This window comes from Bartonella sp. TT67HLJMS (assembly GCF_042193375.1).
Taxonomy (GTDB): domain Bacteria; phylum Pseudomonadota; class Alphaproteobacteria; order Rhizobiales; family Rhizobiaceae; genus Bartonella; species Bartonella grahamii.
This window is the reverse complement of the sequence record NZ_JBHILP010000004.1, coordinates 1-115343: the sequence shown is the minus strand read 5'-3', so window position 1 is coordinate 115343 and position 115343 is coordinate 1. Positions and strand designations below refer to the sequence as shown.

General features: G+C 37.7%; 97 protein-coding genes, 1 other RNA gene and 1 pseudogene. 47 read left to right on the top strand and 52 right to left on the bottom strand.

What is annotated here, in order from left to right; genetic code table 11:
- Nucleotides 1-437: 437 nt before the first annotated feature.
- A pseudogene (locus tag ACFIJQ_RS03640) lies at nt 438-894 on the top strand (integrase); the annotation flags it as partial.
- A 248-nt stretch (nt 895-1142) separates the two neighbouring features.
- Here the strand turns inward: ACFIJQ_RS03640 and ACFIJQ_RS03635 are convergent.
- The 11 genes from ACFIJQ_RS03635 to gshB form a co-directional block, all read right to left on the bottom strand.
- Nucleotides 1143-1763 (bottom strand): ribonuclease D, encoded by a 621-nt coding sequence (locus ACFIJQ_RS03635; protein ID WP_273787818.1) that lies wholly within the window; start codon nt 1761-1763, stop codon nt 1143-1145.
- Nucleotides 1756-3150 carry a M20/M25/M40 family metallo-hydrolase gene (locus ACFIJQ_RS03630; RefSeq protein ID WP_273787817.1) on the bottom strand — a complete coding sequence of 465 codons (1395 nt, stop codon included), beginning with the start codon at nt 3148-3150 and terminating at the stop codon, nt 1756-1758. Before ACFIJQ_RS03630 ends, ACFIJQ_RS03635 begins: the two co-directional genes overlap by 8 nt.
- Nucleotides 3151-3234: 84 nt before the next feature.
- A complete protein-coding gene (gene mutM / locus ACFIJQ_RS03625) occupies nt 3235-4110 on the bottom strand; it encodes a bifunctional DNA-formamidopyrimidine glycosylase/DNA-(apurinic or apyrimidinic site) lyase (RefSeq protein ID WP_012754658.1) in 876 nt (291 codons plus the stop codon).
- 272 nt (nt 4111-4382) lie between these two features.
- Complete coding sequence (locus tag ACFIJQ_RS03620; protein WP_375628570.1) at nt 4383-5630, bottom strand: aminopeptidase; 1248 nt, start codon at nt 5628-5630, stop codon at nt 4383-4385.
- 174 nt (nt 5631-5804) lie between these two features.
- Entirely contained in the window at nt 5805-6641 is an 837-nt protein-coding gene (locus ACFIJQ_RS03615) for a cell wall hydrolase (protein WP_375628568.1), read from the bottom strand.
- Between the two features lie 597 nt (nt 6642-7238).
- Nucleotides 7239-7961 carry a phosphate signaling complex protein PhoU gene (phoU, locus tag ACFIJQ_RS03610; RefSeq protein ID WP_273787814.1) on the bottom strand — a complete coding sequence of 241 codons (723 nt, stop codon included), beginning with the start codon at nt 7959-7961 and terminating at the stop codon, nt 7239-7241.
- Between the two features lie 21 nt (nt 7962-7982).
- Nucleotides 7983-8741 carry a phosphate ABC transporter ATP-binding protein PstB gene (gene pstB, locus ACFIJQ_RS03605; RefSeq protein WP_273787813.1) on the bottom strand — a complete coding sequence of 253 codons (759 nt, stop codon included), beginning with the start codon at nt 8739-8741 and terminating at the stop codon, nt 7983-7985.
- A gap of 51 nt (nt 8742-8792) precedes the next feature.
- Nucleotides 8793-10082: a phosphate ABC transporter permease PstA gene (gene pstA / locus ACFIJQ_RS03600; RefSeq protein WP_273787812.1), complete on the bottom strand. Its 1290-nt coding sequence runs from the start codon at nt 10080-10082 to the stop codon at nt 8793-8795.
- Nucleotides 10079-11539 (bottom strand): phosphate ABC transporter permease subunit PstC, encoded by a 1461-nt coding sequence (pstC, locus tag ACFIJQ_RS03595; protein WP_375628566.1) that lies wholly within the window; start codon nt 11537-11539, stop codon nt 10079-10081. The genes pstA and pstC overlap by 4 nt, the downstream gene beginning before the upstream one ends.
- A gap of 75 nt (nt 11540-11614) precedes the next feature.
- Nucleotides 11615-12661: a PstS family phosphate ABC transporter substrate-binding protein gene (locus ACFIJQ_RS03590; RefSeq protein WP_375628564.1), complete on the bottom strand. Its 1047-nt coding sequence runs from the start codon at nt 12659-12661 to the stop codon at nt 11615-11617.
- Between the two features lie 142 nt (nt 12662-12803).
- A complete protein-coding gene (gene gshB / locus ACFIJQ_RS03585) occupies nt 12804-13742 on the bottom strand; it encodes a glutathione synthase (protein ID WP_208438595.1) in 939 nt (312 codons plus the stop codon).
- A gap of 87 nt (nt 13743-13829) precedes the next feature.
- Between gshB and ACFIJQ_RS03580 the strand changes: the two genes are divergently transcribed.
- Nucleotides 13830-14624, top strand: coding sequence for a molybdopterin-synthase adenylyltransferase MoeB (locus tag ACFIJQ_RS03580; protein ID WP_012754649.1), 795 nt, complete (start codon nt 13830-13832; stop codon nt 14622-14624).
- A gap of 431 nt (nt 14625-15055) precedes the next feature.
- Here the strand turns inward: ACFIJQ_RS03580 and ACFIJQ_RS03575 are convergent, their stop codons facing one another.
- Both ACFIJQ_RS03575 and ACFIJQ_RS03570 read right to left on the bottom strand, forming a co-directional pair.
- Nucleotides 15056-15340: a hypothetical protein gene (locus tag ACFIJQ_RS03575; RefSeq protein ID WP_375628562.1), complete on the bottom strand. Its 285-nt coding sequence runs from the start codon at nt 15338-15340 to the stop codon at nt 15056-15058.
- Between the two features lie 176 nt (nt 15341-15516).
- On the bottom strand, nt 15517-16080 hold the full coding sequence (locus ACFIJQ_RS03570; RefSeq protein ID WP_375628560.1) for a c-type cytochrome: 564 nt from the start codon (nt 16078-16080) through the stop codon (nt 15517-15519).
- 104 nt (nt 16081-16184) lie between these two features.
- On the opposite strand from ACFIJQ_RS03570, the gene ACFIJQ_RS03565 reads away from it, so the two are divergent.
- The 24 genes from ACFIJQ_RS03565 to truB all read left to right on the top strand — a co-directional run bounded on the left by ACFIJQ_RS03565 (nt 16185) and on the right by truB (nt 41921).
- A complete protein-coding gene (locus ACFIJQ_RS03565; RefSeq protein WP_375628558.1) occupies nt 16185-16916 on the top strand; it encodes a 3-deoxy-manno-octulosonate cytidylyltransferase in 732 nt (243 codons plus the stop codon).
- Complete coding sequence (locus ACFIJQ_RS03560) at nt 16913-17776, top strand: prephenate dehydratase (protein ID WP_273787808.1); 864 nt, start codon at nt 16913-16915, stop codon at nt 17774-17776. The genes ACFIJQ_RS03565 and ACFIJQ_RS03560 overlap by 4 nt, the downstream gene beginning before the upstream one ends.
- A 313-nt stretch (nt 17777-18089) precedes the next feature.
- Entirely contained in the window at nt 18090-18497 is a 408-nt protein-coding gene (locus ACFIJQ_RS03555; RefSeq protein ID WP_273787807.1) for a hypothetical protein, read from the top strand.
- 1589 nt (nt 18498-20086) lie between these two features.
- Nucleotides 20087-20184: signal recognition particle sRNA small type (ffs, locus tag ACFIJQ_RS03550), an RNA gene on the top strand.
- A 224-nt stretch (nt 20185-20408) separates the two neighbouring features.
- Nucleotides 20409-22349, top strand: a complete 1941-nt coding sequence (locus tag ACFIJQ_RS03545) for a DNA polymerase III subunit gamma/tau (RefSeq protein ID WP_375628557.1) — start codon at nt 20409-20411, stop codon at nt 22347-22349.
- Nucleotides 22350-22363: 14 nt separating this feature from the next.
- Nucleotides 22364-22687: a YbaB/EbfC family nucleoid-associated protein gene (locus ACFIJQ_RS03540; protein WP_012754643.1), complete on the top strand. Its 324-nt coding sequence runs from the start codon at nt 22364-22366 to the stop codon at nt 22685-22687.
- A 30-nt stretch (nt 22688-22717) separates the two neighbouring features.
- A complete protein-coding gene (gene recR, locus ACFIJQ_RS03535) occupies nt 22718-23323 on the top strand; it encodes a recombination mediator RecR (protein WP_273787805.1) in 606 nt (201 codons plus the stop codon).
- Nucleotides 23324-23372: 49 nt separating this feature from the next.
- Nucleotides 23373-24401 (top strand): YeiH family protein, encoded by a 1029-nt coding sequence (locus ACFIJQ_RS03530; RefSeq protein WP_375628554.1) that lies wholly within the window; start codon nt 23373-23375, stop codon nt 24399-24401.
- A gap of 690 nt (nt 24402-25091) precedes the next feature.
- A complete protein-coding gene (gene tsaB, locus ACFIJQ_RS03525; protein ID WP_375628552.1) occupies nt 25092-25778 on the top strand; it encodes a tRNA (adenosine(37)-N6)-threonylcarbamoyltransferase complex dimerization subunit type 1 TsaB in 687 nt (228 codons plus the stop codon).
- Nucleotides 25778-26260, top strand: a complete 483-nt coding sequence (rimI, locus tag ACFIJQ_RS03520; RefSeq protein ID WP_375628550.1) for a ribosomal protein S18-alanine N-acetyltransferase — start codon at nt 25778-25780, stop codon at nt 26258-26260. Before tsaB ends, rimI begins: the two co-directional genes overlap by 1 nt.
- Nucleotides 26261-26300: 40 nt before the next feature.
- Nucleotides 26301-27677, top strand: a complete 1377-nt coding sequence (gene miaB, locus ACFIJQ_RS03515) for a tRNA (N6-isopentenyl adenosine(37)-C2)-methylthiotransferase MiaB (protein ID WP_375628548.1) — start codon at nt 26301-26303, stop codon at nt 27675-27677.
- Nucleotides 27678-27835: 158 nt separating this feature from the next.
- Nucleotides 27836-28960 carry a PhoH family protein gene (locus ACFIJQ_RS03510; protein WP_375628644.1) on the top strand — a complete coding sequence of 375 codons (1125 nt, stop codon included), beginning with the start codon at nt 27836-27838 and terminating at the stop codon, nt 28958-28960.
- Complete coding sequence (gene ybeY / locus ACFIJQ_RS03505) at nt 28957-29448, top strand: rRNA maturation RNase YbeY (protein ID WP_375628546.1); 492 nt, start codon at nt 28957-28959, stop codon at nt 29446-29448. Before ACFIJQ_RS03510 ends, ybeY begins: the two co-directional genes overlap by 4 nt.
- A gap of 85 nt (nt 29449-29533) precedes the next feature.
- Nucleotides 29534-30559: a hemolysin family protein gene (locus tag ACFIJQ_RS03500; RefSeq protein WP_375628544.1), complete on the top strand. Its 1026-nt coding sequence runs from the start codon at nt 29534-29536 to the stop codon at nt 30557-30559.
- Nucleotides 30522-32156 (top strand): apolipoprotein N-acyltransferase, encoded by a 1635-nt coding sequence (lnt, locus tag ACFIJQ_RS03495; protein ID WP_375628542.1) that lies wholly within the window; start codon nt 30522-30524, stop codon nt 32154-32156. The genes ACFIJQ_RS03500 and lnt overlap by 38 nt, the downstream gene beginning before the upstream one ends.
- Nucleotides 32157-32304: 148 nt before the next feature.
- The gene (locus ACFIJQ_RS03490; protein WP_012754634.1) at nt 32305-32718 is read left to right on the top strand and encodes a helix-turn-helix domain-containing protein; all 414 of its coding nucleotides are present in this window, start codon (nt 32305-32307) and stop codon (nt 32716-32718) included.
- Nucleotides 32719-32848: 130 nt separating this feature from the next.
- Entirely contained in the window at nt 32849-34117 is a 1269-nt protein-coding gene (metK, locus tag ACFIJQ_RS03485; protein WP_273787797.1) for a methionine adenosyltransferase, read from the top strand.
- Nucleotides 34114-34815, top strand: coding sequence for a tRNA (guanine(46)-N(7))-methyltransferase TrmB (locus ACFIJQ_RS03480; RefSeq protein ID WP_273787796.1), 702 nt, complete (start codon nt 34114-34116; stop codon nt 34813-34815). Before metK ends, ACFIJQ_RS03480 begins: the two co-directional genes overlap by 4 nt.
- Nucleotides 34816-34942: 127 nt before the next feature.
- Complete coding sequence (rimP, locus tag ACFIJQ_RS03475; protein ID WP_012754631.1) at nt 34943-35593, top strand: ribosome maturation factor RimP; 651 nt, start codon at nt 34943-34945, stop codon at nt 35591-35593.
- Between the two features lie 47 nt (nt 35594-35640).
- Nucleotides 35641-37272 carry a transcription termination factor NusA gene (nusA, locus tag ACFIJQ_RS03470; protein WP_273787795.1) on the top strand — a complete coding sequence of 544 codons (1632 nt, stop codon included), beginning with the start codon at nt 35641-35643 and terminating at the stop codon, nt 37270-37272.
- Entirely contained in the window at nt 37273-37908 is a 636-nt protein-coding gene (locus ACFIJQ_RS03465) for an RNA-binding protein (RefSeq protein ID WP_012754629.1), read from the top strand.
- Nucleotides 37905-40424 carry a translation initiation factor IF-2 gene (gene infB, locus ACFIJQ_RS03460; protein ID WP_273787794.1) on the top strand — a complete coding sequence of 840 codons (2520 nt, stop codon included), beginning with the start codon at nt 37905-37907 and terminating at the stop codon, nt 40422-40424. Before ACFIJQ_RS03465 ends, infB begins: the two co-directional genes overlap by 4 nt.
- Nucleotides 40425-40546: 122 nt before the next feature.
- Complete coding sequence (rbfA, locus tag ACFIJQ_RS03455) at nt 40547-40954, top strand: 30S ribosome-binding factor RbfA (RefSeq protein WP_273787793.1); 408 nt, start codon at nt 40547-40549, stop codon at nt 40952-40954.
- Nucleotides 40955-40958: 4 nt separating this feature from the next.
- Nucleotides 40959-41921 carry a tRNA pseudouridine(55) synthase TruB gene (gene truB, locus ACFIJQ_RS03450; protein WP_208439462.1) on the top strand — a complete coding sequence of 321 codons (963 nt, stop codon included), beginning with the start codon at nt 40959-40961 and terminating at the stop codon, nt 41919-41921.
- 419 nt (nt 41922-42340) lie between these two features.
- Here the strand turns inward: truB and ACFIJQ_RS03445 are convergent, their stop codons facing one another.
- Nucleotides 42341-43969, bottom strand: a complete 1629-nt coding sequence (locus ACFIJQ_RS03445) for an MFS transporter (protein WP_375628538.1) — start codon at nt 43967-43969, stop codon at nt 42341-42343.
- A 314-nt stretch (nt 43970-44283) separates the two neighbouring features.
- On the opposite strand from ACFIJQ_RS03445, the gene rpsO reads away from it, so the two are divergent.
- The 3 genes from rpsO to ACFIJQ_RS03430 all read left to right on the top strand — a co-directional run bounded on the left by rpsO (nt 44284) and on the right by ACFIJQ_RS03430 (nt 48069).
- Nucleotides 44284-44553 (top strand): 30S ribosomal protein S15, encoded by a 270-nt coding sequence (rpsO, locus tag ACFIJQ_RS03440; RefSeq protein WP_005774142.1) that lies wholly within the window; start codon nt 44284-44286, stop codon nt 44551-44553.
- Nucleotides 44554-44805: 252 nt separating this feature from the next.
- Nucleotides 44806-47001, top strand: a complete 2196-nt coding sequence (pnp, locus tag ACFIJQ_RS03435; protein ID WP_375628537.1) for a polyribonucleotide nucleotidyltransferase — start codon at nt 44806-44808, stop codon at nt 46999-47001.
- Nucleotides 47002-47073: 72 nt separating this feature from the next.
- Nucleotides 47074-48069 (top strand): class I SAM-dependent methyltransferase, encoded by a 996-nt coding sequence (locus ACFIJQ_RS03430; RefSeq protein WP_375628535.1) that lies wholly within the window; start codon nt 47074-47076, stop codon nt 48067-48069.
- Nucleotides 48070-48087: 18 nt separating this feature from the next.
- Here the strand turns inward: ACFIJQ_RS03430 and hslU are convergent, their stop codons facing one another.
- Nucleotides 48088-49398: an ATP-dependent protease ATPase subunit HslU gene (gene hslU / locus ACFIJQ_RS03425; RefSeq protein WP_012754622.1), complete on the bottom strand. Its 1311-nt coding sequence runs from the start codon at nt 49396-49398 to the stop codon at nt 48088-48090.
- Nucleotides 49399-49980, bottom strand: coding sequence for an ATP-dependent protease subunit HslV (hslV, locus tag ACFIJQ_RS03420; RefSeq protein WP_012754621.1), 582 nt, complete (start codon nt 49978-49980; stop codon nt 49399-49401).
- Between the two features lie 220 nt (nt 49981-50200).
- Here hslV and ACFIJQ_RS03415 point away from each other — a divergent pair, with 220 nt between their 5' ends.
- From ACFIJQ_RS03415 to ACFIJQ_RS03400, 4 genes are all read left to right on the top strand, one after another.
- Nucleotides 50201-51190 carry an asparaginase gene (locus tag ACFIJQ_RS03415; protein ID WP_375628533.1) on the top strand — a complete coding sequence of 330 codons (990 nt, stop codon included), beginning with the start codon at nt 50201-50203 and terminating at the stop codon, nt 51188-51190.
- A gap of 122 nt (nt 51191-51312) precedes the next feature.
- Nucleotides 51313-52311, top strand: coding sequence for a type I pantothenate kinase (gene coaA, locus ACFIJQ_RS03410; protein ID WP_012754619.1), 999 nt, complete (start codon nt 51313-51315; stop codon nt 52309-52311).
- A gap of 13 nt (nt 52312-52324) precedes the next feature.
- Entirely contained in the window at nt 52325-53698 is a 1374-nt protein-coding gene (locus ACFIJQ_RS03405; protein ID WP_273787787.1) for a M17 family metallopeptidase, read from the top strand.
- Nucleotides 53699-53855: 157 nt separating this feature from the next.
- Entirely contained in the window at nt 53856-54719 is an 864-nt protein-coding gene (locus ACFIJQ_RS03400) for an NlpC/P60 family protein (RefSeq protein ID WP_375628531.1), read from the top strand.
- 791 nt (nt 54720-55510) lie between these two features.
- Here the strand turns inward: ACFIJQ_RS03400 and mutT are convergent.
- From mutT to ACFIJQ_RS03385, 3 genes are all read right to left on the bottom strand, one after another.
- Complete coding sequence (mutT, locus tag ACFIJQ_RS03395; RefSeq protein ID WP_012754616.1) at nt 55511-55924, bottom strand: 8-oxo-dGTP diphosphatase MutT; 414 nt, start codon at nt 55922-55924, stop codon at nt 55511-55513.
- A 129-nt stretch (nt 55925-56053) separates the two neighbouring features.
- Nucleotides 56054-57286 carry a bifunctional glutamate N-acetyltransferase/amino-acid acetyltransferase ArgJ gene (gene argJ / locus ACFIJQ_RS03390; protein ID WP_273787785.1) on the bottom strand — a complete coding sequence of 411 codons (1233 nt, stop codon included), beginning with the start codon at nt 57284-57286 and terminating at the stop codon, nt 56054-56056.
- Nucleotides 57287-57417: 131 nt separating this feature from the next.
- On the bottom strand, nt 57418-58371 hold the full coding sequence (locus tag ACFIJQ_RS03385; protein ID WP_273787784.1) for a peptidylprolyl isomerase: 954 nt from the start codon (nt 58369-58371) through the stop codon (nt 57418-57420).
- Between the two features lie 434 nt (nt 58372-58805).
- On the opposite strand from ACFIJQ_RS03385, the gene secA reads away from it, so the two are divergent.
- The 4 genes from secA (at nt 58806) to prmC (ending at nt 64114) form a co-directional block, all read left to right on the top strand.
- On the top strand, nt 58806-61523 hold the full coding sequence (secA, locus tag ACFIJQ_RS03380; protein ID WP_273787783.1) for a preprotein translocase subunit SecA: 2718 nt from the start codon (nt 58806-58808) through the stop codon (nt 61521-61523).
- Complete coding sequence (locus ACFIJQ_RS03375; RefSeq protein WP_273787782.1) at nt 61462-61953, top strand: Fur family transcriptional regulator; 492 nt, start codon at nt 61462-61464, stop codon at nt 61951-61953. The genes secA and ACFIJQ_RS03375 overlap by 62 nt, the downstream gene beginning before the upstream one ends.
- A 221-nt stretch (nt 61954-62174) precedes the next feature.
- Complete coding sequence (prfA, locus tag ACFIJQ_RS03370; RefSeq protein ID WP_375628528.1) at nt 62175-63251, top strand: peptide chain release factor 1; 1077 nt, start codon at nt 62175-62177, stop codon at nt 63249-63251.
- The gene (gene prmC, locus ACFIJQ_RS03365) at nt 63248-64114 is read left to right on the top strand and encodes a peptide chain release factor N(5)-glutamine methyltransferase (protein WP_375628526.1); all 867 of its coding nucleotides are present in this window, start codon (nt 63248-63250) and stop codon (nt 64112-64114) included. Before prfA ends, prmC begins: the two co-directional genes overlap by 4 nt.
- Here the strand turns inward: prmC and nrdF are convergent.
- The 4 genes from nrdF to nrdH are packed head-to-tail and all read right to left on the bottom strand — an operon-like array spanning nt 64111 to nt 67851.
- Nucleotides 64111-65085: a class 1b ribonucleoside-diphosphate reductase subunit beta gene (nrdF, locus tag ACFIJQ_RS03360; protein ID WP_012754609.1), complete on the bottom strand. Its 975-nt coding sequence runs from the start codon at nt 65083-65085 to the stop codon at nt 64111-64113. The genes prmC and nrdF overlap by 4 nt on opposite strands.
- Nucleotides 65086-65096: 11 nt before the next feature.
- Nucleotides 65097-67247, bottom strand: a complete 2151-nt coding sequence (gene nrdE, locus ACFIJQ_RS03355; RefSeq protein WP_375628524.1) for a class 1b ribonucleoside-diphosphate reductase subunit alpha — start codon at nt 67245-67247, stop codon at nt 65097-65099.
- Nucleotides 67229-67627 (bottom strand): class Ib ribonucleoside-diphosphate reductase assembly flavoprotein NrdI, encoded by a 399-nt coding sequence (gene nrdI, locus ACFIJQ_RS03350; protein ID WP_012754607.1) that lies wholly within the window; start codon nt 67625-67627, stop codon nt 67229-67231. The genes nrdE and nrdI overlap by 19 nt, the downstream gene beginning before the upstream one ends.
- The gene (nrdH, locus tag ACFIJQ_RS03345) at nt 67627-67851 is read right to left on the bottom strand and encodes a glutaredoxin-like protein NrdH (RefSeq protein WP_005774163.1); all 225 of its coding nucleotides are present in this window, start codon (nt 67849-67851) and stop codon (nt 67627-67629) included. Before nrdH ends, nrdI begins: the two co-directional genes overlap by 1 nt.
- 681 nt (nt 67852-68532) lie before the next feature.
- On the opposite strand from nrdH, the gene ACFIJQ_RS03340 reads away from it, so the two are divergent.
- From ACFIJQ_RS03340 to ACFIJQ_RS03330, 3 genes are read left to right on the top strand one after another with little or no spacing between them, the layout of a single operon-like run.
- Nucleotides 68533-69285 carry an ABC transporter ATP-binding protein gene (locus ACFIJQ_RS03340; RefSeq protein WP_375626724.1) on the top strand — a complete coding sequence of 251 codons (753 nt, stop codon included), beginning with the start codon at nt 68533-68535 and terminating at the stop codon, nt 69283-69285.
- Nucleotides 69286-69288: 3 nt separating this feature from the next.
- Nucleotides 69289-70158 carry a metal ABC transporter permease gene (locus ACFIJQ_RS03335; RefSeq protein ID WP_375628522.1) on the top strand — a complete coding sequence of 290 codons (870 nt, stop codon included), beginning with the start codon at nt 69289-69291 and terminating at the stop codon, nt 70156-70158.
- A gap of 10 nt (nt 70159-70168) precedes the next feature.
- The gene (locus ACFIJQ_RS03330; RefSeq protein ID WP_375628521.1) at nt 70169-71086 is read left to right on the top strand and encodes a metal ABC transporter solute-binding protein, Zn/Mn family; all 918 of its coding nucleotides are present in this window, start codon (nt 70169-70171) and stop codon (nt 71084-71086) included.
- Nucleotides 71087-73019: 1933 nt separating this feature from the next.
- Here ACFIJQ_RS03330 and ACFIJQ_RS03325 read toward each other — a convergent pair.
- From ACFIJQ_RS03325 to ACFIJQ_RS03295, 7 genes are all read right to left on the bottom strand, one after another.
- Complete coding sequence (locus ACFIJQ_RS03325) at nt 73020-74066, bottom strand: sn-glycerol-3-phosphate import ATP-binding protein UgpC (RefSeq protein ID WP_012754603.1); 1047 nt, start codon at nt 74064-74066, stop codon at nt 73020-73022.
- A 2-nt stretch (nt 74067-74068) separates the two neighbouring features.
- Nucleotides 74069-74920, bottom strand: coding sequence for a sn-glycerol-3-phosphate ABC transporter permease UgpE (gene ugpE, locus ACFIJQ_RS03320; RefSeq protein ID WP_273787775.1), 852 nt, complete (start codon nt 74918-74920; stop codon nt 74069-74071).
- A 10-nt stretch (nt 74921-74930) separates the two neighbouring features.
- On the bottom strand, nt 74931-75815 hold the full coding sequence (gene ugpA, locus ACFIJQ_RS03315; protein WP_012754601.1) for a sn-glycerol-3-phosphate ABC transporter permease UgpA: 885 nt from the start codon (nt 75813-75815) through the stop codon (nt 74931-74933).
- Between the two features lie 95 nt (nt 75816-75910).
- Nucleotides 75911-77245, bottom strand: coding sequence for a sn-glycerol-3-phosphate ABC transporter substrate-binding protein UgpB (gene ugpB / locus ACFIJQ_RS03310; RefSeq protein ID WP_375628520.1), 1335 nt, complete (start codon nt 77243-77245; stop codon nt 75911-75913).
- A 961-nt stretch (nt 77246-78206) separates the two neighbouring features.
- Complete coding sequence (locus ACFIJQ_RS03305) at nt 78207-78929, bottom strand: glycerophosphodiester phosphodiesterase family protein (RefSeq protein ID WP_012754599.1); 723 nt, start codon at nt 78927-78929, stop codon at nt 78207-78209.
- A gap of 170 nt (nt 78930-79099) precedes the next feature.
- Nucleotides 79100-80656: a glutamine-hydrolyzing GMP synthase gene (gene guaA / locus ACFIJQ_RS03300; protein WP_208438601.1), complete on the bottom strand. Its 1557-nt coding sequence runs from the start codon at nt 80654-80656 to the stop codon at nt 79100-79102.
- Nucleotides 80657-80788: 132 nt separating this feature from the next.
- Entirely contained in the window at nt 80789-82075 is a 1287-nt protein-coding gene (locus ACFIJQ_RS03295) for an RsmB/NOP family class I SAM-dependent RNA methyltransferase (RefSeq protein ID WP_273787772.1), read from the bottom strand.
- Between the two features lie 504 nt (nt 82076-82579).
- Here ACFIJQ_RS03295 and ACFIJQ_RS03290 point away from each other — a divergent pair.
- Complete coding sequence (locus ACFIJQ_RS03290) at nt 82580-82726, top strand: hypothetical protein (RefSeq protein WP_169728634.1); 147 nt, start codon at nt 82580-82582, stop codon at nt 82724-82726.
- A 179-nt stretch (nt 82727-82905) separates the two neighbouring features.
- Here ACFIJQ_RS03290 and guaB read toward each other — a convergent pair whose 3' ends face one another.
- The 3 genes from guaB to ACFIJQ_RS03275 form a co-directional block, all read right to left on the bottom strand.
- Complete coding sequence (gene guaB, locus ACFIJQ_RS03285; protein WP_012754596.1) at nt 82906-84405, bottom strand: IMP dehydrogenase; 1500 nt, start codon at nt 84403-84405, stop codon at nt 82906-82908.
- 150 nt (nt 84406-84555) lie between these two features.
- Nucleotides 84556-86127 (bottom strand): phospholipase D family protein, encoded by a 1572-nt coding sequence (locus ACFIJQ_RS03280; RefSeq protein WP_375619501.1) that lies wholly within the window; start codon nt 86125-86127, stop codon nt 84556-84558.
- A gap of 403 nt (nt 86128-86530) precedes the next feature.
- Complete coding sequence (locus tag ACFIJQ_RS03275) at nt 86531-87916, bottom strand: sigma-54 dependent transcriptional regulator (RefSeq protein WP_273787769.1); 1386 nt, start codon at nt 87914-87916, stop codon at nt 86531-86533.
- Between the two features lie 253 nt (nt 87917-88169).
- Between ACFIJQ_RS03275 and ACFIJQ_RS03270 the strand changes: the two genes are divergently transcribed.
- Nucleotides 88170-88529, top strand: coding sequence for a hypothetical protein (locus ACFIJQ_RS03270; RefSeq protein ID WP_273787768.1), 360 nt, complete (start codon nt 88170-88172; stop codon nt 88527-88529).
- Between the two features lie 276 nt (nt 88530-88805).
- Here the strand turns inward: ACFIJQ_RS03270 and ACFIJQ_RS03265 are convergent, their stop codons facing one another.
- Nucleotides 88806-89798, bottom strand: coding sequence for an SIS domain-containing protein (locus tag ACFIJQ_RS03265; protein ID WP_012754592.1), 993 nt, complete (start codon nt 89796-89798; stop codon nt 88806-88808).
- Between the two features lie 39 nt (nt 89799-89837).
- Nucleotides 89838-90728 (bottom strand): UTP--glucose-1-phosphate uridylyltransferase, encoded by an 891-nt coding sequence (locus ACFIJQ_RS03260; protein WP_273787767.1) that lies wholly within the window; start codon nt 90726-90728, stop codon nt 89838-89840.
- Nucleotides 90729-90993: 265 nt separating this feature from the next.
- On the opposite strand from ACFIJQ_RS03260, the gene ACFIJQ_RS03255 reads away from it, so the two are divergent.
- Nucleotides 90994-92250: a lytic murein transglycosylase gene (locus ACFIJQ_RS03255; RefSeq protein WP_375628516.1), complete on the top strand. Its 1257-nt coding sequence runs from the start codon at nt 90994-90996 to the stop codon at nt 92248-92250.
- Between the two features lie 14 nt (nt 92251-92264).
- Nucleotides 92265-93341: an SGNH family hydrolase gene (locus ACFIJQ_RS03250; RefSeq protein ID WP_375628514.1), complete on the top strand. Its 1077-nt coding sequence runs from the start codon at nt 92265-92267 to the stop codon at nt 93339-93341.
- A 162-nt stretch (nt 93342-93503) separates the two neighbouring features.
- Here ACFIJQ_RS03250 and ACFIJQ_RS03245 read toward each other — a convergent pair whose 3' ends face one another.
- Nucleotides 93504-95528, bottom strand: a complete 2025-nt coding sequence (locus ACFIJQ_RS03245) for a M3 family metallopeptidase (RefSeq protein WP_273787764.1) — start codon at nt 95526-95528, stop codon at nt 93504-93506.
- 543 nt (nt 95529-96071) lie between these two features.
- Here ACFIJQ_RS03245 and mgtE point away from each other — a divergent pair.
- From mgtE to ppa, 3 genes are all read left to right on the top strand, one after another.
- A complete protein-coding gene (gene mgtE, locus ACFIJQ_RS03240) occupies nt 96072-97448 on the top strand; it encodes a magnesium transporter (RefSeq protein ID WP_012754587.1) in 1377 nt (458 codons plus the stop codon).
- A 1265-nt stretch (nt 97449-98713) separates the two neighbouring features.
- Nucleotides 98714-100540, top strand: a complete 1827-nt coding sequence (gene typA, locus ACFIJQ_RS03235) for a translational GTPase TypA (RefSeq protein ID WP_208439458.1) — start codon at nt 98714-98716, stop codon at nt 100538-100540.
- 79 nt (nt 100541-100619) lie between these two features.
- Nucleotides 100620-101150 carry an inorganic diphosphatase gene (gene ppa / locus ACFIJQ_RS03230; protein WP_273787763.1) on the top strand — a complete coding sequence of 177 codons (531 nt, stop codon included), beginning with the start codon at nt 100620-100622 and terminating at the stop codon, nt 101148-101150.
- Nucleotides 101151-101203: 53 nt separating this feature from the next.
- Here the strand turns inward: ppa and ACFIJQ_RS03225 are convergent, their stop codons facing one another.
- The 16 genes from ACFIJQ_RS03225 to ACFIJQ_RS03150 form a co-directional block, all read right to left on the bottom strand.
- The gene (locus ACFIJQ_RS03225; protein ID WP_012754584.1) at nt 101204-101518 is read right to left on the bottom strand and encodes a DUF167 domain-containing protein; all 315 of its coding nucleotides are present in this window, start codon (nt 101516-101518) and stop codon (nt 101204-101206) included.
- A 22-nt stretch (nt 101519-101540) separates the two neighbouring features.
- Nucleotides 101541-101834 (bottom strand): YggT family protein, encoded by a 294-nt coding sequence (locus ACFIJQ_RS03220; protein ID WP_273787762.1) that lies wholly within the window; start codon nt 101832-101834, stop codon nt 101541-101543.
- A 333-nt stretch (nt 101835-102167) separates the two neighbouring features.
- On the bottom strand, nt 102168-102728 hold the full coding sequence (locus tag ACFIJQ_RS03215) for an invasion associated locus B family protein (protein ID WP_012754582.1): 561 nt from the start codon (nt 102726-102728) through the stop codon (nt 102168-102170).
- A 99-nt stretch (nt 102729-102827) separates the two neighbouring features.
- Nucleotides 102828-103349 (bottom strand): RNA pyrophosphohydrolase, encoded by a 522-nt coding sequence (locus ACFIJQ_RS03210; RefSeq protein WP_012754581.1) that lies wholly within the window; start codon nt 103347-103349, stop codon nt 102828-102830.
- A gap of 39 nt (nt 103350-103388) precedes the next feature.
- Entirely contained in the window at nt 103389-104699 is a 1311-nt protein-coding gene (locus ACFIJQ_RS03205; RefSeq protein WP_012754580.1) for a S41 family peptidase, read from the bottom strand.
- On the bottom strand, nt 104689-105969 hold the full coding sequence (locus tag ACFIJQ_RS03200; protein WP_375628511.1) for a murein hydrolase activator EnvC family protein: 1281 nt from the start codon (nt 105967-105969) through the stop codon (nt 104689-104691). The genes ACFIJQ_RS03205 and ACFIJQ_RS03200 overlap by 11 nt, the downstream gene beginning before the upstream one ends.
- Nucleotides 105970-106065: 96 nt before the next feature.
- Complete coding sequence (rlmH, locus tag ACFIJQ_RS03195; protein ID WP_026500194.1) at nt 106066-106548, bottom strand: 23S rRNA (pseudouridine(1915)-N(3))-methyltransferase RlmH; 483 nt, start codon at nt 106546-106548, stop codon at nt 106066-106068.
- A gap of 1 nt (nt 106549) precedes the next feature.
- Nucleotides 106550-106993 carry a ribosome silencing factor gene (gene rsfS, locus ACFIJQ_RS03190; protein WP_273787758.1) on the bottom strand — a complete coding sequence of 148 codons (444 nt, stop codon included), beginning with the start codon at nt 106991-106993 and terminating at the stop codon, nt 106550-106552.
- A gap of 53 nt (nt 106994-107046) precedes the next feature.
- The gene (locus tag ACFIJQ_RS03185) at nt 107047-107640 is read right to left on the bottom strand and encodes a nicotinate-nucleotide adenylyltransferase (protein WP_273787757.1); all 594 of its coding nucleotides are present in this window, start codon (nt 107638-107640) and stop codon (nt 107047-107049) included.
- 29 nt (nt 107641-107669) lie between these two features.
- Nucleotides 107670-108926 (bottom strand): glutamate-5-semialdehyde dehydrogenase, encoded by a 1257-nt coding sequence (locus tag ACFIJQ_RS03180; RefSeq protein WP_375628642.1) that lies wholly within the window; start codon nt 108924-108926, stop codon nt 107670-107672.
- A 45-nt stretch (nt 108927-108971) separates the two neighbouring features.
- Nucleotides 108972-110111, bottom strand: a complete 1140-nt coding sequence (gene proB / locus ACFIJQ_RS03175) for a glutamate 5-kinase (RefSeq protein WP_375628508.1) — start codon at nt 110109-110111, stop codon at nt 108972-108974.
- Between the two features lies 1 nt (nt 110112).
- Entirely contained in the window at nt 110113-111138 is a 1026-nt protein-coding gene (obgE, locus tag ACFIJQ_RS03170) for a GTPase ObgE (RefSeq protein ID WP_012754573.1), read from the bottom strand.
- A gap of 173 nt (nt 111139-111311) precedes the next feature.
- The gene (locus ACFIJQ_RS03165) at nt 111312-112040 is read right to left on the bottom strand and encodes an RlmE family RNA methyltransferase (RefSeq protein WP_273790641.1); all 729 of its coding nucleotides are present in this window, start codon (nt 112038-112040) and stop codon (nt 111312-111314) included.
- A 29-nt stretch (nt 112041-112069) separates the two neighbouring features.
- A complete protein-coding gene (locus ACFIJQ_RS03160; RefSeq protein ID WP_375628506.1) occupies nt 112070-113380 on the bottom strand; it encodes a Ppx/GppA phosphatase family protein in 1311 nt (436 codons plus the stop codon).
- 933 nt (nt 113381-114313) lie between these two features.
- Nucleotides 114314-114916, bottom strand: a complete 603-nt coding sequence (locus tag ACFIJQ_RS03155; RefSeq protein WP_273787751.1) for an invasion associated locus B family protein — start codon at nt 114914-114916, stop codon at nt 114314-114316.
- Nucleotides 114913-115343, bottom strand: a 431-nt coding sequence (locus tag ACFIJQ_RS03150; protein WP_375628504.1) for a YadA-like family protein, incomplete at its 5' end; no start/stop codon positions are given. The genes ACFIJQ_RS03155 and ACFIJQ_RS03150, both read right to left, overlap by 4 nt.

Here is a 115343-nt window from a genome sequence, read left to right as displayed (position 1 = left end):
AATATCAGAATATGCTCTCATTCCAAACTTGTTCATTATACATTAAGCAAATTTATTCGCTTCCACATCATAAATAAAGTTTGTATATGGATAAAACTCTTGAAAACAGGGGGATTCTTACGAATCCGTTTAAATGCAAAAGCTATTGCAACGTTTTGACTTAGTAAAAAGCGCTCTTGCTGACTTGTTTCTAGCACACTTTTCTAGGAGTTGCTCTTTGCATTGTTCAATACAATCGTAGTTATCTGTATACATTAATCATATAATATATTGATTTATAATGATAGTTTAGCGTTATTCATATTGAATGAAAACCTTGAATACCGTAAGATTCTCTCATCCAAATCTTTTTCATGTTGAATCCATCAAAACCATTTGATTGCATGTTACAAGTGGGGAGAGCCGTGTAAACAAAAAACACTAAAAAAAGACTAAAAATGCCTCTTATAAACCGTCTTAAGTGCCAAGGGACACACAAATATTGGGAGGTGGCAAATTGTGTGATGGTAGCGGCTTGTTACTCCATAAGCGTAAAGATGGAAGTGCTCAACGAATTTTATATCATATTTTGGGGCTTTATCTTTATACCACTCATAAGCGCCGCCGTGACATGGGCTTGGGTGCCGGTTTCTTCTAAAAAAAGCACATGAATTAGCAACACAAATATATTCCGTTTAGGGCGTTCTGTTTTACATGAAGAACGTAAATTCATTAAAAACGTGAGAAACAAAAGCGTGAGGCAATGCGTAATCTCTATTATTTAACAGACATTGCTTTAGATACTTTTGAAAGTCGTAAAGCAGAATTAAAAATGATGGTAAAGATGAGATTTGTTTTTTATATTTACGCCTTCATATTTTCCCCCAAGTAGGCTGTATACTGGTTTCAGAGATTTAAGTCTTCCAACCTACCATATGTTTCCACACTCTCCTCAAAATTGCTTTTTTCAAATAAGAGCTGTTACAAAAATAAAAAATATGAATTCGCAAAAGTACTTTGATTACCTAAACTTCAAATGAAATAGCACTTAAGAATTTATTATAACTCTTATCAGAAAAGATGAGAGGATAAAATGCCCATAATATACAAGCATTTCATCCTCTCACATCAATAATTAACTCCATTAAAAGCCAATTTTAAAGTTAGCTATGCGCAAAAATATCAACTTCCGCCCATCCTAAAAGATCAAGCCTAGCTCTCATAGGCAAAAATTGAAAGCATGCCTTGGCAACATTTTCTCGCTCTTCACGTCTTAAACGTTCTTCAAATATAACCTTTAAACGATGCAAATATAACACATCCGACGCAGCATATTCAATTTGTGCCTGTGATAACGTTTCTGCTGCCCAATCCGAAGATTGTTGCTGTTTAGAAATATTCACATTCAGCAATTCATTACAAATTTCTTTCAAGCCATGACGATCCGTATAAGTACGCGTGAGTTTCGAAGCAATCTTTGTACAAAAAATAGCCTCTGGCATAACACCAAATGTATGCGCTAAAATCGCAAGATCAAAACGCCCAAAATGGAATATTTTGATGACTGCATTATCTCCAAGAAGCTTGACCAAATTAGGTGCACTCTTTTGTCCTTTAGCAATTTGTATAATATCGGCAGTACCATCTCCAGAAGAAAGCTGAACAACACATAAACGATCACGATGGGGTTGTAACCCTAAAGTTTCAGTATCAATCGCAATGGCGTCAGTTTTATAATTGTCTAAGTTTGGTAAATCACCTTGATGAACGCGAATCTCAGCCATTTACCCTCCTATTTGCGAAAGCAGCAAGAATACGCGCCCAAGACCGCTGCCCTTTATGAAATGATTTTAAATTATACTTTTCATTAGGCGAATGAATACGGTCATCAGCCAGTCCAAAACCAACCAAAAGAGTTTCCATACCAAGAATTGACCGAAAATCTGCTACAATTGGGATCGAGCCCCCCATGGCTGTCAAGACAGCAGGCACTTCCCACTCTTGTGATAAGGCATCCTTCGCCTCCTTGATAAAAGATGAATCATCAGAAATCTGAAGTGCAGGAGAAGAACCGTGATTCTTAAATTCAACCTTACAATCAGCCGGAATTGAGCTACGTACATAATCACGCAACGCTTGGCGTATTTTCTCTGGATCTTGCTTATGCACCAAACGACAAGATACTTTTGCACTCGCTTGAGAAGCAATAACTGTTTTCATCCCTTCCCCTTCATAGCCGCCACTAATACCATTAATTTCCATGGTAGGACGTGCCCATACAAGCTCTAAAATGCTCCGCCCTTTTTCACCAGCAGGAATAGAAAGCCCTATAGGACCAAGAAAATTTTCAGCAGTACAATTAAGTTCATTCCATAACTGCAAAATCTGTGGAGGTGTTTCTTCTACGCCATCATAAAAACCAGGAAGTGTTACCCTATTATTTTCATCGTGAAGTCCTGCTAAGATTTTCGTTAGAATACGAATGGGATTAGCTGCTACTCCTCCAAAATAACCAGAATGCAAATCACGATTCGCTGCTGTAATAATCATCTCTTCTGCCATAATTCCCCGAAGAGAAAGAGCAATAGATGGTGTATCCGCATCCCACATTGACGTGTCACAAACCAATGCATAATCTGCCTTAAGTTCATCTTTATTTTCTTTTAAAAAAGGAATAAGGGAAGGAGAAGCACATTCTTCCTCACCTTCACATAAAATAGTAACTTTAACAGGAAGATGCCCTGTTTCTTTCTTAAATGCACGACATGCTTCAATAAAAGTCATCAACTGACCTTTGTCATCTGAAGCTCCACGAGCACAAATAACTTTCTCTCCATCTCTCTCTTTTAAAGAAGGTGTAAATGGATCATCCTCCCATAAACTCAAAGGATCAACAGGTTGAACATCATAATGTCCGTAAAACAACACATGCAAACAATCATCCGAAGGTCCTGGATGATGCCCAACAACCATTGGATGACCCGGTGTATCACGGCGTGAAGCCTCAAAACCGATGCTTTTTAAATCCTCTACTAACCAGTCAGCTGCTTTACGACATGCATCCTTGTAAGCCGAGTCTGTAGAAATCGATTGAAAACGTAAAAGAGAAAAAAGGCGTTCAAGGCTCTTTTCTATATTTCCATCAAGATGTGTTAGTACTTTATTCAGCATAAAAAAAACCTCTCAAGCCTTGTGTAATTATATTATAGATACGACGACTTTAAGCCTCTTGTAAGATTTTGCAAGACACCTTATTCATTTTTGGCATTGTGAGCAGTAAAAACTTGAACGTCCAGCCTGTAAAATACGCACAATAGGCGTTCCACATTCCAAACATTGCTTGCCTTCTCGTCCATAAACTGAAAAAGCATGTTGAAAATAACCAAGTGAACCATCTATATGCATATAATCACGTAAAGAAGAGCCACCAGACAAAATGGCTTCAGAAATCACATTGCGTATATTTTGTGCTAAAGAATCTGCAAATTCACATGCACGTGCCGTTTTTGATGCCAATGTAAATGCACCACGTTGTGGAGACAAACGACTCCGCCAAAGTGCTTCACAAACATAAATATTCCCAAGACCTGCAACAATAGACTGATCAAGTAAAACGCTCTTGAGAGACATTTTTTTATTAACAAAAGCCTTTTGTAAATAACGACCAGAAAACGAATTACTCATAGGTTCAAGCCCTAGCTTATTTAAAAGTGGATGTTCATAAAGCTTGTCCGTATTGACTAAAAGCATAAATCCAAAGCGACGCACATCATTATAAATAAGATGATAAACTTCACCATCCCTTGTTTGAATATCCATGACAAAATGATCATGCTTAATCAATTTACTTGTCGTTGAAAAAACTGTTCTTAAAAGATCATTCTCTATACGCCATGAACCAGACATTCCTAAATGGCTTAAAATCGTTTCATCCTGAGAAAGATGAAATAATAAATATTTCGCACGCCGACCAAGTTCTATAATTGTTCTGCCAATAAGGCGCTCAGAAAAAGCCTCAGGAAAAGGAAAGCGCAAATCTCTACGATTAAGTCTGACAGATACTATCTTTGCATCAGTTACAACAGGCTCAAGTCCACGACGAACTGTCTCTACTTCAGGAAGTTCAGGCATCTCTCTTCTTTAAATAATTATACACGTTCCAATTGTATCACCAATAAATTGATTTCTTTTCCCCCCTCAAAGAACGAAGGTTTCCTCTACATCTGCTCTATAAGAAACAAATTTTTGATGAGTGGATTTCTCTTGGCGTCCTACTCATATGAGTCACTTAACTAAAGGCTTTATAGCCAAGCCCTGCCTTGAATATTCACCAGACACTCTAAAATACTTAACGTATCAATGAGGCTTACATCCCACTCCACATCGAATGCGGCATAACAGGATTAAGCCCATTCACCCTTACGAAACACAGGAACTCTTACACCATCTTGGGTAATGCCATCTATATCAATTTCGCCAGAACCAATCATCCAGTCAATATGAATGACACTTTTATTACCACCACGTGCTGCAATCTCTTCTGACGTCAAAGATGCCCCATCTAAAAAGCATTTGGAATAACATTGCCCTAAAGCAATATGACATGCAGCATTTTCATCAAATAAGGTATTATAAAAAAGGAGGTCACTCTTAGAAATTGGTGAAGAATGGGGCACAAGAGCAACTTCGCCCAATCGGCTTGCACCCTCATCACTTTGCAAAACCTGTTGCAAAACTTCCTGACCCGTTGATGCACGAGACTCAACAATACGCCCTGCTTCAAAACGTACTTCAATATTATCAACCAGTGTTCCTTGATAGGAAAGTGGTTTCGTCGAACGAACAAAACCTTCAACCTTATGAGCATGAGGAGTCGTGAAAACTTCCTCTGTCGGAATATTCGGATTGCAAATAACACCATTTTGAGCAACGGATGCACCACCATGCCATTCATGATCATCTGCCAAACCAACAGTTAAATCAGTCCCTGGCCCTGTAAAGTGTAAGGCAGCAAAACGCTGCGCATTAAGCCAAGATGATCGTTTCTTTAAATTCTCGTTATGGACAACCCACGCATGTACCGGATCTTCTTCTGTAACACGTGAAGCAGAAAAAATTGCATCGGCTAATTTTTTAATCGCCTCATTCAGTGGTAAAGAAGGAAACATTGCCTCAGCCCATCCTGCTGTTGGATAAGCAACAATTGACCAATTTATAGAAAAATTCGATATTTTTTTGAGAGCAGGCTGGTAAGCTAGCGAAGTCGCCTTATTCAAACGCGCAACCTTATCAAAATCTTGATTGGAAAGGAGCAAAGGATTATCACCAACAATTGCTAAACGCGCTGCCCCATTTTCAAAAGCCTTCGCCATTCCCTCATAAAGCCAAGAAGGGGCACAATCAAAACTAGCTGTATGGGCATTTTCAAAACGTGTAAGCGATAACATATCATCACTAAAAATTGGTGTAATGACACCAGCACCAACCTTATAAGCATGATATGCAATACGCCGAACAAAAGGTAATGCTGAAACTGGAGCAGTCAAAACAAGATCCTGCCCCTCTTGTAAATTCAACCCCACTTTTACTGTAATTTCTGCAAGACGATTAAGCATTTCAGGCGAAATTGTCTCATGAATATCAAAGTACATTACCAATACCCTTCTTTAAATAAAATGCGTTCTTTACGTCGTCATATTATAAATTGTTTTTTAGATCCTTTGAGTTTACTTTCTCTACGTATATTGATGCGTGTTATTATCGCTAAAGGATCACTTAATTCATAAACCGCAATGGGGGTATAACCCTTCTTTTGTCGTGAAAACTTACCAGTTTCTGTGTCGTTTTTCTAACATTGCAACAATTGCATTTAACTGATCTGATGAAGGCAAAGTCATAATCGTTTTATTTTCCTCTTTCCTAGCTAGATGTTGAGGTGCATAGGCAGGAATAGGAACTTTATCAAGCTGTACCATAGCAAAATGCGCAGGATGTGCCGTTTTGGACTGTGCTACCTCTATCGAAGGAGATGCACTTTTCTCTACCTTTACTCCCCTACTTTCTGTACCTTCATCTATAAAGCTTGGCGCATGACCAGAACGTTCTTGAGCAAAAGCATAAGCAACATCATAAGGGCGATTATTTGTAGGAACTTGAAGTTCCCCATTACGTGATCGTTTTTCATAAAAAGCATTTCCCCCTGCAACCTGAACATAATGCATGTTTTTATACGGAAAAGACAAACCAGCGGTATGAAAAAACTTAGCGTGTTTAACTTTCTTATCTCGTTCACCCCGTAAAACAGCATCAGCCGCCTCTCTTACACGAGCAACAGATGCTTTCTCCGTCATAGGACGCGTTAAAACACCAGGAGCAAACTGCTTATATTGACCAACAACACCACAAATCGTCTTAGGATAGGCGGTTGAATTAACACGATTCATAACAACCGTCCCAACGGCAATCATTCCTTCACGGCTTGTGCGATTTGATTCAAAATACATCGCTCGCATAAGACATTGACGCTCTGTCAATGGATACGTAACTGTTTTTGTCTTATTGTTATTTACTTTTCCAGTATCTAAACGATTTGAAGCACACCCCACAACAACTAACGGCGCTACACAACAGGTAACAAAAACATTCCAACGACTTTTTTTCATCTTATGCAACACATTCCTATAATCTCTGAGCTATTCAAATTTTGAAATGAGCTTTAAATGTATCTCTCAATAAAGTACATAGCTAATTGTTACCACTCAGTAAAATTTTAATACAAGAGGTAATAAAAAAGTATCTATGCAAAATAAAAAATAAAAAACTCTTAATTTACAGATCAATATTGTTATTCTTCATGGTCCAATATAGGCCATAATAACCCACACGTTTCAATTACAATAAAGCAACACTATCCACTTCTTCTACATCCGAAAAAATTTGGATAGCAAAACTCTTTGCATCGATATTGAAAAAAATAATACAGATATCCCCTTTAATATAAAAACATAAAACTTTAATAAAACGATCTGAAAGGAAATTTCCCTAGAAAACTCCCCTCCGGCCACAACACGAGTGATGATATCATCCAATATACAAATATGTCAAACCAAGAGTTAGAAATCTGCCATGCTTCTCTGAAAAAACTCTTTGTTTCTTCTTTGTGCTTTTCCATAATATAGCTATCTTATTCTTTCTATAGCTGCACTGTAAGAAAATACTCATAGTATCTACAAACTTATTTTATATATATAAGAAAAATTTTAATCTATTTTCTTCTCACCTATCCCAACTTTATAAGTAAGGTCATCGCGAGGACGATCAGAAGACATATGGTAACCCGTTATGATATAATGCAGCATTTCAGCAATATTCGTAACATGATCACCAATTCGTTCAATATTCTTTAAACAAAACAGCAAGTGCGTACAAACCGTAATATTGCGCATATCTTCCATCATATATGTCAAAAGTTCACGAAAAAGAGAAGTATACAAAGCATCAATCTTCTCATCACGCTCACGCACAGCGTCAACACGCTCTAATAGGCGACTCGTATAAGCATTTAAGACTTCTTTTAATTGATTGAGTGCTAAAGCTGTAATTGTTTCAAGCCCATGATAAACAGAAGCAGATTGACGTATTTCTGAAAGTGCAACAGTCCTTTTAGCAATGTTTTTAGCCATATCCCCAATCCGCTCAAGATCAGAAGAAATACGAATAGCTCCAATAATTTCACGCAAATCAACAGCCATCGGTTGGCGTTTGCAAATAATAGCAACCGCTTTTTCATCAATGTCACGTTCTGCTTCATCTAAAAATACATCATCGGCAATCACTGTCGTTGCAAGTTGAAGATCACTACACACAACCGATGCGACAGAACGTTCAATCATCCTTTCTGCATGGCTCCCCATTTCTGTAATCCTTGCTTTTAAATATTTTAGTTCTGCATCATAAGAACGGACAGTATGGTTCATAGACATATCTTACACTCCTCAATTCACCTATCCAAAACGCCCCGTAATATAATCTTGCGTCCGTTGCTCTTTTGGTGAGGTAAAGATCATTTCAGTCGCACCAACTTCTACCAAATGCCCTAAATGAAACATAGCCGTATATTGAGAAACACGTGCGGCCTGTTGCATGGAATGCGTTACGATAACAATTGTATAATTTTGCCGTAATGCATCGATAAGCTCTTCAATCCGTGCCGTCGCAATGGGATCAAGAGCTGAACAGGGCTCATCCATCAAAATAACTTCAGGACTAACCGCAATAGCACGTGCAATACACAAACGCTGTTGTTGTCCCCCTGATAAACTTGTTCCAAGATCATGAAGACGGTCTTTTACTTCTTCAAATAAACCTGCCTGCCTCAAACTCTTTTCAACTATATCATGCAATTCAGAGCGCGTTTTAACTAAACCATGAATGCGTGGACCATACGCAACATTTTCAAATATAGATTTTGGAAAAGGACTAGGCTTTTGAAAAACCATTCCAACACGGGCGCGCAATTCTACAACATCAATCCTCTGGTCATAAATATTCTCCCCATCTAAGGTAATAAGACCGGTTGTTTTAGCGCCTTCAATCGTATCATTCATACGGTTAAAACAACGCAAAAAAGTCGACTTTCCGCATCCTGATGGACCAATCAAAGCTGTTACTTGATGTTCAGGAATATCAAGTGTAATACCGTGGAGTGCTTCTTTGTCTCCATAAGAAACCTTCACATCCTGACCTCGCATTTTAATCTTCATTACAAAAATTCACCTTACAAAAATCTTATCAAAACTGTTATTTTATTAAAATTACTGGCGGCGTTCAAATCGTCGACGTAAAAAAACCGCAGAAATATTCATGATTGCAAGAAAAATCATTAACACAATAATAGCACCTGACGTCTTTTCAACAAAAGCGCGCTCTGCTTCACCCGCCCACATAAAAATTTGAACAGGCAAAGCCGTTGCTGGATCCATGGGGGTTGTAGGAATATTAACAACAAAAGCAACCATTCCAATCAAAAGCAAAGGCGCTGTTTCACCCAAAGCCTGTGCGACTCCAATAATTGTGCCTGTCAAAATACCAGGCGCAGCTAAAGGAACAACATGATGAAAAATCATTTGTGTTTTTGATGCTCCCAGTCCTAAAGCTGCTGCACGAATAGAAAGAGGAACAGCACGCAGAGCAGAGCGTGTTGCAATAATAATCGTGGGAAGAGTCATGAGCGCTAAAACAAGACCACCAACAAAAGAGGCTGAACGTGGTAATCCTAAAAAATTAACAAAAAACGAGAGTCCTAAAAGACCAAACACAATTGAAGGAACAGCTGCAAGATTATTGATATTAACCTCTATAAAATCTGTAAATTTATTTTTGCGTGCATATTCTTCCAAATAAAGAGCCGTTGCTATGCCTATCGGAAGTGAAACTAATAAAACGATGCCTATCATATAAAGAGAACCAATAATCGCAACACCTAATCCCGCAGTCTCAGGACGACTTGAAGCGCCAAATGTAAAAAAACCAATATTAAATGTTTTATAAAGCGTACCATCATGCGCTAAACGCTTTATCCATTCTACTTGTCGATTAGAAACTTTACGGTTTTTTTCTGCTACACGCAGATCAATCTGTCCCTTATAAGCAGAATCAATATCCGCAGATGCCAAAACCTTAACTTTTTGCATTGTGCCAATCAGTTTTGGATTCTTTGTTACCATTTCACGCAGCTGAACACGGACACCATTTGAAAACATACGGTTAACTTCTCGAAGAGAGACGCGGTCATTTTGATCTATATTAAGTTTCTTTGCTAAAGCATTGCGTACAAGAAGCGGATAATTCGCCGTCATGAGCACTCGCGGTTTTGTTTTATGTTGACCACTTGGATCAATGATCTTTTCATCCAAATAAATCGATAATGTCATTTCACTTTGAAAAAAAGCTGTATAACCCTGACTAATGATAGACCATAAAAGCGTAAATAAAAAAAACAAACCAATAAAAATGGCAATCAAACCATAGGCACGAAAACGACGTTCAGCCCAATACCGACGCTTGAGGCTAATATTGCGACGAGGGAAAAAATCTTCATTCATTCATATTGTTCCCGATATTTACGCACAATATAAAGAGCCAGAATATTCATCAAAAGTGTCATAACAAAGAGCGTCATCCCTAAGGCAAAAGCCACCAGAGTTTGTGGAGAATTAAACTCAAAATCACCAGTCAATTGATTAACAATCTTAACAGTCATCGTAGTCATTGCTTCGAAAGGATTGAGTGTTAAGTTTGCTGCAACACCTGCCGCCAAAACTACAATCATTGTTTCTCCAATTGCACGCGATGCCGTTAACAAAATGGCCCCCATAATCCCTGGAAGCGCTGCTGGTATAACAACTTTTTTAATTGTTTCAGATTGCGTTGCGCCTAAACCATAAGAACCTTCACGTAAAATGCGTGGAACAGCCGTAATAACATCATCCGATAAAGAGGAAACAAAAGGTATCAACATAATTCCCATCACAACTCCAGCGGTCAAAACACTTTGTGCCATAATAAACCCACCCCCATCTGAGAGAGAAACAGAGAGATCACGTAAAAATGGTCCTACAACCTTCAAAGCAAAAAAACCATAAACAATGGTTGGAATGCCAGCAAGAACTTCCAACAATGGTTTTACAATTGCTCGCAATCGCGCAGAAGCATACTCAGCCATATAAAGAGCTGAAAATAGCCCTATAGGTACAGCAAAAAGCATGGCGACAAATGCAATATAAAGCGTACCCGCAAGAAGCGGTATTAAACCAAATTGTCCTACTTCATCGCTTGAGCCGCTCGCGGAAAAACGCGGATCCCAAACTGTTCCTAAAAAGAAATTTGAAAAGGATACAGACTGAAAAAAGCTTACTGTCTGAAAAAGCATAGAAAGCGCAATGGCTATTGTTGTCAAGACTGCAACAATAGATGCACAAATTAATCCAATAATAATAAAAGATTCAACCTTATTGCGCGCACGCTGATGAGGCGCAATTTGCACCATTCCACAGATAAAACCAAAAGACGCAATAACAAAAAGGAAACCATAACCTATAAACTTAAGCTTTTCAGAAGAGAATACCCACGACTGTGCTATTTTGAACACATCATCCGATGCTTCACTAGGTAAAATCAATCCCTTCGCGAATAACTGTGCCTGCACTTCCTTATAGGAAGCGGTAGAAAGATTCCCCTCAAAGCGATGAATCATTTTGACGAGACTTCGAAGTGTCTCCCAAAGTAGATCATGATTTACAGAATCTGTTACATGCGCACTATACGCCCCAAGCTCTCGAGAGGCATTATATTCTAAATAAATTGTACTCCCAACATCCCAAACAATTAAAAAAATAAAAGCTGGAATAACAGTAATCAAAAATGTCCACCAGCCATAATAATACGCACGAGAATGCATCTTATGCTGTTTGTATTCAAGAATGCGTGCTCGCATATAAGAAATACAAAAGCCACAAAATCCAAAAATCAATAATAACAAAATAATGAAGGAAATGCGCATTTTATCTTTCAGTTTTTATAAAAAATAGCACCTAAATTTCCTATCCCAGAAATCCAACCAATTATTCCCTGCAAATTATTTCAATGTCATTACTCGACCAGTAGAAAAATCAGAACGCTGTGCTTGACGCTCCTTTTCAGGAGAAACAATCAAACCATATTCAGCCAAAGGACCATCTGGACCTATCATTTGATCAGAAAGAAAAAAGTCAACATACTCTCGCAAACCTGAAACAATATCTAAATGTGCTTTCTTAATATAGAAAAAAAGTGGTCGAGAAACTGGATATTGTCCACTAGAAATCGTCTCAACTGTTGGCGCAAAACCGTTAATATCGGCAACCTTCAGCCTATCAGCATTATTTTGATAAAAAGACAAACCAAAAATACCAACCCCTGTTTTATTAGAAGTTAGACGCGCAAATGTTTCAGAATAATCACCATCAATATCAACCGCTTTTCCATCCTTACGTACTGCAATACAAGCAGTGTGTATCTCCTTATCACCCATTCCTAAAGACTTCATCACCTCAACTGCCCCACTCTCTTTACACCCCTCAGTAAGTAATTTTTCCTCAAAAACTTCACGCGTCCCATGCTTCTCTCCAGGAATATACGCTGCTATCGTCCAATCAGGAAGAGCACTATTAACTGCACTCCATTTCAAAACATTATTCGGTTGCAACTTTCCGTCTATAATAATTCGAGCAGCAAGAGCTTTATAAACATCTACTGGCTTTAATTTCCAATCAGGACCCTTAATATCTGTTGCAAAAACAATACCATCATACCCAATACGTATTTCCTCAACATCTTTTACACCAGCATCAAAACAAGACTGTAATTCACTCGGTTTCATTGCTCGCGAAGCATTGACAATATCAACGGTGTTCTCCCCAATACCACGGCAGAATTCCTTAATACCAGCTCCTGTTCCACCCGATTCGATAACAGGAACCTTAAAATGGGGATAAATTTCTCCAAATGTCTCAGCAACAATCTTTTGATAAGGTAAAACTGTAGATGAACCAGTAATCTGTATTTGATCGCGCGCATTGCCTCCATTTGCTGACAGCAGTAGCGCAAAAATCAATCCCACTCCAATTGATAATACTCTGCTCATCTATAAACTCCCTAAAAATTGAGGACAAAGCCTCTTAATTTATATCATACGGTCATTCTAGTTCACATTTGCAACATAACAAATATAAAAAACAACATGGATCATTTTTTTAAAACCATGTTTTTGTCCTCTGTCAAATAAATTAATTTGAACGCTTGAACTCAATAACATCCCAAAACAAATGAGCAACATCTGTACCGCAGAAGCGTTTAATTTCACGAATTCCTGTAGGAGACGTCACATTAATTTCTGTTATATAATCTCCGATCACATCAATCCCCACAAAAAGAAGACCACGTTCCTTTAAGGCTGGAGCAATGCGTTCACAAATCTCATAATCACGTTTTGTTAACTCAACATTTTCCGCGCGACCTCCAACATGCATATTAGAGCGCACATCTGTTTTTGTCGGAATTCGATTAATAGCTCCAACGGGTGTACCATCAAGCAAAATAATCCTTTTATCTCCTTTTCGTACTGCCTCTAAATAGCGCTGAACAATAAAAGGTTCATGATAAATTTCTGCAAACATTTCCAACAATGATGCTAAATTGCGATCATCTTGTTTTAAATAAAAAACACCAGCGCCCCCATTTCCATAAAGTGGTTTAACAATAATATCGCCAAATGTCTCTCTAAAAGCTGTTATTTCTTCAATATCTTTGGTAATTAATGTTTCTGGCATCAGATCAGAAAATTCAGTAACAAAAATTTTTTCTGGGCTGTTGCGTACCCATGCTGGATCATTCACAACGAGTGTTTTAGGATGAATACGTTCTAACAAATGAGTCGTTGTGATATAATTGAGATCAAAAGGTGGATCTTGGCGTAAAAGAACCACATCCATATCTGTTAATTCCGTGCGAACAGGCTTTTCTAATTGATAGTGGCTTCCCTCTTTATCATGCACAATCAATGGCTCTAGTCGTGCAATCACACAACCATCACACAGAGATAAACGATCTGGTGTATAATGGAAGAGAGAATGTCCACGTTCTTGTGCTGCTAAAGCGAGTGCAAATGTCGTATCTCCTTGAATCCGAACTGTTGAAATATGATCCATCTGAATGGCAATTTTCATAAATAAATCCTCCCTATCCTAAAAGCAGACTGGTCTATGCACCATAAACTTAGTAAACAATAAAAGAACTATGACAAGAGAAAATTTATGACACAAGAAACAGATACAAAATTAAACAACAAAGAAATCGAACGCTATGCACGCCACATCATTTTGCCTGAGATTGGTGGTGCAGGGCAACAAAAGCTAAAAAAAGCACGTGTTCTTGTTGTGGGCGCTGGTGGTCTTGGTGCTCCTGTCTTAACCTATTTGGCTGCCGCAGGTGTTGGAACCCTTGGAATTGTCGATAACGACATCGTTTCACTTTCCAATTTACAACGCCAAGTTATTCATAAAACAAATGCAATAAACAAAAGAAAAACAGACAGTGCTGAAACCACTATAAAAGCAATAAATCCCCATGTTGTAGTTGAAAAACACACCCTACGCTTAGATAAAAGTAATGTGGATAAACTGCTCAATGCTTACCACATCATTGTCGATGGAAGTGATAATTTTACGACACGCTATCTTCTTGCTGATCACGCTGCCCAATGCAAAAAACCTTTAATAAGTGGTGCTGTAGAACGTTTTAATGGCTCATTAACCGTCCTTATGCCGTATAAAGACAATAATCCTCACTATCGCGATTTATTTCCCACGCCTCCGGCTCACGGGACTATCCCAACATGCGCTGAAACTGGAATCATCGGTGTTTTACCTGGCGTTATTGGGACCCTACAAGCAATGGAAGTTATTAAAATGATCACAAATATTGGTGAACCCTTAGTGGGAAAAATTCTTCTCTACAATGGATTATTAGCGCAATTTAATATTATTACTTATAAACGCTCAAATTATAAGGAAAATGCCATAGTTATTAAGAAGCTTGGAGAATCATGATTATGTCTCCTCCCGCATTAATTTTTAGCACTCTCGCAATATGTATTGAAATACTGATGTTTTATCGTAAGTCATCGAAACACTGTAACCAATGGAAACTATTAAATTTATCACAAATATGGAAGACCTTTTGTGAAAAAATAATTCTCTATAATAGCTTATCAGCATAATTTCATGTCATCATCTATAAATGAACAAAGACTCGTGCAAACTTAGCTGCCATCAGTATTCTTGTGTAAAAAATTTTCGAAGTAGATAAAAATATAATCAGCAGAATTCTATTTTACTATTTACACATAAAAATTGCTTCACATGAAAGTGCTTACTTCAAACCATAACTTATAAATAAATAATTTAAATCATAGTTTAGTTATCGATACTATAAGAGATCAATGATCTGTCCCTACACCTCTAACCTCAAGAGAAAACGTCTATTCATCAAGCATCATAAAACGCAGCTTAGGATTATTGCACGTATAAGAATAATCAATTGTCTCTGTTCGCAAGAAAAATACATGGGTATTGATGTGTACAGAAAGATTAAGATAAACCTCATGGAGAGCTCTAATTACATAATTATTGCATTCAGAAGCAGAAAGCTGCCGCTCATGAATTGATAATCCTTCAGCGATAATTTCACAGACAAGCTTATGTAGAAAAAGTGAAGCAAACCAATTTTGAAAATCAATCTGCAGATGACAACGTAACGAGTGCATTTTTATAAAAGATCTCTTTAAAACAAGCGAGTAAATATGTAACATTAATGTGTTCTGTTTTGAATGAGGGACGTTCCCCCCTAACAAAACATTGATAAGAGCTCTTTTGATAAAACCGTGAAACTAAAATTACAAAAAATCAGACTTCTTTCTAAAATTAACATCTATGGTATAAGTTAATTTGGCTCGTTCGCTTTATTATTATCCATTGGTAAAGGAACAGGATGATCGGATAAACTGCGTAAATAAAGCAAAAGATCGGCACGATCTTGATCATTTTTAATTCCACGAAAAGACATAATAGTCCCAGGAAAAGCTTCACGTGGAGAATGTAAATAACGATCCAAAGTGATAAAATCCCATTTTTGATCAGAATGAGAACGCAATGCCCGTGAATAAGCAAAACCTGCTGCTGATGCCAAAGGGCGATTAACAATCTCCCAGAGAACTGGGCCAACACGCCCTGCTTCATTGCGTCCAGAAGTATGGCATATGGCACATTGGCGAAAAAGTTTACGGCCATTTTCAAAATTGCCTTGTTGAAGACGGCTATTTAGTGATAGAGAAACATCAGGTGCTTTTTGTTTTTCTTGAAATGTATCATTCTTGGCAACTGTATGATAATATTGGACTGATGTAGGATGATCGTAAACTATATTGCTGAGTGTAGAAATCCCCACAATAATGACCAGCACACATAAACAAGCACAAATAAAATAAATAAATCTCGGGCGATTCATAAAAACTCAAATGTTCACGGTTTCATTACCATTTTTAGTTTAAGCTTTTTCTTTATAACACACAACATCATAAATGCATCACAGATGACATTTGGAATCTTACAATGGCTCTTGAACCAATTATTCTTATTCCTGCTCGTATAGGCTCAACCCGTCTTCCTCAAAAAGCTCTCGCTGAAATTGGCGGAAAGCCGATGATTGTACATGTCGCAGAACAAGCCAAAAAAGCTGCAATAGGGCGTACGATCGTTGCAACAGATCATAATGATATTGCTAAAGCTGTTGCAGATTATGGGCATGAATGTATCATAACACAAGGTGATCATAAGTCTGGATCTGATCGTATTTATGAAGCTTTAATGCGTATTGATCCTGAACAACGTTACAATACCATTTTAAATATACAAGGTGACTTACCAACAATAATGCCTCGTGAAATCATTCATGCGCTACGCCCTTTAGAAAATAGCTTTACTGACATTGCAACCTTGGGTGCTCTAATCATTGAAGAAAATGAAAAAAGAGATCCCAATGTGGTCAAAATCATTGGTACACCTCTTTCTCAAAATCGCCTTCGTGCTCTTTATTTTACGCGCACCACAGCACCTTATGGAGATGGTCCTCTTTATCATCATATTGGAATATACGCTTATCGGCGCGAAGCACTTGAGAAATTTATATCATTCAAACCCTCTACACTCGAGCAACGCGAAAAACTTGAACAATTACGTGCATTAGAACATAATATGCGCATCGATGTGGAGATAGTTGATACAATTCCCTTAGGCGTAGACACACAACGTGATCTCGATAGAGTACGTAAGATTTTAGCATGAAAATACTTAAAAAAACCAATAAAATTTCTTTCCAAGGAGAATACGGCGCTAATTCCCATATTGCTTGCTCCAATATGTTCCCCAATATGGATGCTGTTCCCTCTGCTACTTTTGAAGACGCCCTTAATTTAGTGGAAAGTGGGAAAGCTGATCTTGCTATGATCCCTATTGAAAATACTCTTGCGGGACGCGTTGCAGACATCCATCATCTTTTACCGCAATCATCTCTTTATATTATTGATGAATATTTTTTACCTATCCATTTTCAATTAATGGTTTTGCCCGGCGTTACATATGACGAAATTAAAACCGTCCACAGCCATACGCATGCCCTTGCACAATGCCGAAAAATCATACGAAACAACGGTTGGAAACCTGTTGTTTCTACAGACACTGCTGGAGCTGCAAAGTTTATTAAAAAAAATGCTAAACGTTCACAGGCTGCCTTAGCTCCTCTGATCGCAGCAGAACTCTATGGACTTGATATTCTTGAAAGGGATGTTGAAGATAACCCTCATAATATTACCCGTTTTGTCATCCTTTCACGCTCCAAACGACATGTCCCCAAGCCTAAAAATGGCGAAAAAATCATCACCAGTCTTCTTTTTCGAGTGCGCAATGTCCCCGCCGCTCTCTATAAAGCTATGGGAGGATTTGCAACGAATGGTATCAATATGACAAAATTAGAAAGCTATCAAATTGGTGGAAATTTCAATGCAACACAATTCTTTGTTGATATTGAAGGACATCCTGAAGATCCGATGATGAAACTTGCCTTAGAAGAATTATCTTTCTTTTCTGCAGAACTGCGTATTATAGGTACTTATCCCGCACAAAACGATCGAACATCGTATATATAAAAGCAATTAAGCTGCCATCATTTTTTGCTGATATCAAAGAGCATCGTAAAAATTTCATGATGCAACGCATCTCGGAAGAGCTTGTTTTTTACTCAACACCCTTCATAAACACTGAAGAAGAAAAATTAGCTCTCAAAACAATTCAAATTATTATACATAATAGAGCATTCAAATCTCTTAGACTGATATCATTCTGAACATGGTTTAAAGCTAGAAAATGCACCTTAGCCCTGCTTTTCGCATTAAGTTTGAACTTTCATTTTTATAAAAACTGATTTATGATTCATCTCACTTTAGAAAAAAGGAAAGGATAATGAAAAAAATCTTCGCGCAAGGATTATTAGCCGCAAATATTCTCGCCTGCTCTAGTGTTGCATTTGCTGGCTTTGGTGAGAGAAAATGGAATTTTTCGCTGGATGAAAGTGTTGTGATCACCCCATCCGATGTTGTCCATCAAGGAGTTGAATACTCTTGTAGTATCTTTAAACCGAATAAAGTATCCTTCACTTTATCGTACTCTACCCCTTCTGATCTAAACAAATTGAGAATTGTTGTTGATGATGAAAAGAAAATAACCCATGATAAAGAAAAGAAGGTCTTTACACTAAAAAATATAAAATCTCTTCATATAAGTTTTCCTTCGTCAGGACATTATATTTTTAAAAATATTACGAAGAAAAAAGTTGTTGGAACAAATTGTGACACAGGAGATTATGATTAATAATATTTCTATAACATCTAAATTTGAGTAGAGTTATTCTTTTTTCAGGTATTTTTTTCAAAATACGACATGATAAGCTGTTAAAACTAATCGCTGAAGGGGTATTTTTATACTAATATGGAAAAACCTTAAGCTGCTCAGAACATTAGATATTGAAGGACTTTTGCAAAAACTAAAAGACTAAACTTAAATTGTTCTGGATTTCCTACTATCAGAGCTATTTTTTAATAAGAATATGACTTCTATCTTCGTAGCTGCTTCATTTTAAGTGCTATGAAGCACATCTTACCCAAATCACTTAGATAAACAGAAAAGCGAAACTTGCTCTATAGATGTATTCCTCGCTGCATTTTAAATCATACTCATTCAGCTTTTTGTAAAAATTCATCTCTCTTTTCCCTCCTTGTTAAAGAATATAATTATTTGAAACTATAAAATGTCGCTTATATCGAATAAGAACCATTTTTACGCTTATAAAACCAGTACCCCCCTTATTTCTATAGCGCTGAATGTTGCATCTTCTCTTGTATGAGCACAGTCACTTAAAAAATATATGAAACCTTTTCTCAAATGATGAAAATTCATATGTTGATCCATCTTGTGATAAACATCGATGTTTTTTAATTAAAAGAACAAGCACGCAAAGAGCAATAACATCTACTCAGTATTTATATTCGTATATGTTAAAAGAAAAAATATTACGTATTTGATATTCTCATTCACTATAGAAATCAGGTGGTGGTCTTATAAGATATTTAAGATATTGACTTATCATTATAAGACTTTGATTTTTTATACTGAATTACAATCACAAATAAAGTAAGATCCTCCCATCTTAAATCTTCATATTGAATCAATTAAAATCGTTTCCTTGAAAGTTACAAATGGGAGTGGTGTGTGAGTAAAAACGATTAAAAAAGGAATAAAAATGCTTCTTATAAAGCCTCTCAAGTGCAAGGGATCGCAACATTTAGAATTGTTAATAGTATGAGGGCTCAAATTTATACTTTTATTAAGCATAAAGAGGGTAGTGCACAATGGATTTATACCTCAAGGGAAGTATGTATACTATTTACGAGCGGGGGTTGAAATATAGTTAAGAGTACTGAGAAATAGCTCTTTAAAAAGCATGTAAATGAACAACATTAAGTTATTCTGTTTGGGATGTTCTGTTTTGTGTGAGAGGAGCAACACCATTAAAGCAATATTTGCTAATTATTTAAATAGCACTCTTCCCCCTAACTTTCGAATGTTAGCCAATTACATGATCTATCTACTTTATTTGCTGCTTTAACTGTTGTAAATTTTTGATGATTCAATTTCGTAGTTTTAGAACAGATATATCTATCCTAAAACTCTTACATATTTCAGCGAATGAGAATAATTATACATTCAAATTATCCTAAGCGAAAAAATATTTTCATACCAAATAAAGATGAAGAGCTACTGCTATGAAAACTGATAAATCCATAATCTCTTTGTTGTTTATATGTCAATAAATTAAACGCAAAGGAAAATTCTTCGTCGTTCTTAGGATATTTTTCGTTTCTGAGCTTGATTTTTCATTCCAAATCGACAATATGAACTTGGGAGGTTGGTGGTGGACGAACTGCTCGCCAACTGGGTCAGGTCTGGAAAGAAGCAGCCCCAACGAGTTTTGGTACGGGTCATCGTGCCAACCTCCTATTTTGCTGAAGAAATTATTTTTTTATGCTGTCTTTTAGCGAGGTACTTTTAATCTTCAGAGCGGCATTTGTATGCAGCAAATAAAGGGGTTTGGTTATTTTTTAACAAATTATCCCATAAATAGTTTGATTAAGAAAAAATCCTTTTATATGAGACTACAGTATTGATTTATGCTTTTGTATTATCAAAATGTACGCATAAAGAACTTCGAAGTTGGAAATATTCATGGAAAATGTACCGGTAGAAACAGCCTATCGTGTTCTTGCTCGTAAATATCGACCCCAAAACTTCTCTGACCTTATTGGTCAGGAAGCTATGGTGCGTACTCTCACCAACGCCTTTGAAAAAGGTCGTATTGCACAAGCGTGGATGTTAACAGGGATTCGTGGCGTAGGTAAAACCACAACAGCACGTATTTTGGCACGTGCGCTTAATTATAAAACAAAAGATATTGACCAACCGACAACCGTATTAGACTCTCTTGGTGAACATTGCACACAAATTATCGAAGGACGCCATATTGATGTTATAGAAATGGATGCCGCTTCTCATACGGGCATTGATGATATTCGTGAAATTATTGAACAAATACGCTATCGTCCTGTTTCTGCACGTTATAAGGTTTATATTATCGATGAAGTACATATGCTCTCAACACAAGCCTTTAATGGTTTATTGAAAACTCTTGAAGAACCACCGTCCCATGTGAAATTTATTTTTGCCACAACAGAAATTCGCAAAGTTCCTATTACAATCCTTTCGCGTTGCCAACGTTTTGATTTGCGGCGTATTGAATCAAAAGCTTTGAGTGCACATTTGCGCCAAATTGCGAAATATGAAAAGGTAGAAGTAGAAGATCAAGCACTCTCTATGATTGCCCGTGCTGCAGAAGGATCTGCACGTGATGCATTATCCATTTTTGATCAAGCGATTGCCCATAGCAATGGCAATGTTAATGCCATTGCGGTGCGTACAATGTTAGGATTAGCGGATCAAGCACGTATTATTGATCTTTTTGAATTTATCATGAAGGGCGATGTTGTTAATGCATTACATGAATTACGCAGTCAATATGAGGCAGGTGCTGATCCTCTTACTATATTGACAGAACTAGCCGACTTTAATCATTTGGTCACACGTTTACGTTTTACACCAGAAATAGTGGAAGATTTCTCACTGACTGAAGAACAACGTTTAAGAAGTTTAGACTTTTCAAAAAAACTTTCCGTTCCTGTTTTATCCCGAAACTGGCAAATGTTACTCAAAGGTTTACAGGAAGTTAACCAAACTGCACGTCCGCTTCAAGCCGCTGAAATGCTTTTAATTCGTCTTGCTCACACGGCTGACTTACCAACTCTTGATGAAGCTTTAAAAAAGCTTACGCAAGAAAAAACACCTCTCACACTGGTTAAAAACTCTTCTCATCAAGAATCTACAAATGCAAATAATATAACAAAAGAAACAATGGTCGAAACCCATGCTTCCTCGAGCGTTTCAAATACATTACCAGATCAATCAGATTTAAAAACATCCTTGAAAAACCAATTAGATCATTCCTTACAACCGGAAAATTTAGTTAAAAATCAAAACCCTGACAAAATCAACGCCCAAGAAGTAACAGAAACTCTTGAAAATTCTCAATCTATTGATCTTTCTGAAAAGAGTGCAAATTTATCGCATTCTGTCACACAAACAACAGAACAGATTACCCAACCTAAAACTCTAGTAATTAATTCTTTGCACGATATTGTTCAATTAGCCGAACAGCATAATGATGCTCCTTTCAAACTCCTTATTAAAGAATTTGTTCATCCTGTTTCTTTTGAAGCTGGGCATATTACCTTAAGACTTTCTGAAAATACCCCACAATTTCTTGCTCATGATATAGAAAAAAAGATATCTCAATGGACTGAAAAACGCTGGACAATAACTTTTGTTAATGAAGGAGGTGGCCCAACCTTACAGGAGGAAAGTATAGCGATTCAAAAGACTCTTTTTTCCAATGCAGAAACAGATCCTGATATCGCGAAAATCCTCAACCATTTTCCAGAAGCAAAAATTGTCGATATTCGACTCAATAAAGAAGAAAATGATCTTGATTTACTCCCCAATACCTTTAAAAATGCTGATATTTTTAAAAATAAAAATGATATCAATGATGAATAAGGATACCTATTCCTATGCGTGAAATGATGAGTATGATGAAAAAAGCCAAAGAAATGCAAGAAAAAATGCAGAAGATTCAGGAAGAAATAGCTAATCTGCAAGCTACCGGCACTGCAGGCGGTGGTCTCGTCAATATCACTTTAAATGGCAAAAATATTATAACAGCAATTCAAATTGATCCTTCATTACTCAAACCTGAGGAAGCTGAAATTCTCGAAGATCTCATTATGGCAGCTTATAATGAAGCAAGAACAAAAATCGAAATCGCAATAGAAGAAAAAACCAAAAGTATAACGGCAGGGATACCGCTCCCTTCAGGTTTCAAGCTTCCATTTTAATGAAACGGATTTTTTCCGTGGGACAAAAATATGTCTAAATACATTGCAGGACCTGAGATTGAACGTCTCATTCAGATTTTATCACGTATACCAGGTCTTGGTCCACGTTCAGCGCGTCGTGCTGCGCTTCATCTTATCAAAAAAAAGGAAACATTGCTGGAGCCTTTAGGAGCAGCTATACAAGCAGCTATAGAAAAAGTCGGCATTTGTTCTGTTTGTGGAAATGTCGATACCATTGATCCTTGTTCAATTTGTACAGATATGCGCCGCGATGATACAACAATCATCGTTGTTGAGGATATCGCTGATCTGTGGGCTCTTGAACGCGCAAAAACTTTAGCTGCCCGTTACCATGTATTGGGTGGACGACTCTCCCCCTTAGATGGAATAGGTCCTGACGAACTCAACATTGCCACCTTAATACAACGTGTTGTACAAAATCCTATTACGGAAATTATTCTTGCTGTCAATGCGACTGTCGAAGGTCAAACAACTGCTCACTATATCACCGATCAGCTTTCCAATTTTTCAGTTAAAATTACGCGACTTGCTCATGGTGTTCCTGTAGGAGGCGAGCTTGATTATCTTGATGATGGAACTTTAGCAGCAGCTGTACAAGCACGAACCAATCTTTAAAACTTTTTCCTCTTCACCTTTAGCTCTTTAATGACGGGGGAATATTCAAATGCTAAAGAAAAACCTCTCATTTTTAAACGACCTTGGTCCTGGTATTTTAGTATGTTTATTCATATCAGCTTTAGCGTATGGTTTAGAAGTCTTGGAAAAGCAGCTTTTTGGGCAAGCATGGCTTGAAAATCTTGTTTTAGCAATTCTCTTAGGATCTGTTACCCGTAGTTGTTTTACTTTGCCAACATACCTTCAAAAAGGTATATTTTTTTGTGCCAAAACACTTCTTGAAATTGCTATCGTACTTCTAGGAGCAAGCATTAGCATTAACGCAGTGCTTTCAGCCGGTTGGAATTTACTTTCTAGCATCATATTCGTTATATTCGTAACGATTATCCTTAGCTTTGCCATTGGTCGAATTTGCGGGCTCTCTAAACATTTAGCAATGCTCGTTGCTTGCGGAAATGCTATTTGTGGCAACTCAGCCATTGTTGCCGTTGCACCCGTCATTAAAGCAAAACACGAAGAAGTAGCTGCATCAATTGCTTTTACTGCTCTTTTAGGAGTTGTTATTATTTTACTTCTCCCTTTTTTACACCCACTTTTGAATTTATCATTTAACCAATACGGTGTGCTTGCTGGCATGGTAGTTTATGCTGTACCACAGGTCTTAGCAGCAACAGCACCAATATCTTTCGTGAGCGTTCAAATTGCAACTGTTGTTAAATTGGTACGTGTTCTCATGTTAGGCCCTGTTATTTTTATCTTATCCATCATCTATCGCCGATCAACACAAACACGCCTGCGTCTACACACTCTCGTCCCATGGTTTATCATCGGTTTTATTATCATGATGCTTGTTCGCTCAAGTGGTCTTATCCCTGAAAAAGCACTTAATCCCATCAAACTAATTGCTCAGTTATTGACCGTTATTTCAATGACAGCATTAGGATTAGGTGTTGATATTCGCTCATTAAAAAAAGCAGGATGGCGCGTTATTTTAGCTTCAACTTCCTCCATACTCCTTCTTGGCGCTTGCAGCCTTATCATGATACAATTGAACGATTTGAATCATATAACATTTTGAAATATGCATTTATTATTTTTCAACGTAGTATGCAATCAACCCAAAGACTTATTATTCTATACAAAAAATTGAAAGAGCTGGTATTAAGTAAAAACTGTCAAATTTGCTTTTTCAATTAGCTTTTCAGTCTATAATGATTTGCAATGATGTAGTATCAAAATACGTAACTCATGCAAAACAATGCTATTTCTTTCATCTGCTCTCATTACGCTGAAGTTTTTATATAAAGACTGATAGAATATGCTCTTATTTGGAAAAATGTGGGGTCATGGCTTTCCCCCTTTTAAATTACTTTTACTTACTATGGAATACAAATGGCATCATCATACTATTTGATAGCTCAAAATGTTTGTGACAATCCTTATATTTAAACGATTCGTAAAAGGCGTTTTTATTTTTTTCTTCAACAGTTTTTATTCACACCCTAATTCGGCTTGTAATATACAGGCTAATAACTTTAATTGTCTCACCATAAGTAGATTTGAAATAAGAGAATCTTACAATATTCAAGGTACTCATTCAAAAAGTGAAAACAAATAGGGATTAAATCAACATCTCGTTCTCTCCCATAAAAAGATATTGTTGCTTATTGGCACTAGTAACTTTCTTACAAATGAAATATACGATAATAAAAAGATTAAAAATACAGCAGGACTTTTGTTTATCGTTTTATTCAACTAAAATATTTTTATGCTTATCCTTGCTATAGATACTGCTTCAATTTATTGCGCTGTTGCGCTCATTCGTCATAAATCTGTTATTGCGCGTATCAATGAGCGCATGAACAAAGGACATGCTGAAAAAATTATTGGGCAGATTACACAAATAATGACACAAGCCAATATGACGCTTGATCAAGTTGAGCGTATTGCTGTCAATATTGGACCTGGATCATTTACTGGTGTACGTGTCGGTGTTGCAACAGCGCGCGCTTTAGCATTAGCACTTGAAATACCTGCTGTTGGAGTGAGTGCTCTTGAAGCGTTAGCAGCACAAGTAATAAACAATAAAAGTACAGCATCAGCAATTACTGTTGTCATTGAAGCAGGGAGAGAGATGTTCTACCATCAAAATTTTCATAATGATCTCACGCCTTTGGGAGCGCCGGGATTAAAAACAATTGAAAATATCCTCGAAGATTTGCCAAAAAAAACCCGCCTGACTGGCCCAGCGGCTGATGTCGTTGTGGAGCATATTAAAAGCCATAAAATAAACGAAAAAATTGTCCTAGAAAAAATCCCCTGCGAAGCGGCTGATATTGTAAACTATGCTTATCTTGCCGCAAACAAACAATCAAAAAATTCGCCTCGCCCACTCTATCTACGCAGCGCTGATGCAAAACAACAAACCAATTTTGCTTTACCACAAAAAAAATAATGCTCAAATTTTCATTGACAAAAAAGAATTTTGGAATTGCTCCGCTACAAGTTAATGATAGTGCTCCTCTTCATCAAATTCATCAACATTGTTTTACTCCGTCTTGGGGAAAACAAGCTTTTGATAATTTCTTAACAGATCACTCTATCTTCGGATACAAAGTTTTTCTCATTGATCGCTCTGATCAAATTTTAGGCTTTTGCCTATGCCGCCTCATCCTTGATGAAGCAGAAATCATCACAATTGCCGTTCACCCTCATTATCGTCAACAAGGAATTGGCACCTTTCTTATCGAAAGCACAGTTCACCATCTTCACGACAAAGGCGCTATAAAATTATTCTTGGAAGTAGAAGCCACAAACCTTTCTGCTTTGAACCTTTATCAACGCTTTGAATTTCAAAAAATTTCTGAACGTCTTGCCTACTACCCGTCAAAAAATGGTCGTGGTGATGCAATTATCATGCAAAAAACTTTTAAGTAAATAGATTGAGATTTGTGTAAAAAACATTTACACATGCACCATGAATAAAGTAAATCTTAAAAATACGCCTCCTGTTGCTCCGAAAAAGGTTTTTATCAAAACCTATGGATGTCAAATGAATGTTTATGATAGCCAACGAATGACTGATAGTCTCAGTTCGCAAGGCTATGTGACAACACAAATTCCCAATGATGCCGATCTTATTCTTGTTAATACCTGTCATATTCGTGAAAAAGCAGCAGAAAAACTTTATTCTGATCTCGGTCGTTTGCGCGTTATGCGTCAAGAGCGCACACCTGATAACCCCCTGATGGTTGGTGTAACGGGTTGTGTTGCACAAGCTGAGGGAAGTGAAATCTTGCGCCGTGCTCCAACAGTGGATCTTGTTATTGGTCCGCAAATGTATCATCGCTTGCCAGAATTGTTAGAAAAAGCCAAACAAGGAAAAAAAATTATCGAAACAGACTATGCTGTTGAAGATAAATTTGCTCATTTGCCGCCCCATAATAAACATGCAGTAAGAAAACGAGGTGTTAGCGCATTTTTAACAGTACAAGAAGGTTGCGATAAATTTTGCACTTTTTGTGTTGTGCCCTATACACGCGGTGCCGAAATATCACGATCCGTTGAGCAAATTACTGAAGAAGCCCTTCAACTCATCGAAGCGGGTGTCAAAGAAATTACGCTGCTTGGACAAAATGTCAATGGTTGGCATGGGCAAAGTGCTGATGGCAAAACTTGGCGTCTTGGCGATCTTCTTTATCATCTTGCAAAACTCGATGGTTTAAAGCGTTTGCGTTACACAACCAGTCACCCACGTGATATGGATGATAGCCTTATTGCCGCGCATCGAGATCTTGATATGTTAATGCCTTACCTCCATCTTCCTGTTCAATCAGGTTCAGATCGCATCTTAAAAGCTATGAACCGCCAACACAAAAGCTCTCATTATCTTCATCTTATTGAAAAAATTCGGACCGCACGGCCAGATATTGCCTTTTCAGGCGATTTTATTGTAGGGTTTCCAGGAGAAACAGATGAAGACTTTGAAGAAACCATTAAACTTATTCAACAAGTACAGTACAGTTCAGCTTATTCTTTTAAATATTCCCCCCGTCCTGGAACAGTGGGAGCCACAATGAAAAATCATGTTGATGAATCTGTAAAAGATGCCCGCCTTCAACATTTACAAGTCCTTCTCCTTGAGCAACAAAATGCGTTTTTGCGTTCTAAAATTGGTCAAAAAACTAACGTTCTCATCGAAAAACCTGGACGTCACTCAGGGCAAATGGTAGGACGTTCCCCTTGGCTTTTACCTGTTGTCGTAGATACAGAAGCCTCTACAGGTAGCGTAATAGAAATTCATATTAAAAATGCAAGCTCAAACAGTTTTGTTGGTGAAGTGACAAATAGATAAACATACTTCTAACACCTTGTTCACAATAAATATTTTGGAAAACTCTTTTATTTTAAAAGAAAATGATTACATCTGAAACATGCACTTTTTTTAAAAAATGTCTTTTATAGAATTTACTTAACAAAACGTGCAATATTTATGTAGATATGGAGAATAGGCTGAAAGCTTCAACCGAAAAAATAAAGCGTATTAAAGAAAAAGTAAATATGTCCCTTGAAAAGGCTGATACCTTGAAACAAACAAGCGCTTCAGATCCGAGCCAAGTTGTTTTGATTTTCGAAAATAATAAATATGCAAAAGCAGTTTTTGGTAAATTTGACGAAAATCTCGCTTATATCGAAAAAAAACTTGAACTTAGTATTCATCCGCGTGGTAATGAAGTCTTAATCCGTGGAAGTATTTCTGTTATAAAACGTGCGCAATATGTATTGCAGCAACTTTATGAACGTGCCAAAACACATCAAGAGCTCACTTTATCAGATATAAAAGGAGCGCTTGCTATGGCAAATATACCAAAGAAGCAGAAAGAAGACACAATAACACACAAATCTGCAACGAAACGTATACCAGCACGGTTGAGTACCCATAAAAAAATAATTCATGCAAGAACTCCAACACAAGATGCTTACATACGCGCTATGGAGCATACTGAACTTGTGTTTGGTGTAGGACCAGCAGGAACAGGCAAAACGTATCTTGCTGTTGCTCATGCTGCAATGCTTCTAGAACGTGGTATCATTGAGCGAATTATTCTCTCACGTCCGGCTGTTGAAGCTGGAGAACATCTTGGTTTTCTTCCCGGTGATCTCAAAGAAAAAGTCGACCCATATTTACGACCACTTTATGATGCTCTTTATGATATGATGCCCGCTGAAAAAATAGAACGCATTTTAGCTTCTGGTGTCATAGAAATTGCTCCTCTTGCCTTTATGCGCGGACGAACACTTGCCCATGCTGCTGTTATTCTTGATGAGGCACAAAATACTACGCCCATGCAAATGAAAATGTTCCTCACACGTCTTGGAGAAGGAACACGTATGATTGTTACCGGTGACGTAAGCCAAATTGATTTGCCTACAGGGCAAAAATCAGGTCTCATTGAAGCAATTCGCATTCTTTCAAATGTAGAAAATATTGCAATTGTACATTTTGATGAAAAAGATGTTATACGCCATCCACTTGTTGCTGCTATCGTTTGTGCTTATGATCGTGATTCCGAAATACAAAATAAAAAAAAATCATTCGCATGCGATGCATTAAAAAATGAATTTGATTCATCATGATTATTATTGATATAATGGTTAAAAGCGCAGGGTGGAATGATGAGAAAATGCTTTATAATATCACTGAAAAAGCATTAATGGCGACTATGAATCATGTTTCATTGGCAAATGTTGTAAGCGAGATTAGCCTGCTTTTTACGGATGATAAACATATGGCACAAATCAATGCACAATGGCGCAACAAAAACAAATCTACTAATGTATTATCCTTTCCTGCTTTTCCACTTAAAGCTGGAAATCCTCCTGGTCCCATGCTCGGTGATATTATTATTGCGCGAGAAACTGTTGTTCTCGAAGCAGAAAAACAAGGAAAAACATTTCAAGACCATTTAACGCATATGATTGTTCATGGTATCTTGCATCTGCTTGGCTATGACCATGAAACTGATAATGAAGCATATCAAATGGAAAAGCTCGAAAGAGAAATTCTGCAAAAGCTTTCCATAAAAGATCCTTACGCTGAATTGTCTATAAATGATAAAATTTAACTTTTAAAATCAATATTACGAGCATACCATTTAAAGCCTCTCATTCACCTAATTATAAAAAGAAAGTTTAGAAGATTTCAAAACCATGACAAACAAAACAAATGCACAAAATAATAGTCAAACATCTTCTAATAATGAAAAAAAAACCTCTCAACAAACGAATCATACAGAAAAATATTCTCTGATGAATCATTTGTTTTCATTCTTACGGGGTCGTAATTGTGTGTCTACATCACTGCGCGATGATCTTACCGTTGCACTCACGACTGACAATGAAAAAGACACTGCCCTCTTCTCACCTGAAGAACGTACTATGTTGCATAATATTTTACGCTTACGTGAAGCACGCGTGGATGATGTTATGATACCACGTTCTGAAATCGAAGCACTGGAAATAAACACTTCACTTGGAGAAACCCTTAAATGTTTCGCAAAAATTGGTCATTCTCGCTTACCTGTTTATGCTGAAACTTTAGATGATCCGCGCGGCATGATTCACATCCGCGATATTCTTAACTATATGACTCGCTTTATTGTCAGCCCAACAAAAACCGAACAGAAATCCGATTTGCTTCAATTAAACCATACAGACTTACATACCCCAATCGGTGAATTGGATCTGATCCGAACTGTTCTCTTTGTTCCAAGTTCCATGCTTGCAAGCAAATTATTAACACGAATGCAAACTACACGAACTCAAATGGCTTTAGTTATTGATGAACATGGGGGAACAGATGGTCTCGTTTCAATGGAGGATATTGTTGAATTGGTTGTTGGTGATATCGAAGATGAACATGATAATGTCGACAATGCTATCGTACGTGAACCAAACAATAAATGGCTCGTTGATGCAAGAACTGAACTAGAAGATGTGGAGAAAGCTCTTGGTCCTGATTTTATCGTAGGGGAATATGGTGATGATGTTGATACGATTGGTGGTTTGATCGTCTCCATTCTTGATCGCATTCCTGCCAAAGGTGAAATTGTCGAAGCTGTACCTGGTTATAGATTTCGTATTTTAGAAGCTGATAAACGCCGGATTAAGCGATTGCGTATTTTTCGCATTCCAAAAAATGAGAATCTTGAGAACAATGTCATCCCTAAAGAATAGTCCAGCGTTTTTAAACAATTTCATCGTTTTTTTGTCCTCTGTTACCGGTTGGAAGCGCCAAGCATGGATATTTCTGTGTGGTGCTCTTACTTCTTTTGCACTTCCACCCTTTTATTTGACACCTCTTTGCTTTTTAACCTTCCCTCTCTTTATTGTTTTACTTGACTCAATACGGGCCGCAAAAAACAATAAAAAACATTTTTTTACTTACGCTTTAAGCTGTGGAACCTTTGGTTTTAGTTATTTTATTTGCGGACTTTGGTGGCTATGTAATGCTTTGTTAACAGATCCAGATTCTTTTGGTTGGGCAGTTCCATTAGCCATTTTAGTTCCTCCACTCTACCTTTCTCTTTATTGGTTTTTTTCTGGTTTTATTGTTGGTTTATTATGGACAAAAGGAATAGCACGCTTTTTTGTTTTAGCCTTTGCATTAGGATTGGCCGAGTGGTTGCGTGCGTTTTTATTCACAGGATTTCCATGGAATGCTCTTGGCTATACAGCCATGCCAACCCCAATGTTCATGCAATCTGATGCAATCGTGGGACTTTATGGAATGAATATTCTTGCTGTCTTAGCCTACAGTTTGCCAACTGTTTTATTAACAGATGAAAAAAAGAAAGTGGCACTTTCTCTTTGTTTATCACTTATATTCATTCACAGTGGTTTTGGGTTTTATCGTCTTCATACTATAGAAAACACAGCTGAAAATCAAAAAAGTTCTTATTGGGTGCGCATTGTTCAACCTTCCATCCAACAAAATATAAAATTGCGTGATAATACACGAGAAGCTATGTTGGAAGCGCATATGAATCTAAGTGCAATGCCAACAACCGACCAAAATTCAGAACCCGATTTTATCGTATGGCCCGAAGCTTCCGTTCCTTACCTTCTCTATGATAACTCATCTATCACAATGCGCATTGCCTCTCTTTTAAAACCTAAACAATGGGCTATTATCGGAGCAATACGAGCCAGCAATGATCTACCTCATTCCCAAACACAATATTTTAATACAATTGCAGTCATTAATGCTCAAGGTAATATTTTAAATACTTCCGATAAACTTCATTTGGTTCCTTTTGGTGAGTATCTTCCTTATCAGGATTTATTGAAAAAAATTGGATTGCGTACCCTTGCCGATAATATTGGTGGATATAGTGCTGCAAGTGTGCGCAAAATTGTTACAATGCCAAACGGATTTTCTTATCTACCCTTGATTTGTTATGAAGCAATATTTCCCCATGAAATGACTTTTAAAGGCTCCTCGCCTCAAGCAATTATTAATATTACAAATGATGCATGGTTTGGTGTAACACCTGGACCCTATCAACATCTTCAACAAGCACAACTTCGTGCCGTTGAACTGGGAATCCCCCTCATACGAGCAGCCAATAATGGAATATCAGCTGTTATTGATTCTTATGGACGAATCGTTGTAGCTCTTCAACAAAATGCTGTGGGCATTATTGATTCACAAGTTCCATCATCCATTACCCCTATAGGAAGCAATGAATACAGAACTTTCTCTACTTTTATCTTATTCATCCTTATGCTATTGTGTCGTGTTGGTTTTGGTTCTACAAAACAGCTTAAATGATTCAAGTGCCCTTTGTACGGTATTATGTTGCGTTTACCAGTAATATTGGGAAAAAATATTACATATTATTTTAATTATATGATAAATCAGCTGCGCATAAATATGATGTTGGTTTAGAAGAAAAGTGCTGGAAATAAAGAGTTGCATTATGACCGAAACTAGAAAAAAACCTGACCCTATAGATATCTATGTTGGAACTCGTATCCGTTTACGTCGTAATATTTTAGGACTCACTCAAGAGAAACTAGGTGAAAAATTAGGGATTACTTTTCAGCAAATCCAAAAATATGAAAAAGGAACAAACCGTATTGGTGCCAGTCGTCTTCAAGCGATAGCGGAAATTATGGATGTTCCTGTTTCTTACTTTTTTGATAAAGGTATTACCTCCCAACAAGTAGAGGGTTTTGCTGAAAGTGATCACAATTTTATAGACTTTTGTTCTAGCAGCGAAGGGATTCAGCTCATGCGCGCTTTTACAAATATATCTGATGCTAAAGTGCGTCGAAAAATTATTGATTTGGCAAAAGCACTTTCTGAGGAAGATTTGACAAATAAGCTATAAATTAAAATTATATCTTTTCTCTTTTATTCATATAAATTTTCATTGACGATTTGCTGTAGAATTAGCAAATCGTGACAACTTTAGTAAGAAATTAATTAAATCGTTGATTTTCTTTTTTGAAGGAGTTCCTATGCCGCATCAAGATTATCTTTTTACGAGCGAATCGGTATCGGAAGGACATCCTGATAAAATTTGTGATCGTATTTCCGATGAAATCGTTGATATGATCTATAAAGAAGCTGAAAAGACTGGTACTGATCCATGGTTAATACGCGTTGCCTGTGAAACTCTCGTCAGTGTCAACCGTGTTGTTATCGCTGGTGAAGTGCGTGTTCCCGATACGCTATTAAAAAAAGATAAAAATAAAGAATTTATCTATGATGAAACTGGCTTTCCACTCATTAATCCTACGCGTTTTCGTACAGCAGCGCGCCGTGCTATTCGTACCATTGGCTATGAACAAGCAGGTTTTCATTGGAAAACTGTTAAAATTGATGTTCTTTTGCGCCCTCAATCAGCTGACATAGCAAGAGGGGTTGATAATGCTACGGATCGGCATGGTGAAGAAGGAGCAGGTGATCAAGGCATCATGTTTGGATATGCTTGCCGTGAAACACCTGATTTCATGCCTGCGCCGATTTATTATGCGCATAAAATTCTCAAACTTCTTGCCACAGCCCGTCATAAAGGAGAGGGAGAAGCTGGAAAATTAGGACCAGATGCTAAAAGCCAAATAACCATACGCTATAAAAATGGAAAACCGATAGAGGTCACATCCATTGTTCTTTCAACGCAGCACCTCGATGAAAGCTGGGATTCCAACAAGGTACGTACAGTGGTTGAACCTTACATTCGTCAAGCTTTACATGACATTCCCATTGCAGATCAATGCAGTTGGTATATTAACCCAACAGGAAAATTTGTCATTGGTGGTCCTCAAAGCGATGCCGGATTAACAGGACGCAAAATTATTGTGGATACTTATGGAGGTGCAGCACCCCATGGAGGCGGTGCTTTTTCAGGAAAAGATACAACAAAAGTTGATCGTTCTGCAGCCTATGCGGCACGCTATCTGGCTAAAAATATTGTTGCTGCTCATTTAGCAGAGCGATGCACCATTCAACTCTCTTATGCAATTGGTATTGCACAACCTTTATCTATTTATCTCAATCTTCACGGAACAGGAAAAGTCGATGAAAAAGTTATTGAAGCAGCCATTCGCAAAATAATGGACCTTTCACCTACCGGCATTCGAAAACATCTTGACCTCAATAAACCTATTTATGCGAAAACAGCTGCCTATGGTCATTTTGGGCGAAAACCAAAACACGATGGTTCGTTTTCATGGGAAAAAACTGATCTCGTGAAAACGCTTCAAACAATGATCCAAATCCCATGATTAAATATAATACACGCAAAAGTGAAGCATTTTTTGGACGCCGACAAGGAAAACAACTTCGAAACAGTCAGCTTACACGTATAAAAATGCTTCTCCCCAATTTAAATATTGATTTAAATGTCCCTCCTCCCTCAAACCTTACATCCTTATTTTCAAGCAAAGTAAGAGAAATTCGACTTGAAATCGGCTTTGGTGGAGGTGAACATTTACTTCATGAAATGGAATATTTTCCAAAAACCGGTTTTATCGGCGTCGAGCCCTTTATCAATGGCATGGCAAAAATATTGTTGTCTCTTGAACAGCATCAAAACTATCAAAATCATCTTCGCCTCTATAATGATGATGCTACACGCCTCCTTGATTGGCTCCCTGATAACTCGCTTGATGGAATAGACCTCTTTTATCCTGATCCTTGGCCGAAAAAGAAACACTGGAAACGACGTTTCATCAACACAAAAAATCTTAACCGTTTTGCTCGTGTTCTTAAAATAGGGAAAATTTTTCGCTTTGCTAGCGATATAGACAGTTATGTAAACTGGACTTTGTACCATTGTGCACAACATGATCACTTTGAATGGAAAGCAGAAAGCCCTCAAGACTGGAAACTCCCTTATCCACTATGGAAAGGAACCCGCTATGAAGCAAAAGCTTTACGCGAAGGACGGACGCCCGCCTATCTTACCTTTATCAAGAAATAAATGATCAAGCGCTTTTCTCATAAACAACTTGAAAAATTTTGAATTTAAGAGTATCAATAGCTAAATTCTTGGTCTTATGATGAAGGGTGGGCCGTTGGACCCGCTCTTTTTTAATATCATAAAACTGATGAAAATAACTTGGATAAAATGTATGAACGAAGCTGAAAAAATAAGCAATCTTGACGAACCACGCCTGTTTGAAGAAGATGGTATCGAAGCACAGGTTGCTGCTCTTGTCATACCACTACTTAAACCTTTAGGTTTTCGTTTGGTTCGTGTGAAACTTCTTGGTCAAAATGGTTTAACACTTCAAATTATGGTTGAACGTGCCGATGGTTCTATGACCGTAGAAGATTGTGAAACTGTTAGTCGAACTGTTTCCCCCCTTCTTGATGTACAAAATGTTATTGAACGCAAATATCATTTAGAAATCTCATCACCTGGAATTGATCGTCCATTGGTAAGAAAATCTGACTTTTTTCATTGGCAAGGGCATCTTGCAAAAATTGAAACCAAAATAACAATTGATGGGCGCCGAAAATTTCGCGGGACACTTACAAATATCACGCAAGATGGATTTATTTTAAACACTGATAAAGCTGCTTATGGAGAAGCCATGTATACCCCTATTTCCTTTTGTGATATCATAAATGCGCATTTAGTGCTTACCGATGAGCTTATTCGCGATGCATTGAAAAAAAATAAAGAGTTAAGTCAACAATTCATTGCTGAAGAGAAAGCTAACGACTCTATACAGACGCTCAATTTCAAAAAATAATATCACTGGGAAATACCCATCGTGTGGCACAAAGAAGGAGAAAATTGATGGCTACAAGCGCTAACAGGCTTGAGATTCTGCAAATTGCAGATGCTGTTGCACGTGAAAAGTCAATCGACCGTGAAATTGTCATTTCTGCGATGGCTGATGCTATTCAAAAAGCAGCACGTTCTCGTTATGGTCAAGAAACAAATATCCGTGCTGAAATCAATTCTAAAACAGGTGAAATTAAATTACAGCGCCTGCTTAAAATCGTTGATGTCGTTGAAGACTATACAACGGAAATTACTTTGTCTGATGCTCTTAAACATCAAGCAGAAGCAAAAATTGGTGATTTTTTTGCTGATCTTTTACCTCCTATGGATTTTGGACGTATCGCAGCACAATCTGCTAAACAGGTTATTGTACAAAAAGTACGCGACGCAGAACGTGATCAGCAATATGAAGAATTCAAAAATAAAGTTGGTGAAATTATTTCTGGTACAGTTAAGCGGGTGGAATATGGTAATGTTATCGTTGATCTCGGGCGTGGTGAAGCTATTGTGCGCCGTGATGAATTAATTCCTCGTGAATCATTCCGCTATGGAGATCGTATTCGTGCTTTTGTCAATGATGTACACCGTGAAACGCGTGGTCCGCAAATTTTCCTTTCACGCACACATCCCCAATTTATGGTAAAACTTTTCACTATGGAAGTGCCAGAAATTTATGATGGTATTATAGAAATCAAATCTGTTGCTCGTGATCCAGGTTCACGGGCTAAAATCGCCGTTGTTTCACGCGATGGTTCCATTGATCCTGTTGGAGCATGCGTTGGAATGCGAGGAAGTCGTGTACAAGCTGTTGTTGCTGAATTACAAGGCGAAAAAATTGATATTATTCCTTGGTCGCCTGATGCGGCAACATTTGTCGTTAATGCACTGCAACCTGCTGAAGTTTCTAAAATCATCCTTGATGAAGATGCTGAACGGATTGAAGTTATTGTGCCAGATGATCAACTTAGCCTTGCTATTGGACGACGTGGACAAAATGTTCGCTTGGCTTCGCAACTAACAGGATGGAACATTGATATTTTAACGGAAAAGGAAGAATCTGAAAATCGTCAAAAAGAATTTACTGAACGGAGTAAATTGTTTATGGAAGCCTTAGAGGTTGACGAAATGATCGGGCAGGTTATGGCATCAGAGGGTTTTTCTTCCATTGAAGAAATCGCCTATATTGATCTTGAAGAAATCGCTTCTATTGATGGTTTTGACCATGATACCGCCGCTGAAATCCAAAGTCGTGCCCGAGAATATCTTGATCATCAAGAAAAAGAACTCGATGAAAAACGCAAAAAGCTCGGAGTTTCTGACGAATTGCGAACACTTCCTGGAATGACAAGTGCTATGTTGGTTGCTGTAGGTGAGGATGGTGTAAAAACAATAGAAGACTTTGCTGGCTATGCCGTTGATGATTTAGCTGGTTGGAGAGAACGCAAAGAAGGTCAAACACAGAGTTTTTCTGGTATTTTAACCCCTTTTGACATTACACGCGCGGATGCAGAAGCTATGGTTTTAGCCGCACGTGTACAAGCAGGCTGGATAGACCAAGCTGATCTTGTTACAGAAAATCCTGTAGAAGATGAAAATTCTGCAGAAAATGAAAAAACAGATGATTTGGATGTGGATACACTTTAAATGAATGAACGGACTTGCATTGTGACCAGAAAAAATGCTTCAGCACAAACGCTGATCCGTTTTGTTATTGGTCCCAATAATCAAATTGTTCCTGATCTTAAAGCGAATTTACCAGGGCGTGGCGTTTGGATTTCTGCCCATCATGCTGTTATTGAGAAAGCAATCAAACAGAAAGCTTTTCATAGAAATTTTAAAACAGATGTTGAGGTTGCACCAAATCTTGTGCATGTTGTTGATACGCTTTTACTAAAAGCCGCTCTTTCAAGCCTTTCCATGGCACGAAAAGCGGGAGCAATTGTTATGGGAGCAACAAAGGTTGATGCTGCTATCCGCTCTGGTAAAGTTATTCTTGTACTTCATGCTAAAGAAACAACAGAAGATGGGAAACGAAAAATTGCACAGGCCATCCATTCAATACAACAACAAACAAATCGGACTATAAAAACCATATCTTTATTTACAAGTGATGAAATGCGAGTGGCTTTTGGCTCTAATCCTGTAATGCATGCGGCCTTACTGGACACAAAAGCTGCTGAGGGATTTCTCAAAACGACATATAAATTGATCAGCTATCGTGACGACAAGCATAGTAAGCCTAGTGAGATGACGGCACAAGCCGTGAAGGAAATACAATGAGTGAAAATAACAACGACAAAACAACAGTCAAGAAGACACTAACTCTCAAGCGGTCTGTCTTGGAAACGAGCACGGTCAAACAAAATTTTAGCCATGGCCGTACGAAGGCTGTCGTTGTCGAAACCAAACGGCGTAAAATTACGCGACCTGATGAAAAAGCTGAAACCCCACAGCCCATTACAAAGCCACATGTGGCCCCCCAGCGCTCTAAGCCGCGTTTTGAGGGAAAAAAGCCTCAAGAATCTGTGACCAAAAGCAATCTTTCATCGACTGAAATGGAAGCGAGACTTCGCGCATTAGAAGAAGCACATATCCAAGAAAGAATAACGCGAGAACAAGCCGAAGAAGAAGCAAGACGCGCTAAAGAGCGTGAAGAAATTTTACAGCAAGAAATTAAAGAAAAAGAAATACATCTCCAACAAGAAGAAGAAATATCGCCAGTACAGGCTCCACCTGTTCCTCCTCTCATTGAACAGACAGATATTCCTATTGCGCCTAAAAACACAACTGTGGTTGAAAAACGCAAAATAGATGAAAATAAAGAGGAAGAACGGCATAGTCGACGTGCTAATCCTGCTAAATCAGAAATACGTGTACCAAAAGTTGTCAAAGGAGCTGATGAGCGGCGACGCGGAAAGCTAACTCTGAATAGTGCACTGGATGAAGAAGGAAGCGCACGTGGACGCTCAATGGCTGCAATGCGGCGTAGACAGGAAAAGTTTAAGCGTGCACAAAATCAAGAACCAAGAGAGAAAATTTCTCGCGAAGTTGTTCTTCCTGAAACGATTACCATTCAAGAGCTCGCACAACGTATGACTGAGCGTTCTGTTGATGTGATTAAATTCTTGATGAAACAAGGACAAATGATGAAACCTGGCGATGTTATTGATGCAGATGTTGCCGAACTCATCGCTGTTGAATTTGGCCATACTGTTAAACGTGTTTTAGAATCTGACGTAGAGGAAGGTATCTTTAATATAACAGATAATCCTCAAAACATGCAGCAGCGCCCTCCTGTTGTAACCATTATGGGCCATGTTGACCACGGAAAAACTTCTCTTTTGGATGCTATTCGTAAAGCAAATGTTGTTTCTGGCGAAGCGGGAGGTATTACGCAGCATATTGGTGCCTATCAAGTAGAACAAAACGGTCAAAAAATTACCTTTATTGATACACCAGGACATGCTGCATTTACGGCTATGCGTGCACGTGGAGCTCGTGTTACCGATATTGCTGTTCTCGTTGTAGCCGCTGATGATAGTGTTATGCCCCAAACGATTGAATCAATCAATCATGCAAAAGCCGCTGGTGTACCTATCATTGTTGCTATCAACAAAATTGATAAACCAGCTGCGAATGCACAAAAAGTGCGTACAGAACTTTTACAACATGAAGTGTTTGTTGAAACTATGGGCGGAGAAACTTTGGACGTTGAAGTTTCTGCTAAAACTGGTCAAAATCTTGATAAACTTCTCGAAGCTATCCTTCTTCAGGCTGAAATGCTTGATCTGAAAGCAGATTCTCAACGAACTGCAGAGGGCGTTATCATTGAAGCCAAATTGGATCGCGGACGTGGATCTGTTGCAACAGTTCTTGTTCAAAAAGGTACATTACACCCTTCTGATATTATAGTTGCCGGAAATGAATGGGGTCGTGTGCGTGCTTTGATTGATGACCATGGACGCCATGTCAAAGAAGCCGTTCCCTCTACACCGATTGAAATTTTAGGCATGCAAGGAACGCCACAAGCCGGAGACCGTTTTGCTGTTGTCACACATGAAGCAAAAGCACGTGAAATTTCTGAATACCGTCAACGATTAGCACGTGATAAAGCTGTTGCGCGACAAACTGGTTCGCGTGGTTCTCTTGAGCAGATGATGACAAAATTGCAAACGACTGGTGTTAAGGAATTTTCTCTTATTATAAAAGGGGATGTGCAAGGATCAATTGAAGCAATCGCTTCAGCATTGGAAAAACTCGGAAATGATGAGGTTCGTGCGCGTATTGTACATTCTGGTGCAGGAGGAATTACCGAAAGTGATATTTCTCTTGCGGAAGCTTCTAACTCTGCTGTAATTGGCTTTAATGTTCGAGCTAATAAGCAAGCACGTGATTTTGCTAAAACACAAGGAATTGAAATTCGTTATTACAACATCATTTATGATCTTGTTGACGATATCAAGGCTGCCATGTCTGGATTACTCTCACCAGAACAGCGTGAAACTTTCCTTGGTAATGCTGAAATTCTAGAAGTCTTTAACATTACAAAAATTGGAAAAGTTGCAGGATGTCGTGTTACAGAAGGTAAAATAGAACGAGGAGCCGGTGTTCGCCTTATCCGCGATAATATCGTTGTTCACGAAGGAAAGCTGAAAACACTCAAGCGCTTTAAGGATGAAGTCAATGAAGTGCAAAGTGGTCAAGAATGTGGAATCGCCTTTGAAAATTATGAAGACATGCGCGCAGGAGACATCATTGAGATCTTCCGTATCGAACATATTAATCGCACATTATAAAATAATCCAATAACTTTACTCTGTTGTAAAATAAAGAAAGTTATTAGGTTTTATACACAATATCTCTTTTTCCTTATCTAAATGGTCAAAAAAAGAGATCTTGTAGCAAGGATAAAACTTTGATGAAAAATGCAAAGCCATCACAACGGCAACTTAGAGTAGCAGAGCAAGTACGTCATGCAATAGCGCATATATTACAGCGTGATATTTTGCTTGATGATATCTTGAAAGATATTGTTATTTCTGTCTCTGAAGTACGCATGTCACCAGATTTAAAAATTGCTACTTGCTTTGTATCACCTCTCAGCACTCTTAAAAATGCTTCTCATACCGATGTTGTTGATACCCTCAATAAACATAGTCGTTTTCTCCGTGGAGAAATCAGTCATGCGTTGCGACAAATGAAATATATGCCTGAACTGCGTTTCCGACTTGATAATAGTTTTGATAATTTTTCAAAAATTGATGCCCTCCTTCGCTCGCCTGAAGTTGCTCGCGATCTTCACCATAGTGATAAAGATGAGGATTAAAGATATGGCACGGCAACACAAAAAAAAAGGGCGTCCTGTTTCTGGCTGGGTCATATTTGATAAACCAAAAGGAATGAAATCAACAGAAGCTGTCTCACAAATCAAATGGCTCTTTCATGCACAAAAGGCAGGACATGCAGGAACACTTGATCCTCTTGCTTCTGGTCTCCTTCCCATTGCATTGGGCGAAGCAACCAAAACCGTCCCTTACGTGATGCAAGGCAAAAAAACTTACCGTTTTCATATCGCTTGGGGAGAAGAGCGTTCAACAGATGATCTAGAGGGCGAAATCACGAAAACTTCTCTCAAACGTCCAACACAAGAAGAAATACTTGCTCTTCTTCCTCAATATACAGGTGTTATTTTGCAAACGCCTCCGCAATTTTCAGCAATAAAAATTGCCGGAAATCGTGCCTATGATTTAGCGCGTGAAGGGGAAGTTGTTGAAATTCCGCCCCGTGAAGTGGAAATAGAAACTTTCAAATTATTAGAAATGCCTACCAAAGAGCACTCTGTCTTTGAAATAACCTGCGGAAAGGGAACTTATGTGCGCTCTTTAGCGCGCGATATGGGACGTGATCTAGGTTGCTATGGGCATATTGCTGATTTAAGGCGCATTTCTGTCGCACCTTTTGATGAAGAAGATCTCATTACATGGGACGAACTAAAAGCGGCCGTTCCGCCAAATAAAAACACTACAGATGAAAATAATCGTTCTTTTGAAAAAAACTTCACAACACTCGATGAGCTCTTAATTGAAACAAGCGCTGCATTGGATTGCCTCCCTCACTATATCCTTAATGAAACTCAAGCACAGAGAATTATAAAGGGTCATTCTATCCTCTTAAGTCATCACAAAGTACCTCTTGACGAAGATGAGATTTTTGTCCTCTATAAAGAACAACTTCTTGCCATTGGCACCCTCGACAAAAGTTTATTTAAACCGAAGCGGATTTTCACAATTTAATCGATTCTTTTCCGCACCTACCTTTTGCGGAAAGATATTTTTCTCTATCAATTAAGAAAAATATGGTACTCTTCGTTGTCTATGTTTACCATATTCATATCAAAATTTAAGTCAGTGCTATAAGCTAACACCACCACACACTTTTTCCTCTTAATGTCGGAACAATCCTTGCGTTTGAAAGGATTCATAAGAGGCTTTTTATTTCTTATTCAATCGTTTTTTACTCACACTTTAACCCTCATTTGTAATGTGCAAGCGAAGATTTAGACTGATTTACTCTAAATAGATTTGAAACGACAAATAATCATTATAAATCAATTTATTAACCATTTAAACAGCAATTTTTTGTTATGATTATGCTAACAAATCGATCGAAATAATATTAACGTATTTAATATTTTACAAAAACTGTTTTAACCCTAAGGGAGATGATCAGAGGAGGCTTTTAAAAGCATCTCATTGGCTTGGGGTATTGTTTGGCGTTCAATCATACGATGCACTCTTATGCCGTTAGGAGCACAATTTAAATGACGCAAACGCTTATTGACTTCTGCATCCGCTTTTGTACGACGATGATTATGGCGTAAATAATCTACCCATGTCGGCATATGATAAGCCTCTGTCCAATATTCAGGTCTTTCAAGATCTCGTAAAAGGACCCACTGACGCGCACCATCACGTAACCGGATATGGCGTCGACGCGTCATCACTTTGAGAAACTCTTCGAGATCATTTTCATGAATTTGATAATCAATCATTATCATGATCGGGCCACTTCTTGCTTTGAGGTCGAGTAATAGTTCCGGCTCTCTAAAATGATCAAGAGGATTTAAATCTATCTGAGGAATTTCTTGAATTCTAAATTTTACCCCCGCAAGAGCACCAAAAATCAAAAATAGAGAACAAATACTCAAAGCAATTGTTGGAGAATAACCATCAGCTAAGCCTCCCCAGATTGCACTTCCAATAGCCATCCCCCCATAAGACGCCGTTTGATAAAGTGCTAAAGAACGTGCAACAACCCAGCGTGGTGTAGAGAGTTGTACAGATGTATTAAACAATGATAATGCCAAAACCCAACATAAACCTGCAGGAAATAAAGCAATATGGCTTATAATTAGTGAACGGCTGATTCCCAATAAAAAGCAAGAAAAGGCGAAACCAATAAATGCACTTGCAATAATTGTTTCTGAACGAAAATGATGCCGTACAACTGCATTAATAATACCTGCTGTCATGGCTCCTAACCCAAAACAACCGAGCAATGTACCATAAAGAAGGGCACTTCCTCCAAGAACTTTATGCGCAACAATTGGCAAAAGTGCTAAAATAGAAATAGCTCCTATACCAAAAAGGAACGCTCGAACCATAATACTCAGGAGATTAGGTGACATCGCAACATAACGCAAACCATCTGAGACAGCTCCTAACAGCCTTTCTCGTGGCAATGAGTTTTTTTTATAATTCGACTTCCAGAAAAATAACGCACAGATAAGAGGAATATAGCTTATAGCATTAAACAAAAAAGCAGCAGATGCCCCCAAAGTTGCAATGATAGCACCGCCAATAGCAGGACCAACACTCCGCATCAAATTAAAGCCTACACTATTCAAACTAACAGCAGCAGGAATATTTTCCCTGCTCACAATATCTCCTATCGTTGCTTGCCAAGAAGGATTATAAAAAGCTGTGCCACATCCAATCAAAAACGTAAAACATAACAAAAGCCAAGGTGTTAGAAATCCCATATAGGCTAAAACAGATAAACTCATGGATATGACCATCATCATAATCTGCGCACACAACATAATTTGACGCCGATTAAAATTATCCGCTAATGCCCCTGCCATCAAAGAAAACATAACAAGTGGTAATGTTGTGGCACTTTGAACAAGCCCAACCATGGAATGCGAAGAACTAATCAACGCCATTAACCACCCTGCTCCAACAGCCTGTATCAGCCCTCCTAAATTAGAAATAAGAGTAGATGACCATAGATTTCGAAATACCGAATTACGAAAAAGTTTTAATGTTGAAATGCTCTGCATCTTTTTCCTCCAAATCGGTATTTATCATCTTTGTTAGCACACACACGCTCATAATCTTTGTATCAAAAGGATGCATAATTCTTTAAAAGACTTCTCATAAAACTCTATTTAAATCAATATTTCAAAACAAAAGCTTTTATTTAAAGAAAGACTTCAAAATGCTGTAAAGGACTAGTATTTTAACCTTCTTTCCTATATAAGGACGAAAATAGGTAAGAGTCTTTGACTCTTCTTATTTCCTCACAGACCCTTGCTGAACGACATCTCGGCTATGGGTGACTTTATGTTTCTTCGTTTTTGGAAAGGATAATACGATGTCGATTACAGCTGAACGTAAACAAGCTCTTGTCGCAGAATACGCAAATAAAGTTGGTGATACAGGATCACCAGAAGTACAGATTGCTGTACTTTCTGAACGTATTTCTAATTTAACAAACCACTTTAAATCTCACAAAAAGGATAATCATTCTCGTCGTGGTCTTTTGAAGATGGTGTCTCAACGCCGGCGCCTTCTTGATTATCTTAAAGGAGTTGACCAAAATCGTTATCAGACACTTATCAAGAAGTTAGGTTTGCGTCGCTAAAAGAAAAATGGTGGTGGTGTTTAAAAAAAACCACCCATTTTTTCAACGTGTTGCTTTTAATTAAAAAATTTAAAAACTGACAAGTTATTATGGGATAGGACTGCTCATCATTTCGCATTTAAGGCAGTTTACTTCTCTCTTCTCGTAACAAAGATAAAAAGTATGTTGTCCACCCCAGAGCTTGGAAATATGCTACGCAAAACCAGAATGTGAGCAATCAAAGATTTAAACACTGGTCATTAAGGATAAAAAATGTTCAAAACGCACAAGATAGAAATTGAATGGGCTGGGCGTCCTCTCACCCTTGAAACAGGGAAAATAGCACGTCAAGCTGATGGTGCAGTGATTGCTACCTATGGAGAAACTATTGTCTTAGCAACCGTTGTATCAGCCAAAAGTCCAAAACCAGACCAGGATTTTTTTCCACTCACTGTTAATTATCAAGAAAAATCCTATGCTGTTGGTAGAATACCTGGGGGCTATTTAAAACGTGAAAGTCGACCAAGTGAAAATGAAACTTTGGTTTCACGTTTGATTGATCGCCCAATTCGTCCCCTTTTCGTTGAGGGATATAAAAATGATACGCAAGTGATTGTTTCCGTTATACAGCATGATCTCGAAAATAATCCCGATATCCTTGCGATGATTGCATCTTCTGCTGCATTGACCCTGTCAGGTGTTCCTTTCATGGGTCCTATAGCTGGTGCCCGCGTTGGCTATTGTAATGGACAATATGTTCTCAATCCTCATATTGATGAAATGCCTGAATCAAAACTTGATCTTGTTGTTGCTGGAACAGAAAGTGCTGTTTTGATGGTTGAATCAGAAGCACAAGAATTACCGGAAGATATCATGTTGGGTGCCGTGATGTTTGGTCACAAAGGCCTTCAACCTGTCCTTGATGCCATTATAAAGCTTGCTGAAGTTGCTGCAAAAGATCCTCGTGATTTTGTTCCTGAAGATCTTTCTGAACTTGAAAAAGCAATGCAGAAAATGGCAGAACAGGATATACGAAAGGCTTACACAATTACTGATAAGCAAGAACGTTATGCTGCAATTGATGCACTAAAGACAGAAATCCTCAATAAATTTATGCCCGAAACAGAAGAAGACTGTAAGTTTAGTGCAGATCAAATTGCAACCGTATTTAAACAGTTGCAAGCAAAAATTGTTCGCGGGAATATTCTTGATACCCAAAAGCGGATTGATGGACGCAATCTTTCTACTGTGCGCCCTATCCAATCAGAAGTAAGTATTTTACCCCGCACACATGGATCAGCACTCTTTACCCGCGGAGAAACACAAGCTATTGTCGTTGCGACTCTCGGAACTGGAGAAGATGAACAATATGTTGATTCCTTAACGGGAATGTATAAGGAAACATTCCTTCTCCATTACAATTTCCCACCATTTTCAGTGGGTGAAACAGGACGCCTTGGTTCTCCTGGTCGTCGTGAAATTGGACATGGCAAATTGGCATGGCGAGCAATTCACCCCATGTTGCCAACGAAAGAATCTTTTCCTTATACTATTCGTGCTGTCTCAGAAATCACTGAATCCAATGGATCTTCTTCTATGGCAACGGTTTGTGGAACCTCACTTGCTCTCATGGATGCCGGCGTTCCTCTAGCACGCCCTGTTGCTGGTATTGCTATGGGCTTGATTAAAGAAGGAGAACGCTTTGCTGTTCTGTCTGATATTTTAGGGGATGAAGATCATCTTGGAGATATGGATTTTAAAGTTGCAGGAACAGAAAATGGTATTACTGCCTTGCAAATGGATATCAAAATTGATGGTATTACCGAAGAGATTATGAAAATCGCGCTTGAACAAGCCAAAGGTGGACGAATCCATATCCTCAATGAAATGGCGAAAGCTTTAACCAGTGCACGTGCTGAGCTGAGTGAATTTTCTCCACGAATCGAAGTTATGAATATTTCTGTCGATAAAATCCGTGATGTTATCGGCTCTGGTGGTAAAGTTATTCGGGAAATCGTGGAACAAACTGGAGCAAAAATTAATATTGAAGATGATGGTACCATTAAAATTGCTTCTGCTGATGCTAAAACCATTGAAGCAGCAAAACGCTGGATCCATTCTATTGTCGATGAGCCTGAAGTTGGTGCTGTCTACCAAGGAACAGTTGTAAAAACTGCAGAATTTGGTGCATTTATAAACTTCTTTGGTTCTCGTGATGGACTCGTTCATATCTCTCAGCTTGCATCAGAACGCGTCACCAAAACAACCGATATTGTGAAGGAAGGTGACAAAGTTTGGGTTAAATTAATGGGCTTTGATGAGCGTGGAAAAGTTCGGTTATCAATGAAGGTTGTTGATCAAAAAACCGGAAAGGAAATCACCGGTGATAAAGCGATGAATGAAGAAAAGTGCGTGGATGAAAAAAAACAACCTGAAAATAAGCGCCGCCGTAAGAAAAAAGAAGAGTAAGTTTTTCCTCTTATCGTATCATGAAATGCCATCCCAACATTGGAGTGGCATTTTTCTTTGAAAGAGTCATATGTGTTATTATTTTTGCCTTTTGAAAATCATGAACTCCCATATCCTGATCCAAACCAATGTTGGTTAAGTTTCGGTTTAACAGAAATCCCAGCTCCAGAATGGGCACAGAATTTAAAAGTTATTACGCCTTGGCGACCAGATTTTTTAAAATTTGTCGATACTCAATTTCACTGCTCTCCCCAAATAGATAAAACCTTCAGCTATGATGGTGCATTTTTACATTTGAGCAAATATCGTGGTTTTAACCAAAATTGTTTTCTTGATTTATTAGAATGCGTTAAACCCAATGGATGGATTGTAATCAGTGGGAATAAAACTGCTGGTGCTGCTTCAATGATGAAGTGGGTCAAAACGATTGTTCCCATCACCAACAAATTGTCTAAAAATCATGGTCTTGTATTTTGGTTGCAAGTTCCTCAACAAATTGAGAGACATAACGTTGCACAATTGCGCTCACCATCGCTCACTTTTGGTAAATTTCAAACCACTTCTGGTATGTTCTCACACGGACGTATTGATCCGGGATCCGCTGCACTTGCTTCTTATATGCCCAAAGTTATTTCTGGAAAAACGGCTGATTTTGGTGCTGGATGGGGCTATCTTTCTCACGTTGCGCTTGAAAGAAGTGAAAAACTCACCGCTCTCGACCTTTATGAAGCAGACTATAACGCTTTGAGAGCAGCAAAACAGCACCTTAAATCCATAACAGCTCCTTTTTCAATTCATTTTTATTGGCACGACCTTGTGCATGAACCTATCACAAATCTGTATGACACAATCATTTCAAACCCACCGTTTCACACGCAACAAACGACAGATATTTCATTAGGAAAAAATTTTATTATAAATGCTGCAAAGTGCCTAAAACCAGGCGGCAGCCTGCTTTTTGTTGCAAACCGCCACCTGCCTTATGAAACATTATTAAAAAATATTTTCCGCACAGTGTTGATACATGAACAAGCCCATGGTTTCAAAATTATCGAAGCGCGCAGATAAAGAAAACAAGTGATAACTCTAAAGAATAAAACGTGAAAGATCGATATCAGCAGCAAGCTCGCCAATAGATTTTCTCACATAAGCGGCATCAATTGTAAAGGATGTTCCAGCTTTATCAGGTGCCGTGAAAGAAATTTCATCCAAAACGCGCTCCATCACTGTTTGCAAACGACGTGCCCCTATATTTTCAATCCTTGCATTTAAATCTACAGCAATATCTGCTAAAGCATCAATTGCATCATCGGTAATTTCTAAATGAACCTCTTCTGTTGCCATAAGAGCAATATATTGTTTAATCAAACTAGCTTCTGGTTCCGTTAGAATGCGCCGTAAATCTTCTCTTGTTAAAGGGTTTAGCTCCACACGGATGGGCAAACGTCCTTGAAGTTCCGGTAATAAATCAGATGGCTTAGAAACATGAAATGCACCTGAGGCAATAAAAAGAATATGATCTGTTTTGATTTGCCCATATTTTGTACTAACCGTTGTTCCTTCAACCAAAGGCAAAAGATCACGTTGAACGCCCTCACGCGAAACGGCAGCACTGGCTCCACCATCCCTAGTTGCAATTTTATCAATCTCGTCAATAAAAACAATCCCGTCATTTTCAGCAACACGAAGCGCTTCTTGAATAATTTGATCCTGATCAAGGAGTTTTTCAGATTCATCATCAATAAGCGGCTTAAAAGCATCCCTTACTGTCGTCTTACGAACTTTTGTACGACTGCCCATTTTACCCAAAATATCTGATAAATTCATAATACCCATTTGTGCCCCAGGCATACCAGGAATATCAAAGGTTGAAGCACTATTGCTATTATTATCGGCGACTTCAATTTCAATCTCTTTCTCATCCAATTCACCTTCACGCAATTTTTTGCGAAAACTATCACGGGTAGCGGGACTGGCTGTTTTACCAACAAGGGCATCTAAAACGCGCTCTTCAGCATTCACGTGAGCCTTTTCTTTTATTTCATCCCGTTTCTTTTCACGCACAAGAGAAATGGCAATTTCAACAAGATCTCGAATAATTTGCTCAACATCACGTCCCACATAACCAACTTCAGTAAATTTAGTCGCTTCTACTTTAACAAAGGGCGCTCCAGAAAGTTTTGCTAATCGACGTGCAATACCAGTTTTACCAACACCTGTTGGCCCTATCATTAAAATATTTTTTGGCATAACTTCTTCACGCATCGGCTCATCAAGCTGTTGTCTACGCCACCGATTGCGCAGTGCGATAGCTACAGAGCGTTTGGCATCGTTTTGGCCAATAATAAAACGATCAAGTTCAGAAACAGTCTCACGAGGGGAAAATACAACACACATTTAAATAGCTTTCTCTAAAGAAGATAATTCTGCATCCAATGTTTCAATCGTAAAATGATCATTGGTGTAAACACAAATTTTAGCGGCAATAGCCATAGCTTTACGAGCAATAGTTTCTGCATCCAAATCCAAGTCCATGAGTGCACGCGCTGCTGAAAGAGCAAAATTTCCTCCAGAGCCAATTGCCATAACCCCATCTTCTGGTTCTAAAACATCACCAAGCCCTGTTAGAGCCAAAGTTACTTTCTTATCAGCCACGAGCATCATTGCTTCGAGACGACGTAAATAGCGGTCTGTTCGCCAATCTTTTGCAAGTTCTACACATGCACGCATAAGCTGATCAGGATATTGCTCAAGCTTTGTTTCCAATCTTTCCAGTAATGTGAAAGCATCTGCCGTAGCACCTGCAAAACCAGCAATAACCACTCCGTTCTTTCCAAGACGACGCACTTTACGTGCATTACCTTTCATAATTGTCTGCCCAAGAGAGACCTGACCATCACCGGCCATCACGACTTTTCCACCTTTTCGTACCGTAATAATTGTTGTACCATACATTATGTCTGGCTTATGTTCTGTCATAAGGAGACTCCTTAATATTAACTTTACTTTTTAATATTGATTTCTTTTCATACAATGTAAAACTCAACTACTATTGTCCTATTTAAGAACATATACAGCAAAACACAATGATTCAGCATAACTCAATTTGTTGAAAATGGAAAAATGATATCATTGTTGTCAATGTAAATTACTGCTAAATAGCTTTATATAAACAGTTTGTGCCTTTTAGAGGAAAATTATGAAAAAAATAGCCATAGGGACCTTAGGTGGAACAATTGCAATGACTGCTGATCGTTTTGGTCACATGCAACCGACTTTAACTTCAGATAACCTCATAAAAAGTGTTCCTGATTTAAATAACGTTGCTGATATTCATGCACAAACATTAATGCAAATACCAAGTGGATCTTTATCGTTTCAAATTCTTTTTGAAATAATCGAGTGGGCAAAACAACAAATAAATGCTGGTGCAGAAGGTATTGTTTTAACACAAGGGACTGATACTCTGGAAGAAACAGCTTTTTTTCTTTCTCTTTATTGGAAGGAAGCTGAACCACTCATCATAACCGGCGCTATGCGCATGCCTCATGAAGCAGGCGCAGACGGCCCCGCCAATATTTTAGCAGCCACTCGTGTCGCAGCAGCCCCACAAAGTCGTAACAGGGGCGTTCTTGTTGTCATAAATGATACAATTCATTCACCTTATTGGCTCTATAAAAGCCATACCGTCAAAGTCGAAACATTTCAATCAGGTCTTGCAGGTATTTTAGGAACTATTTTAGAGGGAAAACTTATTTATTTCAATGATCAAAAGCTTTTTCCGACAACGTTTGATCTTCCCCAAAACTACGATCATCAAATTGCACTCCTCTATTCCTCTTTATCATCTGATGCACAATTAATGAAACTATGCCTTGAAAGTGGGTATTATGCTGGAGTTGTTATTGCTGGTTTTGGTGCAGGACACTGTAGTTTTCAAGAAGCAGACCTTGTACAACAATATGCACAAAAAATACCAATCATTATTGCTAGTCGTTGTTGTAATGGCTCAACAACTCGTATAACTTATGGCTATAAAGGCTCAGAAATCGATATGATTGCTTCTGGTGCTCTCATGTCTGGTTATTTATCAGCCGTAAAAGCGCGTCTACTTTTATGGGCTTTTTTAGCGCAAGGACACTCATTAGCACAAATTCGTGCAAACTGGAATAACTGGACTATAAGTTAATGAAAAATGATCTATTATCTTAAAGAAGAGAGCATGCAAAACAAAATTTATTTGAAAATCAAGCCGCTCATCTTGTCCACTTTTAATCGATTGCTGCGGCAAAAAATTCTCGACCAATACAAATGATTGATACGATTATACAAAAAATTAATCAGGAAGATAATCTGGTCAAATGCGTTTCTGACCGATATTCACCCTATCGTGTTTTTACTGCACAAGAATGGTCAGAGTTTCGTGCAGACACACCTCTTACTTTGACTTTTGATGAAATTAAGCGTTTGCGCTCTATTGATGATCCTATCGATCTTAAAGAAGTCCAACGCATTTATCTTTCTTTATCGCGTTTGTTATCATGCCATGTTGAAGCAGTACAGGAACTTTTTCACAAACGTCAGCAGTTTCTCCATCAAGAAGAGAGTAGAAAAACGCCCTTTATTATTGGAATTGCTGGTTCTGTAGCAGTAGGAAAATCAACCACGGCTCGCATTCTTCAAGAACTGTTGAAACGATGGACATCTAGTCTTAAAGTTGATCTGATCACAACGGATGGTTTTCTCTATCCTAATGCAATCTTACAGCAAAAAAATCGTATGAATCGTAAAGGATTTCCTGATTCCTATGACATTAAAAAATTGCTGTGCTTTCTTTCGGCTATAAAAGCAGGTATTGGAAATGTCCGTGCCCCGCTTTACTCACATATGACTTATGATGTTCTAGAAAATCAGACAATTACCATTGACCGTCCTGATATTTTAATTGTTGAAGGTATTAATGTATTACAGGTCAGTGATCTTCCTAAAGATGGGAAAGCTATTCCTTTCGTATCAGATTTTTTTGATTTTTCAATCTATGTCGATGCCGAAACAGAAGTCATTCGTCACTGGTATTTAGAGCGCTTTAAACGTTTGCGTAAAACAGCTTTTCAAAATCCTGAATCCTATTTTCATCGTTATGCCCTGCTCAGTGAAAAAGAAGCCTCAAAAATCGCTGAGGATCTTTGGCAAACAATTAATTTAAAAAATTTACAAGAAAATATATTGCCAACACGACCACGATCCAATCTCATTCTACGAAAAGGAAAAAATCATTTGGTCGAGTATGTCGCACTTAGACGACTATAAGGATCTCATAACTATGCAGCATTATCACATTCATTTTACCTCAACGCGTATCGATAACAGTTGCCCTATCATCTTGGTAAACCAAAGAACTCTTGCCAACTTATCACTTGATGCGTCAACAACAGCATGGATAAAAGTTAATGACTTTACTGGTAAAGCAGGACAAATACTCTTTGTTCCTCACGAAACGGGGCATTTAAAAAAAGTTTTATTTGGAATTGGAAATGGGAACGATCCCTTTATCACAGGACTGCTTGCTCAAAAACTTCCTGCTGGTCAATGGCATTTAGAAGGTACGACCTCTGATGAAATAAATGCCTATCTTGGATTAGCATTCGGTAGCTATCAATTTAATCGCTATCGTCAAAATTCTTCTTTCAAATCATTGTCTATCCATGTCAATGAGGCCGTTGATCTTAATGAACTCCAACGAATTTATGAGGCTGTCTTTTTTGTCCGTGATCTCATCAATATTCCAGCCAATGATATGACCCCTGATGCTCTCGAAAAAGAAGCACGAAAACTAGGAAAAACCTACGGTGCTCATGTCCAAAGTATTTGTGGAGATGATCTCTTAACCCATAATTTTCCGATGATTCATGCCGTAGGACGAGCAGGCAGTACTGCACCGCGACTGATTGAGTTACACTGGGGGCAAGAACATCATCCTAAAATAACGTTGGTAGGCAAAGGGGTAACTTTTGATACGGGAGGACTCGATATTAAATCAGCCAATAACATGTTGCTTATGAAAAAAGACATGGGGGGTGGAGCAAACGTTTTGGGATTGGCTAAACTTATCATGGATGCCAAATTGCCTTTCCGTCTACGTGTTTTGATTCCAGCTGTAGAAAATGCAATTTCTGCGAATGCTTACCGACCAGGTGATATTCTCAAAAGTCGTAAAGGCTTAAGTGTTGAAGTAGGTAATACAGATGCTGAAGGGCGACTTGTCCTTGCCGATGCGCTCGCCTATGGTGATGAAGAAAGTCCACAATTCATGCTTTGTATGGCTACTTTAACAGGGGCAGCGCGTATAGCATTAGGACCAGATCTCCCCGCATTTTATTGCAATGATTCAATATGGGCACAACAAATCTCTGAATCTGCTCACGCTGTTTTTGATCCTCTTTGGCAAATGCCCCTTTGGAAACCTTACCAAGAGATGTTATCATCACCAATTGCTGATCTTAACAATGTAACTGGAAATAGCTTTGCTGGCTCTATAACGGCTGCTTTATTTCTTAATTCTTTTGTTGAAAAAGCTGAACATTTTGCGCATTTTGATCTTTATGGATGGGTTCCAAAAGAAAAACCAGGATACCCTATTGGTGGATCAGCACAAACTATTCGTGCCCTTTATAATATTTTTAAAAATGAAGTTTGACACAAAATATCCACAAAGATAGACAATTTTACATCTTAAAGAATAATTGCAATCGTCTTAAACTGTGTTCTTAGTTTTGTTTGAGGATAAAAACCTTACCAATAGAGTTTTCATGAGTTTGTTTAAAAGTAAAAAGTAACAAAATGGAAGCAAAAAGATGACCTCTAAAGACCCAAGGCTTTATGCATTCAGAGATGATCTAGCAGATCAACGTCTTGAAACAGAAATTACAGCCCAGCGTTTTGTTCACGGTGAAAAAAAACGTGTTAATACAGCGGTCGCTGGACTTTTTAAAGAAAATAGTAAAAAAAGTGAAAGACAAACAGAATGCTTATTGGGAGAAGAACTTCTCATTTTTGAACAAGGGGAAACGATGTCGTGGGGGCAATCCCTTAAAGATGGTTATGTTGGTTATATTGATACAAAAGCCCTTTGTACATCAACTATAAAACAAACGCATATAGTTTCAGTCCCACGTACATTTAAATATTCACACGCTGACTTACGTGGACCAATAGTGTCTCCGTTATCTATGGGAAGCAAAGTCAGTGTTGTTGATGAAATTGAAGTCCGTGACACAATGTATTCTATTCTTGAAAATGGAACAGCAATCATTACGAGCCATCTCAGCCCCATTGGACGTGTATACGAAGATTATGTCACAGTTGCAGAAACTTTTATCCGTACACCTTATCTTTGGGGTGGTGTCAGCGGTTTTGGAATTGATTGTTCGGGACTCATTCAGCTCTCTATGATGATGACTGATCAAATAGTTTTACGTGACACCGATATGCAGCAAGAAACTATAGGCAGTCCTCTTACAGATACTGATAAACTTCAACGAGGCGATTTAATTTTTTGGAAAGATCATGTTGCTATTATGGTTGATCATGAAAATATTATTCATGCAAATGGTTTTTCCATGGACGTTATGATCGAGCCATTAGAAGAGGCAATTACGCGTATCGCTAAAAAAAATCAATATCCCATCGCAAAACGTCGTCCAATGCAAGAAACTTAATACATGCCTCCTATAAAAAATAATATCTTTCTCATGTTATTTATATCTCTCATTTATATACTTATTTAGGGGGATTTTTTCTTTATCTCTCATACTATATAAGGCACAGGAATGTAACTCCCTAAGAAGTCTTCTTTTCATGTTTTTCTTCTATATTTAATAATTCATTAACTATATGTTTTATTTGTTTTAAAATTGTTTTTCAAATTACATACCACTCTTTTTATTCGTACGTTATTGAACATTTTTTTGATTGAGAAATCATATAACATCAAGAAAAATAAAAGAAAATTTATGGTTATAAAAAAATATGTTATTATATAATCATGTATTACAATAATAATTTAAGCTTTTGGTCATGTAAAACGATCTCTAACAACAAATACAAAGCGTTCTTTTTTGAAGCATTTTTTGAAATTTTTCCCATTATCGATATCTCATGAAATAAGTACTCCTGATATCTCTCAGTGCATCCAAACTCATCTCACAATGATACGCGTGAAAAGGCATCATTATACACTTTGCCAATTCTCAATGTTACGATGACCCTTGGCTACTGGAGAGTGTTCTTTCAGCTCGTATTTTATTTCTTTCTTAAATAATTTTATCCACATGACTTTCCCCGCTTGGAACGTACAAAAGAATGGTTTTGGTTAATTTAATATAAAACAGATTTGAAATGAAAAAAAATTACAACTCTGGACTTTTACATTCAACATAAAAATTATAAATTATCATTTTAAATCAATATATTGAATTATATTTAAACAATATTTTCTTCTTATAACACATTAAAGAAGATGATTTTTCAATACCTGAACCAATGGTTTATCAGCATCAGGCATAGGGTATTTATCAAGATCATTAACAAAAACCCATTCTAAATTTTGCCCCTCTCGTCCTTGCGCAACTCCCTCATAATGATAACAAAGATACAACGGCATCAAGAGGTGAAATGTTGCATAGCTATGGCTTGCAAACGTTAAAGGTAATAAATTATTTGCCTGAACATACACACCAAGCTCTTCTTCTAGTTCACGAATCAATGAAATTTCTGGAGTTTCACCTTGCTCAACCTTTCCACCAGGAAACTCCCATAAACCAGCCAGCGATTTTCCTTCAGGACGCTTGGTAAGCAAAACACGATTATTTTGATCTAACAGTGCACATGCAACAACAAGAAGAAGGGAACTTTTTATACACATATCACTCTCCAATGAGAATATAAAGATAACTGTCTCTTTCTAGTATATTCCCTTACCTCAAAAAGAACTCACATATCTCATTCTCTTAAAAAATAATCGGCAGTTAAATATAGAGAGTACATCCATTCATTAACTTCTGTAATCACTATTGATCATAACGTACTCTTTTGTTAAATCGCAAGACCAAACCGTCGCCGTGCTCTTACCCAAACCGATATCAACACGAATTGTGATGTGCTTACCTTGCATATAAGTACCTATTGTCTCTTCACAATACTCAGGATCTCGTACGCCATTCACGGCCACACGATGCTCACCAAACCAAATCGTCAATAGATCACGATCGACTTCAACACCGGCCTTCCCAACTGCCATAACGACCCGCCCCCAATTCGCATCTTCACCAGCAATAGCCGTTTTTACGAGCGGTGAATTTGCAATTGATAAAGCAATAGTTTTAGCTGCATTGTTTGTTGTAGCACCCATCACATTAACCTCAATTAAATGACGAGCACCTTCGCCATCACAAACAACTTGTAGTGCAAGTTCATGCAAAAGTGCACTCAATTGTTTCACAAAAACTCCATAACGCTGATCAGATTTACTTGTAAGACATGGGAAATGTTCTTTTCCTGTCGCAAACAACATAAGCGTATCTGAAGTTGAAGTATCGCTATCAACAGTAATTGAATTGAAAGAACCCTCAACTGCCTCTGATAACATGGATTGGAGTACATCCGAAGAAATAGTAGCGTCACTAACCACAAACGACAGCATTGTCGCCATATCGGGTGCAATCATACCAGCACCTTTTGCAATTCCATGAATGGTAACACTCTCTCCCCCACAGTCAAAAGTGCGCGTCGCAAGTTTTGGAAATGTGTCCGTTGTCATTATCGCTTTTGCAGCTTCCAACCAATTTCCCTCTTCTGCTGTCTCTGCCATACTTGGTAAAAGATTGACAATACCCGATGCATCCATTGGCTCACCAATAACCCCCGTAGAAGCTATAAAAATTTCATCTCCTCTAACCTTTAAAGCGTTTGCTGCTGCACAGATGATTTCATTGGTTGTGTGCTTTCCTTTGCTTCCTGTAAAAGCATTTGCATTTCCAGAGTTCACAACAACACCCCTCGCAACCCCATGAGGAAGCGATGCACGACAATGCTCTACAGGAGCAGATGGACATTTTGAACGGGTAAAAACACCGGCCACACTCACTGGCTTATCGAATATGATGAAAAGAAGATCTGTACGATCTTTATATTTAATCCCAGCTTCAGCTGTTGCTATCCGTACCCCAGATAAGGGAGAAAGCTCCTGGATCTTTTGAGGCGACAAAGGAGAAATTTTCAAAACCACAATATGCTCTCTGTAAAAATAAATGAAATGATTGCAGATCAATAACCCCTCATAGAAAACTGCTAGGCTTTTTGAACAAAACTAACCTAGCAAATTATCTATTAAAGAGGCTATCCACTTATTTTTCCTAGCTATTCTGTATCTTCTTCATCTGATGTCTCATCGGGAAGTAGCGTCCCATTTTGATGAAGCGATTCCATGATTTTTGTAACATTAGGATCAGGGTATTTCACATCCATCTTGCTACGCAAATCAACAATCAGTTCTTGATAGCGCTTTTTTATCAGCTGTGTCCGCAACATCTCTTTAACATCATCAAATGCAGGAGGTTGTTTCAAACGACGATCTTCTAATTTAATAATATGCCAACCAAAAGGACTTTCAACGGGTTGTTTAGTGTATTCGCCAATTTTCAAACCAAATGCAGCATCTTCAAAAGGCTTGACCATTTGACCATGGCTAAAATAACCAAGATCACCCCCAACGGCAGCAGAACCATCTGTTGAACTTTTCTTTGCAATCTCTTCAAAATTTTCGCCTTTATTTAAATGCTTAATGATAGCTTCTGCTTCTTTTCTCGTTTTGACCAAAATATGACGCGCTTTAACCTCATCTTCTTTAGGTAAAGCAGCGACTTCTTGCTTATAAAGAGCTTCCAAATCAGTATCCGAGATTTTGTCAACAATCGCCTGTTTAAAATAAAGCTGTTGAAGAACATTGTCACGCATGACTGCCATACGTTTATCGTAAGCTTCTGTCTTATCAAGACCTTTGCTTCTTGCTGCTTTTGCAAGTGCCTGCATATCTAAATAAGCTTTCAGAACCATCATACGGCGTTGTTCATCAGGAAAACGTGCTAAATTAGGATTTATTTCAAGCGCTAAATCATCTAATTGGCCTGCTGTAATATTCTTCCCATCAATAACCGCCATAACATGAGAAGGAGAAACAGCTTTTTCAGAAGCTTTCTCCAAAGTCTTTAAATCATTCGACGATGAATTCAAACCTTCTTGGGCTCTCACCCCTAAACTTGTACTTGCCAATAAAGTTGATGCTAAAAAAAGCGTGATAAAGTTAAATTTCATAAATATACTCCTTAAAAATGAAGGCAGGTTCAAGATTCCAATTTTCTTTACCATAACACTTTAACCTTTAAACATAGAGAAATAAATTAGTAATTTTATTTTAAAAAAGTATAAAATTGTCCTTTTATCTGAGTTGCTCCAATCCTATCTAATGCAGATGAAAACATGATAATAGAGAAAAATGACATATTGTATCTTAAATTACTTTGTATTGTATCAGTTAAATAGCGTACCTAAAGTTGACATAGAGCGCTTAGCCTCTTATCTCTACTTTACAATTAAAGTGAAAAATTGCACACCAACAAGTATAATGGTACCATCTGCGTTTCATGATGTCTCTAATCATATCAGATAACTTGAAGAAAATGTAGAGTATGGGGAAAGCGTATGAATTACCCAACAAGAGTGACAACAATTAAAAGAAAGGGCCAGAGATGGTCAGTTTAGGTGTTTTTGCCCGTAAGTTTTTTGGTTCAGCTCATGAGCGACGTCTCAAAGCACTCCGCCAAAAAGTTGCACAAATTAATGCTTTGGAAGAACAATTTGTAAAATTAAGTGATGAGCAGCTTTGCCAAAAAACAGATGCCTTTCGTAAACGTCTTAGTGAAGGTGAAAGTGTTGATTTGCTCTTACCAGAAGCTTTCGCAACTGTTCGTGAAGCCGCAAAACGTGTTTATGACATGCGTCCTTTTGACGTGCAACTTATTGGTGGAATGGTCCTTCACGACTGTGGCATAGCTGAAATGCGTACTGGTGAAGGTAAAACATTAATGGCAACTTTACCAATTTATCTCAATGCATTGGAAGGTAAAGGCGTTCATGTTGTGACAGTAAATGATTATCTCGCCAGTCGTGATGCTGAAACAATGGGGAAAATTTTTAGTTTTCTAGGGCTTACAACAGGCGTGATTCTTCATGATCTTGATAGTGATGCCCGCCGAGAGGCCTATGCATGCGACATCACCTATGCCACAAATAATGAACTAGGTTTTGATTATTTGCGTGATAATATGGCCTTCGATCGTAGTCAAATGGTCCAACGTGGACATCATTACGCAATTGTTGATGAAGTTGATTCGATTCTTATTGATGAAGCCCGTACACCCCTTATTATTTCTGGTCCTCTAGAAGATCGTACTGACTTCTATAACCTTATTGATACATTTATTCCTGCCTTAACTCCAGAAGACTATGAAATAGACGAAAAACAAAAAACAACGACTTTTACCGAAGTTGGTACTGAAAAAATTGAAAAAATGCTCGAACAAGCTGGACATCTTAAAGGTGAAAGCCTTTATGACATAGAAAATGTCGCTATCGTTCATCATGTCAATAATGCTCTAAAAGCTCATAAACTGTTTGCTCGCGATAAAGATTACATTGTTCGCAATGATGAAATCGTTATTATTGACGAATTTACAGGGCGAATGATGCCTGGGCGGCGTTATTCTGAAGGACTTCATCAAGCGTTAGAAGCTAAGGAGCATGTTGCTATTCAACCAGAAAACCAGACACTTGCTTCCATCACTTTCCAAAATTACTTCCGTATGTATAGGAAATTATCTGGAATGACTGGAACTGCAACAACAGAAGCCGAAGAATTCAGAAATATTTATGGTCTTGACGTTGTTGAAGTCCCTACAAATTTGCCAATACAACGTATTGATGAAGATGATGAAATTTATCGAACAGCAGAAGAGAAATATCGGGCAATTGTACGTGATATCCGTCAAGCACACGAAAAAGAACAGCCTATTCTTGTTGGAACAACCTCTATTGAAAAGTCAGAACAATTGGCAGAGCGTTTGCGAAAAGAAGGCATTACCGATTTTAGAGTCTTAAATGCTCGCTATCACGAACAAGAAGCATACATCATTGCGCAAGCAGGAGTTCCTAGAGCTCTCACCATCGCAACCAACATGGCAGGACGCGGTACGGATATACAACTTGGTGGTAATGTTGAAATGCGCATCCGACAAGAGTTACAGGATATCCCCGAAGGTCCAGAGCGGACAGCTAAAATTGAAGAAATAAAAAAAGATGTTCAGAAGCTTAAAGACAAAGCTTTAGCGGCTGGTGGTCTTTACGTCATTGCGACGGAACGTCATGAAAGCCGTCGTATTGATAACCAGCTTCGTGGACGTTCTGGTCGCCAAGGCGATCCAGGTCGCTCAAAATTCTTTCTTTCTCTTCAAGATGATCTTATGCGTATCTTTGGCTCCAATCGTATGGATGGTATGCTGCAAAAACTTGGATTGAAAGAAAATGAAGCTATTATCCATCCATGGATTAATAAAGCCCTTGAAAAAGCACAAAAAAAGGTCGAAGCACGAAACTTTGAAATTCGTAAAAATCTGTTAAAATATGATGATGTCATGAATGATCAACGCAAGGTTATTTTTGAACAGCGTATGGAGATCATGGACGCAGATGATTTATCAGAAATGATCCTTGAAATGCGCAATGAAGTCGTAGAGGATCTCGTAGAGGCTTGTATTCCATCAGGGACATATTCTGAAAAATGGGATGTAAAAACTCTCGAAGAAGAACTTCAACAACTCTTTAATCTTGAGCTTCCAGTAGAAGAGTGGGCAAAAGAAGATGGAATTGCCGAGGAGCAAATTTTGGAGCGTGTATCAGATGCTGTTACAAAACTTGAAAATGAACGTACTGAACGCTATTCTCCAGAAGTTATGGCTTATTTTCACAAGGCAGTATTGCTCGAAACTATTGACACGTTATGGCGTGAACATCTGGTGAGTTTAGACCATTTGCGTTCTGTTGTTGGTTTTCGTGGTTATGCGCAGCGGGATCCGCTCAATGAATATAAGACAGAATCTTTTGAACTCTTTCAAAGTATGTTGAGAAATTTGCGCCGAATTGTCACTTCTAAGCTTATGCGCTTTGAAATCATTCAACAACCTACAGAACCGACCATGCCTGAGCAAACTGATGCTGCTTCTTCTGTCTTTAATGATAAAAGTCAAGAAAATGCTCCCACCTTATGGGCACGATCACAAGAAAATAGATTTGTTAATCCACAAGATCGTGACCCTAATGATATAACCACATGGGGAAAAGTTGGACGTAATGAGCGTTGTCCTTGCGGTTCAGAGAAAAAATACAAACACTGTCATGGAGCCTTTGTTTGAAAAGCAAACTATGAAAATGAATAAAAAGCGAAATTATGAGCAAGAATTGCGCACAGCTGGTTTAAGAGTAACACGTCAACGACGAGTTATTCTTGATATTTTGACTGACACAAATGACCATCCCAATGCATTTGAAATTTTTCAGCGTGCAAACGAAATAGATTCGAGTATTTCACTCTCAACTGTTTATCGAACCATGAAAACATTAGAAGGAAATGGAACAATTCATCGCCATAGCTTTAGTGGTGGTCCATCTCGTTTTGAGCAAGCAGATGGGCAACATCATGATCATCTCATTGATATAGAAACAGGACAAGTTATCGAGTTTCATTCTGATGTTATTGAAAAGCTGCAAGAGGAAATTGCAAAATCCCTTGGCTATGATATTATTCATCATCGCCTTGAACTTTACGGAAAAAAAAACTCTTAAAAAAGTGATTATATATCATTAGATAAAATACCTCAAGTAAATCAAGTTTTATAAAAATTTACCTTTAAGATATAATAGTTTCCATTGGCAAAAAAAAATTTTGCTCTATTACCCCTTTTTGTATGATGCTATACGGTAATTCATTGTCAGCATTATAACAAAAAATCATTGCAACAAAATATTATAAAAATTGTATTATGAAAAATTAGGCCAATATTATCATGGTTTCTTTGCCACAAGATCGTATGAGACAGCTTGAAAAGCGCTTTGAAATAATTGAAAGCCAAATGACGACTAATCCAAATGCTGAAACATATGTCAAATTAGCTTCTGAATATGCAGAACTACAACCCGTTATTGCCTCTATACGCGCATTAAATGCTCTTTACAGAGAGATTACAGAATTAGAAACAATTATCAATGATAAACAAACAGACCTAGAGATGCGTAATCTTGCCCAAGAAGAGCTACCATTGTTATATAAAAAAGTAGAGCAATTTGAAAAAGAACTCCAGATTCTGCTTTTGCCTAAAGATGTTGCTGATGAAAAAAACGCTATTGTTGAAATTCGAGCAGGAACGGGTGGATCAGAAGCAGCACTTTTTTCCGGTGATCTTTTCCGCATGTATGAACGTTATGCCCATGCTCACCATTGGAAAGTAGAAGTTATTTCACTCAGTGAGGGAGAAGTTGGCGGATATAAAGAGATTATTGCTACTATCTCAGGAAAAGGTGTCTTTTCTAAATTGAAATATGAATCAGGGGTTCATCGTGTGCAACGCATCCCCGAAACAGAAACCGGTGGACGGATCCATACATCTGCTGCTACCGTTGCAGTCCTTCCGGAGGCTGAAGAAATTGATATTGATATTCGCCCTGAAGATATTCGTATTGACACAATGCGTGCATCTGGAGCAGGAGGACAGCATGTTAATACAACGGATTCAGCTGTTCGTATCACGCATATTCCAACAGGAATTATGGTCGTACAAGCAGAAAAATCACAACATCAAAACCGAGCACGAGCCCTTCAAATTTTACGGGCACGCTTATTCGATATCGAACGACAAAAAGCGGAAAGTGAACGTTCAGCTTCTCGTAAAAGCCAAGTTGGTTCTGGTGATCGTTCAGAACGTATTCGTACCTATAATTTTCCACAAGGACGTGTCACGGATCACCGTATTAATCTAACCTTGTATAAGCTTGATCGCATTCTAGAGGGAGATCTTGATGAGCTTCTTCATGCACTCATCTCAGATCATCAAACAACACTGCTGATGGAAATGGATAATAATTGAGAAAATATTCTTTCAAGAATGTCATCCAACAAATGCAAGAAAAATTGCGCACGAAAGGAATTGCTGAAGCCGATCTCGATGCGAAAATACTCGTTGAATGGATAACAGGAATAAATGCTGCTGAAAGAATTTCTAAACCAGATATGCATCTGTCTTCTGAGCATATTATACAAATAGAACAGGCTTTACAACGGCGTATTGCAGGCGAACCCGTCTATCGTATTATAGGAGCACGAGAATTTTATGGTATATCTTTTACATTGTCTCAAGAGACGTTAGAACCTCGTCCTGATACAGAAACGCTGATAGATCTTGTTCTCCCTTTTCTCCAAAAACAGGTCGAAAATTCGGGAAGAACAACATTCCTTGATATGGGAACAGGAAGTGGCGCCATTGCCATTACACTCCTTAAACAAATTCCCCAATCCTATGCGGTGGCAGTCGATATTTCTGAAGATGCCCTTAAAACAGCGAAAAAAAATGCAAAGAATGCTGAAGTAGCACACCGCTTCACACCTCTTCTTAGCGACTGGTTTGATGCTGTCGCAGATCGCTTTGATTTCATTGTTTCCAATCCACCTTATATTCCCGCACAAGATATCAAAAAACTTGCAAAAGAAGTGCGCTTACATGACCCATTGCGCGCCCTGATAGGAGGGGAAGATGGACTTTATTTTTATCGAAAACTCGCCCATGGAGCAGCCAACTACTTAAAAGAAAACGGCTATGTCGCTGTTGAAATTGGTTACTCTCAAGAAAATGAAGTCTGTAATTTATTTAAAAAAAATGGTTTTCAATGTTTAGAAGTGCGTAAAGATCTAAGTGGAATACCCCGCGCACTTCTATTTGCATGCAAACATTAAAATTCCCAATCATCATCCGTGGTAGCAACCGCCTTGCCAATGACATAAGAAGAACCTGCCCCTGAAAAAAAGTCATGATTTTCGTCAGAGTTTGGTGATAAAGCTGCCAAAATAGCGGGATTAACACGACAAACCTCAGGGGGAAAAAGAGCTTCAAAACCTAAATTCATTAAAGCCTTGTTAGCATTATAATGAAGAAAAATTTTAACATCTTCTGTCAATCCAAGTGCATCATAAAGATCTTCAGTATATTTGCACTCGATATTATAAAGGTCAAAGAGCAGGTTAAAAGCAAAATCTTTAATTTCTTTCTTTTTGGCTTCATCAAGCTTTGCAAAGCCCAATTGGAATTTATAACCTATATAATAACCATGGACTGCTTCATCACGAATGATTAATCGAATGAGATCTGCTGTATTGGTCAACTTAGCGCGACTGGCCCAATACATGGGCAAATAAAAACCAGAATAAAATAAAAAGCTTTCCAGCAAAGTCGAAGCAATTTTTTTCTTAAGTGGATCATTTGCTTCATAACGCTCAAGTACTAATCTAGCCTTTTTCTGCAAATGAATATTTTCTTCTGACCATCTAAACGCATCATCAACTTCTACCGTCGAACAAAGGGTTGAAAAAATCGAGGAATAAGAACGTGCATGAACCGCTTCCATGAAAGCAATATTCGTCAACACTGCCTCCTCATGCTCTGTTATTGCATCAGCCAGAAGCGAAATGGCTCCAACAGTATTTTGAATTGTATCTAAAAGCGTTAGTCCTGTAAAAACACGAATTGTTAATTTACGTTCTTCATCTGTTAAGCTTGACCATGAGGGAATATCATTGGAAAGTGGAACCTTCTCAGGTAACCAAAAGTTCCCAGTTAAGCGGTTCCATACTTCAAGATCTTTCTCATCATGTAATCTATTCCAATTAACTGCGCACACAACAGGATTTTTGGTTGTAATCTTTGTCATATGATGATCTCCTATAAACTGCACGAAACACAGCCTTCAACTTCTGTTCCACTTAATGCTACTTGCCGTAATCGTACATAGTAAATACTCTTTATACCCTTTTTCCAGGCATAAATTTGTGCGCGGTTAATATCACGTGTGGTAGCGGTATCAGGAAAAAATAATGTTAATGAAAGACCTTGATCAACATGCTGTGTTGCAGCAGCATAGGTATCTATAATTTTTTCAGGACCAATCTCATAAGCATCTTGGTAAAAATTCAAATTCGTATTATCCATATAAGGAGCGGGATAATAAACGCGCCCAATTTTTCCCTCTTTGCGAATTTCAATTTTTGAAGCAATTGGATGAATAGAAGAAGTGGCATGATTAATATAGGAAATAGATCCCGTAGGTGGAACTGCCTGCAAATTACGGTTATAAAGCCCATACTCAATGACTAATTTTTTGAGTTCCTGCCAATCCTTTTGATCTGGGATAACAATATTGTTCCGTGCAAAAAGCTCTTGCACAAGCGCAAATTGCGGTTTCCATTCTTTTTCAATATATTTTTCGAAAAAACGTCCATCTGCATAAGCTGATTTTTCAAACCCTGCAAACATTTCTTGACGTTCACGTGCAATCAAATTGGAAGCTCGTATGGCGTGATATGTCACAATATAAAAATAGATATTGGTAAAATCTATCGCTTCTGGAGACCCATAATAGATCTGTTCACGCGCTAGAAACCCATGCAAATTCATTTGTCCCAAACCAATCGCATGACTTTCAGCATTGCCTTTCGCAATGGAAGGCACACAGGCAATATTACTCATATCCGAAACCGCAGTAAGGGCACGAACAGCAGATTCCACGGTCTGTCCGAAATCAGGACTTTCCATTGCTTTGGCAATATTCATGGATCCAAGATTACAGGATATATCACTTCCAATCGTGCGATAAGTTAAATCTGTCTCCAGTTCACTTGCTTCACTCACCTGCAAAATTTCTGAACATAAATTGCTCATACTTATGCGCCCAGCTATTGGGTTCGATCGATTAGCAGTATCCTCAAATAAAATATAGGGATAACCCGACTCAAATTGAATTTCTGCTAATGTCTGGAAAAAAACGCGTGCACTTATTTTCTTTTTACGAATCTTTGCATTATCAACAAAAGAACGATAATGCTCCGTTAAAGAAATATCGCTAAAGGGCTTACCTGTCACACGCTCGATATCATAAGATGAGAAGAGATACATGTCCTCATTATTCCGTGCAAGCTCAAAAGTAATATCAGGAATAACGACACCAAGCGAAAGCGTTTTGATTCTAACTTTTTCATCAGCATTTTCACGCTTTGTATCCAAAAACTTCATAATATCTAAATGGTGAGCATGCAAATAAACAGCTCCAGCCCCCTGTCGTGCCCCAAGCTGATTGGCGTAAGAAAAAGAATCTTCCAAGAGTTTCATCACCGGTAAGACTCCTGAGGACTGATTTTCTATTTGCTTAATTGGTGCCCCAGCTTCCCGCAAATTCGTTAAACAAAGCGCCACACCTCCACCACGTTTTGAAAGCTGCAAAGCAGAATTAACCGAACGACCTATCGATTCCATATTATCTTCAACACGTAGCAAAAAACACGAAACCAATTCACCACGTTGTTTTTTCCCAGCATTTAAAAATGTCGGTGTTGCCGGCTGAAACCGTCCTGTAATAATTTCATCCACAAAACTTTCAGCAAGAGCTTTATTCCCTTGTGCCAAATATAAAGCTACAAGACAGACACGATCTTCATAACGTTCAAGATAACGTTTCCCATCAAAAGTCTTTAATGTATAGCTAGTATAGTACTTAAATGCGCCTAAAAAGGTAGGGAAACGAAACTTAAATGCATAAGCACGTTTAAAAAGCTTTTTAATAAAAGAAAAATCATAAAGCTCAAATAAAGCTTTTTCATAATAACCTTCTTCAATTAAGTAGTCTATTTTTTCCTTCAGGTTATGAAAAAAAACTGTATTTTGATTAACATGCTGAAGAAAATATTGCCGTGCGGCAAGCCGATCCATATCAAATTGAATATGACCATTTTCATCATAAAGATTAAGCATTGCATTCAGCGCATGATAATCAGTAATCTGATCCGATTTCTGCGATTGTCCTATACCAATTGTTTCCAAAATCTTTCCAATCCCTTTTTTACATAAAGAACGTCTTCATCAGTTCCACGCAGCTCAAAACGATAAAGGCAAGGTACACAACATTTTTCAGCAATGATTTTACTTGCTAAATTATAATAACAACCAAAATTACGATTCCCACCACCAATGACACCACGAATTAATTTTCGGTTCTCAGCTTCATTGAGAAAATGGATAACGGCTTTCGGCACTGCTCCTCTTCCTTCACCATCTGCATATGTAGGAACAACCAGCACATAAGGTTCACCAACCAATGCAGAAGGCTTTCTTTTATCAATTTTGAAGAGTCGTTGACCAAGTTGCGAGACAAAATGTTCTGTATTACCCGTTGCACTCGAATAATAAACAATAAGCCCCATTAAGCACAAAGACCACTAATCATATCTGGTCTAAAACCAGACCAATGATTTTCACCACAAACAACGACAGGAACCTGACGATACCCCAGAGATTGAACAAAACTGTATGCTTGTTCATCACAAGAAATATCAACAACGCGATAATGAATGCCTTTTGCATCAAAAGCACGGCGTGTAGCATCACATTGGACACAAGATGGTTTGCTATAAATAGTGATCGACATTTTCTTCAACTTTCACAATTCCAAATAATCAACCCTAAAGGGTCAATCTAATAATTTTATAAGTACTCAAGAATAACAAAAAAACAGAAATTGTACGCAAAACATGTGGTTATTTTCAAATAGTACACAGCTTCCTGAACATAACAGAATTCCTCATCAAATAACTTCAAAGACTATGATGAGAATAAGCGATTATTCTATAACTTAAATGGCAAAGCCCCCCAGTTATAAAACAACCTTTTTCTTGCATTACAATTCCCTCCTGCTGTCTAAAAAACTAATGTTCTAAACTACCGTTTTTCAAGAGCTCTGTTTTACTCTTTTTCGGCAAAAATCAATTACAAAAACGAAAGGAATCCTTCCAAAAGAGACCCTTCAGCAAAAACACTGCTATGCCCTTGGTCAATAAACTCTTTACAATAATGGAAATAACTTAGATACCAAACGAAACACACTAACACCCTCTCTTGTGCTTATTTAGAATCACCAATCATTTTGATACTATATATAGTATATACTCTCTCTCTTTCGTCAAGGTGAATTCAATTATTATTTTTAATTTTCCACGATCTTCACACTAAAATTTTCAGTCCTCAAAACTATGTAATAATATAACATTTTATTGACAAACGTTATATTATTACATAGTTTCCAAAATAATAAGCAACGATGGTAAAAAATATGGATCTGCACTTCAATAAGACAACATTAGGCTATGGAAATAGAATAGCAATAAAGAACTTTTCAGCGAAGTTAAAAGCTGGTTCATTGGTCGCAATAACAGGTGATAATGGCGCTGGAAAATCGACACTGCTAAAAGCCATCGCCGGATTGATTAAACCTCTTAAGGGAAAAATTACAAAACCAAAAAAAAGCCGCATTGCTTATCTTTCTCAGCAATGTGATGTAGATCAAACATTTCCAATTGATGTGAAAACGCTTGTAAAAACAGGACTGTGGTCTTTTTGTGGATTATGGAAAAGCCAGCGCCCTTATGATTCTAAGATTCAAAATGCGCTTGAAATGGTTGGGCTTACAGAACTCGCACCCCGTTCGCTTGAAACATTATCAGGCGGGCAATTACAACGCGCTCTTTTCGCACGTATCATTGTGCAAGATGCCAATATTATTTTGCTTGATGAACCTTTCAATGGTGTAGATCATAAGACCCAAAAAGATCTTCTTGCACTGATCACATACTGGCAACAGCAAGGACGCACAGTTCTCACAGCACTCCATAACCCTCTCATCGTGCAAGAATTTTTCCCCCAAATGATTCAAATTAATCAACAAAACGCCTTTTATGGAGAAACAACACAGTTTTTAAACAACACTATTCATCACGTTATGCCACCTCTCACATCCAATTCTTTTCCTATTAGCGCACAAAAACAAAATCTTCCCATCAATGATCCTCTCTTTCTTAGGTTATAAAACGTGTATGCATTTTTTCTTGCCCCCTTTGTTGATTTCCAATTTATGCAAAACGCCCTTATCGGTTCTATTTTCCTGTCTATTAGCGCTTGTCCTGTTGGTGTATTTTTGATGCTCCGTGGAATGAGCTTGACAGGAGATGCTATCTCTCATGCCATTCTTCCTGGTGTTGCAACTGCTTTTCTGATTTGTGGCTTTTCCCTCATATCTATGACACTTGGTGGCATCTTCGCTGGTATTATTGTTGCTTTAGCGACCATTTTAATTTCACGAAATAGCTTTCAGAAAGAAGATGCATCCATGACTGTCTTTTATCTTATTGCACTCGCAGCAGGTGTCATTATTATCTCACTAAAAGACTCAACAATTGAGCTGCTTCATCTCTTATTCGGATCGGTTCTTGCACTTGATGCACAAGCCCTTTGGTTAATCACTATTATAATGCTGATTACACTATGCAGCCTTTGTATTTTTTGGCGTGCACTTGTTTTAGAAAGCTTTGACCCCCTCTTTTTTAAATCACTCTCTCCGTTGAGTAAATATATTCATATTTCATTGCTTGGACTTGTGGTGTTGAATCTGGTTGGAGGCTTTCAATCACTAGGAACATTACTTTCCGTTGGCATTATGATGATTCCAGCTATTACAGCCCGTTTTTGGTTTTCACGGCTAGTCCCTATTTGCGCGCTTTCCACTCTTTTTGGAATCATTTCTAGCGTATGTGGTCTCCTACTTTCTTTTCATCTTTCACTTCCCTCCGGCCCTGCTATCATCATTGCCGCAGGATTTATTTATCTTGTTTCCTGCTTGATAAGTCCACGTGGCTTTATTGTAACATGGTTTCCCCACCTCTTTTATACCTCCTCACTTTAAGGAAAAAAATGTGCCTAAGTTTGCTCAAAAATTTGTTCTTCTTGGAGCTTTATTGCTTTCCTTTTCTCCATTTTCTGCTTCTGCAAACAATAAAATCAAAGTTGTTGCGAGCTTTTCTATTCTCGCAGATCTCGTAAAAAATGTAGGAGACAACCATATCTCTATGACCACTTTTGTAGGTCCCAATGCGAATACCCACACTTATGAACCTACCCCCCATGATGCTCAAGCTCTTAGAAATGCTCAAATTATTTTCATCAACGGACTTCATTTAGAAGGATTCATTGATCGCCTCATTACAGCAAGCGGTACAAAAGCACTTCTTGTCAAAGTTAGCGCTAACATTCCCTCCCTCGAAATGAACAATCAAGAACATAATGCCCATCACCACCACAGCGTTATTGATCCACACGCTTGGCAAACAATTCCCAATGTCAAAATCTATGTGAAGAATATCGCTGCTGCTTTTTGTAAAATCGATCCACAATCCTGCACCAGCTACAAAAAAAATGCCGAAACCTACATCCAAAAACTTAAAATAGCACAAGATACCCTGAAAACAAAAATTGCTACCATCCCTAAAGATAAGCGTATCATTATCACATCTCATGACGCCTTTGGCTATTTTGCCAAAGAATATGGTTTTACTATCCTTGCTCCCCAAAGTGCTTCAACAGAAGCTGAAGCAACCGCAGCCGATGTTGCTAAACTTATCAAACAAATTAAGGCGAATAAAGCAGCTGCACTATTCGTTGAAAATATCTCTAATCCTCGGCTCATAAAACAGATTGCAAAAGAAACAGGTTTAAAAATTGGTGGAACTCTTTATTCTGATGCATTGTCAAATAAAAATGGCCCTGCAGCAACTTATCTCGATATGATGGAACATAATGTGAATACCATCATTGATGCCATCACAAAACATTAAAACTTTCTCCAAAAGAGATAAAAAAGCGTTCATAAAATCGTAAGTCTATGATTATATTACTAATGATACCCAACATCTATAATTGATACTATTGATATAAAATAAAGTTACTTTTACAGAGAAATTTATACTCAATAGATGCTAAGATAGATAAAGTAAGTGGATTTATTGCCTCATGGTGCCCAGATCGTCAGCGGCATCATTCTATTTTCCAACGCTTCTTTTACAATAACTCTCGACACTTGAAACGATTCATAAGAAGCATTTGGGGTCTCTTTCTTAAAGTATTTTTATCTACCCAACTCCATTTATAACATGCAAGTAGAATGAGTGTATGAATAAAAACCACTTGAAGAAAAAATGCCTCTTATGAAGAGTCTCAACACAATAATTGTTGCAATGTTGGAGACTGGCAGAGAATATGATGATGGACTCAGCTTGCATTTTTATAAGCATAAAGATGGCGATACACAATGGATTTATGTTATACTACTCATAAACGACTGCGTGAAAAAACAGTTGGAATAACCTTGCAAAATATTTTTAAAACAAGTGCGTGAATTGACAACCTAATAGCCTTCTGTTTAGGTATTCTGTTTTGTATAAGAGATGTAATTCTATTCAAAGAACGTAATAAAAAAATGTGTTCGGCAATGCGCAGTCTCCATTATGTAAGAGACATTGGCTCAGATGCTTTTGAAAGTCGCAATATTAAATTAAAAGATGATGCTAAAGATAGAAACTATTTTTTATCTTTCTGCTTTCATATTCCCCCTAAACTAAGCTGTCTCCTCATTTTAGAAATTACATAAGAAGATAAGCTTATTCCACTCTGATATACAAAAACTGAATACAACACTGAGCCGTCTTCATATTTGTCTCAAACATACTGCTGTATAAAGTTTAGGTTGATTTATAAGCAACAAAAAAGCACGCACTTTATAAGAAAGCAATATCATAAAATCATTAATAGACTGGCAATATATTGAAAAAATATACCAGCTTTCATAAAATACTTTGCAAAACAACAAGATAATTGTCTTTATCCCTGCTGATTCTTATAGGTGTTCGCACCAATCCCTTATGTCATATTCATAAAAATATGTTTAAGAATGGTCTATAGGCAATTTTTTAACTCAAGAATATAGAAAGATCGATGGGATGTTACAGATGTGTTTCATCTGCTTTTATCATTAAAAGTAATGAAAATTGTAAAACAAGCGCGCCTTCTATCTCTCAGTGATTTCTTTTGCAACTGATCGGATACCCTCGCTGAGAATTGCATAGTGATTTACATGAGAAAAAATAAACTTGCAGCATGCGCGTGCAGATTTCTCTCTAATTTATGTAATTGGTAAAAAAACAGATGCCTCTTATAGGATCTCTGAAACCATTTAAGATCATATGGTCAGCAGTAAAATAGAATATGCCTATTCTCGTACAGACTATTTAGAACAGCGTCGTATTTTTTGGATCAAATAGACTTCTTATGTTAGGGATCAAAGCTACGATATGGGGCGCATCCCCTCTCATCTGTGAATTATTGTTTCCCTCTATTTCTCTCATTTACTTTTTATAAGTTACATAAATTATTACATCAAGAAACATATGATAATATATTGTTTTTTATGAAAAAATTTATAAATGAGAAAAATAGAGTTAATCAATGGTTATTTTATATTGATATTTTTTTATAATGAAAATGATTTTATTATGTTTGAGGTTTGAAAATAATATTCTTCTCACAGACCGTGAAAATGCACATTTTCTTCATATAAATGTTTTGACATTCTCAGCGCCATGGGACAATGGATCATTACCAAAACTTTTAAAATTTTGTTTTTAATCCCATCGGTTACAACCTGATTTTGTAAATACAATCGAGAAAATCGAAACGCAACATAAAAGAAAGTCGTGTTACATCAATTAATGCTTACTTATTATTTGTACGCTTTCCAGTGTTTTTGTTAAAAGTATGAAAATTCTGATGAGCGACAGTGAAACTTAGTTTTTGCCCATAGTCGTGTGTCAAGCGTTCTTTTATTTCAATCGTAAAGATGATATTATTCCAACGCGTTAAAACATGGCAACCTGTTCCAATAGGCTTGATAAGCTCAATTTTTGTGTGAAAGACAGGTCCTTTATCTGGATGTTCGCCCAATAAGATTATTTCAGGTCTGAATGCTAAAAGATCAGTTTCTTTGCCATAAGAAAATGAATGCCCTAAATGTTGTTCTAAGACATGGCGATCAAGAAAATTCATAGGAGGAGAACCAATAAAGTCAGCAACAAATGTTGTTGCTGGAGTGTCGTAAATTTCCATTGGTGTTCCAATTTGCTCGATAGCTCCTTTATTCAAAACGACTATTCTATCAGCTAATGTCATAGCTTCTAGTTGATCATGGGTAACATAGAGGCTGGTCGTTCCTAATGAACGCTGTAGTGTTTTTATTTCAATACACATTTGCGCCCGCAATTTTGCATCAAGATTTGAAAGAGGTTCATCAAAAAGAAAAACACGGGGTTGGCGTACAATCACACGCCCCATTGCAACACGCTGACGTTGTCCTCCTGATAATTGTCGTGGCTTACGATCAAGAAATGATTCTATCTCCAAAAGTTTTGCAGCATGTGCGATGCGTTTTTTAATTTCTTCTTTAGGAGTTTTACGATTTTTAAGACCATATTCTAAGTTTCCACGAACTGTCATATGGGGATAAAGAGCATAATTTTGAAAAACCATAGCAATATCACGATCAGCTGGTTCACGATCATTGATACGTTCGTTATCAATACATAATTCACCTGAAGTAACTTGTTCAAGTCCTGCTATAATACGCAATAAGGTTGATTTTCCGCACCCTGAAGGACCGACAAGAACAAGAAGTTCTTTATCAGCAACAGTTAAGTTTAAATCATCAATGACCAGAATGCCGTTGTCATACCGTTTTTTTATATTTGATAACTGGATTATGGCCATAATTACTTCTCCGTTTCAATAAGGCCTTTGATAAAAAGCCGTTGCATGAAGATAACAACAAGAACAGGGGGAACCATGGCAACAACCGATACTGCCATGAGTATATTCCATTGAGGATCATGTTGAAGTGATTCGACAATAAGCTGTTTTAAAATAATAAGGATCGTTTGATGCTTTTGATCCGTTGTGATGATAAGAGGCCAGAGATATTGTATCCATCCATAAATGAACATAATGATAAATAAAGCAGCGATATTGCTTTTACTAAGAGGAAGAAGAATATCCTTAAAAAATTTAACTGGACCTGCACCATCAACACGTGCCGCCTCTAAGAGTTCATCTGGAATAGTCAAAAAAAACTGGCGAAATAAAAACGTAGCGGTTGCAGATGCAATAAGTGGAATAATCATTCCACTATAGGTGTCAATCATCCCCAATTTCGCAACAACCTCATAGGTTGGAAGAATACGAACTTCGACAGGGAGCATCAATGTAACAAAAATAAGAACAAAAGCAGTTTTTCGGAAAGGAAAACGCATATAAACAATTGCATAAGCAGACAAAAGTGAAATAATAATTTTCCCAATACTAATCCCTAGAGCCATAATGAGTGAATTCATTAAGAGTGGCCAGAGGTTGGGAAGACCGAGTTGTGCAAGGCCATCACCAAAGATTGTTTTATAATTTTCCAAAGCATACTTCCCAGGTAAAAGAGGAAGTGTTCCTGAGTTGAATGCTGCTGAACTATGGGTTGATGCAATGATAGCAACATAAACTGGAAAGCAAATAATGATAATGCCAACAATGAGAGTAAGATGGGTTAGAAATTTCAAAATAGGGCGATTTTCAACCATAATTTACTTCCTAATATTGTACACGGCGCTCAATCCAGCGAAACTGAATAAAGGTTAAGACAATAACCATCAACATCAATATTGTTGATTGTGCTGCTGATGCACCGATTATTTGATTTCTAAAGCCATCGTCATATACTTTATAGACGAGGATGCTCGTTGCACGCGCAGGACCTCCAGAAGTTGTATTATCAATAATACCAAAGGTATCAAACATAACATAATTGACATTGACAATAAGAAGGAAAAACGTCGTTGGTGAAATTTGCGGGAAGACCACAGTCCAAAATCGTTTAAAGGGACCAGCACCATCAATGGCGGCTGCTTCTATTTGAGAACGCGGAACAGACTGAAGCCCCGTAAGAAAAAAGAGAAAATTGTAAGAAATTTGTTTCCAACTAGCTGCTATGACAATAAGAATCATTGCTTGAGTGCCATTAATACGATAATTCCATAGCACCCCTATTTTCTCGAGAAGAAAAGGGATAATTCCGATAGTGGGATGAAAGATAAACAGCCATAATATACCTGCCAATACTGGAGCAACAGCATAGGGCCAGAGCAAAAGCATTGTATAAGCCTTTTTTGCACGGATGACACGATCAACACAGACAGCTAAGAGAAGTGATATTGTCATTGAAGCGACAGTAACTGAGATGGAAAATACTGCGGTTGTAAGAAGTGATTGCAGATAAGTAGGATCAGAAAGAACGGTTAGATAATTTTCAAAACCAATAAAGGTTGTTGTAAAGCCAAAAGGGTCTTCACGCTCAAAAGATGATTTTATTGCTTGAGCAGCAGGCCAAAAGAAAAATAAAAAAGTCACAAGAAGCTGAGGAAAAAGCAGTCCGTAAGAAAGTAGACTATTTTTAAAATATGCATGTTTTTCTTGCATTCGTAGGGCTCTTTAAATGTAGAGACTTAAAAAAGATAAACAAAAAGAACTCAACTGTTTTTGTTGAGTCTTTAATGTTTAACAATAAAACGAGATTAATGATTAGATTTTTCAAATTCACGCAAGAGTTTATTTCCACGTTCAACGGTCTCATCTAAACCATCTTTCGGTGTTTTTGAACCACTAAGAACAGCTTCCAACTCTTGATCAAGAATGGCGCGGATTTGTGGTAAATTACCAAATCTTATCCCTTTCGAGTTAACTGTTGGTGGATTAAGATTAATCTGTTTGATAGCTATATCCGCACCTGGCGTTTTTTCATAGAAATGTTGTTTTTTGCTCAATTCATAAGTCGCTTTTGTGGTTGGAAGATAACCTGTTTTCTGATGCCATTTTGCTTGGTTTTCAGTTTTTGAAAGAAATTTAAGAAAAGCGGCTGCCCCTGCATATTCCTTTGGGGTATGTCCCTTGAACGCCCAAATAGAAGCTCCACCAATAACTGAATTTTGTGGTGTTCCTTCTACATCCTTATAGTACGGCAGCATACCAACTCCCACATCAAACTGAGCTTCAGAAACAATTCCAGCATGTGATCCTGAAGATTGCATAAAAATTGCACAATTTTGTGCCATAAACATTGGTGTTGAATCCAATGCGCCCGCTGGACCACCATAACGGAAAATACCTTGATCAGACCACTTTTTCAGGTCAGACCACATACGCACTTGTAAAGGTCCATTAAATGTAAGTTCTGAATCAAGTCCTTTAAAACCATTCTCCTTGGTTCCAAAAGGAACATTATGCAACGCTGAAAAATTTTCTATACCAATCCATTGAGCGGCATAAGCCATTGTAAAACCGCAAGTTGCCGCTTTAGTCTCAAGAATTTTTTTGGAAAAGTCTTCTATATCTTGCCACGTTTTAGGAGGCTGTTCCGGATCAAGCCCCGCTTTTTTAAAGATATCTTTGTTATAATAAAGAATGGGAGTTGAAATATTGAATGGCATAGAGATGATACGTCCCTGTTCATCGGAGTAATAACCACTAATAGCAGGGAAATAATCTGTAGGATCAAATTCTTGTTTTGTATCAGCCATAAGTTGATAAAATGGATAGATTGCGCCTTTTGCAGCCATCATAGTCCCAGTACCAACGTCATAAATTTGGGCAAGTACTGGCTGTTTCTTTCCACGAAATGCTGCAATGAGTGAAATCAACCCCTCTTCATATTCGCCGCGAAATGAAGGAACAACTTTATACTCAGATTGACTTGCATTAAAATCGTTAATGAGACTTTCAGTTTGCTTTCCTAATTCACCACTCATCGAATGCCAAAAGCTGATTTTTGTCTGCGCAAAACTTGCTGTTATTCCCGCTGTAGACATTATGATAGCAACCGTGGCCGCTATGGAAAGATAAAAACGACTCATGGCTCACCCTTTCTGAAGTGATGGAATACAAACTACCCCTAAATTTATAGTATTACACATGAATATGCTATGACAGTTTTATTTCAGAAATATATTCTCTCATTTAAACAGGAACCACAAAAAGGTCAAATGAATTTGTTTAAATTTATTCGTTTTCTTTTATAAGCTTTCTGATGTATTAACGAGATACGCATTTGTAGCTATCTGAAAAAAGTGAGATGGCTTAAATAAGCAAAGTCAATTGGTAAAAATATAGATCGTAAATGTCATTCAATGATTATTTTAATATCTGGATTTACTTTTTAAAAAAGAATTGTTTATTCTTTTGTTATTTGTCTTATAGTTCTCGGCTTATAACTTTAACACGATGTTGCTACTGAATTAACGAAGAGACAAATAGAATTTTTCTTAAAACTAAGAAAATCATTTTGAAGCGCTTAGTAGTCCCCTTTCCTGTAGTGAGATCACGCCCCTCACGCAAAACAACATGACATTGTATTACCAATTTTCACGCTGTAAAAAAATCTTTCAATACATCTACATTGCATGATAGCTCCTATAAAATAAGCCATAAAGTCTCTCCACTAAATTATATAAGACTTTTTGTATGCCATCATTTTTATACTTCATAAAAGTGCAAAAGACACCATCATATGAGACCCTAATGCTTCAAAAAGTCTTGCATTTGAAATACGTTAAATGAATATTTTTATTCTTTTCTCAATAACTTTTTATCCACACACCAACCCTGCTTGTAATGTGCAAACGAATGATTTGAATTGATTCATTGTAAAAAGATTTGAAATAAGAAAATCTTACGTATTAAGGTCTCTTATTCACATAAGTAAACCATTAATTATCATTATAAATCAATGTATTATTGTTATATATTAGATAATTTTTCTTCTTTCATTACGCTAGCTTTATGAGGATATATAGTTCCCTTTGTATTGATGTATTTTTACCTTTGTGCACGCAATTGCAATGCGAGATCGGGTTGATCTGTCGTAATATAATGTACAGGCATGTCAAGCCAATGTGATAACCGAGCTTTTCCATTAATTGTCCATACCCCTACAGTAAAACCAGCCTCAAGAGCTGATTCAATAAAGTCCTGTGAAACAATAGAGCCATCTAAACTTAGATCAGAATAACCTAATTGCTTCCATTCAGAAAAATGAAGGTACATATCACCTTCAAAATTATCAACACATGGACCAGATGGTATTCCCGCTTCAATAAAAGGACGAAGGATCAAAGGATCAAAACTAATTGCAGAAACCCGTTCTGATAAATTTCGGCTTTTTATTAGCGCAAGCGCTTTTTGGGATAATATTGTTTCACGCTCCACTTCACCACATGTCTTGATTTCAAGATGCAATGCGATATTCGTTGGTGCTAAAAGATCAAGCACCTCTTCTAATAAGGGAGGTGCTTCTTGGCTTCCTTTTACGCAGAGTTGTTTGCGTGTTTCATTATCAATGTCGTGAATATACCCATTTTTTCCAACCAATTGGTCTAGACGGAAGTCGTGAAAGACAACCACTTCACCACTTCTCAGCAAATGGACGTCGCACTCAACTTCATCAACACCTAACGCTATAGCATTATTAAATGCCGAAAGAGTATTTTCAGGATAAAGATGAGCTCCACCACGGTGTGCAACAATTTTTTTCTCAGACATGCAAAATTCCACACTTCTCAATTTTAAACGATATTAGCGTACAGATTGCCAGATAAAGGCTTATATCATATGAAAATACACAATCATTTTTAAATGATTTTTTCTACACTTTTCGAATATCAACCCCTCAGTCATATTTTATTCTTAAAAAGACTTATCCTTCATTTTAATTATTCCCATTCAATAGTACTAGGAGGCTTTGAAGTTACATCATATACAACACGATTAATCCCTCTAACTTCGTTAATAATACGTGCTGCCGTCTTACCTAAAAACGCCATATCATAGGGATAAAAATCAGCAGTCATTCCATCTACAGATGTGACGGCACGAAGAGCACAAACAAATTCATAAGTGCGACCATCCCCCATCACGCCAACAGTTTGAACAGGAAGAAGAACAGCAAAAGCTTGCCAAATTTCGTCATAAAGACCGGCTTTACGGATTTCCTCAAGATAAATAGCATCTGCTTCACGTAAAATTTCTAATTTTTCACGGGTCACAGTACCTGGACAGCGAATTGCAAGACCTGGACCTGGGAAAGGATGGCGACCAATAAACTGCTCTGGTAATCCTAACTCTCGCCCTAGCAAGCGAACCTCATCCTTAAAGAGCTCACGCAACGGTTCTACAAGTTGCATATTCATCTGTTCTGGCAGCCCACCCACATTATGATGGCTTTTAATGGTTACCGTTTTACCAATAGCAGACACACTCTCAATAACATCTGGATAAAGTGTTCCTTGTGCTAAAAACTCTGCACCTCCTATTTTTTTAGTTTCTTCTTCAAAAACTTCAATAAAAAGGCGACCAATCGTTTTGCGCTTTTTTTCTGGATCTGTCTCACCCTCTAAAGCATTAAGAAATATATCGGCAGCATTAACGTGAATAAGCTCTATATTATAATGATCACGAAAGAGCGTGAGAACTTCTTCAGCTTCATTCTTGCGCATCAGCCCATGGTCTACCAGAATGCATGTCAGTTGATCTCCTATGGCTTCATGAAGGAGTACCGCTACAACAGATGAATCTACCCCCCCTGAAAGACCACAAATCACACGACTTTTCCCAACTTTTTGTCGTATCGTAGCAATTGCCTGCTCACGATAAGAAGCCATTGACCAACCACCTTTAATAGCAGAGATTTTATGAATAAAGTTTTGCAAAAGTTTTGTACCATCTGGTGTATGGATAACTTCAGGATGAAACTGTACTGCATAAAAATGTCTTTTTTCATCAGCAATAGCCGCATAAGGAGCTCCGTTTGAGGTCCCTATGACACGAAAACCTTCTGGTAAAGCTGCCACACGGTCACCATGGCTCATCCATACTTGATAACGAGAACCTTTTTCCCACACTCCATCAAAAAGAGCACTCTCTTCTTGCACTTCCAAAAAAGCACGCCCAAATTCACGCTCATGTCCAGCTTCAACCTTTCCTCCAAGCTGAACACACATGACTTGTTCCCCATAGCAAATACCCAGAATCGGAATACCCGCCTCAAAAATTTCCATTGGAGCACGCGGAGAGCCCTCATCAATAACGGAATAAGGACTCCCTGATAAAATAATAGCTTTAGGATTTATGCGTCGCACAGCTTCTAAAGCCAATTGAAAAGGAGCAATTTCACAATATACCCCCATTGCTCGTACCCGTCGTGCAATAAGTTGTGTAACTTGTGAACCAAAGTCAATAATAAGAACAGTGTCTGGATGTGATATGCTCATAGAAAACCAATCAACAATTGTAAAAGAAAACTCATGAGAGTTATGTTTCAATCTTTCTCTTTTCACAAGCCTGTTTTCTTAAGAAAAAGATTATTCTCGTAAAATTTATGATAAAAAATGCAAAAATATGGATCAATGTTTTTTTTGCAACACAGATAAAAAGAACCCATCTGTTTGTGTTGTGGCCGGCGACAAAGTAAGTCCATAATTTGAAAAAACTGGTTGCACAGGAGAAAAACTAAAATGTTTCTGCCAAAGCGCTGGCATATCTATTGGAGCAAAATGAGAATGTTGTTGAAGGAAACGGGAAATTTGTTCCTCATTTTCATCTGTAAAGAGAGAACAGGTAATATAGACTAGGCGCCCATTTGGCTTAAGATAAGCTATCGCTTCATTCAAAATAGACCTCTGTTCTGTTTGGCGTTGTTTCACCTGTTCTAATGTTAAACGCCATTTCGCATCTGGACGACGACGCCATGTTCCTGTCCCACTACATGGTGCATCTAGTAGAACTCTATCCATCTGACCTGTTAATGGTTTTAATTCTTCTCTTTGCACTCGTGTTTGTACATTACGAACACCAGCGCGTCGAAGACGATCAAAAATAGGAGCCAAACGAGCTTTGTCTGAATCATAAGCATAAATTTGCCCACGATTGTTCATATCGGAAGCTAAAGCTAATGTTTTACCCCCAGCACCTGCGCAATAATCTAATACCTGCATGCTTTCTCGCGCTTCCACAAGATGAGCAACAATTTGAGATCCTAAATCCTGTATTTCAAAGTGTCCTTTTTGAAAAGCTGGTTCCACTTGAACATTAGGATGACGGTTAAACTTTTCAATCGGTGCAATTCTCAAAGCTTGCCCAAACCATGGCAAAGATTTAAGTTTGGTTTTTGCTAATTCTTTCAACACCTTTTCTGGTGTTGCCTTTAGGTTATTTACCCGTAGGTCTAAAGAAGGACGCGTTGCTAACGCAGCCGCTTCAGTGATCCAATTATCACCAAATAAAGGACGCAGATGCGCTTGACACCATTGCGGAATATCACCACGAATATAGTCTGGAGCATCCACTAATTGCTGACCTTGCCACGATTTACGCTGTTTAGCTCCTAATAACTGCGGCGCAAACCGATCTTCTGCCAACTCACCGTCAATTTGCTCCAGCGTCATTTTTCCAGAATCTAATAAGGCACCAAAAACGATATCTCGGATATCATCACTCTCCATACGCCATTGTAAAGAATAGCGTCGTCTTAAAACATCATAAACGATTGTACCAATAGCTGCGCGATCACCTGCTCCAGCAAAGCGATGAGAAAGACCCCAATCCTTTAAAGCTTCTCCTACTGGGCGATGCTTCATTTCTATCTCTTTGAGAACATCTATTGCTGCTTGCAAACGCCCACCTAATCGCATTCATTTCTCCCATTAAAATAATAAAATTTTAAATCATCTAAAAAAATAATATTATCTTCTTCTTGCCAATAAAACCTTCTCAAAGCCATTAAAAATTTACATTCAACATTAAAATGATCTGATCATACTTTTTATAAGATCCAATATTAGAGTATCTAGATTTTTCCTTTCATCTTCTGCACATTCACTTTTTTATCCCTCTACCTCTTATACTAAAAGATACGCAGTTATCCATAAAGAACTTATTTCCGCCATGCATTACGAAAAAAATAAACTCTTTAAATAAAATTTATGAGGATTATCTGAATAACAGAAAAAATCAAATATCTCCTATCTTTTATGGCTATCCTTCTGAAAAAATAGAAAAAATCTTCTCATAAAATTAAACAAGTTTATCTTACGTTCACCAAAAAATTAACTTTTTAGAAAATGCTTGGAACCACTATTTGGCATGACCGTTTTTACTCTACTGGCAACTGCCAGACAATTTAAAAGGAGAAAATAATGACTTATAATAATGAAAAAACAACTTCATCTAAAAGCCGTCATAACACAATGCCCTCAAACAACGGAAAGAAATCCGTCCAAAGTGATCAGACAAACACTCGCCAACGTGCGTCAAAGACAGGACGGAAGACTACAAAAAGTTAATTCTAATTTTATATAGCTTATTTCATATAGTCTTAACAGAAAGAGTTAGAGTTTTGACCTCTAATTCTTTCCTTTTTGGGATTATTACACCAAATCACAAACAGAAAAAAGTGCAGTCTCTTTTTCTTGTTCTCGGAAGATTTTATATTTATGCGATATGACATTATGCTCTTATATCTTTAAACTGGCCCACGATAGTTGGGACTCTCCCGTGTAATAGAAACATCATGCGTATGACTTTCATGGAGTCCCGCATTCGTAATACGTACAAATGTTGCTTTTTCACGAAACTCTACGAGATCTTTTGCTCCAACATACCCCATTGAAGCACGAAGTCCACCAGCAAGCTGATGTAGAACTGATGCTATAGGACCTTTATAAGCCACCTGCCCCTCCACACCTTCAGGAACCAACTTAAGTTCATCACGAACATCATCTTGAAAATAGCGATCTGCCGATCCTCGTGCCATAGCACCAACAGATCCCATACCACGATAGGCTTTAAAAGATCGACCTTGATAAAGATAAACTTCACCAGGACTTTCTTCTGTACCTGCTAAAAGAGATCCAATCATCGCTGCACAAGCCCCACCAGCTAAAGCTTTAGCAAAATCACCTGATGCTTTGATTCCACCATCTGCAATAATGGGAATGCCCGCTTTTTCAGCAACTTCTGCGGCATTCATAATGGCTGCAAGTTGAGGAACACCGACACCAGCAACAATACGCGTTGTGCAAATAGAGCCAGGACCAATACCAACTTTTACCGCATCTGCACCACTGTCAATCAATGCCTGCGTTGCTTGAGCGGTTGCTACGTTCCCAGCAATAACAGCTGGAGAGGAAGCCATCTTTTTAATTCGTTCAACAGTTTCTAGCACATGTTGAGAATGTCCATGCGCTGTATCAATGACCAACACATCAACACCCGCGTCTATGAGGCGTTCAGCACGCTCAATCCCTCCATTCCCAACACTACTGGCCGCTGCAGCACGCAAGCGCCCTTGAGAATCTTTAGCAGCATTTGGATTTAATTTTGCTTTTTCAATATCCTTAACTGTTATCAGTCCGACACAACGATTTTGTTCATCCACAACTAATAATTTTTCAATACGATGATGATGTAAAAGATATTTTGCTTCATTAAGTTGGACATTTTCACGCACTGTGATTAAATTTTCATGCGTCATTAATTCATAAATTTTTTGTTTTGGATCCGATGCGAAACGGACATCTCTATTGGTCAAAATGCCAACAAGTCGTCCCGCTGTTTCACCTTTAACACTATTTTCAACAACCGGAATACCTGAAATGCCATGAGAGCGCATCAAAGATTTCGCTTCTTCAAGTGTTGCATCTGGTCCAATTGTGACTGGATTAACAACCATACCAGATTCAAACTTTTTTACTTGTCGGACTTCTTCTGCCTGCTCTGCAGGAGACATATTACGATGAATAACCCCAAGTCCTCCAGCCTGAGCCATAGCAATTGCCAAACGCGATTCTGTTACCGTATCCATTGCAGCAGAAAGCAATGGCAAATTGAGCTTAATATCCGCTGCAATGCGCGTACTGAGATCCACTTGACTAGGCATAACAAGAGAATGACCGGGCTGTAAAAGTACATCATCAAAAGTCAGTGCCAATGCACCTGTCCCCGTTTCAACAATCTTTGCCATAGCAAAATTCCTTTTATAATAAAACACCGCAAGAAGCTTTAAAATACAACTGCGGTTCTCATACGTGGTAGATTGGCAAAAAATTATGCCATGCTACAAACAAAATGAAAAGAAAAATAAATATTTTTTTTAAGTGTGGTTTATAAAAATTTACAATTGTGATTCAATAGGTAACCAACTTATTATTTTTGCAAATGCGCGACGCCAAAAATTGCTTTCTGGCTCATGGTCAATGCTATATTTTTTTTCATTTTCAATAAAATCCCAATAAATACGATTATTATTACCAAGACGCAGATGATAGCTCATTTCCCCTGTGGTTTCTTCAGAAAACAACAAATCTAATCTTGCTGTAATGGGAGCACATTCAAAAAGAATGCCCATTTCTGTATTTAATGATGCTGATCTGGGATCAAAATTTAAAGATCCAATAAAAGCTGTTTTACGATCAATTAAAAAAGCTTTGGCATGTAAACTTGCTTTACTCGATCGAAACAACCGTAACCCATGGGTGTTGCCCTCCGCTTTTAATTCATAAAGCTTAACACCACTTTTCAACAACGCCTTACGATACGATACATAACCACCATGCACCAATGCTACATCAGTAGCTGCTAAAGAATTCGTCAGAATTTTGACATCAACACCCTTTGAAACCAAATTACTAAAATTCTGCGTTCCAACCTTACCAGGAACAAAATAAGGTGACGTAATCTGAACCGTTTTTTGGGCATTTCCAATAACCTTTGAAAGTGCCTTCATAAGCCAATTGCTTGCTTTTTTACGCAATGCTTTTTCTGGAGGGTCAGAAAGAACAACAACTTTGTCTGCTAAAAATAACCGCCTTCCTGTTTGAATAAAACAATCAAAATTAATGTGCTCTTTGACATAATCTAAATAAACTTTTGCAACCTTGGAATCCCGAAATTTTTGTAATTTATCCCTCCAATAGCTAAGATCACTTGCGCTTTTCGGAACAACCAAAGTATGAATTGGCAAAACAACAGCACTATTCCAAAAATCATCAAAAATACTTTCCACCTTTTTAACAGAGGGTCCGATTAACATCAAATCTAAATCTCGAAAATGGGATTCTTCACCAGCATCAAAATAAGAATCTGCAAGATTACGTCCTCCTACAAAAGCGATCCTACCATCAACAATAAAAGCTTTATTATGCATTCTACGTGTAACAGTAATCGCCCGTAATATAATCTCTAAACCACGGCGTAATCCACCTTTACGCGATCGTCCTGGATTAAACACTCTCACCTCGATATGAGGATGTTTATCTAGCGCAATATAAGCTGGATCACGTGCTTGAGCGTTAATATCATCCAAAAGAAGCCGTACCCGAACACCCCGATCCGCTGCCTTAACTATTTCACTTAATAATAAACGCCCTGTTAAATCATCATCCCAAATATAATACATCAGATCAAGGCTACGCCCAGCCTCTGCAGCTCCTATTGCACGAACACAAAACGCATCCAAATTGCTGATAATGAGGGAAAGGGCATCTTTATCAATCCCCAATCCATTTTCTTCCTCAGCTAATTGACTAATGATACGATCAAGCTTAGTTTCATCTTTCTGAATAGGTAGCGCATAAGAACATTGCCCCCTAGCATTTTTCATAAAACGCCCATAGGTGTAGATTGCCAACATAGATGCAATAAAAAAAAAGAGGACAAAACCAATAACAATATGTAAAAGAGTCAAAGAGGACAAACTTTCTATTTTAAGCTATCGCATCATCAGTAATGCAAACGATGATACTAATCACTTTATCTTAACCGTGTAGCAGATAAAATGCCACCTCTTGCTTAAGAGAGTATAAATTTAATATTAATGATACAAAAATTTTAGCGGTAGTATTTAAAAGTTTTTAAAAATGCTTCTCTGCTTTAATAAATGTAAACTCAACTAAAATTGTATAAACTGAAACAGACGATTAAAATAGTTACATAAAATTTATATTTGATTTAAATCTACAAAATCATCCTCTATAGATAAATTTTACAATAAATGATTGTTTTCTTAAGCCCCCCCACGGACTTTATCAAAATCCACTCTATTTTTTTTGAAACTCATACTTGTCATGAAGAGAGATTTGTTATGAATTTTACTTTCGTTCTTGATTTCTTATTGCTCGCAATTCTTCCATTTTTCTATAAAGTGTAGAGCGACCAATATGAAGGCGGCGCGCAATCTCACTCATATGTCCTTTATAATGTTTAACCGCTTTCTCGATAATATCGTGTTCCATCTCTGCAAAAGTACGCACATGCCCATCAGTATTCAAAAATTTTATAGATTCTTGTTCATTGTCTTCTTGCATATTATCCTCAATGATATTGGGAACATTCATTAATGGATTTCCCATTAATTGCGGAAAATCTCGAACAGTTAATAACGGTCCTTCACTGAGTAAAATCGCACGAAATAAAAAGTTTTCAAGCTCATTTCTATTGCCAGGCCAATCATACTGCATAAGCAAGGAAAGAGCAGATCCTGCTAAACCATGGACATGTGACCGCCCTGTTTCGGTGATAATGCGATCAATCAAACGTTGTGTGATCTCTGGAAAATCATCCCTTAATTCTCGTAAAGCAGGGACGCTAATAGACAAGTGAGAAAATTGTTCAAACAAACTATGCAAAAAAAAGTTCTCTTTAACCAAATCCTTTAAACGCGATGTTGAAATAGCAATGATCCGAAAAGGGGGAAATTCTCCTTTTGTATCCCTTTCCCTTTCTTTAAGGTAATGAGCAAACCGTTTTTGCTGTATGGGCTCAAGTCGATCAATATCACAAAGGCAAAGTGTCCCTTTTTCAAGAGAAGAAACCAATGGTAGGAATTCTTTAAACCACTGCTGATTTTCTTCTTCTGGATCAACGATGGCTGAACATTGAAAACGAATAAAAACACCTTCCGAGAATAATCCCTCATGATGAATAATCCGAGCTAATGTCTCACGTCCTGTTCCAACTTCCCCCTCTATCAAAAGATTCTGTAAAGAAGTTGCTGCTTGTCTCGATTGTTCTAACACTACCTGCATAGCTCTACTTTTTATGCAAAGATCAGAAAATCGTAAATGATTCTCTTTTTTTCGCCGAATATCTCGAACTTCACGCTCCAAGGCAGAAATAAGAGCAAGAATATCCAAAGTAACCCTTACGCGTAATAATGTTACTGGGTGGATCCAATAATCAATAGCTCCAGCTGTTAAAGCTTTCTGGAGTAAATTCTGATTCTCTTGTTGTGCTATAACGACAATAGGAACAGAAACACCAGCAACTCTAATCATTTTAATCAAATCGCTCACACTCAAATCACTCATAACGACATCAAGGAGTGCAAGCACAATGTTTTTACGCCTGTGTAAAAGATCAATCGTACGGAGACCATTTTCTGCTTCAATGACACGATAACCAAAACCTCGCAGCATAGCAGAAAGTTCTATACGTCTTCCATAATCTTCACTCGCAACAAGAATGGGACCAACCATAATGTCAATAATCTCCTTTGAGACTACTCAGCAGCTTAATATAAAAATTGTTGTAAACCATAAGAAATATTTCACCTCTTGTGTTTCACTTACGAACTTCATCAAGCTGTTAATTAAATACAACATTAAGGCATTTTTTTCCATTTTTTTGCTTTTTCATTGATTTTCATTAAATTTTTCATATTGACTCATGGGGGAATTTAATAATGTTATAAAAACTAGAGAGCAAAATAATCTAAATAGAGTGCAATAAATGAAACATACCTATCATATTTTATGTCTTACAATTACCACCTTGCTGTTAAGTGCCTGTAGCTTTTCGCAATATTATAACTCAAATATGCCAACTGGAATTGATGGAAAATGGGTTGATGAGAATGGTATTATTTCTTCTTTCCACAATGGTGTTTTTGAAACGCGTGCAGCAGATACAGAAGAAAAACTATCAGAAGGGGCATATAATTATCTCAATGCCCAAAATATAGAAATTGAAATACGCTCTATTCTCCGTGGAACAATTTCTAGAGTCAATTGTACAATGTCATATGACGCCACACAACTTCTCTGCACCTCACATACAGGAGCACAATTTTTCCTTAAGCGGAAATCTTAAACAAAGTACAAGGGAAGCCTCTCTTAAGAACAGAGGGAGCACATACATTAAGCAGGAGGTGATCTTTTCTCCTCCTGATAGAAGATCCTCTCTAAAATACGCAAAGAGACTGATATAATCTTTATCTTGAAAATTTTCTAAACATTATGAAATGCGTAAAATAATCATTTTCTTCCACAAAATATCCGTAAAGCCACCTTACAATAAAATTGTTACTTTGTACCATTCAATCTATTTTAACCTAAAATAACATTTTATTTGATAGAGAACTTTAATCTAAGCGGCGCCAATGCGCAAAAGATCATGAAAATGAACAATTCCTATCGGTTTTTTATCTTCAACTACGAAAAATGCACCAATATGATGATCATTAATAAAAGCTGTTGCTGCACCAACAAGTGTATTTGGTTTTACAACTTTAGGAGCCTTGGTCATCACCTCGTCAACATTAAATTTTGATAAATTAAAATGCATGTTACGTGCAAGATCGCCATCGGTTACAATTCCGATTAGTTCGCCTTCTTGATTCACAACACCAACACAACCAAAATGCTTTTCCACCAAAACATTCATCGCTTCAGTCATAGATGTTCCCTGCATAACCAAAGGAATATTATCACCCTCATGCATAATATCACACACGTATTTAAGGCTTGCACCAAGAGAACCACCAGGATGATATATTTTGAAATCCGTTGCGGTAAAACCACGCATTTCTAAAAGAGAAACCGCTAATGCATCTCCCATTGCCAATTGCATAATTGTTGAAGTGGTAGGAGCTAAACCATGAGGGCAAGCCTCTTCTATCTTTGGTAATAATAAAACAATATCAGCTTGTCGTCCTAATACAGAGTACTCACTTGATGTCATCGCAATAAGGGGGATGCGAAAACGCGCCGCATAACTCATGATACCACTTAACTCTTGAGTTTCACCAGACCATGATAAAGCAAGAATAACATTATCAGATCCAATCATACCAAGATCACCATGATTGGCTTCTGCAGCGTGAACAAAAAAGGCAGGCGTTCCAGTTGAGGCTAGGGTTGCTGCAATTTTTGTCCCTATATGACCACTTTTCCCAAGACCAGTAATGACCACATGTCCACGAGCATTTCTAATAGTTTGAACGGCCGCTTCAACAGAAGAAGAAAGAGTTCCCAGAAGAGATTTTTCAAGGGCTTCAAGCCCCTGCTTTTCACTGGCAAGTGTTTTAAGCGCTGATGCAACTGCACCTTGCAAAGCCATATGAGTAGAGGGTGTTATCATAATAAAATTCGATCAATAAAATTAAATGAGAGATCTATATCATTTTTCAACATTAATGGTTTCCAGTAAATTTTTCAATGAGGCAGAAACATGGCTATGCATATCAGCACGTGCCAAAGAAAATGCAACGTTGGCTTCAATGAAACCAGCTTTAGAACCGCAATCAAAAGTGCGCCCTTCTATTTGCAAACCCCAAAAATCTTGCTCATTTGAAAGCCGTATCATAGCATCTGTTAATTGAATTTCATTTCCTGTTCCTCGTTCTTGAGTGGAAAGAATATTAAAAATTTCTGGCTGCAAAATATAACGTCCATTGATGTACAAATTTGATGGTGCCGTTCCTAACACTGGTTTCTCTACCATTTTTGTGATTTTAAAACCATTTGCAATCTGTTTACCTTTGCCAACTATACCGTATTTATGTGCTTCTTCAAGATCGCATTCCTGAACGGCAATAATATTTCCCCCACCCACCTTTTCATAAAGACTAATCATCTCAGAAAGACATCCCTTTTTGGCTTGAATCAGCATATCGGGTAATAACAAAGCAAAAGGTTCCCCTGCAACTAATTCACGCGCGCACCAAAGAGCATGCCCTAATCCCAAAGGTTGCTGTTGCCGAGTGAAAGAAGTTGACCCTGGTAATGGCTGTAAACGGTATAAATGTGCAAGATCTTCTTTCTTTCCACATTCAGCTAGTGTCGTGTATAACTCAACTTGCGCATCAAAATAATCCTCAATGACTGCTTTGTTACGTCCAGTCACAAAAATAAAATGCTCAATACCAGCCTCCCTCGCCTCATCCACAACATATTGAATGACAGGTTTATCAACAACTGTTAGCATTTCTTTAGGAATTGTTTTTGTCGCAGGAAGAAAACGCGTACCAAGACCTGCTACTGGAAATACAGCTTTCCGGATTTTACGCACACTCACCCTCCTCAATGAATTCATATATTTTTTGTTTTATTTAACATATGTTTTTACGAAATGGTAAAAAAGATATCTTATTGTTTTGATTATCATTATAATGGACAATCAAAAATGTAAAAGAGAATATGAAAATTTATTGCAAGGATTAAAACGAATTATTTATTTCAATTTTCTCCTCTTCTTGATCATCTTATCGATTAAACTAAATACAAAATAAAGTTATTGCACACCTAATAAATTGAATATTAATGGGGATTTCAAAATGCAAAAAACAGAATTGAAGACTTTCTCTTTTTTAGAGAAGTCAAAAACTTGGAGAACTCTTCTCACTGGCTCTGCCGTTATTTTTTCTGCTTTTTTAATGTTTTTTGTATCCCTTTCATATGCTGATAGCGGATTTAAACACTGGATTAAAGAATTTAAAAAAATAGCTATTGCTCACAATATTACCCCTTCTACGTTTCATATGGCATTTAAAGGTGTTAATGCCATTGATCCAGAAGTTCTAAAAAGCGCCGCATACCAACCAGAATTTGTTGCTCCTTCATGGAACTATTTCGATAATCGCGTCCATGATATTGCAATTGTAGAAGGACGGCGCCAAACTCAAAAATGGAACAAATGGCTTCTTCAAATTGAAAAACGTTTTGGTGTTGACCGCAATATTCTGCTTGCTATTTGGTCAATGGAAAGCAACTATGGGAAAGTTTTAGCCAATAAAAGTGTAATGCGTGATACCATTCGCTCTCTTGCAACTCTAGCCTATGCTGATAAAAAACGTGCAAAATATGCATATACACAGCTGATTGCTGCTATGAAAATTCTACAAAGTGGCGAAATTAAACGCTCTCAACTCACTGGATCTTGGGCCGGTGCATTGGGGCATACACAATTTATTCCAAGCAGTTATCTCGCCTATGCAGTTGATATGGACCAAGATGGACGGCGTGATATCTGGAACTCTGTTCCAGATGCTCTGGCTACTGCTGCTAACCTTCTCCACAAAAATGGCTGGCAACCTAATCTTATTTGGGGAGTAGAGGTAAAAGTGCCGCAGGGGAAAAACCTTCCTGAAGGGTGGTATTCCTTTGAACAATGGAAAAAATTAGGTGTAAAACACGCAAATGGGCGTCCTCTTCCTACATTAGCTGAACAAGCAATATTAAAATATCCAGATGGAGCAAAAGGACCTATATTTTTAGTCACAAAAAATTTCTTTGTTCTGAAACATTATAATAATGCAGATCGTTATGCGTTTGCTGTTGCTCTTCTAGCTGATCGCATCGCTGGACATCCTAGATTGGTGCATGATTGGCAAAGACCTTTTCAACCTCTTACTTTCCAAGAATGCAAAGAACTGCAATCTCGCTTAAGTGCACTGGGCTATTATAAAGGGAATGTTGATGGAAAAATCGGAACAGCTTCTCGCGAAGCAATTAAAGCCTTTCAACTACGTCACGGTCTAAAAGCAAATGGATATCCGTCATCTCAAGTGCTTTTTCTCCTTCGCAAACAATAATGGAGACTAAGGTTTTGTCTTCTGTTCGCCTGATATACTTGACATTATTGCTAGTTTTACTTTCTATTGTGGGGATCATACAGCCATCCCCAAGTAAAGCAACGAACTTCTTCAAATGGTTATCACAACATAACAAACAGACGCAACAACCACCGCAAATTATAGAACAAAAAATAGACAAGCCGCAAAAAAAGATCGTAACACAAAAAAATATACAAAAGCTAAAAAATGAGAATGCAAAGCGCATTCTTGTCATAGGGGATTTTACAGCTTCTGCTGTTGCCGATGCACTTAAGAAGTTTTTTATAAATAATAGCGATATCGTTATCATGAACAACACAATGCCAGCTTCCGGCTTAGTTCGAACGGATTATTATTCTTGGCAAAGCAATATTTCTAAACTCATTGATCAAAATAACCCCGATGTTATTATCATGATGATCGGTGCAAATGATAATCAACCAATCACAGACTCTTATAGCACAATTAACACAGATCAATCAGAATGGATGCACATCTACAAACAAAGAGTTATCGAAATTGCTGAAAGTCTTCGTGCCTCTAGAAAATCATGGATATGGATAAGTCAACCTGCCTTTAGAAATGACCTTTTGACACAAAAAATGAAAATTTTTAATGCGCTCTATAAACAAGAAACAGAAACAGCAGAAGGATATTTCCTCGATATCTGGAGCGGCTTTAGTGATGAAGAAGGAAATTTTTCTTTTTCAGGCTATGATATTAATGGAAAAATAACCAAATTACGCACCAATAATGGCATGCATTTCACCTCTGAAGGAAAGAAAAAACTTGCCTCTTATTTAGAAAAACCATTGAAAAATATTTTAAATTTTTACGCCTTTTCTCATGAAAATCCTTACTCAACCGATCAAGCTATTCAAAAGCTTATACACGAATCAGAGAATAAAGAGCAGAGTAATATTATGCGTCAGCCTCCAATGAGCCTCGATGATATGGCACAACAAAACACTCAGCTTTTAGGCAAACGAAAGTCAAGTTTTATAAAAAAATCATGGTTTCCACCAAATGGGCATCAAAAAGATCGAGCTGATAATTTTTCTTTCCCATAATGTCTCTTTAAAAGACAAATTCTAATTTCCTCCATAAACAAAAAGCGAATAAGGTAAAAAACACTGTTTACAGAGCTATAATGAAGAGAATTTTTGCATAAATCACAACTGCATTTTTCGAATAATATGAAAACGGCATGGTATTAACCATACCGTTATATCTTATAGTCCACGTTTGTTAATCATTGCCTCTGGTAAAGGCATCCGTCCCCGAAAAGCTTTATAAAGCTCCTCTGGATCACGACTTCCCCCAGCAGAGTAAATAAAACGTTTCAACTTATCAGCAAGCTCTGAATTAAAAACATCTCCCGTTTCTTCAAAAGCCTGAAAAGCATCAGCATCAAGAACTTCCGACCACATATAAGAATAGTAACCAGCGGCGTAACCATCACCTGAAAATATATGCGTAAAATGTGGAGGACGATGGCGCATAATAATTGTATCAGGCATTTGCAGCTTTTCTAATTCTTGGCGTTCAAACACTGTTGGATCAGTTACCGTTTGTCCTTTATGAAAAGCCATATCTACAAGAGCTGATGAAGTAAATTCAACTGCTGCAAAGCCAGCATTAAATGTCTGTGCTGACAAAACCTTATCCATTAATACTTGCGGCATAGGATGTCCTGTTTTTGCATGCGTAGCATAAGTTTGTAAAATCTCTGGTACAGTTAACCAATGTTCATAAAGTTGAGAAGGCAGCTCAACAAAATCACGCGAAACCGATGTTCCCGATACAGATGGCCATGTGACATCAGAAAGCAAACCATGCAATGCATGCCCAAATTCGTGGAAAAGCGTACGCGCATCATCGAGTGATAAAAGAGCAACCTCCCCTTTAGAAGGTTTAGCAAAATTACAAACATTGTAGATAATAGGCTTTTGTCCGCCATCCAATTTATATTGTGATTGCAAACTACTCATCCACGCACCGGACCGTTTTGAAGAACGTGCAAAATAATCACCAATGAAATGCCCAAGTAGACTTCCATCAGACTTTTTTACTTCCCACAAACGTGCATCAGGATGCCAAAGTGCAACAGCGTTTTTTTCTTCAAATGTAATGCCAAAGAGTTTTTCTGCTACCCCAAAAGCCGCTTTAATCATACGATCAAGCTGAAAATAATATTTAATCTCAGCGCTATCGAAAGAAAGTTGTTCAGTGCGAAGTTTTTCAGCATAATACCGCCAATCCCAAGCAGCTAAAGATTCATTGCTGCCCTGATTGTTGGCAAAATTTTGTAATTCAATTTGCTCAGTAGAAGCCTTCGCTCTTGCGCGCTCCCATACAGGCATAAGCAAATCCATAACGGAATCAACACTTTTAGCCATGGTATTATCGAGTTTCAAATCTGCGAAAGATTTATATCCTAATAATTTAGCCTGCTCATCTCGAAGCGCAACAATCTCTACAATAATTGTTTTATTATCATTCTTGTTATTATTTTCACCACGTTTAGCCCAAGCTTGGAATGCAACCTCACGCAAATCACGACGATCAGAGAATTTTAAAAAAGGTTCAACAATCGAACGTGCTAGTGTTAATGCATACGCTTCTTCATTACCTCTTTCACACGCAATTTCCTTCATTGAATCAATGAGATCTTGCGGTAAACCAGATAAGTCGGTCTGTTTTAAAAACAGAATCCATTCAGCTTCATCATTTAAGACATTTTGTCCAAAAGTAGCATTTAAAAAAGCAAGTCTTTCATTAATTTCCAAAAGCCGTTTCTTAGCTTTTTCATCGAGTTTTGCCCCATGACAAACAAACTTTTTCCACCATAATTCAAGAACACGTGTTGTTTCACTCTCAAATATGCCCAGCTGCGACTGTTTATAAAGCGCATCTATTTTCGCAAATATCCGTGCATCCATCATCATTTTTGAAGAATAACGAGAAAGTTTTACAACGAACTCTTGCTCTAGCTGTTGAATTAATACATTCGTATGAGCACTGGTGCGCAAGAAAAATATTGAACAGACACGATCAAGCGCTTTGCCACAAAGCTCAAAAGGCTGCAAAAAATTCTCAAGCGTTGGTGGTTCTTGCACCATCGCAATCGCCTCTAGTTCTTCTTCGGCTTCTTGAAGTGCCTGTTCAAAAGCGGGTTTAAAATCTTCATCACTGATAGAAGAAAAATCAGGAAGACCTGAAAATCCCTTCCAGTCCAGCACTGCTGCTTTTGTCATAATACTTTATGTCTCCATTATAAATTTAAGCTGTAATGATTATCTTTACGACACAAATTGATAATATACTAAAACTATTTCGTGAGTTTCAAAACGGCCTTTCCAAACGCTATTGAATAAAAAACCTAGAAATCGTAAAATTCTTTCATTTCAAAACATATTATATTGGAGAAATAAAGATTATTCGCTCGCACACCACAATAGAATTGCATATTAATAAAAACACTTGAAGAAAGGCATAATCTCCACTCTTTACAAAATATTGCTGTAGATTCTTTTGAAAATCACAAAACTACATTAAAGAAATGATGCTAAAAATCAGAACTGATTTTTATATTATATTATCCTCAAATTAAGCTGTATTCTCGTTTTAGTGATTCAGAAACTTGTTTATAACTTATAATTCACCCTTGACTTTACTTAAAATATTAACAATTGGGAATATAGCTGGGGAGTTTTTTTTAAATCTTCCATAAACTTTTATTTTTATCTCATCTATTATCTAGATTTACAACTCTCCAACTCTTCAGGAGGTACTTTATCATGACTGAAATTAAAACGACCTTCGACTTCAAAAATTTTTCTCCTGAAGCTCTCGCTGAAAAGTTAAAAAATCAGCATTTTGCAGACTCTATTGATATCATCAATGACCTCGATATCATGGAACGTGTAACCATTCTTAGTCTTCTGCCTCTTGATTATGTTATCGAACTTTTTGATAAACCAGAGCTTGAGCAACCTGCTTCTATCCTAGAACTTCTCCCTATAAATCGTGCTGTTGAAATTCTTGATGGCATGTCTGCCGATGCTGCTGCAGACGTCTTTCAAGAAATGGATAAAGAAACCCGCACACGACTTTATGCCTTGCTTAAACCCTTAACGCGCGCTGAACTTAAAAAACTTACCAGTTATCCTGATCATACAGCAGGGGCACTGATGACAACAGAATTTATAGCCGTTCCTTCAAACTGGACTATACAAAAAACTTTGGATCACATTCGTGAGGTCGAGCGAACACGTGAAACCGTTTATACCAGCTATGTAATTGACCCTAAAACAGGTATTCTTCTCAAAGCTGTTTCACTGCGTAACCTTATTCTTGCCTCACCTGATGAACAAATTCTTAATGTCCCTACTCATGACTCGCCCATTACAATATCGCCCTTCACACATCATGAAGACATCGCACGCCTTTTCCAGCGCCATGATCTTCTCTCTGTGCCTGTAGTTGATGAAAGTAACCATGTCATTGGCATTGTAACCGTCGATGACGTGCTTGATACTATGGTTGATGAGATGAATGAAGATGCCTATAAATTTGGGGGTATGGAAGCGCTTAATAAGCCCTATATGCAAATTAAGTTTCCTGAAATGATGAAAAAACGCGGCGGATGGCTCGCTTTACTCTTTGTCGGTGAAATGCTGACAGCAAGTGCTATGCAACATTTCGAAACAGAACTCGAAAAAGCGATTATTCTTACACTGTTCATACCTCTCATTATGAGCTCAGGAGGAAATTCCGGCTCACAGGCTACATCCCTTATTATCCGTGCATTGGCTTTACGTGAACTCACGTTGAAAGACTGGTGGAAAGTGTTCATTCGTGAAATTCCAACAGGACTATCTCTTGGTCTCTTACTCGGAATTATTGGCATTACGCGCATTGCTCTTTGGCAACAATTCGGTATCTACGACTATGGGCAACATTGGATTGCTGTTTCGACAACAGTAGGTACAGCTTTAGTCGGAATCGTTACCTTTGGTTCTCTTTCTGGATCTATGCTGCCTTTTATTCTTAAAGGTTTAAAATTTGATCCAGCAAGTGCTTCTGCGCCTTTTGTGGCAACTTTAGTAGATGTCATGGGCATTATAATCTATTTTTCTGTAGCTTCCATCATTTTGTCAGGAACTCTTCTTTAAACATGTAAAGTAAAAACTCTTTCTTCTGGAAAGACTTTGTCATGTAACCTAAGATCTTTCCAGAAGAGAATAAGCTCTATTAATTTATTTTCTAGTGCACCGCTCCATAGACAATTTATTATTTTATTGAATAACAGCTCTGAATATCGTAAATTTGCCTCATCATAAAGCTTCTCATATTAAATGAATCAAAGTTATCTTCTTGCCTGTCACAAACGGGATTGGTGTATAGCTAAAAACTATTCAAGGAAAAAATTAAATACTTCTTATATCCTCTCTCTCGCATCAAAAACTGTTGCAATATTGACAGCTGAGAAAGAATAATAATGATATGCTCAATAGGCTTTATATTTCTTCACAACGGTGTTGATAGTATACTATTCGCGTATATTATATCATTTATGAGCCCTATCATGAAATTGATGTAGTGTACGTTCAAAAATCTCTCTTAAGTACATGAATATGCAACAACAAGTCTAGTCTGTTTAAAGCGTTCTGTTTGGCATGAAAAGCATACTCCTATTAGAGAATGCGATTAACAAAAGTGTGAGGCAATGCACTATCCCTATGATTTAAAGATATTGCTTAGATGCTTTTGAAATCATAAATTTGGCTTAACGGCAAAGATAAGAATTTTCTTTTGATGCCTTCATATTCTTTCTAAATAAGACTGTATTCCGGTTTCATAAATAAATAAAACAGATATAACTCTTGCCCTAATCTGGCATACAAAAGCTAGAACTTCTTATAAAATGCTTAATCGTCTCAATATTTATCTCAAATACACGGTTGCATTAGATCTGGATTTTGATTGACAAGTTATAGAATAAGAAAAAGCTTTGTTAGAATAAAAATGTCGTACAGTCGTCAATAAATTAGCTATGGATTGAGAGATCTTCCGGATTTTTATCAATCTCTTTGCAAAACGACAACAATAATACAGCTAGCTTTATACTTACTTATTCTTACAAGCGTTCATATAAATTTCTTACATCATATTGATAAAAATAAAATTGACAGTGATTTTTATGGACAATTCTTAGCTCGAGAATAGAACATCCGTACTATAAAAAACTTTTTACGAAGCTCCAGCAATTGAAGCTTAATAGAGCCTTAAAGACTTGGATGAGTAGTTTTACCATAAAAATATTACCTCCATCTTCCAAAATTATAAAAAAACATGTAAAAGGTTTTGTAATAATCAGGCAAAGAATGTAAAGACTCTGCCTCAAATGAAATTTCATTAAACGAAAAGAAGAAAATTTATGCAATTGCGTAACATTGCCATCATTGCCCACGTTGACCATGGGAAAACAACGCTTGTAGACGGACTACTCAAGCAATCAGGAAACTTCCGTGATAATCAGCGTACAAGCGAACGTATGATGGATTCAAACGATATTGAAAAAGAACGTGGAATTACAATCCTAGCGAAAGTAACATCTGTTGTTTGGAAAGATACTCGAATTAATATTGTTGATACACCAGGACACGCCGACTTTGGTGGAGAAGTTGAACGCATTCTAAATATGGTTGATGGAGCCATTGTACTTGTTGATGCTGCTGAAGGACCAATGCCACAAACAAAATTTGTTGTTGGCAAAGCATTGAAAGTGGGGTTGCGCCCTATTGTTGCTATTAATAAAATTGACCGACCTGATGCACGCGTTGATGAAGTCATTAATGAGGTTTTTGACCTTTTCGCTGCTCTTGATGCAACCGACGAACAGCTTGATTTTCCTATTCTTTATGGATCTGGACGCGATGGATGGATGGCTGAAGCCCCCGAGGGACCAAAAGATCAGGGATTAGGTCCTTTATTTGATCTTGTGACGCAGCATGTCCCTTCTCCTAGTGTAGCAGAAGGACCGTTTCGCATGATTGGAACTATTCTTGAAGCGGATCCGTTTTTGGGACGAATTATTACAGGACGGATTCATTCTGGCTCTCTAAAACCCAACCAAAATGTCAAGGTTCTTGGACAAGATGGAAAACTTTTAGAAACTGGGCGTATTTCAAAGATTTTGGCATTTCGTGGCTTAGAACGGCAACCTATTGAAGAAGGAAGTGCTGGTGATATTGTTGCGATTGCAGGTCTACAAAAAGGTACCGTTGCTGATACTTTCTGTGACCCTACTGTTAATGAACCACTTACTGCCCAACCAATTGATCCTCCTACTGTTACTATGAGTTTTCTCGTCAACGATAGTCCCCTTGCTGGAACTGAAGGCGATAAAGTAACAAGTCGGGTCATTCGTGACCGATTGTTAAAAGAAGCAGAAGGCAACGTCGCTCTTAAAATTGAAGAATCAGCCGATAAAGATTCTTTCTACGTTTCAGGACGAGGAGAATTACAACTTGCAGTTCTCATTGAAAATATGCGCCGTGAAGGATTTGAGCTTAGTGTTTCACGCCCACGTGTTGTTATGCAAAAAGATGAAAATGGAATAACTCTTGAACCAATCGAAGAAGTTGTTATCGATGTTGATGAAGAATATTCCGGTACTGTTGTACAAAAAATGTCTGAACGTAAGGGCGAAATGGTGGAATTACGCCCTTCTGGGGGTAATCGTGTCCGACTCGTTTTTTATGCGCCAACCAGAGGACTCATTGGTTATCAATCTGAACTTTTAACGGACACACGTGGTACAGCAATTATGAATCGCCTTTTCCATGCTTATGAACCTTATAAAGGAGACATTGCTGGTCGTGTTAATGGTGTTATGATTTCAAATGACAATGGTGAATCTGTCGCTTATGCTCTTTTTAATCTTGAAGATCGTGGACCTATGATCATCGATGCGGGTGTGAAAGTCTATCAAGGTATGATTATTGGCATCCACTCACGAGATAATGACTTAGAAGTTAATGTGTTAAAAGGAAAAAAACTCACCAACATGCGCGCTTCCGGAAAAGATGAAGCCGTAAAGCTAACGCCCCCTATTAAAATGACATTAGAACGTGCCTTATCGTGGATACAAGATGATGAACTTGTAGAGGTAACCCCTAAAAATATTCGTCTCCGCAAACTCTATCTTGATCCTAATGAACGTAAACGTTTTGAAAAAACACGTGCATCAATTTTAAGCTAATTTCATAATCTCTTTGGTAAAATATTTATAAAATATTTAATTGTATTGAGCCTCACTATATCCCAGAAAGGATGTCTCTATGAATATTAAGGAAATACCCGTAGGCAAAAATCCACCAGAAGATATTAACGTTATTGTGGAAGTCTCCCTTGGTGGTCAACCAATAAAATATGAGATGGATAAAAAGTCGGGCGCATTATTTGTTGACCGTTTTCTTCATACATCAATGGTTTATCCTGGAAATTACGGTTTTGTCCCCCATACACTTTCAGATGATGGTGATCCTATTGATGTCCTTATCTGTAATACCCGTCCACTTATGCCTGGTTGTGTTATCAATGTTTGCCCCATCGGAGCTCTGATGATGGAAGATGATGGTGGTAAAGATGAAAAAATTATTGCCATTCCCACTCCAAAATTAACAAAACGCTATATCAATATTCATAACTATACAGATCTTCCCGAAATTACACTCAAACAAATTGAACATTTCTTTGAGCATTACAAAGATTTGGAACCTGGAAAATGGGCTAAAATTGAAGGATGGCGTGATAAAAACTTTGCTCATGAATTAATTAAACAAGCTGTTGAGCGCAATAAAAAAATATAACGATTTTAATAAAATAAAGCCTGTTTTTTAATAGGCTTTATTATTTATTTTTTCTACGAGATGCAATCTCTAAAGGATTGCCATATCTGCTTTAGCTCTTCTAAATGTGTTGAAAAGTAAAGTTGTTTGTAGCGAGATATTGCACCGTTTTTCAGAGAAATCGAAGAAGATGGTATTTTCCACTGCTTCGCAAGAAATTTAATGAGAGCTTTATTCGCTTTTCCATCTTCAGGAACAGCACGAAGGCGTATAACCAGATATTGTTTTTCACCGTCCCTACATTCAACCCCTATTATTTTGTCAACGGATGATTTGGGAATGAGATATACAAACAAAATCAAGTTATTTTTATCAACTTGATAAAACATGTATTCGCCTCAAGTAATATTTCTATAAATACATGTTTGCGTAAACGCGCCACATGAAAGTACGAATAAAATAAATAATAATGAACACTACAATAGGTGAAATATCAATTGTTCCAAAATTTGGTAAAATTTGCCGTACACGGCTTAGAACAGGATTTGTAAGACGATATAGAAAGCTTCCTATCAAAATAACAAAGCGATTGCGCGAATTTATGATATTAAAGACATAAAGCCAAGAAAAAATGACACTAGCGATTAAAATATCAATATAAATATCAAAAATCAAATCAATCGTTCGAAGCAATGCATAAATCATGCGTCATCCCTTTCAATCAAGGAAACAGAAGAGCGTATAGAAAACCTTCATTAAAGCAGGTTTGTGTATCAAAAAATGGTTTTATACTTCAATACTCTTTTTTCTTGAATAAAAACCAGACATCTAAATTCTTCATCTCTCTATTTAATGACGATGCAGCTAGAAACCAAATATCAAAATTAAAAATAGCACATGAAAATAGAAGAAACAGCAAAAAATCTGAATATCCCTTATAGGATTAATCTTAAACCTCATCGTTTTAATTATTAATATATAAAAGACAAACTAACTAAAAACGGCCTTTTAAAGGCCGCTTTTATTTTATTTTTAAAATTATTTCTGCAAAGCAGTCAAACGGTTAAGAGCACTGCTAAAACCATTGAGCTGAACAAATAAATCATTCAAAGCTGGTTCACCTGCAGCAGCAATTGTCATTGCCAACTTTAACTGTTTTCCAGAACGTAAAGCTGCTACGTGATTTTTGTCAAAAACGACAGGAACCATGCAACCTGCTGGTACACAAGTCCGAATACCAGTTTCGATAACAGCTTTTCCCTCATCAACTTGTAAACGAACAGGCTTAGAAACCAAAATACCAAAAGGAACTGTTAAATTACCAGATACAACACCCTCAGCATTGAGAATAAGGCTCATAGCCACAACAACACGCCCCTGCTCATTTACTTCTTGACGGTGCATAAAACAAATTCTTTTCCCTTCTTGTATACCACAATTAATAGTCCACAAACCGTAGGTTTCAGTCAAAGAAGAAGCTCCATTTGGCAATGTCGCTGCCGCATCTTTTGATGCAGGAGTTTTTGAATTTGTCGCAAATGCAACAGATGAAATACTCAAGAGAGTAAAAACTATAAGTAAATTAAATAATTTTTTCATTTTATATTCCTGTTCTTTACATAAAAGAGAAACATGTTTATTATTTATAAATGATATAAAGCGTCTTAATAAAAAAGCTTTCTCATAATCATATAGCTTTTATAATGGTCTAAGGCTACCTCGAAATTCGCTGACAACTTTCATATAGACATGCTTTTTAAAAGAAACAGCGATCAACGGAAGGTTTTCTAGATCAATCCATTTCCATTGATCGAATTCCGCTTTATTGCCATCTGGTGGCGGATTAATCGCAATTTCAGAAAGCTTTCCCGTAAACTGGAAAGCAAACCACTTTTGTATTTGTCCACGATATTTATTGCTTAATGTACATCCAATAAGTTCTTGTGGAAAATCATAGTGGAACCAATTTTGTGCTTCTTTAATCAACTTTACAGATCGAATACCCGTTTCTTCATAAAGTTCACGATATGCTGCATCTAACGGTTTTTCATCTTCATCAATCCCTCCTTGAGGAAGCTGCCAACGATGAGATATGTCAATATCTGCATGAATGGGCGTCATTAAACGACGCCCAACCCAAACTTTACCCTCATGATTAAAGACAACAATCCCAACACATTTGCGATATGGAAGAATCTTCAAATTAATACCTGCATCCATTTAATATTCCTCAAAATCGCAAGCTATAGATATCATTTCTCACTTTAACACATCCTTATTGGGATCTGGTGGAAATGCTGCATTTGCCATTTCACCTCGTAACAGCTTATAGGCCTCATTCAATTGAATATCATCTTTAGGGTCTTTCGGAACAAAAGCAGCTGAACCAGATCCTTTATTACTCTCTCGTTTTCCTTTGATATGTCCTTTTAATGCAGACTCACCAACTTTTACATCATAACCCTTATATTTTTCAGGGAGTGGTTGCTCTACAATAATATCAGGCGTGATCCCTGTTCCTTGAATAGAAGTGCCAGATGGCGTGTAATAAAGTGCTGTTGTTAAGCGTAAAGCTCCATTTTCACCCAAAGGAATAATTGTTTGAACAGATCCTTTACCAAAAGACTGCGTCCCTAAAATTGTTGCACGACGATGATCTTGTAATGCACCCGCAACAATTTCAGAAGCACTTGCCGAACCACCATTAATAAGGACAATGAGCGGTTTTCCATGGATAACATCACCTGGCTTCGCATCAAATCTTGTCACATCACTCTTTTTGCGCCCACGAGTCGACACAATTTCACCTTTATTGAGAAAAGCACTCGAAACATTAACAGCTTGATCTAAAAGCCCACCAGGATTAAGTCGCAAATCAAGAACGTAACCTTTTAGCTTATCTTCAGGAATTTTAGATTGGATATCTTTAATTGCCGCCAGAAGATTACCTAATGTCTGCTCAGAAAACTGGATAACCCTTAAATATCCAATATCGCCCTCAACCCGATACTTCACCGCTTTTACCTTGATAATATCACGAACAATCTTCACTTCAAATGGCTTATCAACGCCAGAACGAATAATTGTTAAGGTAATTGGTGTTCCAGGAGCACCTCGCATCTTATTAACAGCTTCATTCAATGTTTGACCATTCGTTTGTACATCATCAATTTTTGAAATAAGGTCTCCTGCTAAAATACCTGCTTTTGAAGCGGGAGTATCATCCATTGGTGAAACAACTTTAATCAAGTTTTTTTCCATAGTGACCTCAATACCAAGACCTCCGAACTCTCCTTTCGTAGAATCCCGCATATCCTTGGCTTCTTCAGCATTCAAATAAGATGAATGAGGGTCCAGTGATGTGAGCATGCCATTGATAGCATTTTCAATAAGCTTTTTATCATCTGGAACTGTAACGTACTGCATACGCACGCGCTCAAAAACATCGCCAAATATAGCTAGCTTTTTATATGCATTATCTTCATTATTCGCAGCAACAGACTGCACCATAATCATTGAACAGGCGCCGAGCAATACCCCAGCGACCAAAAGAATAACTTTACGAATCATTTTGGCTCCTTCTTATTTTTTCAGTCTGCCACCAAGGAGTTGGATTTACAGGTTTTCCCTGCTTTCTAAACTCAATGTAAAGCATTGGAGAAGTTTTTCCTATATCCAATGCAACACTGTTTGAAATAAATTGCATCTCCATTATACCCAGAGGCTCACCAGAAAGGACAAACTGCCCCTGTTTTACATTAATTCTCGACATTCCAGTAAGAATAATATGATAGCCATTTCCAACATTGAGAATAATTAACTGTCCGTAAGAACGAAATGGCCCAGCAAAAGCAACAAAAGCATCTACAGGTGATATAACAACAGCTCCTGACTCTGTTTCTATCGTTTCACCAAAGCGCGTAATCTGCGAATTTTTGTTAGAGTGATGTATTCTTTTTCCTGAAACAGGAAAAAGTAAAGAACCTTTTCGGCTTTCAAAATTGGACTGTTCTAACAATTGCAAACTTTTCCGTACCTGTACTGATGCATCAGAGCTAAGTTTTGACTGACGGTCGAGCTCTAAAATCAATTCTTCCAAAGACTGCGCTTTTTTAGCAAGAGCAATATTTTTTTGTTGCTGTTCTGTCAGTTCTTTTTCTGATTTTTTTTGTAGTTTGTTTTTTTTGTCTAATAAAAGCTCTAGACGTTTTCGCTGCTCTGCTTGATTTTGCAGTTTTGTCTTTAATGCCGTATATTCCGTAGTAATGGAATTACTCAAATTGGTCAACTCCTTGAGTTTCTGTGTTAAATCTCGTGTTTTCTCTTGCATCTGAGGAATAACAGTACCTAATAAAACAGAACTACGTATAGAAGCCAACGCGTCCTCTGGCTGTATCATAAGAGCAGGAGGTGGATTCAATCCCATACGTTCCAAAATTGCAAGAACTCCCGCAAATTCAGTGCGACGATTTTTTAAACTTTGATAGACTTGTACCCGCTCTTCTATCATTTTTTTAAGCTTTTCTTCCCTTTTAGCAATATCATCTGCTACTATACGTTCTTCTTTAGCCGCCTTTATGAGTGCATCACTCAAAACACGTTGATCTTTTTTTAAATGCTCAACTTGATGCGTAAGAAAAGCAACACGCTCACGCGAAAGTGAAATGTTTTGGCGAATTTCTCCTAATTCTTTATGTGCTTCCGTACTCCTCATTGTATCTTCCGCATGCAATACAGAAAAGCAAAAAAACATACTCAAGAGCAAAATGACAAATATCACGCACTCCCCATATAAATATAGCATCTTTCTATGAAGAAGCTTTTTCATTTGCCCAACCATGACACCTCATCGTATACATTAGAGATGCTTTAAATGGTGTCAGCTAAAACAATATTAATAAATATATAAATAAGTGCTAAAAATTGCACAAAAATATTAAAAACGATGATACGGATGATTATTTTCGATTGTCACAGCGCGGTAAAGCTGTTCTGTAAGAAGAATACGTGCAATTTGATGTGGCCACGTCATCAAACCAAAAGATAAAAGAAAATCAGCATGCTTCCTTATTTGTTCATTATGTCCATCAGGTCCTCCCAAAGCAATGACGACATCTCGAATGCCTTCATCACGATAACACCTCAATTTTTCAGAAAAAGAAGTTGAAGAAATCGATTCTCCACGCTCATCTAACACAATTAATCGACATTTTTCAGGTAAAAATTCAATAAGTCTTCTCCCCTCCTCCTCCATACGTTGACACGCTGTTTGAGCACGACTTTCTGGTATCTCTTGTAACTTTTTTAAATGAAAGCCTACAACTCCAGAAATTTTAGAAAAACGATCCAAATAATGCTGAACTAATTTTTGCTCCGCCCCACTTTTCATACGACCAACCGCAAAAATAGAAATTTGCATTTTAATGATCTCCGAAGAGAAGCAAAGCTGTATCGTTTAAATCCGGAGTCATCCATATTTTTTCTAAATTATAAAAAAGACGAATTTCTGGACGAAAAAGATGAATGATAATATCACCTGTATCAATCAATACCCAGTCACCTCCAGCAAGCCCTTCTACACGCGTAAGCCCCTGCCCACTATCTTTCCAAGTATGTAATAAATGATCAGCAACAGAAGATACATGACGCTGCGAATTTGCTGAAGCTATGACCATATAATCAGCCAAAGATGACTTCCCCCGAATATCAATAGCAACAATATCTTCTGCTTTTGTATCTTCTAAGCTCTTGAGAATAACTTCAAGACTCTCTCTAACAGAAAAAACTTTTTTTTCTTTTGAAGGCATACTATCGTAAGAGTGTTTGTGTGCAATATTTTTCAGATCAATATCCTTTCTTATCATTGTGGAATCTAAAAAGAGATTTCTCTAAAGAGAAGCAGAATCTTATGAAATGTTCAAGAAAAATCATTCTTTTTCAAACGCAGGTTTGTTGAAGATTGAAAAGATAAAGGTCCATGCAAATAAGTCCAAACTGGTGGCTTGATAAAAGGTAATCGCTTACTTTCTCTCTCATCCAAACGAAAACGACGATAAATATGTGCCATAGGCGAAGAAAGTGCCGACCGATTGCCTAAAGGACGATCAATAATCGCAATAGGAAGCATAGAAACGATATCATGCCATCGATACCAATGATGTATCGTCGTAAAACTATCTGCCCCCATAATCCATACAAAATTTACGCCACTGTAATGGGTAAGAATATGAAAAATTGTATCTATTGATACTTTGCTCCCTATAGCCTGTTCAAAACCTGTTAAGCGAATTTTCGGATGGTCAATAAGTCTAAAACTTAATTGCATTCTCTCCTCTAAAGAGAGCAACTGTGTACGATCCTTTAAAGGATTTCCTGGAGTGATCATCCACCATAACTGATCAAGATGCAAACGCCGAATGGCAATTTTTGCAACAAGAAGATGCCCTGCATGCGGTGGATTAAAGGAACCACCAAAAAGACCCACAACATTGGATCTTTCAACATGTGGCATACAATTTTTCCATGGAAAAAATGGTGTTCTCAAGCTCTAACCTGACCATTTCCTTTAACATGATATTGAAATGAAGTTAGCTGTTCAACACCTATCGGGCCACGTGCATGCATTTTTCCTGTTGCAATACCAATTTCCATTCCAAAACCAAATTCACCTCCATCAGCAAATTGTGTGGACGCATTGTGCAGCAAAATAGCTGAATCTAAATGATTAAAAAAATTCTTCACCACTTCCAAATCCTCAGCAATAATCGATTCCGTATGTCCTGATGAATAACGCTTGATATGAGAAATGGCTCCCTCAACACCCTCAACCGTTTTAACAGAAAGAATAGCATCAAGATATTCATGCGACCAATCTTCTTCAGAAGCTAATTTGACATCTGGCATAAGAAAAACAATATCTTCTGTGGCACGAATTTCACACCCCTTCTCCTGTAAAGCAGTTAAAACAGGAAGAAACTTTTTTAATGCTTGGCTGTCAATGAGAACTGTCTCAACAGCGCCGCATATCCCTGTCCGCCGCAACTTTGCATTTAAAACAATATTGCGTGCCATAGCTAAATCTGCCGATTTATCAATATAAATATGACAAAGTCCCTCCAAATGAGCAAAAATTGGAACACGTGCATCAGACTGAACGCGGGCAACAAGGCTTTTTCCACCACGTGGTACTATCACATCAATCGCTCCATCCAATCCTTTGAGCATTTCCCCAACGGCAGCGCGATCTGTCGTTCTAACCATTTGAATAGCATCTTTGGGTAAACCAGAGCGCTCTAAACCTTGTACCAAAGCTACATGAAGAGCATGAGAAGAATGAAAGCTATCCGAACCACCGCGCAAAATCGCAGCATTGCCTGCTTTTAAGCACAAAGAACTCGCATCAACTGTAACATTTGGACGACTTTCATAAATAATACCAATCACACCAAGGGGTGTTCGTACACGACTTATATGAAGCCCATTTGGACGTTTCCACGCACTCATGACCTGTCCAACAGGATCAGATAAACGAGCAACTTGGCGAACACTGTCTATCATTGCACGTAAACGCAAGTCATCTAATTTTAGCCGATCAATCATTGCAGCTTTCAAATTATTCTGAGCAGCATTCTCTAAATCTTGACAATTCGCCCGTAAAATTTCATCTGACTGAGCCTCTAGACTTAAAGCAATCATTTCCAATGCATTGTTCTTTTGCTCAGAAGAAGCAACAGCCAGCGCTGCAGCGGCATAACGTGCTTTTTGTCCCATATCTTTCATTTGTTCTTCTAAAGTCATCATATCATCCACTCTGCCAAAACAATAAAAACAAAAGTAACTTTTTTAAACAGAATTGGTCAAGCAACGTACAATCATATCATTACGATGCACCATAGCAGAGCGCGCCTCATACCCAAGAATAGCTTCAATTTCTTCACTTTTATGTCCTATAATGCGTACAGCCTCATCTTTGTCATAGCTTACAAGTCCACGCGCAATCTCAACTCCATTTGTATCAACAATTGCAACCGTATCCCCACGCTGGAAATTTCCTTCAACGGCAATAACCCCTGCAGCTAATAACGATTTTCCTGTTTCAAGGGCCCTAATGGCTCCTTGATCAATCGTCAAAACACCAGATGGATCTAAATGACCAGAAATCCATGTTTTCCAAGCACTGACAGATTTCTTACTTGCCGCAAAAAAACTCTTGCGTTCACCTTTGTCAATTGCAGCAAGGGGATTTATACGCTTGCCTGAGGTGATAATCATCGCCGTTCCAGCAGCATTAGCGATTTTTCCGGCATCAAGCTTAGTCTTCATTCCTCCCCGTGAAAACTCTGAAGCAGCAACATCTGCCATTTTTTCGATATCATGCGTAATGGATGCAACAAAAGGTATAAACTCAGCCGTAGGATCACTATGGGGAGACTTTGTATAAAGACCATCAATATCAGATAAAAGTATTAAAAGATCTGCCCTCACCATTGTTGCCACACGTGCAGCTAAACGATCATTATCACCATAACGAATTTCAGTTGTTGCAACAGTATCATTCTCATTAATAACAGGCACAGCTCCCAAATATAAAAGCATCTCAATCGTTGCACGTGCATTGAGATAACGCCTTCGCTCCTCCGTATCAAATAAAGTGAGCAAAATTTGGCCTGTTTTGAGCCCATGTTGAGCAAGCGCATCACCATAGGTTTTTGCTAACTCAATTTGCCCCAAAGCAGCACATGCCTGACTTTCTTCCAATTTCAAAACGCCCTTAGGAAGCTGTAGCAATGTCCTTCCTAAAGCAATAGCGCCTGAAGACACCAACAATATCTCTACGCCTTTTTTGTGCAATTCAACAACATCACTGATCAAGCTTTTAAGCCATTCAACCCGTAAACCTGTCTGAGGATCAACCAAAAGGGCAGATCCAATCTTGACCACAATACGTTTATAGTGTGTAAGTTTTTGCGATCCAACAGCCATCTCAATCAACCTTGCTATCCCCACTGATCTCCTCTTTGCGTGACATTTCAATAATATGTGCACCAGCCCGCAGCACATTTTCTAAACCTTCGCGGCTAACCGCAGAAAACATCATAACAGGTTGACCCGCAGCTCTTTGCAAAGCTTCTTGTTTCGTTTTACGCTCTTCAATTGTCAGAGTATCTATCTGGCTTAAAGCGACAATTTCAGTCTTATCACTTAAATTATTTCCATATGCCTCAAGTTCATGACGCACAATTTGATATGCTTTTGCTACATCTTCTTCTTGAGAAGAAATCAGATGAAGCAGTACGCGACAACGTTCCACATGTCCTAAAAAACGATCTCCGATTCCCACACCTTCATGCGCTCCTTCAATTAATCCTGGAATATCAGCCAAAACAAATTCACGACCATCAATACGTACAACACCAAGATGAGGATGTAGAGTGGTAAAAGGATAATCTGCAACTTTTGGTTTTGCAGCCGTTACAGAAGCTAAAAAAGTTGATTTTCCAGCATTCGGTAAACCAACAAGCCCAGCATCAGCAATTAATTTCAAGCGAAGCCATACTGCGCGCTCTTCTCCAGCCAAACCTGGATTTGCACGACGCGGTGCCCGATTTGTCGATGTTGTAAAATGAAGATTACCAAAACCGCCATTCCCTCCTTTTGCAAGACGATAGCGCTGTCCCACTTCCGTTAAATCACAGATTAACGTTGTATTATCTTCTTCAAAAATTTGCGTCCCAACCGGAACTTTAAGGATGACATCGTCACCCTTTTCACCTGTCATATTACGACCTTTGCCATGCCCCCCTGTTTTTGCTTTAAAATGCTGTTGGTAGCGATAATCAATCAGTGTGTTAAGCCCATCAACAACAAGAGCCCAAACATCACCACCCCGTCCTCCATTCCCCCCATCAGGTCCCCCAAATTCTATGAATTTTTCACGACGAAATGATACTGCTCCAGAACCTCCATTACCAGAACGAATATAAACCTTAGCTTGATCAAGAAATTTCATTGGAAGCACTCTCTGAGGAATCAATCTCTCTACCTCTATAGGCAATACATTAGTTTTACCAGTTTTTCATCATTGATAACAGAAAAACTGTCAATATCGCCGATAACTCTTTGAGAAAAAAATCATCACATCTAAATAGGTTAAGTAAAGTTAAATCTTCTTAAAAGAAGGCGCTATTCTTGTATTTTTGTTTTTCCCTTAAATTCAAGTGCTAGAAGATAAAGCTCTACTGATTCTGATCGGCTTGCAGGCGGTTTAACATGATAGACTTTTTTAAAATGCTGTTTTAGTATCGTGAGAAGAGTGTTTTCTGCTCCTCCTTGAAAAGCCTTTGCTAAAAAATGTCCCCCAGGCTTAAGAACCGAAAGAGCAAAATCAGCCGCAACTTCACATAAATAAATCGTTCTTAAATGATCCGTCTGACGATGACCTGTTGTTGGCGCTGCCATATCAGAAAGAACCACATCCGGTTTTGTCCCTAAAGTTTCAATTAATTTCTGCGGTGCATCTGTATGCAAAAAATCCATTTCCAACATGGCAACTCTAGGCAATGGATCAACATGTAAATAATCAATACCAACAACGCTAGGATCTTCATCACTTGACCCTACTATACGCTCAGCCACCTGACACCATCCCCCAGGTGCTGCTCCTAGATCAATAACCTTTTGACCTTTTTTCAAAAACCTATAACGCTCATTAATTTCAATGAGTTTATAAGCCGCACGCGAACGATAACCATCTACTTTTGATTGATGGACATAAGGATCATTCAGATGCCTCTCTAACCATCGTCGTGATGAAGCTTTAATGGTTCCTGCTTTCTTTTTTACGCGCTGATATAATTCATGTGACCCTGAACCTCCGTAGCCACCCCTCGGTGTTTTTGTTGTTTTTTTCATTGTTATTCATTGTCTCCATATTTAATTCTTTAACGCTTGAAATCTCCGCTCTTTCTATGACGACACCATACCCCATCGCGTAACATCAGCTCTATCAAAATTCCTTCCCTTAATCCACGATCAGCAACTCTTAAACGCTGACTTGGCCAAACTTCCCGAATAACATCTAAAATTGCACAACCAGCTAAAACTAAATCTGCTCTCTCGCGCCCAATAAAAGGACTTACGACACGTTTTTCTATATCCCATGATAATAGGCGTTGTGTCATAAGAGTAATGTCTGCATCATTCATCCAAATGCCATCCACTTTTTTCCTATCATAACGCTCTAAATTAAGATACATTCCTGCTAAAGTCGTAACCGTACCGGAGGTTCCCAAAAGATGAAATTTCGAACCTTGCGCTAACTCTCCTAATTTATGACGATCTGAAAAATTATTTAATAACCCTCGCACATAGCTTTTCATTTTTTCAAAATCGTCTAAGCTAATATCATTCCCTCCAAAACGTTCAGCAAGCGTAACAACACCAACAGGAAGAGAAGTCCAAGCAATAATTTGTCTAGCTAAACGAAAAGAACGCTTTTGAGAAACATCAAGTAGCACAATTTCTGATGATCCCCCTCCAATATCAAAAAGCACAATTGCGTCAGTATTTGGTTCAACAAGTGTACTACACCCTGTAACAGCAAAACGCGCTTCTGTTTGCCGATCAACAATTTCCAATTCAAGACCTGTCTCCTCCAAAACACGCTGAATAAAATGTTTACCATTTTCTGCAGAACGACAAGCTTCTGTTGCAATCAAGCGATAACGCTTAATATGCCTTTGTTTTAGCTTTAAATGACAAATCTTTAATGCTTCAATCGCACGATCCATAGCTCGTGTATTAAGAAAACCATTATTTATTAAACCTTCTCCCAATCTTACAATACGAGAAAAAGCATCAACAACACGAAAATATCCAGGTTTACTGGGAGATGCGATAAGAAGACGACAATTATTCGTTCCGAGATCAAGTGCTGCATAAAGAGGTGGAGACTTTACTGGAGGGAACCGTCGAAGAAAAGGCGCTTTGAGTTTTTTTGTTTTTTGAGCACCTATCATTATCTGACTATGAAACTCAAAAGCTGTCTCAGATTGAACAAAAGCCTGTTTCTGTTCATAATGTTTTTTTCTCTGTTGTCTCTTTATATCAACAAAGACAGAGTATGCTTCTGTTCGTGACAATGCAGAACGATTATTTGTATTACTACCGCACTGATCATACAACTGATCTTCTTTGGTATCGTATATTTCTCCTCGCTTTAACTCTTTTGAACCATAATTTAACGGGGTCATTTCTCTTATCCCTTGAGCGTTCCCCCCAATAAATAAACGCAAAAACTCTTCTTCTCATTCCTAAATAAAGCAATAATGCAGCATCAAATGATAAATACAAGAAATCATTCTTTCTTTGCCTATCATTAAAATTTTCTAAACTAGCATCATTCAGATTTTTGTATAATCTTTTGGTTGTTTCCGTGAAATCATGCTTCTCTTTATGAACTTAAAACTATAAATTAATCGTTTACGTTCGCATCAATTTTTATAAATTTTGCTCTTTTCTTTATACCATTTACACGGAGCACACTTCTATTGTAACAAACCTACATTATCATACTATTTGCTGACTCTTAAGGTCACAACAACCTATACATTAGTACGGTTTATAAAAAATTTTTTCTTTTTTTCAATCTCGTTATCCACACACGAGCCTTATTTGTTGTATGCAATGAAATGGCTTTGATTATGCTGGAATAAAAGTTCCATAATACTACAAAATGCAATTACAATAGCTGTTATTTTCTGAATACCAATTAAAACTATCGTTCAAAAAATTCTCTAGGATTATAAATTTATCTGAAAAATATTAATGCTTAATCAGACCGCTCTAAAAATCCATTTAAAGCTTTAAAAAAGAATTTAGCCTACTTATTATATAAGGAAGCTATCTTTTTAATTATTTTAAATCGAGTATTTCTAATCTTTTTTACTTCTAATAACTCACGAAATCACTCTTTAAGCTTTATGGAAAATGCTAACTTTATTTTCTATTACATATAAAGAACTTATTGTGACTTTATATTCATAAAACTCTCACTCTTTCCAATAAATCAGCTCGATGTCATATTATATAAAAATTCTTACTTATTTGACCTTATAATTTACACTCAAAAATATAATACAACGATTTATGAAAAAATGACTCTTGTTAAAAATACTCGATGGATTCTAAGGACGTAAAGAATTAAGTGCCGCATTTAACCCTTTAAATGGTACAGTAAAAGAAAATACCTTTCCTTCTTTAAGTTTATAGGAAATACGTACTTTATTGTCCTGCTCTATTTGTTTAGTCAAAACCGGCCCTACAGGCGATTGTGCCAAACAAACGGTTTCATTGCATTGCGTATAATGAATAAGAACAGGTTTTTTAACACCTTTTACAAACATTTGAATCGGAACATTTATATCAGAATTTGGTAATGTTCGAAAAAGCATCACTGCTTGACCACTTGTCGTAGACACAAGAGACCAACTAAAAATAGTATTTCCTTCTTGATCATGAACAGTCTGTGTCACATTACATATACCTTGCTTATGTTTAAGCTTTTGTTTTTCGTCACAAATCAAAGTCCAGTCATAAAACTGCATAATAATTCGACGTGTTTCACCAGGTTCTCCCTTAGGTATCGATAAGTGCGGTGGATGCACTGTATAAATATTATTGTTCTCGTTAGCAAAGCTTTCGCTCTTGCCTATTAAGGCAAGAGCAAACAGAACCTTTACTAACATACTTCTCTTTTTTACAATAACAGCCATTTTTTCTATTATCATCTCAACCTCAGAGTAATTCCTGCACCTATCCCCCAGTGACCTCCAGCACTCGTAATAGATACATTCGAGCGAATATTTCCATCTTCAGATGTATAACCAGCCCCAATAGCAAATGCGGATTGACTGCGCCACAAACCACTACCAAATGAAACACTTAAAGATCCTGGTATATCATAGTAACGTAAGTTGGACACCGCTAAACCAATCGCTGCAGCTTGTCTTGCTTCCTTGCGAACATCCTCAATAGCATAATTTAACGTCTCAAACTTCATATCCGTATACGATTTCGCCTCGTTAACGCCATTATTGACAAAACTATTGACTTGATCATCCGTATATTTCTTCGCATCTTCAAGAACCGTCTTCATCTGCTGTTCTGTGTAATCATGTAACTGACCTCCATTAACAGCTTCTTTCGAATCCTTTT

Coding starts and splice junctions, on each gene's coding strand:
- ACFIJQ_RS03635 (WP_273787818.1), bottom strand. CDS start 1,763: ATGGCTGAGATTCGCGTTCATCAAGGTGATTTACCAAACTTAGACAAT.
- ACFIJQ_RS03630 (WP_273787817.1), bottom strand. CDS start 3,150: ATGCTGAATAAAGTACTAACACATCTTGATGGAAATATAGAAAAGAGC.
- mutM (WP_012754658.1), bottom strand. CDS start 4,110: ATGCCTGAACTTCCTGAAGTAGAGACAGTTCGTCGTGGACTTGAGCCT.
- ACFIJQ_RS03620 (WP_375628570.1), bottom strand. CDS start 5,630: ATGTACTTTGATATTCATGAGACAATTTCGCCTGAAATGCTTAATCGT.
- ACFIJQ_RS03615 (WP_375628568.1), bottom strand. CDS start 6,641: ATGAAAAAAAGTCGTTGGAATGTTTTTGTTACCTGTTGTGTAGCGCCG.
- phoU (WP_273787814.1), bottom strand. CDS start 7,961: ATGTCTATGAACCATACTGTCCGTTCTTATGATGCAGAACTAAAATAT.
- pstB (WP_273787813.1), bottom strand. CDS start 8,741: ATGAAGATTAAAATGCGAGGTCAGGATGTGAAGGTTTCTTATGGAGAC.
- pstA (WP_273787812.1), bottom strand. CDS start 10,082: ATGAATGAAGATTTTTTCCCTCGTCGCAATATTAGCCTCAAGCGTCGG.
- pstC (WP_375628566.1), bottom strand. CDS start 11,539: ATGCGCATTTCCTTCATTATTTTGTTATTATTGATTTTTGGATTTTGT.
- ACFIJQ_RS03590 (WP_375628564.1), bottom strand. CDS start 12,661: ATGAGCAGAGTATTATCAATTGGAGTGGGATTGATTTTTGCGCTACTG.
- gshB (WP_208438595.1), bottom strand. CDS start 13,742: ATGAAAATTGCCATTCAGATGGATCATATTTCAACAGTTCGGATTCAA.
- ACFIJQ_RS03580 (WP_012754649.1), top strand. CDS start 13,830: ATGACACAAGAAACAGATACAAAATTAAACAACAAAGAAATCGAACGC.
- ACFIJQ_RS03575 (WP_375628562.1), bottom strand. CDS start 15,340: ATGCACTCGTTACGTTGTCATCTGCAGATTGATTTTCAAAATTGGTTT.
- ACFIJQ_RS03570 (WP_375628560.1), bottom strand. CDS start 16,080: ATGAATCGCCCGAGATTTATTTATTTTATTTGTGCTTGTTTATGTGTG.
- ACFIJQ_RS03565 (WP_375628558.1), top strand. CDS start 16,185: ATGGCTCTTGAACCAATTATTCTTATTCCTGCTCGTATAGGCTCAACC.
- ACFIJQ_RS03560 (WP_273787808.1), top strand. CDS start 16,913: ATGAAAATACTTAAAAAAACCAATAAAATTTCTTTCCAAGGAGAATAC.
- ACFIJQ_RS03555 (WP_273787807.1), top strand. CDS start 18,090: ATGAAAAAAATCTTCGCGCAAGGATTATTAGCCGCAAATATTCTCGCC.
- ACFIJQ_RS03545 (WP_375628557.1), top strand. CDS start 20,409: ATGGAAAATGTACCGGTAGAAACAGCCTATCGTGTTCTTGCTCGTAAA.
- ACFIJQ_RS03540 (WP_012754643.1), top strand. CDS start 22,364: ATGCGTGAAATGATGAGTATGATGAAAAAAGCCAAAGAAATGCAAGAA.
- recR (WP_273787805.1), top strand. CDS start 22,718: ATGTCTAAATACATTGCAGGACCTGAGATTGAACGTCTCATTCAGATT.
- ACFIJQ_RS03530 (WP_375628554.1), top strand. CDS start 23,373: ATGCTAAAGAAAAACCTCTCATTTTTAAACGACCTTGGTCCTGGTATT.
- tsaB (WP_375628552.1), top strand. CDS start 25,092: ATGCTTATCCTTGCTATAGATACTGCTTCAATTTATTGCGCTGTTGCG.
- rimI (WP_375628550.1), top strand. CDS start 25,778: ATGCTCAAATTTTCATTGACAAAAAAGAATTTTGGAATTGCTCCGCTA.
- miaB (WP_375628548.1), top strand. CDS start 26,301: ATGAATAAAGTAAATCTTAAAAATACGCCTCCTGTTGCTCCGAAAAAG.
- ybeY (WP_375628546.1), top strand. CDS start 28,957: ATGATTATTATTGATATAATGGTTAAAAGCGCAGGGTGGAATGATGAG.
- ACFIJQ_RS03500 (WP_375628544.1), top strand. CDS start 29,534: ATGACAAACAAAACAAATGCACAAAATAATAGTCAAACATCTTCTAAT.
- lnt (WP_375628542.1), top strand. CDS start 30,522: ATGAGAATCTTGAGAACAATGTCATCCCTAAAGAATAGTCCAGCGTTT.
- ACFIJQ_RS03490 (WP_012754634.1), top strand. CDS start 32,305: ATGACCGAAACTAGAAAAAAACCTGACCCTATAGATATCTATGTTGGA.
- metK (WP_273787797.1), top strand. CDS start 32,849: ATGCCGCATCAAGATTATCTTTTTACGAGCGAATCGGTATCGGAAGGA.
- ACFIJQ_RS03480 (WP_273787796.1), top strand. CDS start 34,114: ATGATTAAATATAATACACGCAAAAGTGAAGCATTTTTTGGACGCCGA.
- rimP (WP_012754631.1), top strand. CDS start 34,943: ATGAAAATAACTTGGATAAAATGTATGAACGAAGCTGAAAAAATAAGC.
- nusA (WP_273787795.1), top strand. CDS start 35,641: ATGGCTACAAGCGCTAACAGGCTTGAGATTCTGCAAATTGCAGATGCT.
- ACFIJQ_RS03465 (WP_012754629.1), top strand. CDS start 37,273: ATGAATGAACGGACTTGCATTGTGACCAGAAAAAATGCTTCAGCACAA.
- infB (WP_273787794.1), top strand. CDS start 37,905: ATGAGTGAAAATAACAACGACAAAACAACAGTCAAGAAGACACTAACT.
- rbfA (WP_273787793.1), top strand. CDS start 40,547: ATGAAAAATGCAAAGCCATCACAACGGCAACTTAGAGTAGCAGAGCAA.
- truB (WP_208439462.1), top strand. CDS start 40,959: ATGGCACGGCAACACAAAAAAAAAGGGCGTCCTGTTTCTGGCTGGGTC.
- ACFIJQ_RS03445 (WP_375628538.1), bottom strand. CDS start 43,969: ATGCAGAGCATTTCAACATTAAAACTTTTTCGTAATTCGGTATTTCGA.
- rpsO (WP_005774142.1), top strand. CDS start 44,284: ATGTCGATTACAGCTGAACGTAAACAAGCTCTTGTCGCAGAATACGCA.
- pnp (WP_375628537.1), top strand. CDS start 44,806: ATGTTCAAAACGCACAAGATAGAAATTGAATGGGCTGGGCGTCCTCTC.
- hslU (WP_012754622.1), bottom strand. CDS start 49,398: ATGTGTGTTGTATTTTCCCCTCGTGAGACTGTTTCTGAACTTGATCGT.
- hslV (WP_012754621.1), bottom strand. CDS start 49,980: ATGACAGAACATAAGCCAGACATAATGTATGGTACAACAATTATTACG.
- ACFIJQ_RS03415 (WP_375628533.1), top strand. CDS start 50,201: ATGAAAAAAATAGCCATAGGGACCTTAGGTGGAACAATTGCAATGACT.
- coaA (WP_012754619.1), top strand. CDS start 51,313: ATGATTGATACGATTATACAAAAAATTAATCAGGAAGATAATCTGGTC.
- ACFIJQ_RS03405 (WP_273787787.1), top strand. CDS start 52,325: ATGCAGCATTATCACATTCATTTTACCTCAACGCGTATCGATAACAGT.
- ACFIJQ_RS03400 (WP_375628531.1), top strand. CDS start 53,856: ATGACCTCTAAAGACCCAAGGCTTTATGCATTCAGAGATGATCTAGCA.
- mutT (WP_012754616.1), bottom strand. CDS start 55,924: ATGTGTATAAAAAGTTCCCTTCTTCTTGTTGTTGCATGTGCACTGTTA.
- ACFIJQ_RS03385 (WP_273787784.1), bottom strand. CDS start 58,371: ATGAAATTTAACTTTATCACGCTTTTTTTAGCATCAACTTTATTGGCA.
- secA (WP_273787783.1), top strand. CDS start 58,806: ATGGTCAGTTTAGGTGTTTTTGCCCGTAAGTTTTTTGGTTCAGCTCAT.
- ACFIJQ_RS03375 (WP_273787782.1), top strand. CDS start 61,462: ATGAGCGTTGTCCTTGCGGTTCAGAGAAAAAATACAAACACTGTCATG.
- prfA (WP_375628528.1), top strand. CDS start 62,175: ATGGTTTCTTTGCCACAAGATCGTATGAGACAGCTTGAAAAGCGCTTT.
- nrdF (WP_012754609.1), bottom strand. CDS start 65,085: ATGACAAAGATTACAACCAAAAATCCTGTTGTGTGCGCAGTTAATTGG.
- nrdI (WP_012754607.1), bottom strand. CDS start 67,627: ATGGGGCTTATTGTTTATTATTCGAGTGCAACGGGTAATACAGAACAT.
- nrdH (WP_005774163.1), bottom strand. CDS start 67,851: ATGTCGATCACTATTTATAGCAAACCATCTTGTGTCCAATGTGATGCT.
- ACFIJQ_RS03340 (WP_375626724.1), top strand. CDS start 68,533: ATGGATCTGCACTTCAATAAGACAACATTAGGCTATGGAAATAGAATA.
- ACFIJQ_RS03325 (WP_012754603.1), bottom strand. CDS start 74,066: ATGGCCATAATCCAGTTATCAAATATAAAAAAACGGTATGACAACGGC.
- ugpE (WP_273787775.1), bottom strand. CDS start 74,920: ATGGTTGAAAATCGCCCTATTTTGAAATTTCTAACCCATCTTACTCTC.
- ugpA (WP_012754601.1), bottom strand. CDS start 75,815: ATGCAAGAAAAACATGCATATTTTAAAAATAGTCTACTTTCTTACGGA.
- ugpB (WP_375628520.1), bottom strand. CDS start 77,245: ATGAGTCGTTTTTATCTTTCCATAGCGGCCACGGTTGCTATCATAATG.
- ACFIJQ_RS03305 (WP_012754599.1), bottom strand. CDS start 78,929: ATGTCTGAGAAAAAAATTGTTGCACACCGTGGTGGAGCTCATCTTTAT.
- guaA (WP_208438601.1), bottom strand. CDS start 80,656: ATGAGCATATCACATCCAGACACTGTTCTTATTATTGACTTTGGTTCA.
- ACFIJQ_RS03295 (WP_273787772.1), bottom strand. CDS start 82,075: ATGCGATTAGGTGGGCGTTTGCAAGCAGCAATAGATGTTCTCAAAGAG.
- ACFIJQ_RS03290 (WP_169728634.1), top strand. CDS start 82,580: ATGACTTATAATAATGAAAAAACAACTTCATCTAAAAGCCGTCATAAC.
- guaB (WP_012754596.1), bottom strand. CDS start 84,405: ATGGCAAAGATTGTTGAAACGGGGACAGGTGCATTGGCACTGACTTTT.
- ACFIJQ_RS03275 (WP_273787769.1), bottom strand. CDS start 87,916: ATGGTTGGTCCCATTCTTGTTGCGAGTGAAGATTATGGAAGACGTATA.
- ACFIJQ_RS03270 (WP_273787768.1), top strand. CDS start 88,170: ATGAAACATACCTATCATATTTTATGTCTTACAATTACCACCTTGCTG.
- ACFIJQ_RS03265 (WP_012754592.1), bottom strand. CDS start 89,798: ATGATAACACCCTCTACTCATATGGCTTTGCAAGGTGCAGTTGCATCA.
- ACFIJQ_RS03255 (WP_375628516.1), top strand. CDS start 90,994: ATGCAAAAAACAGAATTGAAGACTTTCTCTTTTTTAGAGAAGTCAAAA.
- ACFIJQ_RS03245 (WP_273787764.1), bottom strand. CDS start 95,528: ATGACAAAAGCAGCAGTGCTGGACTGGAAGGGATTTTCAGGTCTTCCT.
- mgtE (WP_012754587.1), top strand. CDS start 96,072: ATGACTGAAATTAAAACGACCTTCGACTTCAAAAATTTTTCTCCTGAA.
- typA (WP_208439458.1), top strand. CDS start 98,714: ATGCAATTGCGTAACATTGCCATCATTGCCCACGTTGACCATGGGAAA.
- ppa (WP_273787763.1), top strand. CDS start 100,620: ATGAATATTAAGGAAATACCCGTAGGCAAAAATCCACCAGAAGATATT.
- ACFIJQ_RS03225 (WP_012754584.1), bottom strand. CDS start 101,518: ATGTTTTATCAAGTTGATAAAAATAACTTGATTTTGTTTGTATATCTC.
- ACFIJQ_RS03220 (WP_273787762.1), bottom strand. CDS start 101,834: ATGATTTATGCATTGCTTCGAACGATTGATTTGATTTTTGATATTTAT.
- ACFIJQ_RS03215 (WP_012754582.1), bottom strand. CDS start 102,728: ATGAAAAAATTATTTAATTTACTTATAGTTTTTACTCTCTTGAGTATT.
- ACFIJQ_RS03210 (WP_012754581.1), bottom strand. CDS start 103,349: ATGGATGCAGGTATTAATTTGAAGATTCTTCCATATCGCAAATGTGTT.
- ACFIJQ_RS03205 (WP_012754580.1), bottom strand. CDS start 104,699: ATGATTCGTAAAGTTATTCTTTTGGTCGCTGGGGTATTGCTCGGCGCC.
- ACFIJQ_RS03200 (WP_375628511.1), bottom strand. CDS start 105,969: ATGGTTGGGCAAATGAAAAAGCTTCTTCATAGAAAGATGCTATATTTA.
- rlmH (WP_026500194.1), bottom strand. CDS start 106,548: ATGCAAATTTCTATTTTTGCGGTTGGTCGTATGAAAAGTGGGGCGGAG.
- rsfS (WP_273787758.1), bottom strand. CDS start 106,993: ATGATAAGAAAGGATATTGATCTGAAAAATATTGCACACAAACACTCT.
- ACFIJQ_RS03185 (WP_273787757.1), bottom strand. CDS start 107,640: ATGCCACATGTTGAAAGATCCAATGTTGTGGGTCTTTTTGGTGGTTCC.
- ACFIJQ_RS03180 (WP_375628642.1), bottom strand. CDS start 108,926: ATGACTTTAGAAGAACAAATGAAAGATATGGGACAAAAAGCACGTTAT.
- proB (WP_375628508.1), bottom strand. CDS start 110,111: ATGGCTGTTGGATCGCAAAAACTTACACACTATAAACGTATTGTGGTC.
- obgE (WP_012754573.1), bottom strand. CDS start 111,138: ATGAAATTTCTTGATCAAGCTAAGGTTTATATTCGTTCTGGTAATGGA.
- ACFIJQ_RS03165 (WP_273790641.1), bottom strand. CDS start 112,040: ATGAAAAAAACAACAAAAACACCGAGGGGTGGCTACGGAGGTTCAGGG.
- ACFIJQ_RS03160 (WP_375628506.1), bottom strand. CDS start 113,380: ATGACCCCGTTAAATTATGGTTCAAAAGAGTTAAAGCGAGGAGAAATA.
- ACFIJQ_RS03155 (WP_273787751.1), bottom strand. CDS start 114,916: ATGATAATAGAAAAAATGGCTGTTATTGTAAAAAAGAGAAGTATGTTA.